Annotated in this window: 106 protein-coding genes, 2 tRNA genes and 1 riboswitch (2 of these 109 running past the window's edge); of the genes, 52 read left to right on the plus strand and 56 right to left on the minus strand. The window is 63.8% G+C overall.

Going from position 1 to position 112,785, the window contains the following annotated elements:
* From WH265_RS04925 to WH265_RS04935, 3 genes are all read right to left on the minus strand, one after another.
* Positions 1-919, minus strand: partial view of a CaiB/BaiF CoA transferase family protein gene (locus tag WH265_RS04925; protein WP_339557544.1) — the 5' portion only. 224 nt of this gene lie to the left of the window's left edge; only the first 919 of its 1,143 coding nucleotides appear in the window; it begins with the start codon at positions 917-919; the stop codon falls past the left edge of the window.
* Between the two features lie 26 nt (positions 920-945).
* Positions 946-1,950, minus strand: coding sequence for a Bug family tripartite tricarboxylate transporter substrate binding protein (locus tag WH265_RS04930; protein WP_445228487.1), 1,005 nt, complete (start codon positions 1,948-1,950; stop codon positions 946-948).
* 90 nt (positions 1,951-2,040) lie between these two features.
* Entirely contained in the window at positions 2,041-3,747 is a 1,707-nt protein-coding gene (locus WH265_RS04935; protein ID WP_339557545.1) for an acyl-CoA dehydrogenase family protein, read from the minus strand.
* A gap of 198 nt (positions 3,748-3,945) precedes the next feature.
* On the opposite strand from WH265_RS04935, the gene WH265_RS04940 reads away from it, so the two are divergent.
* Positions 3,946-4,845, plus strand: a complete 900-nt coding sequence (locus tag WH265_RS04940; RefSeq protein ID WP_339557546.1) for a LysR family transcriptional regulator — start codon at positions 3,946-3,948, stop codon at positions 4,843-4,845.
* On the opposite strand, the gene WH265_RS04945 is transcribed toward WH265_RS04940, so the two are convergent.
* The gene (locus tag WH265_RS04945; RefSeq protein ID WP_339557547.1) at positions 4,846-5,664 is read right to left on the minus strand and encodes a nucleotidyltransferase domain-containing protein; all 819 of its coding nucleotides are present in this window, start codon (positions 5,662-5,664) and stop codon (positions 4,846-4,848) included. It abuts the gene before it with no gap.
* Positions 5,665-5,873: 209 nt separating this feature from the next.
* Here WH265_RS04945 and bfr (WH265_RS04950) point away from each other — a divergent pair, with 209 nt between their 5' ends.
* Positions 5,874-6,338 (plus strand): bacterioferritin, encoded by a 465-nt coding sequence (gene bfr, locus WH265_RS04950; protein WP_339557548.1) that lies wholly within the window; start codon positions 5,874-5,876, stop codon positions 6,336-6,338.
* A gap of 99 nt (positions 6,339-6,437) precedes the next feature.
* On the opposite strand, the gene WH265_RS04955 is transcribed toward bfr (WH265_RS04950), so the two are convergent.
* A complete protein-coding gene (locus tag WH265_RS04955) occupies positions 6,438-7,115 on the minus strand; it encodes a 7-cyano-7-deazaguanine/7-aminomethyl-7-deazaguanine transporter (protein ID WP_339557550.1) in 678 nt (225 codons plus the stop codon).
* A gap of 267 nt (positions 7,116-7,382) precedes the next feature.
* Here WH265_RS04955 and WH265_RS04960 point away from each other — a divergent pair, with 267 nt between their 5' ends.
* Positions 7,383-7,676 carry a hypothetical protein gene (locus WH265_RS04960; RefSeq protein ID WP_208301112.1) on the plus strand — a complete coding sequence of 98 codons (294 nt, stop codon included), beginning with the start codon at positions 7,383-7,385 and terminating at the stop codon, positions 7,674-7,676.
* A 260-nt stretch (positions 7,677-7,936) separates the two neighbouring features.
* On the opposite strand, the gene WH265_RS04965 is transcribed toward WH265_RS04960, so the two are convergent.
* The 6 genes from WH265_RS04965 to WH265_RS04990 all read right to left on the minus strand — a co-directional run bounded on the left by WH265_RS04965 (position 7,937) and on the right by WH265_RS04990 (position 14,717).
* The gene (locus WH265_RS04965) at positions 7,937-8,386 is read right to left on the minus strand and encodes a hypothetical protein (protein WP_312990330.1); all 450 of its coding nucleotides are present in this window, start codon (positions 8,384-8,386) and stop codon (positions 7,937-7,939) included.
* A 225-nt stretch (positions 8,387-8,611) separates the two neighbouring features.
* Positions 8,612-11,197 (minus strand): bifunctional aconitate hydratase 2/2-methylisocitrate dehydratase, encoded by a 2,586-nt coding sequence (gene acnB, locus WH265_RS04970; RefSeq protein WP_021026918.1) that lies wholly within the window; start codon positions 11,195-11,197, stop codon positions 8,612-8,614.
* A gap of 70 nt (positions 11,198-11,267) precedes the next feature.
* Complete coding sequence (locus tag WH265_RS04975) at positions 11,268-11,873, minus strand: hypothetical protein (RefSeq protein WP_021026919.1); 606 nt, start codon at positions 11,871-11,873, stop codon at positions 11,268-11,270.
* Between the two features lie 53 nt (positions 11,874-11,926).
* A complete protein-coding gene (locus WH265_RS04980; RefSeq protein ID WP_339557555.1) occupies positions 11,927-12,913 on the minus strand; it encodes an HpcH/HpaI aldolase/citrate lyase family protein in 987 nt (328 codons plus the stop codon).
* A gap of 12 nt (positions 12,914-12,925) precedes the next feature.
* Positions 12,926-13,714 carry a trans-aconitate 2-methyltransferase gene (gene tam, locus WH265_RS04985; RefSeq protein WP_339557556.1) on the minus strand — a complete coding sequence of 263 codons (789 nt, stop codon included), beginning with the start codon at positions 13,712-13,714 and terminating at the stop codon, positions 12,926-12,928.
* A gap of 16 nt (positions 13,715-13,730) precedes the next feature.
* The gene (locus tag WH265_RS04990) at positions 13,731-14,717 is read right to left on the minus strand and encodes a malate dehydrogenase (protein WP_021026922.1); all 987 of its coding nucleotides are present in this window, start codon (positions 14,715-14,717) and stop codon (positions 13,731-13,733) included.
* Positions 14,718-14,994: 277 nt separating this feature from the next.
* On the opposite strand from WH265_RS04990, the gene WH265_RS04995 reads away from it, so the two are divergent.
* The 8 genes from WH265_RS04995 to WH265_RS05030 all read left to right on the plus strand — a co-directional run bounded on the left by WH265_RS04995 (position 14,995) and on the right by WH265_RS05030 (position 22,960).
* On the plus strand, positions 14,995-15,789 hold the full coding sequence (locus tag WH265_RS04995; protein WP_021026923.1) for a GntR family transcriptional regulator: 795 nt from the start codon (positions 14,995-14,997) through the stop codon (positions 15,787-15,789).
* 135 nt (positions 15,790-15,924) lie between these two features.
* Positions 15,925-16,359: a succinate dehydrogenase, cytochrome b556 subunit gene (gene sdhC, locus WH265_RS05000; RefSeq protein WP_021026924.1), complete on the plus strand. Its 435-nt coding sequence runs from the start codon at positions 15,925-15,927 to the stop codon at positions 16,357-16,359.
* 43 nt (positions 16,360-16,402) lie between these two features.
* The gene (sdhD, locus tag WH265_RS05005; protein ID WP_133858580.1) at positions 16,403-16,768 is read left to right on the plus strand and encodes a succinate dehydrogenase, hydrophobic membrane anchor protein; all 366 of its coding nucleotides are present in this window, start codon (positions 16,403-16,405) and stop codon (positions 16,766-16,768) included.
* A gap of 22 nt (positions 16,769-16,790) precedes the next feature.
* A complete protein-coding gene (gene sdhA / locus WH265_RS05010; protein ID WP_133858579.1) occupies positions 16,791-18,596 on the plus strand; it encodes a succinate dehydrogenase flavoprotein subunit in 1,806 nt (601 codons plus the stop codon).
* A gap of 31 nt (positions 18,597-18,627) precedes the next feature.
* Positions 18,628-19,332 (plus strand): succinate dehydrogenase iron-sulfur subunit, encoded by a 705-nt coding sequence (locus tag WH265_RS05015; protein WP_021026927.1) that lies wholly within the window; start codon positions 18,628-18,630, stop codon positions 19,330-19,332.
* An 18-nt stretch (positions 19,333-19,350) separates the two neighbouring features.
* Positions 19,351-19,641, plus strand: coding sequence for an FAD assembly factor SdhE (locus tag WH265_RS05020; RefSeq protein ID WP_339557557.1), 291 nt, complete (start codon positions 19,351-19,353; stop codon positions 19,639-19,641).
* Between the two features lie 20 nt (positions 19,642-19,661).
* Positions 19,662-20,972 carry a citrate synthase gene (locus WH265_RS05025; RefSeq protein ID WP_339557558.1) on the plus strand — a complete coding sequence of 437 codons (1,311 nt, stop codon included), beginning with the start codon at positions 19,662-19,664 and terminating at the stop codon, positions 20,970-20,972.
* Between the two features lie 128 nt (positions 20,973-21,100).
* Positions 21,101-22,960 carry a phosphoethanolamine transferase gene (locus tag WH265_RS05030; RefSeq protein WP_339557559.1) on the plus strand — a complete coding sequence of 620 codons (1,860 nt, stop codon included), beginning with the start codon at positions 21,101-21,103 and terminating at the stop codon, positions 22,958-22,960.
* Here WH265_RS05030 and WH265_RS05035 read toward each other — a convergent pair.
* A complete protein-coding gene (locus WH265_RS05035; RefSeq protein ID WP_445228494.1) occupies positions 22,957-24,159 on the minus strand; it encodes a PA0069 family radical SAM protein in 1,203 nt (400 codons plus the stop codon). The two genes, WH265_RS05030 and WH265_RS05035, sit on opposite strands and share 4 nt — an antisense overlap.
* Positions 24,160-24,434: 275 nt before the next feature.
* Here WH265_RS05035 and rnk point away from each other — a divergent pair, with 275 nt between their 5' ends.
* Positions 24,435-24,848, plus strand: coding sequence for a nucleoside diphosphate kinase regulator (gene rnk, locus WH265_RS05040; protein WP_021026932.1), 414 nt, complete (start codon positions 24,435-24,437; stop codon positions 24,846-24,848).
* 43 nt (positions 24,849-24,891) lie between these two features.
* On the opposite strand, the gene WH265_RS05045 is transcribed toward rnk, so the two are convergent.
* A complete protein-coding gene (locus WH265_RS05045; RefSeq protein ID WP_339557560.1) occupies positions 24,892-26,076 on the minus strand; it encodes an acyltransferase family protein in 1,185 nt (394 codons plus the stop codon).
* 210 nt (positions 26,077-26,286) lie between these two features.
* On the opposite strand from WH265_RS05045, the gene WH265_RS05050 reads away from it, so the two are divergent.
* On the plus strand, positions 26,287-26,871 hold the full coding sequence (locus tag WH265_RS05050; protein ID WP_239808945.1) for a GbsR/MarR family transcriptional regulator: 585 nt from the start codon (positions 26,287-26,289) through the stop codon (positions 26,869-26,871).
* A 1-nt stretch (position 26,872) separates the two neighbouring features.
* Positions 26,873-27,346, plus strand: a complete 474-nt coding sequence (locus WH265_RS05055) for a hypothetical protein (protein ID WP_021026934.1) — start codon at positions 26,873-26,875, stop codon at positions 27,344-27,346.
* On the opposite strand, the gene WH265_RS05060 is transcribed toward WH265_RS05055, so the two are convergent.
* The 8 genes from WH265_RS05060 to WH265_RS05095 all read right to left on the minus strand — a co-directional run bounded on the left by WH265_RS05060 (position 27,343) and on the right by WH265_RS05095 (position 36,206).
* Positions 27,343-27,987 (minus strand): hypothetical protein, encoded by a 645-nt coding sequence (locus WH265_RS05060; protein WP_339557563.1) that lies wholly within the window; start codon positions 27,985-27,987, stop codon positions 27,343-27,345. The genes WH265_RS05055 and WH265_RS05060 overlap by 4 nt on opposite strands.
* Before the next feature lie 86 nt (positions 27,988-28,073).
* Positions 28,074-29,063: an NAD(P)H-dependent flavin oxidoreductase gene (locus tag WH265_RS05065; RefSeq protein ID WP_339536288.1), complete on the minus strand. Its 990-nt coding sequence runs from the start codon at positions 29,061-29,063 to the stop codon at positions 28,074-28,076.
* 107 nt (positions 29,064-29,170) lie between these two features.
* Positions 29,171-30,964: an acyl-CoA dehydrogenase gene (locus WH265_RS05070; RefSeq protein WP_339557564.1), complete on the minus strand. Its 1,794-nt coding sequence runs from the start codon at positions 30,962-30,964 to the stop codon at positions 29,171-29,173.
* Positions 30,965-31,133: 169 nt separating this feature from the next.
* Positions 31,134-32,066, minus strand: a complete 933-nt coding sequence (locus tag WH265_RS05075) for an electron transfer flavoprotein subunit alpha/FixB family protein (protein ID WP_339557565.1) — start codon at positions 32,064-32,066, stop codon at positions 31,134-31,136.
* Between the two features lie 25 nt (positions 32,067-32,091).
* On the minus strand, positions 32,092-32,841 hold the full coding sequence (locus tag WH265_RS05080) for an electron transfer flavoprotein subunit beta/FixA family protein (protein WP_339557566.1): 750 nt from the start codon (positions 32,839-32,841) through the stop codon (positions 32,092-32,094).
* A 202-nt stretch (positions 32,842-33,043) separates the two neighbouring features.
* Positions 33,044-34,318: a mechanosensitive ion channel family protein gene (locus WH265_RS05085; protein WP_021026939.1), complete on the minus strand. Its 1,275-nt coding sequence runs from the start codon at positions 34,316-34,318 to the stop codon at positions 33,044-33,046.
* Positions 34,319-34,451: 133 nt separating this feature from the next.
* Complete coding sequence (locus WH265_RS05090) at positions 34,452-35,231, minus strand: enoyl-CoA hydratase (RefSeq protein ID WP_339557567.1); 780 nt, start codon at positions 35,229-35,231, stop codon at positions 34,452-34,454.
* A 21-nt stretch (positions 35,232-35,252) separates the two neighbouring features.
* Entirely contained in the window at positions 35,253-36,206 is a 954-nt protein-coding gene (locus WH265_RS05095; protein WP_312987274.1) for a histone deacetylase family protein, read from the minus strand.
* 43 nt (positions 36,207-36,249) lie between these two features.
* Between WH265_RS05095 and WH265_RS05100 the strand changes: the two genes are divergently transcribed.
* The 4 genes from WH265_RS05100 to mltB all read left to right on the plus strand — a co-directional run bounded on the left by WH265_RS05100 (position 36,250) and on the right by mltB (position 41,516).
* A complete protein-coding gene (locus WH265_RS05100) occupies positions 36,250-37,170 on the plus strand; it encodes an AAA family ATPase (RefSeq protein WP_339521180.1) in 921 nt (306 codons plus the stop codon).
* A gap of 67 nt (positions 37,171-37,237) precedes the next feature.
* A complete protein-coding gene (locus tag WH265_RS05105; protein WP_339557568.1) occupies positions 37,238-38,185 on the plus strand; it encodes a DUF58 domain-containing protein in 948 nt (315 codons plus the stop codon).
* A gap of 10 nt (positions 38,186-38,195) precedes the next feature.
* Positions 38,196-40,280: a transglutaminase family protein gene (locus tag WH265_RS05110; protein WP_339557569.1), complete on the plus strand. Its 2,085-nt coding sequence runs from the start codon at positions 38,196-38,198 to the stop codon at positions 40,278-40,280.
* Positions 40,281-40,286: 6 nt separating this feature from the next.
* Positions 40,287-41,516: a lytic murein transglycosylase B gene (mltB, locus tag WH265_RS05115; RefSeq protein ID WP_339557570.1), complete on the plus strand. Its 1,230-nt coding sequence runs from the start codon at positions 40,287-40,289 to the stop codon at positions 41,514-41,516.
* On the opposite strand, the gene WH265_RS05120 is transcribed toward mltB, so the two are convergent.
* Complete coding sequence (locus WH265_RS05120) at positions 41,503-41,682, minus strand: hypothetical protein (protein WP_339521184.1); 180 nt, start codon at positions 41,680-41,682, stop codon at positions 41,503-41,505. The genes mltB and WH265_RS05120 overlap by 14 nt on opposite strands.
* Between WH265_RS05120 and WH265_RS05125 the strand changes: the two genes are divergently transcribed.
* Entirely contained in the window at positions 41,675-42,046 is a 372-nt protein-coding gene (locus tag WH265_RS05125) for an Hsp20/alpha crystallin family protein (protein WP_339557571.1), read from the plus strand. The two genes, WH265_RS05120 and WH265_RS05125, sit on opposite strands and share 8 nt — an antisense overlap.
* A 78-nt stretch (positions 42,047-42,124) precedes the next feature.
* Here WH265_RS05125 and tsaD read toward each other — a convergent pair whose 3' ends face one another.
* Both tsaD and WH265_RS05135 read right to left on the minus strand, forming a co-directional pair.
* Positions 42,125-43,192 (minus strand): tRNA (adenosine(37)-N6)-threonylcarbamoyltransferase complex transferase subunit TsaD, encoded by a 1,068-nt coding sequence (gene tsaD, locus WH265_RS05130; protein ID WP_021026946.1) that lies wholly within the window; start codon positions 43,190-43,192, stop codon positions 42,125-42,127.
* A gap of 95 nt (positions 43,193-43,287) precedes the next feature.
* Positions 43,288-44,037, minus strand: coding sequence for a DUF937 domain-containing protein (locus tag WH265_RS05135; protein WP_339521187.1), 750 nt, complete (start codon positions 44,035-44,037; stop codon positions 43,288-43,290).
* Between the two features lie 215 nt (positions 44,038-44,252).
* On the opposite strand from WH265_RS05135, the gene ybiB reads away from it, so the two are divergent.
* The 3 genes from ybiB (at position 44,253) to WH265_RS05150 (ending at position 47,336) form a co-directional block, all read left to right on the plus strand.
* A complete protein-coding gene (gene ybiB, locus WH265_RS05140; protein WP_339521188.1) occupies positions 44,253-45,191 on the plus strand; it encodes a DNA-binding protein YbiB in 939 nt (312 codons plus the stop codon).
* On the plus strand, positions 45,184-46,080 hold the full coding sequence (gene cobA, locus WH265_RS05145) for a uroporphyrinogen-III C-methyltransferase (protein ID WP_339536309.1): 897 nt from the start codon (positions 45,184-45,186) through the stop codon (positions 46,078-46,080). Before ybiB ends, cobA begins: the two co-directional genes overlap by 8 nt.
* A 71-nt stretch (positions 46,081-46,151) precedes the next feature.
* A complete protein-coding gene (locus WH265_RS05150) occupies positions 46,152-47,336 on the plus strand; it encodes a glycerophosphodiester phosphodiesterase family protein (protein ID WP_339557572.1) in 1,185 nt (394 codons plus the stop codon).
* Between the two features lie 191 nt (positions 47,337-47,527).
* Here WH265_RS05150 and WH265_RS05155 read toward each other — a convergent pair whose 3' ends face one another.
* The 3 genes from WH265_RS05155 to WH265_RS05165 all read right to left on the minus strand — a co-directional run bounded on the left by WH265_RS05155 (position 47,528) and on the right by WH265_RS05165 (position 48,958).
* Positions 47,528-48,013, minus strand: coding sequence for an acyl-CoA thioesterase (locus tag WH265_RS05155; RefSeq protein WP_116927295.1), 486 nt, complete (start codon positions 48,011-48,013; stop codon positions 47,528-47,530).
* 156 nt (positions 48,014-48,169) lie between these two features.
* Positions 48,170-48,454 carry an FHA domain-containing protein gene (locus WH265_RS05160; RefSeq protein ID WP_339557574.1) on the minus strand — a complete coding sequence of 95 codons (285 nt, stop codon included), beginning with the start codon at positions 48,452-48,454 and terminating at the stop codon, positions 48,170-48,172.
* Positions 48,455-48,772: 318 nt separating this feature from the next.
* Positions 48,773-48,958 carry a hypothetical protein gene (locus WH265_RS05165; RefSeq protein WP_339557575.1) on the minus strand — a complete coding sequence of 62 codons (186 nt, stop codon included), beginning with the start codon at positions 48,956-48,958 and terminating at the stop codon, positions 48,773-48,775.
* A gap of 216 nt (positions 48,959-49,174) precedes the next feature.
* On the opposite strand from WH265_RS05165, the gene WH265_RS05170 reads away from it, so the two are divergent.
* Positions 49,175-49,687, plus strand: a complete 513-nt coding sequence (locus WH265_RS05170; protein ID WP_148293153.1) for a zinc-ribbon domain-containing protein — start codon at positions 49,175-49,177, stop codon at positions 49,685-49,687.
* Positions 49,688-50,228: 541 nt separating this feature from the next.
* On the opposite strand, the gene WH265_RS05175 is transcribed toward WH265_RS05170, so the two are convergent.
* Positions 50,229-50,304: transfer RNA gene (locus tag WH265_RS05175), tRNA-His, on the minus strand.
* 60 nt (positions 50,305-50,364) lie between these two features.
* Positions 50,365-52,278, minus strand: coding sequence for a SurA N-terminal domain-containing protein (locus WH265_RS05180; RefSeq protein WP_339557576.1), 1,914 nt, complete (start codon positions 52,276-52,278; stop codon positions 50,365-50,367).
* Between the two features lie 488 nt (positions 52,279-52,766).
* On the opposite strand from WH265_RS05180, the gene WH265_RS05185 reads away from it, so the two are divergent.
* Positions 52,767-52,988: a hypothetical protein gene (locus tag WH265_RS05185; RefSeq protein ID WP_339536313.1), complete on the plus strand. Its 222-nt coding sequence runs from the start codon at positions 52,767-52,769 to the stop codon at positions 52,986-52,988.
* A gap of 119 nt (positions 52,989-53,107) precedes the next feature.
* On the opposite strand, the gene WH265_RS05190 is transcribed toward WH265_RS05185, so the two are convergent.
* The 5 genes from WH265_RS05190 to WH265_RS05210 form a co-directional block, all read right to left on the minus strand.
* Positions 53,108-53,183: transfer RNA gene (locus WH265_RS05190), tRNA-Val, on the minus strand.
* A gap of 16 nt (positions 53,184-53,199) precedes the next feature.
* A complete protein-coding gene (locus WH265_RS05195) occupies positions 53,200-53,472 on the minus strand; it encodes an HU family DNA-binding protein (protein WP_021026954.1) in 273 nt (90 codons plus the stop codon).
* Positions 53,473-53,778: 306 nt separating this feature from the next.
* Positions 53,779-54,345, minus strand: coding sequence for a CDP-diacylglycerol--glycerol-3-phosphate 3-phosphatidyltransferase (pgsA, locus tag WH265_RS05200; protein ID WP_021026955.1), 567 nt, complete (start codon positions 54,343-54,345; stop codon positions 53,779-53,781).
* An 86-nt stretch (positions 54,346-54,431) separates the two neighbouring features.
* Positions 54,432-56,456: an excinuclease ABC subunit UvrC gene (gene uvrC / locus WH265_RS05205; protein WP_339536315.1), complete on the minus strand. Its 2,025-nt coding sequence runs from the start codon at positions 56,454-56,456 to the stop codon at positions 54,432-54,434.
* 61 nt (positions 56,457-56,517) lie between these two features.
* Positions 56,518-57,732, minus strand: coding sequence for a CaiB/BaiF CoA transferase family protein (locus tag WH265_RS05210; RefSeq protein ID WP_207788099.1), 1,215 nt, complete (start codon positions 57,730-57,732; stop codon positions 56,518-56,520).
* A 94-nt stretch (positions 57,733-57,826) separates the two neighbouring features.
* Here WH265_RS05210 and earP point away from each other — a divergent pair, with 94 nt between their 5' ends.
* The 5 genes from earP to WH265_RS05235 all read left to right on the plus strand — a co-directional run bounded on the left by earP (position 57,827) and on the right by WH265_RS05235 (position 62,943).
* Positions 57,827-58,966: an elongation factor P maturation arginine rhamnosyltransferase EarP gene (earP, locus tag WH265_RS05215; RefSeq protein WP_339557577.1), complete on the plus strand. Its 1,140-nt coding sequence runs from the start codon at positions 57,827-57,829 to the stop codon at positions 58,964-58,966.
* 166 nt (positions 58,967-59,132) lie between these two features.
* Positions 59,133-59,687 (plus strand): elongation factor P, encoded by a 555-nt coding sequence (gene efp / locus WH265_RS05220; RefSeq protein WP_021026959.1) that lies wholly within the window; start codon positions 59,133-59,135, stop codon positions 59,685-59,687.
* Between the two features lie 219 nt (positions 59,688-59,906).
* Entirely contained in the window at positions 59,907-60,548 is a 642-nt protein-coding gene (locus tag WH265_RS05225; protein ID WP_339557579.1) for a DUF2239 family protein, read from the plus strand.
* A 45-nt stretch (positions 60,549-60,593) separates the two neighbouring features.
* Positions 60,594-61,982: an MATE family efflux transporter gene (locus WH265_RS05230; RefSeq protein ID WP_339536325.1), complete on the plus strand. Its 1,389-nt coding sequence runs from the start codon at positions 60,594-60,596 to the stop codon at positions 61,980-61,982.
* Between the two features lie 148 nt (positions 61,983-62,130).
* Positions 62,131-62,943, plus strand: coding sequence for a PPK2 family polyphosphate kinase (locus WH265_RS05235; protein WP_021026962.1), 813 nt, complete (start codon positions 62,131-62,133; stop codon positions 62,941-62,943).
* Between the two features lie 84 nt (positions 62,944-63,027).
* Here WH265_RS05235 and rimO read toward each other — a convergent pair whose 3' ends face one another.
* The 5 genes from rimO to WH265_RS05260 all read right to left on the minus strand — a co-directional run bounded on the left by rimO (position 63,028) and on the right by WH265_RS05260 (position 68,772).
* The gene (gene rimO, locus WH265_RS05240) at positions 63,028-64,440 is read right to left on the minus strand and encodes a 30S ribosomal protein S12 methylthiotransferase RimO (protein WP_021026963.1); all 1,413 of its coding nucleotides are present in this window, start codon (positions 64,438-64,440) and stop codon (positions 63,028-63,030) included.
* A gap of 180 nt (positions 64,441-64,620) precedes the next feature.
* Positions 64,621-65,760, minus strand: a complete 1,140-nt coding sequence (locus WH265_RS05245) for an AAA family ATPase (RefSeq protein ID WP_339557581.1) — start codon at positions 65,758-65,760, stop codon at positions 64,621-64,623.
* On the minus strand, positions 65,757-66,707 hold the full coding sequence (locus WH265_RS05250) for an RNA ligase family protein (protein ID WP_339557875.1): 951 nt from the start codon (positions 66,705-66,707) through the stop codon (positions 65,757-65,759). Before WH265_RS05250 ends, WH265_RS05245 begins: the two co-directional genes overlap by 4 nt.
* A gap of 440 nt (positions 66,708-67,147) precedes the next feature.
* A complete protein-coding gene (gene phaR, locus WH265_RS05255; RefSeq protein WP_021026964.1) occupies positions 67,148-67,690 on the minus strand; it encodes a polyhydroxyalkanoate synthesis repressor PhaR in 543 nt (180 codons plus the stop codon).
* 149 nt (positions 67,691-67,839) lie between these two features.
* Positions 67,840-68,772, minus strand: coding sequence for a LysR substrate-binding domain-containing protein (locus WH265_RS05260; protein WP_116927284.1), 933 nt, complete (start codon positions 68,770-68,772; stop codon positions 67,840-67,842).
* Positions 68,773-68,988: 216 nt separating this feature from the next.
* Between WH265_RS05260 and WH265_RS05265 the strand changes: the two genes are divergently transcribed.
* Entirely contained in the window at positions 68,989-70,179 is a 1,191-nt protein-coding gene (locus tag WH265_RS05265) for an acyl-CoA dehydrogenase (RefSeq protein WP_339557583.1), read from the plus strand.
* 232 nt (positions 70,180-70,411) lie between these two features.
* Positions 70,412-71,650, plus strand: a complete 1,239-nt coding sequence (locus tag WH265_RS05270; protein ID WP_339557585.1) for a CaiB/BaiF CoA transferase family protein — start codon at positions 70,412-70,414, stop codon at positions 71,648-71,650.
* 194 nt (positions 71,651-71,844) lie between these two features.
* Here the strand turns inward: WH265_RS05270 and WH265_RS05275 are convergent, their stop codons facing one another.
* Complete coding sequence (locus WH265_RS05275) at positions 71,845-72,582, minus strand: methylated-DNA--[protein]-cysteine S-methyltransferase (RefSeq protein WP_339557586.1); 738 nt, start codon at positions 72,580-72,582, stop codon at positions 71,845-71,847.
* A 139-nt stretch (positions 72,583-72,721) separates the two neighbouring features.
* Between WH265_RS05275 and WH265_RS05280 the strand changes: the two genes are divergently transcribed.
* The 3 genes from WH265_RS05280 (at position 72,722) to WH265_RS05290 (ending at position 75,698) form a co-directional block, all read left to right on the plus strand.
* On the plus strand, positions 72,722-73,207 hold the full coding sequence (locus WH265_RS05280) for a nucleoside deaminase (protein ID WP_339557587.1): 486 nt from the start codon (positions 72,722-72,724) through the stop codon (positions 73,205-73,207).
* Between the two features lie 101 nt (positions 73,208-73,308).
* Complete coding sequence (locus WH265_RS05285; protein ID WP_339557588.1) at positions 73,309-74,841, plus strand: ArnT family glycosyltransferase; 1,533 nt, start codon at positions 73,309-73,311, stop codon at positions 74,839-74,841.
* A gap of 50 nt (positions 74,842-74,891) precedes the next feature.
* The gene (locus WH265_RS05290; RefSeq protein ID WP_339557589.1) at positions 74,892-75,698 is read left to right on the plus strand and encodes an alpha/beta fold hydrolase; all 807 of its coding nucleotides are present in this window, start codon (positions 74,892-74,894) and stop codon (positions 75,696-75,698) included.
* Positions 75,699-75,713: 15 nt separating this feature from the next.
* On the opposite strand, the gene WH265_RS05295 is transcribed toward WH265_RS05290, so the two are convergent.
* The gene (locus WH265_RS05295; protein WP_339557590.1) at positions 75,714-76,373 is read right to left on the minus strand and encodes an NAD(P)-dependent oxidoreductase; all 660 of its coding nucleotides are present in this window, start codon (positions 76,371-76,373) and stop codon (positions 75,714-75,716) included.
* 132 nt (positions 76,374-76,505) lie between these two features.
* Here WH265_RS05295 and WH265_RS05300 point away from each other — a divergent pair, with 132 nt between their 5' ends.
* The 5 genes from WH265_RS05300 (at position 76,506) to WH265_RS05320 (ending at position 82,413) form a co-directional block, all read left to right on the plus strand.
* The gene (locus WH265_RS05300; RefSeq protein WP_339557591.1) at positions 76,506-77,411 is read left to right on the plus strand and encodes a LysR family transcriptional regulator; all 906 of its coding nucleotides are present in this window, start codon (positions 76,506-76,508) and stop codon (positions 77,409-77,411) included.
* A 232-nt stretch (positions 77,412-77,643) separates the two neighbouring features.
* Positions 77,644-78,528, plus strand: coding sequence for a putative selenate ABC transporter substrate-binding protein (locus WH265_RS05305; RefSeq protein ID WP_339520789.1), 885 nt, complete (start codon positions 77,644-77,646; stop codon positions 78,526-78,528).
* A 70-nt stretch (positions 78,529-78,598) separates the two neighbouring features.
* Positions 78,599-79,447: a phosphonate ABC transporter ATP-binding protein gene (locus WH265_RS05310; RefSeq protein WP_339557592.1), complete on the plus strand. Its 849-nt coding sequence runs from the start codon at positions 78,599-78,601 to the stop codon at positions 79,445-79,447.
* Complete coding sequence (gene phnE / locus WH265_RS05315; RefSeq protein WP_339557593.1) at positions 79,447-81,012, plus strand: phosphonate ABC transporter, permease protein PhnE; 1,566 nt, start codon at positions 79,447-79,449, stop codon at positions 81,010-81,012. The genes WH265_RS05310 and phnE overlap by 1 nt, the downstream gene beginning before the upstream one ends.
* Positions 81,013-81,024: 12 nt before the next feature.
* Positions 81,025-82,413 carry a PepSY-associated TM helix domain-containing protein gene (locus tag WH265_RS05320; protein WP_339557594.1) on the plus strand — a complete coding sequence of 463 codons (1,389 nt, stop codon included), beginning with the start codon at positions 81,025-81,027 and terminating at the stop codon, positions 82,411-82,413.
* A gap of 73 nt (positions 82,414-82,486) precedes the next feature.
* Here WH265_RS05320 and WH265_RS05325 read toward each other — a convergent pair whose 3' ends face one another.
* Positions 82,487-83,701: a sugar transporter gene (locus WH265_RS05325; RefSeq protein ID WP_339557595.1), complete on the minus strand. Its 1,215-nt coding sequence runs from the start codon at positions 83,699-83,701 to the stop codon at positions 82,487-82,489.
* Between the two features lie 115 nt (positions 83,702-83,816).
* Entirely contained in the window at positions 83,817-84,338 is a 522-nt protein-coding gene (locus tag WH265_RS05330; protein ID WP_339557596.1) for a 6,7-dimethyl-8-ribityllumazine synthase, read from the minus strand.
* Positions 84,339-84,428: 90 nt separating this feature from the next.
* A riboswitch (FMN riboswitch) is annotated at positions 84,429-84,586 on the minus strand.
* A gap of 216 nt (positions 84,587-84,802) precedes the next feature.
* On the opposite strand from WH265_RS05330, the gene WH265_RS05335 reads away from it, so the two are divergent.
* On the plus strand, positions 84,803-85,336 hold the full coding sequence (locus tag WH265_RS05335) for a methylated-DNA--[protein]-cysteine S-methyltransferase (RefSeq protein WP_339557597.1): 534 nt from the start codon (positions 84,803-84,805) through the stop codon (positions 85,334-85,336).
* A 64-nt stretch (positions 85,337-85,400) separates the two neighbouring features.
* Here WH265_RS05335 and WH265_RS05340 read toward each other — a convergent pair whose 3' ends face one another.
* The gene (locus tag WH265_RS05340; RefSeq protein WP_339520802.1) at positions 85,401-86,531 is read right to left on the minus strand and encodes a branched-chain amino acid ABC transporter substrate-binding protein; all 1,131 of its coding nucleotides are present in this window, start codon (positions 86,529-86,531) and stop codon (positions 85,401-85,403) included.
* 542 nt (positions 86,532-87,073) lie between these two features.
* Between WH265_RS05340 and WH265_RS05345 the strand changes: the two genes are divergently transcribed.
* The 3 genes from WH265_RS05345 to WH265_RS05355 are packed head-to-tail and all read left to right on the plus strand — an operon-like array spanning position 87,074 to position 88,886.
* Positions 87,074-87,565, plus strand: coding sequence for a hypothetical protein (locus WH265_RS05345; protein ID WP_339557598.1), 492 nt, complete (start codon positions 87,074-87,076; stop codon positions 87,563-87,565).
* Positions 87,566-87,623: 58 nt separating this feature from the next.
* Complete coding sequence (locus WH265_RS05350; protein ID WP_021027774.1) at positions 87,624-88,076, plus strand: hypothetical protein; 453 nt, start codon at positions 87,624-87,626, stop codon at positions 88,074-88,076.
* A gap of 42 nt (positions 88,077-88,118) precedes the next feature.
* Positions 88,119-88,886 carry a DUF4124 domain-containing protein gene (locus WH265_RS05355; protein WP_339557599.1) on the plus strand — a complete coding sequence of 256 codons (768 nt, stop codon included), beginning with the start codon at positions 88,119-88,121 and terminating at the stop codon, positions 88,884-88,886.
* Between the two features lie 46 nt (positions 88,887-88,932).
* On the opposite strand, the gene WH265_RS05360 is transcribed toward WH265_RS05355, so the two are convergent.
* Positions 88,933-89,943: an NAD-dependent epimerase/dehydratase family protein gene (locus WH265_RS05360; RefSeq protein WP_445228495.1), complete on the minus strand. Its 1,011-nt coding sequence runs from the start codon at positions 89,941-89,943 to the stop codon at positions 88,933-88,935.
* A 195-nt stretch (positions 89,944-90,138) separates the two neighbouring features.
* Here WH265_RS05360 and WH265_RS05365 point away from each other — a divergent pair, with 195 nt between their 5' ends.
* Together WH265_RS05365 and WH265_RS05370 are read left to right on the plus strand one after the other, a co-directional pair.
* Positions 90,139-91,194, plus strand: a complete 1,056-nt coding sequence (locus tag WH265_RS05365; protein ID WP_339557601.1) for a CDP-6-deoxy-delta-3,4-glucoseen reductase — start codon at positions 90,139-90,141, stop codon at positions 91,192-91,194.
* Between the two features lie 218 nt (positions 91,195-91,412).
* Complete coding sequence (locus WH265_RS05370) at positions 91,413-92,384, plus strand: Bug family tripartite tricarboxylate transporter substrate binding protein (RefSeq protein ID WP_339557602.1); 972 nt, start codon at positions 91,413-91,415, stop codon at positions 92,382-92,384.
* Positions 92,385-92,482: 98 nt separating this feature from the next.
* Here the strand turns inward: WH265_RS05370 and folK are convergent, their stop codons facing one another.
* The 4 genes from folK to hda are packed head-to-tail and all read right to left on the minus strand — an operon-like array spanning position 92,483 to position 96,063.
* Positions 92,483-93,034, minus strand: coding sequence for a 2-amino-4-hydroxy-6-hydroxymethyldihydropteridine diphosphokinase (gene folK / locus WH265_RS05375; RefSeq protein ID WP_339520815.1), 552 nt, complete (start codon positions 93,032-93,034; stop codon positions 92,483-92,485).
* Positions 93,024-94,640 carry a polynucleotide adenylyltransferase PcnB gene (gene pcnB / locus WH265_RS05380; RefSeq protein WP_339520817.1) on the minus strand — a complete coding sequence of 539 codons (1,617 nt, stop codon included), beginning with the start codon at positions 94,638-94,640 and terminating at the stop codon, positions 93,024-93,026. The genes folK and pcnB overlap by 11 nt, the downstream gene beginning before the upstream one ends.
* Complete coding sequence (locus WH265_RS05385; protein WP_021025546.1) at positions 94,637-95,335, minus strand: HAD family hydrolase; 699 nt, start codon at positions 95,333-95,335, stop codon at positions 94,637-94,639. Before WH265_RS05385 ends, pcnB begins: the two co-directional genes overlap by 4 nt.
* A gap of 32 nt (positions 95,336-95,367) precedes the next feature.
* On the minus strand, positions 95,368-96,063 hold the full coding sequence (hda, locus tag WH265_RS05390; protein WP_021025545.1) for a DnaA regulatory inactivator Hda: 696 nt from the start codon (positions 96,061-96,063) through the stop codon (positions 95,368-95,370).
* 410 nt (positions 96,064-96,473) lie between these two features.
* Between hda and purM the strand changes: the two genes are divergently transcribed.
* Positions 96,474-97,523, plus strand: a complete 1,050-nt coding sequence (gene purM / locus WH265_RS05395; RefSeq protein WP_021025544.1) for a phosphoribosylformylglycinamidine cyclo-ligase — start codon at positions 96,474-96,476, stop codon at positions 97,521-97,523.
* 95 nt (positions 97,524-97,618) lie between these two features.
* The gene (locus WH265_RS05400) at positions 97,619-98,737 is read left to right on the plus strand and encodes an AI-2E family transporter (RefSeq protein WP_339557603.1); all 1,119 of its coding nucleotides are present in this window, start codon (positions 97,619-97,621) and stop codon (positions 98,735-98,737) included.
* Positions 98,738-99,060: 323 nt separating this feature from the next.
* Here the strand turns inward: WH265_RS05400 and ppk2 are convergent, their stop codons facing one another.
* The 3 genes from ppk2 to murJ all read right to left on the minus strand — a co-directional run bounded on the left by ppk2 (position 99,061) and on the right by murJ (position 102,625).
* Positions 99,061-99,933 carry a polyphosphate kinase 2 gene (gene ppk2, locus WH265_RS05405; protein WP_239644888.1) on the minus strand — a complete coding sequence of 291 codons (873 nt, stop codon included), beginning with the start codon at positions 99,931-99,933 and terminating at the stop codon, positions 99,061-99,063.
* A gap of 118 nt (positions 99,934-100,051) precedes the next feature.
* Entirely contained in the window at positions 100,052-100,900 is an 849-nt protein-coding gene (locus WH265_RS05410) for a SirB1 family protein (RefSeq protein WP_339557604.1), read from the minus strand.
* A gap of 159 nt (positions 100,901-101,059) precedes the next feature.
* Positions 101,060-102,625 (minus strand): murein biosynthesis integral membrane protein MurJ, encoded by a 1,566-nt coding sequence (murJ, locus tag WH265_RS05415; protein ID WP_339557605.1) that lies wholly within the window; start codon positions 102,623-102,625, stop codon positions 101,060-101,062.
* A 117-nt stretch (positions 102,626-102,742) separates the two neighbouring features.
* Between murJ and rpsT the strand changes: the two genes are divergently transcribed.
* Positions 102,743-103,039, plus strand: coding sequence for a 30S ribosomal protein S20 (rpsT, locus tag WH265_RS05420; RefSeq protein WP_021025539.1), 297 nt, complete (start codon positions 102,743-102,745; stop codon positions 103,037-103,039).
* A 273-nt stretch (positions 103,040-103,312) separates the two neighbouring features.
* On the opposite strand, the gene WH265_RS05425 is transcribed toward rpsT, so the two are convergent.
* Positions 103,313-103,684 carry a DUF3579 domain-containing protein gene (locus tag WH265_RS05425; protein ID WP_021025538.1) on the minus strand — a complete coding sequence of 124 codons (372 nt, stop codon included), beginning with the start codon at positions 103,682-103,684 and terminating at the stop codon, positions 103,313-103,315.
* Between the two features lie 350 nt (positions 103,685-104,034).
* Here WH265_RS05425 and WH265_RS05430 point away from each other — a divergent pair, with 350 nt between their 5' ends.
* Both WH265_RS05430 and argF read left to right on the plus strand, forming a co-directional pair.
* A complete protein-coding gene (locus tag WH265_RS05430) occupies positions 104,035-105,237 on the plus strand; it encodes an aspartate aminotransferase family protein (protein WP_021025537.1) in 1,203 nt (400 codons plus the stop codon).
* Between the two features lie 17 nt (positions 105,238-105,254).
* Positions 105,255-106,175 carry an ornithine carbamoyltransferase gene (gene argF / locus WH265_RS05435; RefSeq protein ID WP_339520827.1) on the plus strand — a complete coding sequence of 307 codons (921 nt, stop codon included), beginning with the start codon at positions 105,255-105,257 and terminating at the stop codon, positions 106,173-106,175.
* Between the two features lie 120 nt (positions 106,176-106,295).
* Here argF and ahpF read toward each other — a convergent pair whose 3' ends face one another.
* Together ahpF and ahpC are read right to left on the minus strand one after the other, a co-directional pair.
* Positions 106,296-107,867, minus strand: a complete 1,572-nt coding sequence (gene ahpF, locus WH265_RS05440) for an alkyl hydroperoxide reductase subunit F (RefSeq protein WP_339520829.1) — start codon at positions 107,865-107,867, stop codon at positions 106,296-106,298.
* A 129-nt stretch (positions 107,868-107,996) separates the two neighbouring features.
* Entirely contained in the window at positions 107,997-108,560 is a 564-nt protein-coding gene (gene ahpC / locus WH265_RS05445) for an alkyl hydroperoxide reductase subunit C (protein ID WP_021025534.1), read from the minus strand.
* 408 nt (positions 108,561-108,968) lie between these two features.
* On the opposite strand from ahpC, the gene bfr (WH265_RS05450) reads away from it, so the two are divergent.
* Positions 108,969-109,445: a bacterioferritin gene (gene bfr, locus WH265_RS05450; RefSeq protein ID WP_339557606.1), complete on the plus strand. Its 477-nt coding sequence runs from the start codon at positions 108,969-108,971 to the stop codon at positions 109,443-109,445.
* Positions 109,446-109,819: 374 nt separating this feature from the next.
* Positions 109,820-112,018 (plus strand): TonB-dependent siderophore receptor, encoded by a 2,199-nt coding sequence (locus WH265_RS05455; protein ID WP_339557607.1) that lies wholly within the window; start codon positions 109,820-109,822, stop codon positions 112,016-112,018.
* 106 nt (positions 112,019-112,124) lie between these two features.
* Here the strand turns inward: WH265_RS05455 and WH265_RS05460 are convergent, their stop codons facing one another.
* Positions 112,125-112,785: the 3' portion of an alpha-E domain-containing protein gene (locus WH265_RS05460; protein WP_339557608.1), read on the minus strand. The gene runs 314 nt beyond the window's last position; 661 of the gene's 975 nt are visible here — the last part of the coding sequence; the start codon falls outside the window, past its right edge — the gene reads right to left on this strand; its stop codon occupies positions 112,125-112,127.

The raw sequence follows: 112,785 nt of genomic DNA on the forward strand, positions 1-112,785 counted from the left end.
GCACGCCGTCATGCGCGGCAAAGGCTTTTTCAAGCAGCGGCTTGAGCACATCGCGGTTCACCGAGCGCTGGCCGGCCGTGGCAAAGCGCGTGTCATCGGCCAGGGCCTCCTGCCCCAGGTGCTGGCACATCAGGCGGAACTGGCGGTCATTGCCCACGGCCAGAAAGATCGGCGCCTTGCCGGTGTTCACCACATCGTAGGGGTAGATGTTGGGATGGGCATTGCCGGAGCGGCCGGGGATCTTGCCGTTCATGAACCAGTTGGCGGCATGCGGGTGCAAGAGCGAGATGCCCGCGTCGTACAGCGAGGCATCGACCAGCTGGCCCAGGCCGCTGCGGCTGCGCTCATGCAGCGCCAGCAGCACACCAATGACGGCATTGAGGCCGGTGACCATGTCGACCACCGGCAGGCCCACACGCAGCGGGTCGCGGTCGGCCTCGCCATTGATGCTCATCAGCCCGGCCATGGCCTGGATGGCCGCGTCGTAGCCCGGCAGGCTGCCCAGCGGGCCATCGGCACCAAAGCCGGTGACGCGGCACCAGACCAGGTGCGGAAACTCCTGCTGCATCTGCGCGTAGCCAATGCCCCATTTCTCCATCGTGCCGGTCTTGAAGTTCTCGACCACCACATCGGCCTGCGCCATCAAAGCGCGCACCTGGGCCTGGCCTTCAGCGCTGGCCAGGTCCATGAACTGCACGCGCTTGTTGCGGTTCAGACCCAGGTAGTACGAGGCCACGCCATCGCGGAACGGCGGGCCCCAGCTGCGCGTATCGTCACCTTGCGGCGGCTCGACCTTGAGCACATCGGCGCCATGGTCGCCCAGGATCTGGCCGCACAGCGGCCCGCCCAGAATGCGCGAGAGATCGAGCACCTTGATGCCCTGCAAAGCGCCTGCTTGGGCCGCCTGTGTTGTTGTCATGGTCCGTTTTTCCGTTTTCCGTTGGATCAGTCCAGCGTCACACCCGACTGCTGCACCACTGCCTGCCATTTGTCCACTTCGGTGCCGATAAAGCGCCCCAGGTAGGCAGGCGACCGGTCCGGTGATGCCTCCAGGCCCTGCGCGGCAAAGGCCTTTTTCACACTGTCCGAATCCAGCGCCTTGGAGAAGGCCTGGTTGAGCACCTGCACACGCTCGGGCGGCGTGCCCTTGGGGGCGACGACACCGAAGAAAACACCCACGTCATACCCGGCCATGCCCTGCTCGGCCACGGTGGGAATGTCAGGCAAGGCGCTGGAGCGGCGCGCGGTGGCCACACCCAGCGGCTTGACCTTGCCAGCCTTGATATAGGGCATGGCCGTGAGGATATCGGTAAAGCTCATGTCGACCTGTCCCGCCAGCAAATCATTGAGCGCCGGGCCCGTGCCCTTGTAGGGAATGTGCTGCAGCTTGGTGCCGGCGAGGTTGTTGAACATGACCCCAGCCAGGTGCGACGAAGCGCCATTGCCCGATGACGCGAAATTGAGCTTGCCGGGCTGGGCCTTGTCCAGCGCGATAAGGCCCTGCACGTTGTCGGCCGGCAGGCTGGCCTTCACCACCAGGATATTGGGCAGGTAGCCCACATAGATGACAGGCGCGTAGCTGGTGCGCGGGTCGTAGCTGATGGACTTGTAGAGGCTCTTGTTGATCGCCAGCGGGCCCGAGGTGCCGAACATGATGGTGTAGCCATCGGGCTTGGCACGCGCCACATACTCGGCGCCGATATTGCCGCCCGCGCCCGCGCGGTTCTCCACCACCACGCTCTGGCCCAGCTCGCGCGTCAGCTCCGTCGCCAGAATGCGGGCCATCGCATCGGTGGGGCCACCGGGTGGGAAGGGCACGGTGAACATGATCGGGCGGTCAGGGAATTTGTCAGCGGCTTGCGCCGAGGCCATACCCACGCCACCCACGCCACCCAGCCCGGCCAGGCCAGCGAGGGCGAGCGCCGCCGCGTTCAAGGAAAATTTTTGCATGTTTGTCTCCATGTATTGAGGGGTGCAGGTCTGCTGCCTGCGTGTTGATGGGGGTGTTGCTGCCGGTCTGCGGATCTGCGGATCTGCGAATCAGGCCAGCCAATCTTGCGGAATGGCGTCGCTCGCCAGCGGATCACGCGGCAGCACCCGGTGCAACAGCACCAGTTGCGACAGGCGCAGGCGCTCGGCCGAGTCGATCTGGCCGGCTTCCCAGGCCATCGCAATCGCAGTGGTGCAGTTGTACAGACCGGTGGCGGCCTGGCGGGCCAGCACCGCGCCGCCGTCTTGCGCGGCATGCTCGGCCAGCGCACTGGCTCGGGCCAATGCGGCTTCCAGCGCATCGCGGTAGCCTGCGCTGATGCGGCAGTCCGCCAGCAGGCCTTGCAGATAGGCCTGCAACACCGGCAGCGAGCCTTCGCGCTGGATGGCGCGCACGACATCGAGCGCAACGATATTGCTGGTGCCTTCCCAGATGGAGCCCAGGTGGGCATCGCGCACCAGGCGCGGGTCGGTCCATTCCTCGATATAGCCGCAGCCTCCACGCACTTCCATCGCATCACCGGTCACCTTGCGCGCATCGCGGCAGGCGCGGAACTTGATCATCGGCGTCAGGATGCGCAGCAGCGCATAGGCCTCCTTGTCGCCTGCGTCCGAGCGCATCAGGGTCTGGGCGGTCTGGAACACCATCGACCGCGCCTGCTCAGCGGGCACGCGCAGCTTGTCCAGTTGGCGCTGCATCAGCGGCATGTCCTGCAGGCGCTTGCCAAAGGCCACGCGCTCGCTGGCCACAAACTCGGCCTCAGCCACAGCGCGGCGCATCATGCCGGCCGAGCGCACGCCGTTGGACAGGCGTGAGTTGTTGACCATATCGGCCATCTGCACAAAGCCCCGGCCCTGCTCGCCAATCAGGTAGGCCGTGGCGCCGTCCATGCGGATCTCGCCGCTGGCCATCGACTTAGTGCCCAGCTTGTCCTTGAGGCGAATGATGCGGTAGTGGTTCTGGCTGCCATCATCGAGCGTGCGCGGCAGCAAAAAGAGCGAGATGCCTTTCATGCCAGCGGGCGCGCCTTCGACACGGGCCAGCACCATCGCAAACTCGGCATCGGGGTTGGAGCAGAACCACTTGTCACCCGTCACGCGCCAGCTGCCATCGGCCTGCGGCTGGGCCAGGGTCTGGGTGTTGGAGATGTCGGAGCCGGCGGCCTGCTCGGTCATGAACATGGCGCCCTGGGCCTGGCTGTCCCAGTCCAGCGACAGCAGCTGCGGCAGGTACTTGGCGACCAGTTCTGGCGCTCCGAACTTCTTCAAGGTGCGCGTGAGCGAATCGGTCATCGACAAGGGGCAGCAGAGGCCAAACTCGGACTGCACAAACAGATAGGTCAGCGCATATTTGACGATAGGCGGCATCTTGCCCTGCCAGCCCAGCATGTCGTCGCGGTGCGAGATCGCCTGCAGGCCGAACTCGCCATAGGCAATGCGTTCGAGCTCTTCATAGGCCGGGTGCTTGATGATGCGCTGGCGGTCTTCACCGGCGCGGCTGCGGTGCTCCAGGGTGGGCGGGTTCTTGTCGGCAATGCTGGCCAGCTCGTCGATGCGGCCGCCGGCCAGCTCACCCATGCGCTGCAGATAGGGCTGCAGATGGGCCAGCAGATCGGCGGGCAGGTAGAGCTGCAAGAGCTGCTGCAAAGCCGGGTCGGTGCTGTAGAAATTGCTGCCGTGGCGATCGGGCACGGGGTGGGCATGGGCTTGTGCCACCTGCGCCATGGCGCTGCGCTGGGATGGGTCCGGTGCGGACATGCGGGTCTCCTGATGGCGGGGCTGGCAGCGAGGTGCTCCGGGAGGGACTGCGCTGCCGGCCCGCGTAGTTACGCGTGTTTTGTGCGTGGGTTCGCGCTCGGGTCGCGGGGTTTTGCGCCATTTCAGCAGCCGCTGCTATTCGCGTCAAATATTATTAAAATCTTTATCGATACGTATTAAATATAGTTAGGAGTGCCCATGGAGCTGCGGCTGCTGAACTACTTTGCAACGCTGGCCGAAGAGCTGCACTTCAGCCGGGCGGCCCAGCGCCTGTCCATCTCGCAGCCGCCGCTGTCGGTCGCCATCCGCCAGCTGGAAGAAGAAATTGGCGCCGCGCTGTTTGAGCGCAGCAGCAAGGGCGTGCGGTTGACCCCTGCCGGCGCCCACCTGCTGCCGCGCGCCCGCCAGCTGCTGGCACTGGCCGGGCAGGCAGCGCAGGAGACGCGCGATGTCGGCCAGGGCGTCAGCGGTCATCTGCGCCTGGGCTTTGTCGGCTCGGCGCTGTACCGGGGCGTGCCCCAGGCGCTGGCCCATTTTCAGAACGCGCATCCGCAGGTGCGCATCGACATGCGCGAGCTCAACAGCGCCGAGCAGCTGCTGGGCCTGCAGCAGGCCGAGCTGGACATGGGCCTGGTGCATTCGGTGATGCTGCCCGAAGGCCTGCGCAGCCAGCTGCTGATGCAAGAGCCCTTTGTGGCCTGCCTGCCGCGCCAGCATGCGCTGGCGGGCCATGCCGCGATCGATCTGGCGCAGCTCAAGCATGAGCGCCTGGTGCTGTTCTCCAGCGCCGTCTCGCCGCTCTACCACCAGCGCATCTACCAGATGTGCATGGCCCATGGCTTTGCGCCCGAGGTGCGGCATGAGGTGCGGCACTGGCTGTCGGTGCTGTCGCTCGTGTCGCTGGGCCAGGGCGCGGCCATTGTGCCCGCCGCGCTGCAGCGCGTGGGCATGCCCGATGTGGTGTTCATCCCGCTCTTGGGCGAGCAGCCGCAGTCCGAGCTGCTGGCGGTCTGGCGCAGCCAGCCGGACAACCCCTTGGTGCACAAGCTGCTGCTGAGCCTGCAATCGGCTGTGCAGGCGGTGGCGCAAGGCGCTTGATCAAGCCGTGTGGCCGCTCAGCACGGTGCGCAGCAGCAAGTCATCGAGCGGCGCAAAGTCCACACTCGGTGTCTGCGGCGCGGGGGCGGCCTCCAACTGCTCCAAGGTGGTCTCGATAAAGGCATTGAGCACCGGCATCGCAGCACCATGCTCGGACTCCTTGGCCGCGCGCTTGACCACCAGCAGCGCCGCAATCGCATCAAGCACCGCCGGGTCAACGACGGTGCCATCAACCAGATCCTGAAAGCGCATTGGCGCCACGCCCCGGCCCTCGGCCAGCCACAGGCAGGCCAGCAGCGGGCGCAGCACATAGAGGTATTTCTTGAGCCGCACCGTCTCGCCCTGCAGGTACTCGCGGTAGTTTTTGCGCGCCATGTGCAGGTAGTGGTAGTGCGTGCGCTCGGGCAGGTGCACGCGCTCGATGGCGGCGCGCATGTCGGCCACAAACAGCGGATCGGCCTGGTAGACCACGGGAGAATCAAACCATTCGATCAAGGTGGCATTGCCCTTTTTGAGCAGGCCCAGCGCCTTGCGCAGCTCCCAGCCGTTGACATCGAAGACATCGGAGATAGGCAGCTCGATCACATCGCGCTGCTCGCTCACGCTCAGGTACCAGGGCAGGCGCGGTGCATAGATGAAGCGCACATCGTAGTCACTGTCGGGCGATGCAAAACCCCAGCCCCGGCTGCCGGACTCGCAGGCAAACAGAATGCGCACCTGGTGCTCGATCTCGATCTGCGCCAGCTTGGCCTCGATGTCGGCGCGCACTGCCGGGTCGATGGGGTGCACTTGCGCTTGCCAGGCTTCGGATGGGTTCATGCTCGCTCCCTTCAAAACCTCTGATCTTGCCAGAACTATCGCGGCCCATCCCCTGCCCGCCTCCGCGCTGGCGGCATAGGCAATGCGAATGCATCTGCTTACAGCCCGCATCCAGAGCGGTGCTACATGGGCATTTGGCTGCTTTCGCAACCAAGCGCACGCAGACACGCGATACTGCAGGCTTCGCAAACTCACCCGAGAACAAGAACATGCAAGGCCATCCCGACGTCGTCGACTACCTCAAGGACCTGCTGCGTGGCGAATTGGCCGCACGCGACCAGTACTTTGCCCACTCGCGCATTTACGAAGACCAGGGCTTTAGCAAGCTGTTCACCCGCCTGGACCATGAGATGCAGGAAGAGACCCAGCATGCCGACGCACTGCTGCGCCGCATCCTGATGCTGGGCGGCCGCCCCGACATGCGCCCCAAGGAATTCACGCCCGGCGCGACCGTGCCCGAGATGCTGCAAAAGGACCTGAACACCGAATACGAAGTGCGCGCCGGCCTGCGCCAGGGCATGGAACTGTGCGAGAAGCACAGCGACTATGTGAGCCGCGACATTCTGCTGGCCCAGTTGCGCGATACCGAAGAAGACCATGCCTACTGGCTGGAAAAGCAGCTCAGCCTGATCAACATGATGGGCCTGCCCAACTACCTGCAAAGCCAGACCTGAGCTACGCAAGCGCCCATGCAAAAGGCCGCCAGATTTGATTCTGGCGGCCTTTTGTTTGGCGAGCATCCCGTCAGCCCCTCGGCCCAACGGATCTGCCGGTCAGGGCGCAGCCGTCGCTGCCGTCGGCATGCGCATCGAGCGCACCAGTGCGGCCAGCACCACGCCATAGGCAGGCACAAACAGCAGCAGGCTCACGGCCAGCTTGATGACATAGTCCACCAGTGCAATCTCCACCCAGTTGGCGGCCATGAAGGGGTCGGCACTGCGCCAGAAGGCGATGGAGAAAAAAGCGGCGGTATCGAGCGCCTGGCCAAACACCGAGGCGGCAGCGGGTGCCATCCACCAGGCATGGCTCTTTTGGCGGATGCGGTCAAACACCTGGATGTCGAGCAGCTGGCCCAGCACATAGGCGGCAAAGCTGGCCAGCGCAATGCGGAAGACAAAACTGTTGAAGGTCTGCAGCGCCTCCCAGCCGTTGAAGCGCCCTTCATGGAAGATGACGCCAACGATATAGGACACCAGCAGCGCTGGCAGCATGGCCCGGGTGATGACGCGGCGCGCCTCGGCCTTGCCAATGAGACGCACGGTCAGATCGGTGGCCAGGAAGATAAAGGGAAAGCTGAAGGCCCCCCAGGTGCTGTGAAAACCCAACAGCGAGATGGGCAGCTGCACCAGGTAGTTGCTGGCAATGACGATGGCGATATGGAAGGCCACCAGCAAGGAGAGATAGAAGGGCACGCGCGAGACAGGGGTCTGCACGGCATGAGCGGAGTTCATGACATTCCTTTTTGGTCAATGGGGGCGAGGGAACCCATGGCTACGAAAAGTGGCCCAAGAACAATGCGGCGTTCCCAGGCACAAGGGGCCCGTATTGTATACGCGCTGCGCAAACCCGGGTGGCCGCTGGGCCCAAGGCCGGCCCACCCGCGTGGCCAGCGCAGCGCAGCCGATGCACACATCCAACGACTGCTGCGATAAAAAACTGTACAAATAAACAGTTAGCAGAGATACTAGACACTGTATATTTAAACAGTCATCTAATCTATGGAAGTCTCTACCCCGATCGCCATCAGCCTGCAGGATTGCCACGGCATTGATCCCGCCCTCAAGCACCGCGCAGAAGCGCGCTTTGCCAGAGAGATCGGCAAGTTTTTCCCCGATGAACAGGACATGCTGGAGGCCCTGAGCGCCTACACCGATGCCGCCGAAGGCGGTGAGATCTCTGCCCAGCAAGAGGTGCTGGCACGCGCCTGGCTCAAGGCCTTTGACAAGGCGCGGCAGGCGGGCTTTCAGGGGATTGGCGTGGAAGAGGCCTACTTCGACGTGCGCCTGGGCTAGGGACCCTCTACAAAACTCCCTGCCGTGGTCTGAACGCGGACTCGGGCGATCCGCTGTGTTGTCTTTCTTGTCAATAGCTCGCTATTGACTGCAAAAGACGCCTTGCGGCTCATCCCGATCCGCGCCCATCCCGCTTGGCGAGGGTTTTGCAGAGGATCCCCCGGCCCTGGCGGCCTGGGCAGCCTTGCATCAAAGGCTGCTCAAGGCTTCCCTACAAAGGCGGGCGTTTGGCGCTTGGGCGCCCTGCCCGCTGCGCTCTATCAGCGCGCGCAGCTCAGTGATTCGCGCCAGCTGGGCTCGCTCACCATGCGCTTTTGCGACTGCAAGGTGTCGCGGCAGAGGTTTTCCAGGGTGCCACGGTTGCCCGGGTCATTCCAGTCCCAGGGGCTGGTACCGGCAAAGGCCAGCGCCTGCTGCGCGCGCGGGCTTTGGCTGCGCACATCCTGCTCGATGCCCTGGTGCGCGGCCAGAAAATCGGCGCTACTCTGGGCAATGTCTTCCGGCAGCAAAAAGCCCGCGCTTTCGCAGCGCTGCACCTGGTACCAGTTGTCCAGCGCATACATCACCGCGCCTTCGCAAGGCGTCGCCTGCGCAGTTGTCAGCTCGGCAGAGGCTGCGCTGTCCGTGGCGCCACTCTGCACCTGCGCCAGGCTGGCACTGGCCATCACACCAGGCACCAGCAGCGCCACCACATATTTCCACATCTTCATCGGACTCATTTCTCCAGTCGGGCAGTTCAAAACTTGGGCGCGCAAACCTGGCGCAGCCAGGCGCGCGGACGCACAGGCGCCAACCTGTGGCCAGCGAACATTGTGCATACCTCCGTTTTTTCTGCACAGGGCAGCACGCATAACCTGGATACATGGCATAAAAAAACCCGCCGAAGCGGGTTGCAAGGGCAGAGGCTGCAAACCCCTGCACGCAGGCCAAAAGGCTTAGATCTTCTCGGCAACCTCGGCGTATTCCGAGATTTCGTTGAAGTTCATGTAGCGGTAGACGGAGGCCTTGTCGGCATCGATCACGCCCATTTCCTTGAGGTACTCTTCCTTGGTGGGCAGCTTGCCCAGGCGCGATGCAATCGCGGCCAGCTCGGCCGAGCCCAGGAACACATTGGTGTTCTTGCCCAGACGGTTGGGGAAGTTGCGGGTCGAGGTCGAGATGACCGTCGCGCCCTCGCGCACCTGGGCCTGGTTGCCCATGCACAGCGAGCAGCCGGGCATTTCGGTGCGGGCGCCGGCGGTACCAAAGGCGGCGTAATGGCCTTCCTTGATCAGCTCGCTCTGGTCCATCTTGGTGGGAGGTGCCACCCACAGTTTGACGGGGATGTCACGCTGGCCGCCCAGCAGCTTGGCTGCAGCGCGGAAGTGGCCGATGTTGGTCATGCACGAGCCGATGAAGGCTTCATCGATCTTGGTGCCGGCCACGTCGGACAGGAACTTGGCGTCGTCCGGGTCGTTGGGGCAGCAGACGATAGGCTCCTTGATGTCGGCCAGGTCGATCTCGATGATGTGCGCGTATTCGGCGTCCTTGTCGGCTTCGAGCAGATCGGGCTTGGCCAGCCAGGCTTCGACCTTCTCGATACGGCGCTGCAAGGTCTTGGCATCGGCATAACCGTCGGCGATCATGTTCTTCATCAGAACCACGTTCGAGGTCAGGTATTCCTTGATCGGCTCGGGGTTGAGCTTGATCGTGCAGCCAGCGGCAGAGCGCTCGGCGGACGCGTCAGACAGCTCGAACGCTTGCTCGACCTTCAGGTCTGGCAGGCCTTCGATCTCCAGGATGCGGCCGGAGAACTCGTTGATCTTGCCGGCCTTGGCGACGGTCAGCAGACCGGCCTTGATCGCGTACAGCGGAATCGCGTGCACCAGATCGCGCAGGGTCACGCCCGGCTGCATTTCGCCCTTGAAGCGCACCAGCACCGATTCAGGCATGTCCAGCGGCATCACGCCAGTGGCAGCACCGAAGGCCACCAGGCCCGAGCCTGCGGGGAAGGAAATGCCGATTGGGAAACGGGTGTGCGAGTCACCGCCGGTGCCCACGGTGTCAGGCAGCAGCAGGCGGTTGAGCCAGCTGTGGATCACGCCATCACCAGGACGCAGGGCCACGCCACCACGGTTGCTGATGAAGTTGGGCAGTTCGCGGTGGGTCTTGACGTCCACTGGCTTGGGGTAGGCGGCCGTGTGGCAGAAGGACTGCATCACCATGTCGGCGGAGAAGCCCAGGCAAGCGAGGTCCTTGAGCTCATCGCGGGTCATCGGGCCCGTGGTGTCTTGCGAGCCCACGGTGGTCATGCGCGGTTCGCAGTAGGTACCGGGGCGCACGCCCTGGCCTTCTGGCAGACCGACAGCGCGGCCAACCATCTTTTGCGCCAAGGTGAAGCCGGCCTTGGATTCGGCAGGCGCCTGGGGCAGGCGGAACACGGTCGATGCGGGCAGCCCCAGCGCTTCGCGGGCCTTGGCGGTCAGCGAGCGGCCAATGATCAGGTTGATACGGCCGCCGGCGCGCACTTCGTCAAACAGCACATCGCTCTTGAGCTGGAACTCGGCAACGGTCTCACCGTTCTTGAGGATCTTGCCGTCGTAGGGCAGCACGTCGATCACGTCGCCCATCTCCAGCTTGGAGACGTCCACTTCAATCGGCAGCGAGCCCGAGTCTTCCTGGGTGTTGAAGAAGATCGGAGCGATCTTGCCGCCCAAGGTCACACCACCAAAGCGCTTGTTGGGCACAAAGGGAATGTCCTGGCCGGTGGCCCAGACGATGGAGTTGGTTGCCGACTTGCGCGAAGAGCCGGTGCCAACCACGTCGCCGACGTAGGCCACCAGGTGGCCCTTTTTCTTCAGGTCGTCGATGAACTGCATCGGGCCGCGCTTGCCGTCTTCTTCAGGCTTGAAGGCCGCGTCAGGACGCGTGTTCTTCAGCATCGCGAGGTAGTGCAGAGGAATGTCGGGGCGGCTCCAGGCGTCTGGCGCGGGCGACAGGTCGTCGGTGTTGGTCTCGCCGGGCACCTTGAACACGGTGACGGTGATCTTCTTGTCGACTTCGGGGCGCGAAGTGAACCACTCGGCGTCGGCCCAGCTTTGCATCACTTCCTTGGCCTTGGCATTGCCGGCCTTGGCCTTGTCGGCGACGTCATTGAAGAAGTCGAACATCAACAGCGTCTTCTTGAGGGCATCGGCAGCCACGGCGGCCACTTCTGCGTCATCGAGCAGCTCAATGAGCGGATGCACGTTGTAACCACCCACCATGGTGCCCAGCAGCTCGGTGGCCTTGGCCTTGGAGATCAGCGCCACTTTCAGGTCGCCATGTGCCACGGCTGCCAGGAAGGAAGCCTTGACCTTGGCGGCATCGTCCACACCTGGCGGCACGCGGTGGGTGAGCAGATCGAGCAGAAATGCTTCTTCACCGGCAGGCGGGTTCTTGATCAGCTCGATCAAGTCAGCGACCTGCTTGGCATCCAGCGGCAGTGGGGGGATGCCCAGAGCGGCACGCTCAGTCACATGGTCGCGGTAGGCTTTCAACATACGTTCTCCGGTTCTCTATTTCAATGGTGGGGCGCTCGCAAGGCGTCGGGCAGCCGCGCCGCTGTTCTTATCAGCGGCCGTTGCCTTCAAACAGTGCGGCAGGTGGGTTTTTCTTGATGGCTTCGGCAACCTGGTTTTGCTCAGGGCTCATGCATTCGTCGGCCAGGCGCTGACCGAGCTTGCGGTTGATCAGCATCGACTTGTTGGCCACTTGCAGCCACATGGCGCCAGCGTGCTGGTCTTCCAGGCGGATGGTGCCGGTGGAGGTGGCCACCGGGGCCATGTGGTACTTGAAGCCCTTGCCTTCAACGAAGAAGTAGCCGGGGTTGACCGAATCCTTGGCGATATTGATCGAGGCACCCAGCTCGCAGCTGATGCGGCCTTGGTAGACCTGCTCGGCAATCGCCAGCTCGGCGGGGGTCAGGGTCTGCTGGGCAGGAATGGACGCGGCCGCAGCGGCTGCGCCGGCACCAGCGGCAACCGCTGCGCCCTTCTTGGCGGTGGATGCACGCTTGGCAGGGGCCTTTTTGGCCGGTGCCTTCTTGGCGGCGGTGGTTTTGGCCGCTGCGGCCTTGGCAGCAGGCTTGGCCGCCGTCTTGTCTTGCGCCTGCACACTGCCCATGGCCAGAGTCAGCGCAGGAACCAAGACCAACAAAGAAATCACGCGATTTTTCATAACAACTCCCGCGATACAACGCAAGAAACAGGAAAAGGGCTGGACCCGGATGGTTACAGCCACTCCCGCACTGTACCCGGCAACGGGCAACCCGTCTGCGCGGCACGCTCCAAAATTTGCCAAAAGTAACGATAACTTGCACGGTCATGCAAGACCCCGTCGACGCTGATCGGCGCCCATTGGGCATCAGCTGCCGCACGCACAATCCGGGCCGCCTCGTCCACCTGATCCTGCGTGGGCGCGAAGGCCTGCAGGATGGGGCGGATCTGCGCGGGGTGGATGCTCCACATGCGGGTATAGCCCAGCTCGCCATAGGCGCGGCGGGCGGCCTGCTCCATCGCATCGGGGTTCTTGAACTCGGTCACCACGCAGTGCGATGGCACTTTCCCGTAGGCATGGCAGGCAGCGGCGATCTCCAGCTTGGCGCGCAGCACCAGCGGATGTGTGAACTGGCCTTGCACGCCCATGGCGCTGGCGGGGATGGCGCCACCATGGGCAGAGACAAAATCCATCAGGCCAAAGCTGATGCTTTGCACGCGGGGGTGGGCCGCAATCTCGAAAGCGCGGTGCACGGCCTGGGGCGACTCGATCAGCGCATGCAGCGGCACCGGGGTGCTGGTGGCCGCCTGCAGCAAGCGGTCAACCTTATCGATGTCATCGACCGACTCGACCTTGGGCACCATGATGTGGCAGAGCTGCTCGCCCGCCTCGCCAGCGATGGTGGCGATGTCTTCGGCCAGCGCGGCGTGGTCGGCCGCATGCACGCGGGCAGCGACCCGGGCGCCGGGCGCGGCGTTCTTGGCGAGCGATGCGACCAGCTGGGCATGGGCCTTTTCCTGGCCGACGGCCGCGCCATCTTCGCAGTCCAGGGTCACATCGAACACGCAGCGGCCGAACTCTTGCATCATCTGTGCCTGCAAGGCCAGGCTCTTGCGCATGCGGTCCTCCACGCCACTGTAGTGGTCGCAGACCGGCAGTGCCAGGGCCCCAGACTGGGCGCCCAGCAGTACCTGTGCGGGATGGATGGCGGAGACACTCATGGCTACTAATCGTCAGATGGGGCGCTTGGCCACCAAAAACAAGCGGGGGAAGGCCAGCAGGCGCTGGCCATCGCTGCGCAGCGCGTAGGCGGCGTCGATGCGGCGGGTGTACTCGGCCACAAAGCTGGTTTGCAGCTCGGCACGCAGAGGCTGGAGAAAGGGCCTGAGACCCGTGCCACGAACCCATTGGACAATCGCCTCCGCACTGTCCATTGGGTGCTGGTACGCCGTACGCCAGGCATCCACCTGCGCATCACGGGCCAACACATCGTAGTAATCATTCAAGGCCAGCAAATCCGTGCGCAAGGCATGCGGATCGCCGATTTCTGCAGCCCAGGGCTGCAGCGCTGCCACTTCACGCATCAGGCGGTGGGTGGGCTCATCGCGGTTGTCCGGCATCTGCACGGCCAGTACACCACCGGGCGCCAACATGTCCATCAAGCGGGGCAGCAGTTGCACGTGGTCTGGCACCCATTGCAGGGCCGCATTGGCAAAAATCAGGTCGGGCAAACGCCCGTTGTGCAGTGGAGCCTGCCAGTGGGCGATGTCGCCCTGCTCAAAATGCACCTGCGCAAGACGCTGGCGCGCAGCGGCCAGCATGTCTTGCGACTGGTCGATACCCAGCACCCGTGCATGCACGAAGCGCTGGGCCAGCAGCTCGGTGGAATTGCCCGGCCCGCAACCCAGATCCACCACATAGGCGGTATCGCTGGGCAGGGCCACGCGCGCCAGCAGTTCGGCGGCCGGGCGCGTGCGCTCGTCCTCGAACCGGCTGTAGAGCTGGGCATTCCATGCAAGCATGCGGGTCGGCCTTGGATTACAGCAGGTGCTTGACGCCGTCTTGCTCGCCTTGCAGCTCAGCCAGGGTCTTGTCGATGCATTCTTGCGAGAACGCGTCGATCTCCAGACCTTCGACGATCTTGTATTCGCCGTTTTCGGTGGTCACTGGGAAGCCGAAGATGATGCCCGCTGGGATGCCGTATTCGCCGTTCGAAGGCACGCCCATGGTCACCCATTCGCCAGCCGAGCCCAGGGCCCAGTCACGCATGTGGTCGATGGCGGCGTTGGCAGCCGATGCAGCCGACGACAGGCCACGTGCAGCAATGATGGCGGCGCCACGCTTGCCCACGGTTGGCAGGAACACGTCCTTGTTCCAGGCCTGGTCGTTGATCGCGTCCTTGACCGACTTGCCGTCCACGGTGGCGAAGCGGTAGTCAGCGTACATCGTTGGCGAGTGGTTGCCCCAGACCGTCAGCTTGCGGATGTCGCCGACCTTGAAGCCAGCCTTGGCAGCCAGTTGCGAGGCAGCGCGGTTGTGGTCCAGACGCAGCATGGCGGTGAAGTTCTTCGCTGGCAGGTCGGGAGCCGACTTCATCGCGATGTAGGCATTGGTGTTGGCAGGGTTGCCGACCACCAGCACCTTGACGTTGCGCGAAGCGACAGCGTTCAGGGCCTTGCCTTGGGCGGTGAAGATCTGGGCATTGGCAGCCAGCAGGTCAGCACGTTCCATGCCTGGACCGCGAGGACGGGCACCCACGAGCAGTGCGTAGTCGGTGTCCTTGAAGGCTTGCAGCGGGTCGCTGTGGGCTTCGATACCGGCCACCAGAGGGAAAGCGCAGTCTTCCAGCTCCATGATCACGCCCTTGAGCGCGTTCTGTGCCTTCTCGTCAGGAATTTCCAGCAGTTGCAGGATGACAGGCTGGTCCTTGCCCAGCATTTCGCCCGAAGCGATGCGGAACAACAGGGCATAACCGATTTGACCAGCGGCACCGGTAACGGCGACACGTACGGGCTTCTTGCTCATGGGAAAACTCCAGAAAATAGAAATGAGGTGTCCAAGCAGGCCAGCATCGGAGAGGGTGTCAAACGACTGGAATCAGCGATCGGGATTCCCCGATGGCAGGTCTGTAAACAGCGCATAAGTGTACTCTTGAACAGATCACTCAGTCAATTTGTCTTATGTCTTATATAAGATATGATTGACCCCTGATGCGCTATACAATGCGCGCTGTAAATTTGAACCGTTGGATGTCACATCCACTGTGACACCCGAGAGATTGAATCTCTCTTAAGACAAGCGCATGACATCTTCCACCCCCAATGCAAACGACACCGGAATCACGTCCGCTGGCGACAGCGTGGGTGGTGCGACCCCGGCATTCAGCCCCCTCTACCAACAAATCAAGGGCCTGATCCTGCAAAGCCTGGAGGCTGGCGCCTGGAAACCGGGCGAGATGATCCCCAGCGAGATGGAGCTGGCCGCCCGCTACCGCGTGAGCCAGGGCACCGTGCGCAAGGCCATCGACGAGCTGGCTGCCGACAACCTGCTGCTGCGCCGCCAGGGCAAGGGCACCTTTGTCGCCACCCATGCCGAGCGCAATGTGCAGTACCGCTTCCTGCGTCTCCTTCCGGACAGCGGTGACCTCAACGAAGAAGGTCCGGCGCAGCGCAACATCATCTCCTGCCGCAGCATCAAGGGCGCCAGCGAGATCTGCAAGCTGCTGCAGGTGCCCACGGGCGAGTCGCTGATCCATGTGCGCCGCGTGCTGGTGTTTGCCGGCATTCCCACGATTGTCGAAGACATCTGGCTGCCCAGCAGCAGCTTCAAGGGCCTGACGGCCGAGCAGATGCGCGACTACCCCGGCGCCACCTACGCAATGTTCGAGGTGGAGTACGGCGTGCGCATGGTGCGCGCCCAGGAAAAACTGCGCGCCGTGCTGCCCGATGCGGCGCAGGCCCAATTGCTCGATATCGACGGCCAGACCCCCCTGCTGAGCGTCGAGCGCGTCGCTTACACCTATAACGATGTTCCCATGGAATTACGACGAGGTCTTTATCGGACGGACACCCACCATTACAGCAATACCCTGAGCTAATGCACCGGTCAAGTCTGAGTAGTCACCACGGGGTTAAAGAGAAACCCTTAGACCTGCGCGCTGCATTGCAATAAAATTTTGCAGGTTTGAGCCTAGCGATTACATAGCAGTTACATCCACGAAAGATTTCACACCATGACAGATACCACGAAGAAGCGGCCTGAGTTTCGCAATATCAACATGCTGACGGACCTGCCGGGCTACCGTTTCCCGGTGGCAGCCATCCTGTCGATCCTGCACCGCGCCAGCGGCCTGGTGATGTTCTTCCTGCTGCCCTTTGTGGTCTGGCTGCTCGACACCTCGATCTCCTCTGAATTCTCCTACGCCCGCTTCACGGCCGCCTTCAACACCGGCGCCGGCATCTTTGCGGGCTGGTTCATCAAGCTGGCCGTGCTGGCGCTCATCTGGGCCTACCTGCACCACTTCTGCGCCGGCCTGCGCCACATCTGGATGGATGTCTCGCACAAGTCGGTCAACAAGGAATTCGGCAAGAGCTCGGCCATCGTCTGCTTTGCCATCAGCCTGGCGCTGACCGCTATCCTGGGTGCCAAGCTGTTTGGCCTGTACTGATCGCCCGCGACTGCATTTACTGATAAATAAGAAAGGATTCCCCATGTCCGTCAATTACGGCTCCAAACGCGTCGTGACCGGTGCGCACTACGGTTTGCGCGACTGGCTGGCCCAGCGCATCACCGGCTTGCTGATGGCCTTGTTCACCGTGGCCCTGCTGGCCCAGGTGCTGATGATCAAGGGCCCTATCGGCTACGAGCAGTGGGCAGGCATCTTCTCCCACCAGTGGATGAAGTTCATCACCGTGGGCACCCTGGTGGCGCTGGCCTACCACGCCTGGGTGGGCATGCGTGAAATCCTCATGGACTACGTCCAGCCCGTCGGCCTGCGCCTGGTGCTGCAGATTTTTGTGCTGGTCTGGCTGGTGGGCTGCCTCGGCTGGGGCCTGCAGGTTCTGTGGCGTCTGTGATACCCGCGATTGAAAGAGAACAATGAGCTATACAAAAGAGAACATCACCAAGCGCAAGTTTGATGTCGTCATCATCGGCGCAGGCGGCTCCGGTCTGCGCGCTGCGCTGGAACTGTCCAAGGCTGGCCTGTCCGTGGCTGCCTTGTCCAAGGTTTTCCCCACCCGCTCGCACACCGTGGCAGCGCAAGGTGGCGTGTCCGCCTCGCTGGGCAACATGTCTCCCGACAACTGGGAATGGCACTTCTACGACACCATCAAGGGCTCGGACTGGCTCGGTGACCAGGATGCGATCGAGTTCATGTGCCGCGAAGCACCCAAGGTGGTGTACGAGCTGGAACACTTCGGCATGCCTTTCGACCGCAACCCCGATGGCACGATCTACCAGCGCCCCTTCGGCGGCCACACCGCCAACCATGGCGAAAAGCCCGTGCAACGCGCTTGCGCAGCCGCTGACCGTACCGGCCACGCGATGCTGCACACGCTCTACCAGCAAAACGTCAAGTCCAAGACCAACTTCTTCGTCGAGTGGATGGCGCTGGACCTGATCCGCGACGAATCCGGTGACGTGGTCGGCGTGACCGCCATCGAGCTGGAAACCGGCGACCTGTACGAGCTGCACGCCAAGGCGGTGCTGCTGGCCACTGGTGGCGCAGGCCGCATCTTCCAGGCATCGACCAATGCCTTCATCAACACCGGCGACGGCCTGGGTATGGCTGCACGTGCAGGCATTCCGCTGCAGGACATGGAGTTCTGGCAGTTCCACCCCACCGGCGTGGCCGGCGCAGGCGTGCTGCTGACCGAAGGCTGCCGCGGTGAAGGCGCTATCCTGCGCAACAGCGATGGCGAGCGTTTCATGGAGCGCTATGCGCCGACCCTGAAGGATCTGGCGCCACGCGACTTCGTCTCGCGCTCGATGGACCAGGAAATCAAGGAAGGCCGTGGCTGTGGTCCGAACAAGGACTACATCCTGCTGGACATGACCCACCTGGGTGCAGAAACCATCCGCAAGCGCCTGCCTTCGGTGGAAGAAATCGGCCACAACTTCGCCAACGTGGACATCACCAAGGAACCGATTCCTGTGGTGCCCACCATCCACTACCAGATGGGCGGCATCCCCACCAACATCAACGGCCAGGTCGTTGTCTGGGATGGTGAAGAGAACAAGGTCGTCAACGGTCTCTACGCGGTGGGCGAATGCTCCTGCGTGTCGGTGCACGGCGCCAACCGCCTGGGCACGAACTCGCTGCTGGACCTGCTGGTCTTTGGCAAGTCGGCTGGCAAGCACATCGTCAACTACGTCAACGGCTACGGCGAATTCAAGCCCATGCCCGACAACGCATCGGACTTCTCGCTGTCGCGCCTGAACAAGCTCGACGAGTCGACCAGCGGCGAGTACGCACAAGACGTGGCCAACGACATCCGCGCCTGCATGCAGCTGCACGCTGGTGTGTTCCGCACGCAAAAGAGCATGGACGAAGGCGTCCAGAAGATCGCCGACATCCGCGCCCGCGTCGGTGGTGTGACCCTGAAGGACAAGTCCAAGGTCTGGAACACTGCCCGCATGGAAGCGCTGGAAGTGGCCAACCTGATCGAAGTGGCACAGGCCACGATGGTCTCGGCCGCCGCCCGCAAGGAATGCCGTGGCGCCCACACCGTGGATGACTACGAGCACCCCGCTGACGATCCCAAGTACCCACTGGGCCGCAATGACATCGACTGGCTCAAGCACACCCTGTGGTACAGCGCTGCCAACAGCCTGGAGTACAAGCCAGTGCAACTCAAGCCGCTGACCGTGCCGTCGGTACCGCCCAAGGTCCGTACCTTCTAAATCCACGCAGCCCACGAAAGAACATCCCAAAATGAAGCGTACTTTCAAAATCTATCGCTACGATCCCGATAAAGATGCCAAGCCCTACATGCAGACGGTGGAGGTGGAGCTCGACGGTCATGAGCGCATGCTGCTGGACGCCCTGGTCAAGCTGAAGGAACTCGATCCATCGATCTCGTTCCGCCGCTCCTGCCGCGAAGGCGTGTGCGGCTCGGACGCGATGAACATCAACGGCAAGAACGGCCTGGCGTGCCTGACGAACATGAACACCCTCAAGGGTGACATCGTCCTGAAGCCCCTGCCCGGTCTGCCTGTGATCCGCGACCTGATCGTGGACATGACCCAGTTCTTCAAGCAGTACCACTCGATCAAGCCCTACCTGATGGCCGACAGCTTTGTCGCCAACGAGAAGGAGCGCCTGCAGTCCCCCGAAGAGCGCGAAGAGCTCAACGGCCTGTACGAGTGCATTCTGTGCGCCAGCTGCTCGACCAGCTGCCCCTCTTTCTGGTGGAACCCCGACAAGTTTGTGGGCCCCGCCGGTTTGCTGCAGGCCTACCGCTTCATCGCCGACAGCCGCGATGACCACACCGGTGAGCGCCTGGATAACCTGGAAGACCCCTACCGTCTGTTCCGTTGCCACACCATCATGAACTGCGTGGACGTGTGCCCCAAGCACCTCAACCCCACGAAGGCGATTGGCAAGATCAAGGAACTGATGGTTCGCCGTGCGGTGTAAGAACCAGATTGAGCAATTATGGAAAACGAACTGCTGGATGAACGTGCGCGCGATCTGCTGCGCTGGCGTAGTCGCCGAGGCCTGGTGGAGAACGACATCTTCGTCGAGCAGTTCTTCCGCACATACGGAGCAAGCCTGAATGTCCGCCAGGCGCAAGGGCTGACCACTTTGATGAACCTGTCGGACAACGACCTGCTGGACTTGATGCTCAGGCGCAAGGAACCAACAGGCGACCTCGACACGCCAGATGTTCATGAAGTGCTGGAGATGCTGCGCAGCCGAAAACCACGTGCATCTCTTGCGGACTAACTCGAGAAGGAACCAGTTTTATGAAACTAGCAGACAACAAAGCCACGCTATCGTTTAGCAACGGCGCAGCAAGCGTAGACCTTCCGGTTTACCAGGGCTCGATCGGCCCGGATGTCATCGACATCCGCAAGCTGTACGCGCAGACCGGCATGTTCACGTACGACCCCGGTTTCCTCTCGACGGCTGCCTGCCAGTCGGCCATCACCTATATCGATGGTGACAAGGGTGAGCTGCTGTACCGCGGCTACCCGATCGAGCAGCTGGCCAAGAACTGCAACTACCTCGAAACCTGCTACCTGCTGCTGTACGGCGAGCTGCCCAATGCAACGCAGAAGGCCGAGTTCGAAGACACGGTGACCAAGCACACCATGGTCAACGAGCAGATGCAGTTCTTCCTGCGTGGTTTCCGCCGCGATGCGCACCCCATGGCCGTTCTGACGGGCCTGGTGGGCGGCATGTCGGCCTTCTACCACGACAGCACCGACATCACCAACCCCGAGCACCGCAACATTGCGGCGATCCGCTTGATCGCCAAGCTGCCGACCCTGGTGGCCATGGCCTACAAGTACGGCACGGGCCAGCCTTACATGTACCCGAAGAATGACCTGTCCTACGCAGGCAACTTCCTGCGCATGATGTTCGGCAACCCTTGCGAAGAGTATGTGGTGAACCCGGTGGTGGAGCGCGCGCTCGACCGCATCTTCATCCTGCACGCAGACCACGAGCAAAACGCGTCGACCTCGACCGTGCGCCTGTGCGGCTCCTCGGGCACCAACCCGTTTGCAGCGATCTCCGCTGGTGTGGCATGCCTCTGGGGCCCTGCCCACGGCGGCGCCAACGAAGCCTGTCTGAACATGCTGGAAAACATCCAGGCCAACGGCGGCATCGCCAAGGTCGGTGAGTTCATGGAGCAGGTCAAGGACAAGTCCAGCGGCGTCAAGCTGATGGGCTTTGGCCACCGCGTCTACAAGAACTACGACCCACGCGCCAAGCTGATGCAGGAAACCTGCAACGAGATCCTGGCCGAACTGGGCCTGGAAAACGATCCGCTGTTCGCCCTGGCCAAGCAAGTCGAGAAGATCGCTCTGGAAGACGACTACTTCGTCTCGCGCAAGCTGTACCCGAACGTGGACTTCTACTCGGGCATCGTGCAACGCGCCATCGGCATCCCTGTGAAGCTGTTCACCGGCATCTTCGCACTGGCCCGCACCGTCGGCTGGATCGCCCAGCTCAACGAGCAAATGGCCGATCCCGAGTACAAGATTGGCCGTCCACGCCAGCTGTACACCGGCTCGGTGGCCCGCGACGTGCAGCCTATCGCCAAGCGCTGATAGACCAGCCCGGCAGTGCTTGCGCTGCCTGGCACTGCGCCTACTGCACAAGAACCCGCTTCGGCGGGTTTTTTTACGCCTGCTTGTGCATTAATCGATTGTTAAGCTGGCCCGCCGACGATGGCGGGATGACATTCTTTGCCCGGTTTATCACCCCCACAGGCAAGGCTGCAGACACTGCGGCATTTCCTCCCCATTCGGCCGACCTGCCTTTCAGCGCCGATCTGGCCACCAGCACCTCGCAGCAGCCCGCAAGGCCCGTGTGGCTGTGGAGCCTGGTCGTCAGCCTCTGGCTGGCCAGTGTGGGCAATCTGGCCTTGTGGAAGGCCATCTCGCAGGCAGACGGCCTGAGCAGCACGCAGCAGTGGGTCCTGGGGCTGAGCCTGGGTCTGGCCATTGCCTGCGCCTGCTGGGCGCTATTGAACCTGATCAGTTGGGGCCGCGCCGCCAAACCGGTGATGATTGCGCTGTGCTGGGTCGCCGCCTTTGCCGCCTGTTTCATGCTGAACTACGGCATCGCCATCGATGCCTCAATGCTCACCAATGTGCTGCAGACCGATGTGAAGGAAGCGGCCGACCTGCTGCACTGGAGCCTGGTGGTCACCGTGGGCGCCATCGCGATTCCCCCGACCTGGTGGATCTGGCGCCAGACCCTGGCCCAGCGCCCAGGCTGGCGCCCGGTGCTCAAGCAGCTGGGCATGGTGCTGCTGGCCGTGCTGGCCATGGTGGTTGTGGTGATGGCGGGCTTTCGTCCCATCTCGTCGGCCATGCGCAACCACACCAGCCTGCGCTACATGATGAACCCGCTGTCCACCGTCTATGCCGCTGGCAACCTGGTGGCCCAGCAAATCCAGCACCGCGACACCACGCTCTACCCGATTGGCGAAGATGCCAAGCTGGGGGCCAGCTATGCCGGCCAGACCAGCTTCCCGATCTATGCGCTGGTCGTCGGCGAGACCGGCCGCGCCGGCAATTTTGCGACCAATGGCTATGAGCGCCCCACGACGCCTTTGCTCTCGGCCCGCCAGGACCTGGCCGTCGCCACCAATGCCTGGTCCTGCGGCACCAGCACCGCCGTGTCCGTGCCCTGCATGTTCTCGCACCTGGGGCGCAGCAGCCAGAACAGCGACAAGTCCTATGAAAACCTGCTCGATGTACTGCAGCGCGCTGGCCTGGCCGTCCTCTGGGTCGAGAACCAGTCGGGCTGCAAGGGCGTCTGCGCCCGCGTGCACAACGCCAACACCGAGACCGACCTGCCCGCCGCCGCCCGCAAGGCGCTGTGCCAGGACGGCGAATGCGTGGACATGGCCTTGCTCGAAGGCCTCGATGAGCGCATCAACGCGCTGCCCGCCGAGCAGCGCACCAAAGGTGTGGTCGTCGTGCTGCACCAGATGGGCAGCCATGGCCCGGCCTATTTCAAGCGCTCGCTGGGCCAGGACAAGCGCTTCAGCCCCGAGTGCAACAACGTCAATCTGCAGGCCTGCGACCGCGCCTCGCTGATCAATGCCTATGACAACAGCGTCGTCGCCACCGACCGCATGCTCGGCGGCCTGATCGACTGGCTGGCCAGCAAGGGCCAGCGCCAGCCCACGGCCATGATGTATGTGGCCGACCATGGCGAATCGCTGGGCGAAAACAATATCTACCTGCACGGCCTGCCCTATTCCGTCGCCCCCGATGTGCAAAAGCATGTGCCCTGGATCACCTGGCTCTCGCCCGCCATGCAGCAACGCATGGGCATGAGCACCAGCTGCCTGCAGCAGGCCGTGGCCACTGCCCGCATCAGCCATGACAACCTGTTCCACTCGATGCTGGGCCTGACCGATGTGCAGACCGCACTGCACCAGGCCGATCTGGATATTTTTGCCAGCTGCAAGGGCCGCTCTGCACCAGCTGCCACTTTGGCGCAGCTGGCATCTGCCTCTGTGCCGGCAAGCGTTGCAGCGCAGCCGCCGACCACGGTCGCCGCTGCTCGCAAGCGCGGCTAAAACAGGTTTCCCTGTCCAGGGTGCGGCGCCTGCGCGGCGCCTCCCTGGCGCACGGCCTGCTGCATCTGCTGCACCTGTTGTGCGCGCCAGGCCTCAAAACCGCGCCAGTCCATCTCCTGCCGCTCGCGCCCATAGCCCAGCTGCGCGCAGGCCCGCACAAAGCGCTGGCGCACCAGGTCGGCCCACAGGCCCTGGCCCTTCATGCGGCTGAAGGACTGGCTGTCATAGCTCTTGCCGCGCAGCCGGTCGGCCTCGCTGATCTGGTGCAGGTCGCGCACCCGCTGCATCACCCGGGCAGCGCGCTGTGGGTAATGGGCCTGCAGCCACTGCTGGAACACGACATTGAGTTCCCAGGGCAGGCGCAGCACGGTGTAGAAGGCGGTGGTGGCGCCGGCCTCGCGCGCGGCTGCCAGCACCTCTTCCATGTCCTCGGTCAAAAACGGAATATGCGGCGCCACGCTCACCCCGACAGGAATGCCGGCCTCCGTCAGCTGGCGGATGGTGCGCAGCCGCCGGTGCGGCGCCGCAGCCCGGGGCTCGAGCAGGCGGGTCAGCTGTGGGTCCAGGCTGGTGATCGTGATGTAGACGGCCGCCGCGTTCTTGCGCGCCGCTGCGGCAATCAGGTCGGTATCGCGCTCCACCGCGCTGCTCTTGGTGATCAGCGAGAACGGGTGCTCGGCCTCGCTGAGCACCTCGATCAGCTGCCGCGTCAGGCCCAGCTCGCGCTCGATCGGCTGGTAGCAATCGGTGGCCGAGCCGATATTGAGCGAGGCCGGCTGGTAGCGCGGGCGGCTGATCTCGGCCTTGAGCACCTGGGCAATATTGGTCTTGGCAAACAACTGGGTTTCAAAATCCAGCCCCGGCGAGAGGTTCAGGTAGCTGTGGTAGGGCCTGGCATAGCAGTAGATGCAGCCATGCTCGCAGCCCCGGTAGGGGTTGACCGAGTGATCAAAGAAGATATCGGGTGAGTCGTTTTTCTGGATCGCGCTGCGCGCCCGCTCCTCGTGTACCTGGGTTGGCAGGCTCTCGGCGTCCTGCTGCCACCAGGCGCCTTCTTCCAGGTTCAGATCTGCATCGCCAGCCACAGGCGCCTCAGCGGCTGCAGGGGTCCAGCCATCGTCAGCCCATTCCCGCACATCGCTGGCAAAACGGTGGCGGGGTGCCCCCACCGCGCCGCGCCCCTTGCGGGCCACTGGCAGGGGCACACGCACCGGCACAGGCCCATCCAGGTCGTCCGCGCAGCGCTGCAGGGCCTGCGGGTCGTCTAGCGGGGCAGTGTCAACGGTGTGGATGGAGGGATGGCGGGCAGGCATACTAACGGATGATGACTGTTTTTATATACAGTATTTCATGCATTGTCCGCCATCCCCGCATCCTCTGCAAGCGCCGCGCACACCAGGGCTATTCGCACCGTTTTGGTGCGAAATGGGGCTTGGCCTACATTCGGGGATTACATACTCCGGAGGAAGTTTTCATGTCTCGCAAACCCCAACTCATCCTGTCATCCCTGGATGTGGACCGCCTGGAAGCGCTGCTGGAGGCGATGCCGGCCAGTGCCTTCCCCGGCAAGGCGGATCTGGAGGCCGAGATTGCCCGCGCCGATATTGTGGAGCCCAGCGATATTCCGCCGGATGTGGTGACGATGAACTCCACGGTGAACTTTGACATTGCCGAATCGGGCAAGCAGTTCCAGCTGACCCTGGTCTACCCCAAGGACCTGGACGACACCAGCAGCAAGATTTCGGTATTTGCACCCGTGGGCAGTGCGCTGCTGGGCCTGGCGATTGGCGATGAGCTGGCCTGGCCGTCCGTGGGCGGAAAGACGATGACGGTGCGTGTGACCGGCATCAGCTACCAGCCCGAGCGCGCCGGCGATCTGCACCGCTGAGCGGTCAACCGACAAGCGCCGGCAAGGGCCGGCAAGGGCCTGCCTACATCGACAAGCGCGCCCCCACCAGGGTCACCAGCAGGCCGCCCCCGACCAGGCCCAGCTCCCAGCGGGCAACAGAGCGCAGGCTGGGCGTACGCGCCTCCACCCCCAGGTAGAGCGCGCGCCCGGCCAGCAGCGACAGCGCAAAGGCCAGGCCCATGCCCAGCCAGTTGAGCCAGGGCTGGCTCGGCCAGACATGCGAGACCACCGCGTTGCACAGCACCACGATGGAAAAGTGCACCAGAAACACCGAGTAGCCCATTTGGCCCAGCGACTGCAGCCAGCGCACAGGCGCCTGGCGGCCCAGCCAGTCGACCAGGCGGCTGTCTGCCGGCAGGCGCATCAGCCACAGCAGCGCGACGGAGCCGCACAGTGCCACCGCAATGCGCAGGCGGAAATCCACTTCCAGTGACACGAGACCAAAAGCGAGCAGGCAGGCCGTCCAGGACCAGGGTTTGGCGCTTTGGCTGCCCCAGAAAGCCAGCATGCCCATGCCATAGGCACCGATAAAGTAGACAAACCACATGTCCAGCTCGCTGTGGCGGTTGAACACCAGCAGCGACAAGGCCGTGAGCGCCAGCACGACCCACTGGCCCAGTTGCAGGCCCAGCCATTGGCGGGCCCAGCGGCGGCTCCATGCAAACAGCAAGGTGACGGCGGCGAACAGCTGAAAATCGATCGCCACATACCAGACACCGGCCGACAGCGCATCTTCGCCGCTGATGTCCTGCAGCATCAGCGCATTGGCGATCAGCTGCTGCCAGGTAGGCTCGGCGGGTACGGATTCATGGGCAAACCAGGGCCGCACCAGCGCTGCGATGAACACAGCCAGCAACAGCGCGACGGAATAAGGCGCGAGCAGGCGCAGCGCGCGCTGGCCGATCTTGGCCAGCGGGCTGCCAAAGCGGGCCACACCTTGCGGGGCCAGGCTGGCCGCCGACAGAAAGCCGCCCATGACCAGGAAAATCTGCACGGCAATGCGCGCATATTCCGCCAGCCAGTCAATGATGCCGGGGGTGACTTGCGCTGCGACATCCGACATCGGGCCGTAGAAAGCCAGGTGGTGCCAGACAATGGCAGCACAGCAAGCCCCTTTGGTCATGTCCAGCCACAGATTTCGTTTGTTATGGGTTGTTGTGGTAGGCAAGATAGTCTCTGGCCAGCGGCCCCGCAATGGGCAAGCCATTGCAAAGCAGGCTGGCAATGTTCTGACAAGGGTGTGGCACCGCGCGCGCAGTGCCACTCCATATGTAACGCCGTTGTTTCTGCCTGCGTTGACGGGGCTGCCCCGGGGACCGAGCGAAATATGCCGTCTTTACAAAGCGCGGCGGGCTGCGCTCCAGGCCATCGCAGCCTGGCGTTTCAGCTTTTCCAGAAAAAACCGATAATCAGCGCCATGAAACAAGCCCCCACCCCGCTGCCCGAGCTCACCCGCCAATTCGTGTCACATTTTGGCGAGATGGGCAGCCGCTGGGGCATCAACCGCACCGTGGGCCAGATCTATGCGCTGATCTTTCTCTCGCCCCAGCCCATCAATGCCGACGAGATTGCCGAGGGCCTGTCGTTCTCGCGCTCCAATGTCAGCATGGGCTTGAAGGAGCTGCAATCCTGGCGCCTGGTGCATATGCGCCACCAGCCGGGTGACCGGCGCGAATACTTTGAAGCGCCGGCCGATGTCTGGGAGATCTTTCGCACCCTGGCCGAAGAGCGCCGCCGCCGCGAAATCGAACCCACGCAGTCGATGCTGCGCTCCGCCCTGCTGCAGGAAACCCATTCCGCCGACGAGCAGTACGCCCAGCAGCGCATGCAGGAGATGTACGACCTGATCGACAAACTGATGACCTGGTTTGACGATGTGCAGCGCCTCAACCCCGACACGGCCCTGCAGCTGATGGGCATGGGCAGCGCTGTCACCCGGGTGCTGACCATCAAGGACCGCTTGACCGGCAAATCGCCCGCCCGCAAGGAAGGCAACGACTGAGATGCTGGCCCTGCAAGCCCCGGCCGCCATTGCCGAGCGGCTCTGGCCCGGCAGCCCCTGGCCCGCCGTGGTGCCTGGCCTGATGCCCGGCCATGGCCTGCCTACGACCGAGATCGCCGGCGATTTTGTGCTGCTGGACCACCTGGCCGCTGCCCAGGAAACCTGGGGGCGCGATGCCCCGCTGGCCAAGCTGGGCCAGGACTGGTGGGTGTTTGCCTGCTCGGGCACCGGCGATGCCTGGCTGCTGAGCCGTGACCAGCAGCAGGCCGTCGCCTTTCTGGACCACAGTGCCGGGCCTGACGCCCTGCCCCAGCCACTGGGCATCGATGCCGGGCAATGGCTGCAACTGGCCGATCTGATGGCGCAGCTGGAAGCGGCGCAAGACCAGGGGCAGGATGTGGCGCCGCAAGCCTTGGCGCTGATGGAGCAACTGGCACCGGGCCTATCCGTCGACTACCCCTACACGCTGGCCTAACGCGCTGGCGCAGCAGTGGCCGTTTTGGGCGCCAGCACAATGCGCAGGCCTTGGTCCTGCACCTCCATGCGCTCGACCGTGTAGCCCAGGCCTTGCAACAGCATGCGCTGGCTGGCGGGCAGCTCATAGACCAGCAGGCCTTGCAGCACCTGCTCGGCCAGGCGGGGCGCATAGGTCTGGAACATGCCCTGGTAGGCAGCGGGCACGCCCTGCATCTGCAGCTGCTGCACGCGCACGTTGTGCAGGCGGATGCTGGCATCGGCATCCTGGAAGGCCAGACCAAAGTCCAGGGTCATCTGGCCGGGGTATTCGTTGCCCATCAGCTTCTCGGTCACCCAGATATCGAAGGCGGCACGCAGGCTGTTGCTGGCTGCCAGCAATTGCACACTGGGCTTTTGCAGCTGGATGACGACCATGCCCTGCCAGGAGCGGGCCAGCGGAAACTTGGCAGCGACCGCCTGCTGCAGCTGCGCCTGGCTGATGCGGATGCTGCGCGCGCCTGCGGGTAGCGGGGTATCGGCAGCCTGCGCCGCACTGGTCACAAGGCCAGCCCCAGCCACCAGGCCAGCGGCAGCCCATACCAGGCAGCGGCGGCGCTGCAGCGGCTGGGCGCCACCCTGGGCAAAAAACTGTTTCTCCATCGCATCACACCGTAGCCGTCAAACGTGGTTGGACAGTGCCGCTGGGCCAAAGTTCAGCCCCGGCGGCCGGTGTTGGTATCTGCGCGTTACGCTGCCTGTGCAGGGGCCGCTGCGCGGCTCGGGCTGCTGGCCAGCAGCGCATCGCGGGCCTCAAAGTACTCGCGCTTGAGCCGGGCCACCAGCTCGGCAGCGGGCACCACCTGCTTGACGGCGCCAATGCCCTGGCCACTGCCCCAGATGTCTTTCCAGGCCTTGCGGTCCTTGCCAAAGCTCATCGAGCTGGGGTCGGAGACCGGCAGGTTGTCCGGGTCCATGCCGGCCGCGCGGATCGACGGGCTCAGGTAGTTGCCATGCACGCCGGTAAAGAGGTTGCTGTAGATGATGTCGTCCGAGTTGGAGCTGACAATCATCTGCTTGTACTCTTCCACCGCACGCGCCTCATCGGTGGCGATAAAGGCCGAGCCGATATAGGCAAAGTCGGCGCCCATGGCCTGGGCGGCCAGCACGGCACGGCCATGCGCAATGCTGCCCGACAAGGCCAGCGGGCCGTCAAACCATTCGCGGATTTCCTGCACCAGCGCAAACGGGCTCTTGATGCCCGCATGGCCACCGGCACCAGCTGCCACGGCAATCAGGCCATCGGCGCCCTTGTCGATGGCCTTGTGTGCAAAGCTGTTGTTGATGATGTCGTGCATCACCACACCGCCCCAGGAATGGGCGGCCTGGAACACGTCCTCACGCGCACCCAGCGAGGTGATCAAGATGGGCACCTTGTACTTTTCGCACAGCGCCATGTCATGCTCCAGGCGCTCATTGGTCCGGTGCACGATCTGGTTGATCGCAAACGGCGCGGCGGGCTGGTCAGGGTGGGCGCGGTTGTGTGCGGCCAGGGTTTCGGTGATTTCGGCCAGCCAGTCATCGAGCTGCTCGGCCGGGCGGGCATTGAGCGCGGGCATGGAGCCGACGATGCCGGCCTTGCACTGCGCAATCAGCAACTGGGGGTTGCTGACGATGAACAGCGGTGAGCCGATGACCGGAAAAGGCACGTTCTGCAACGCGCCGGGAAGCTTGGACATACAAGGTCTCCTTCAAAGGGCAAAAGCCTTCTGCACCGCCTGGGCGGCGCAGACCCCAGGCGCCTTGGCCAAGGCGCGAGAGGGGCTTCAGATGGGGGGCATGGCGCTCAGAAACTGTCCTGCGGCAGCGCCATCACCGGGGCCGCACCGTGCAGAACTTCTTCGCGCAATGCCGAGGTTTTTACCAAAATATGCGTGGCATAGAAATGCGCGGTTGTCACCTTGGCTTCGAGAAACGCCTTGTCGCCCGCGCCTTGGCTCAGTTGCTGCTCGGCTGCCAGCAAGGCCCGGCCCATCTGCCAGCCCGCCACCAGATTGCCCGCCAGCATCAGGTACGGCACGCTGGCCGCGAACACATCGTTGGGCGCGGTCTTGCTGCCGGCCACCACGTAGTCGACCACCGCCAAAAAGTCCTGCCGCGCCTGCGCCAAGCTGCGTGCAAAGGCCTGGGCCGCGCCCGAGCTGCTGGCCTTCAAGGCCTGCTCCGTCTGTTCGATCTGACTGGCGATGCCACGCGCGGCCTGGCCGCCGTCGCGCGCGGTCTTGCGGCCCACCAGGTCATTGGCCTGGATGGCGGTGGTGCCTTCGTAGATGGTCAAAATCTTGGCGTCGCGGTAGTGCTGGGCGGCGCCCGTCTCCTCGATAAAGCCCATGCCGCCGTGCACCTGCACGCCCAGGCTGGTCACCTCATGGCTCATCTCCGTGCTGTAGCCCTTGATGAGCGGCACCATGAATTCGTAGAAGGCCTGGTTGTCCTGGCGCACCTGCTGGTCGGGATGGGCATGGGCGGCATCAAAGGCGGCAGCTGCCGTCAAGGCCATCGCGCGGCAGCCTTCGGTATAAGCGCGCATGGTCATCAGCATGCGGCGCACATCGGGGTGGTGGATGATGGTGGCGCTGCCCGCCACGCTGCCATCGACCGGGCGGCTTTGCACACGCTCCTTGGCAAAGGCGGCGGCCTGCTGGTAGGCCCGCTCGGCAATGGCCACGCCTTGCAGGCCCACCGCATAGCGGGCCGCGTTCATCATGATGAACATGTACTCCAGGCCCCGGTTTTCCTCGCCCACCAAGAAGCCGGTAGCGCCGCCCTGGTCGCCATACTGCAGCACACAGGTGGGCGATGCCTTGATGCCCAGCTTGTGCTCGATGCTCACGCAGTGCACATCGTTGCGCGCACCCAGCGTGCCATCGGCATGGACGAGGAACTTGGGCACCACAAACAGGCTGATGCCCTTGACGCCATCGGGGGCCCCCGCCACCCGGGCCAGCACCAGGTGCACGATGTTCTCGGCCATGTCGTGCTCACCGTAGGTGATGAAGATCTTGGTGCCAAACACCTGGTAGCTGCCATCGCCCTGCCGCTCGGCGCGCGTGCGCACCAGCGCCAGGTCCGAGCCGGCCTGGGGCTCGGTCAGGTTCATCGTGCCGGTCCACTGGCCGGAGACCAGCTTGTCCAGGTAGGTCGTTTTCAGCGCATCGCTGCCAGCCGTCAGCAAGGCCTCGATCGCGCCATCGGTGAGCAAGGGGCAGAGCGCAAAGCTCATGTTGGCGCTGTTGAGCATCTCCACACAGGCTGCGCCAATCGTCTTGGGCAAGCCCTGGCCGCCGGCATCCACCGGGTGCTGCAGGCCCTGCCATCCGCCTTGCACATACTGCGCAAAGGCCTCCTTGAATCCCACCGTGGTGCTGACCTGGCCATCCTTCCAGGTCGAGGGCTGCAGGTCGCCCACCACATTCAGCGGCGCCACCACCTCTTCGTTAAAGCGTGCACATTCCTCCAGCACGGCCTGTGCCGTCTCCAGCCCCGCTTCTTCAAACCCGGGGATCTGTGCCACCTGGTCGATGCGGGCCAGGTGCTCCATCGCAAACAGCATGTCCTTGACAGGTGCCTTGTAGCTCATCGTTGTCTCCTCGTCTTATCGTTGCTTGTGGTTTTGGGGGTGCGCCGCGCATACAAAAAAGGCATCCCCCAGGGGATGCCTTCAGATGCGTCTCGCGGCCACCACGTTGCCCATCACACCCAGCGTCAGCGGGATGCTGTTGCGGCGTGGGGTGGCTGCTGGCACGTTGTTACAGCTTGCTGGCCATCTCAGGCACGGCTTCAAACAGGTCAGCCACCAGACCATAGTCGGCCACGCTGAAGATCGGCGCTTCTTCGTCCTTGTTGATCGCCACGATCACCTTGGAGTCCTTCATGCCGGCCAAATGCTGGATGGCGCCCGAGATGCCCGCTGCCACATACAGCTGGGGCGCGACGATCTTGCCGGTCTGGCCCACTTGCAGGTCGTTGGGCGCGTAGCCCGCGTCCACTGCAGCGCGGCTCGCGCCAATGGCTGCGCCCAGCTTGTCGGCCAGCGGGGTCATCACTTCGTTGAACTTCTCGGCGCTGCCCAGCGCGCGGCCACCGGAGACGATGATCTTGGCGGCCGTGAGTTCTGGGCGGTCGTTCTTGGTCACTTCGCGGCCCACAAAGCTGCTCTTGCCGCTGTCAGCAACCGCTGCTGCGTTCTCGACCGCAGCCGAGCCGCCGGTGGCTGCGGCTGCATCAAAGCCGGTGCCGCGCACGGTGATGACCTTGGTCGCATCGATCGACTGCACGGTGGCAATGGCATTGCCCGCGTAGATGGGGCGCTCGAAGGTGTCGGCGCTCACGACCTTGGTGATGTCGCTGATCTGGGCGACGTCGAGCTTGGCTGCCACGCGTGGCGCCACGTTCTTGCCCGAGGCCGTCGCTGGCGCCAGGATGTGGCTGTAGTTGCCGGCAATCGCCAGCACCTGCGCGGCCAGGTTTTCAGCGAGGCCGTCTTTCAGTGCCGGGCCTTCGGCCAGGATGACTTTGGCAACGCCTGCGATCTGGGCTGCGGCCTGGGCTGCAGCAGCTGCGCCAACGCCTGCTACCAGCACATGCACATCGCCGCCGCAAGCCAGGGCTGCGGTGACGGTGTTGAGCGTGGCGGTCTTGATCGTTTGGTTGTCGTGTTCTGCAATAACGAGTGCGGTCATTTTGGTATTCCTTTGAGCGGCAGGCTTAGATTACTTTTGCTTCGTTCTTGAGCTTGTCGATCAGGGTCGCCACATCGGGCACCTTCACGCCAGCGCCGCGCTTGGCGGGTTCCTGCACCTTCAAGGTCTTCAGGCGCGGGCTCACGTCCACACCCAGGTCTTCTGGCTTCAACGTGTCGAGCTGCTTTTTCTTGGCCTTCATGATGTTGGGCAAGGTGACGTAGCGCGGCTCGTTGAGGCGCAGGTCGGTGGTGATGACGGCGGGCATGGACAGAGACAGGGTCTCCAGACCGCCGTCCACTTCGCGGGTCACGTTGACTTTGTCGCCAGCGACTTCGACCTTGGAGGCGAAGGTGGCCTGGGGCAGATCAGCGAGCGCTGCCAGCATCTGACCGGTCTGGTTGGCGTCGTCGTCAATCGCTTGCTTGCCGCAGATCACCAAACCTGGCTGCTCTTTGTCCACCAGCGCTTTCAAGAGCTTGGCGACCGCCAGCGGCTGCAGCTCTTCGCCAGTTTCGACCAGGATGGCGCGGTCCGCACCAATGGCCATCGCCGTGCGCAGGGTTTCCTGGCACTGGGTCACGCCGCAGCTCACGGCGATGATCTCGGTGACCACACCCTTTTCCTTCAAACGCACGGCCTCTTCCACCGCGATTTCATCAAAGGGGTTCATCGACATCTTCACGTTCGCAATGTCCACTCCCGAGCCATCGCTCTTGACGCGCACCTTGACGTTGTAGTCCACCACGCGTTTGACGGGTACCAGTACTTTCATAAACCTCGACTCCTGAGTTGTTCAATAGGTTTGCGCCAGTGGCGGCGCGTTGGCGCGGCCACTCAGCCATGGGCATGGATCAGGCCATCATCGCACAAAAACAGCACGGTCGTGCTTTTTTATGACCAGACGAGCCATAACGACCAATTATCGGCGCATCGCTGCGCAGCAGCCTCCATTTTCCGCACAAGTTGGCGGTTCATCAGCCCTGGCTGGCAGGTATTGCACCGCCGCTATTGTTCTGGATATGCAAAACACGTTGCGGGAACGGAATCTCGATGCTGGCAGCGCGCAAGCCCTCGAGCACAGCAATATTGACCGCCGACTTCACATTGGCCTGGCCGTTCATCGGATCGTTGATGTAAAAGCTCAGGCTGAACTCCAGCCCGTCAGGCGCGAAATTCACCAGGAATACCGAGGGCTCGGGCTTGGCCAGCACCCGGGCCTGCGCCAGTGCGGCGCTCTTCAAGACCTCGCGCACCTGCGCGACATCGCTGTCTGCGCCCACGACAATCTGGGTCGTCAGATTGAACTTCTGGTCGGCATCGGTGAGGTTTTCCACCCGCTGGGTGATCAAGGTCTCATTGGGGACAATCGACTCGCGCCCGTTGGAGGCACGGATGACGGTGTAGCGTGTGCGGATGTCGGTGATGCGTCCTTCAAAACCATCGACGCGCACGTTGTCGCCAATGCGCAAGGCCCGCTCGATCAGCACCAAAAAGCCGCTGACATAGTTGGAGGCGATCTTCTGCATGCCAAAGCCCAGGCCGACCCCGAAGGCACCACCCAGCACCGACAGTGCCGTCAGATCGACCCCCACCAGCGACAGCGCCACCAGCAGGCCGACCGTGATCAGCAACATGCGCGTGAGGTTCACGGCCATCTTGCGCATCGACAGGTCCTTGACCATGTCGTCGATCACGCGCTGCTCGAAGGTGGTCGAAATCCACAGCACCACCAGCATCACCATGCCCACCGATATCGCCCCCTGGAACAGCTCCAGCACCGATATCGACGTCTTGCCAAAGGCGAACTGCACGGCATCGAGCTGGGCCATCACCTGCGGCAGCACACCCAGGATGCCCAGCACCGCGACGCCCCAGGCCAGCCACGAGAAAATCCGCTCGATCAGGCGCACCAAGGTGGAGTTGGGAAAGGTCTTGGCCAGCACCCGGGCCACCAGGCGGATCACCGCCAGCGACAGCAGAATCTGCACCGCCAGCCGCAGCAAGAACACCGGCTGGTAGTGCTCCACCAGCATGCGGGCCGCTGCAGTGAACAGCAGCGCCAGCAGCGGGAACAGCGCCCCGCCCCAGGCCGTCTTGCCAAACCATACCGAGGGCTTGCCATCGTCGCGGTGGCGGTAAAAGCTGCGCGTCAGCAACCAGGCCAGGCCAATGCAAATCACCAGAACGGCCAGTTCCTGCCAGGTGCTGGCCTGCTCAAAGTCCTGTAGTAAACGATCAAAGATATCCATGCGCCGGTCTCATAGGGTCCAAAAAAAGCATACGCGCAAGCATATGCTGGTTCCGTACCGTATCACCGATAGGGCGCTGCCGTTTGTAGGAGCGGCAGAGTTCCTGGGAGGCGCGGCTGAGCGCAGCCTGGGGCTAAGACCAGACCGGCTTGCGCTTTTGCGCAAAGGCCTGCGCGCCTTCCTGCGCATTGCTGTCCATCATGTTGGTGGCCATGCACTGGCTGGCCATCTGGTAGGCCGCTTCGATGCCCAGCTCCCGCTGCTGGTAGACGAGGGCTTTGCCCATGCGCACGGCAGCGGCGGGTTTGCTGACGATGGCTGCGACCAGCTTTTCCAGCTCGGCATCGAGCTGCTCGGGCGCGGCCACCCGGTTGACCAGGCCCTGGGCCAGGGCCTGCTCGGCGCTGATGAATTCGCCCGTCAGCAGCATCTCCATCGCCTGCTTGATGGGCATGTTGCGCACCAGGGGCACACTGGGCGTGGCGCAGAACAGGCCGTACTGGATGCCGCTGGTGGCAAAGCTGGCCTCGCTGCTGGCAACGGCCAGGTCACACTGCGCCACCAGCTGGCAGCCGGCAGCGGTCGCCATGCCCTGCACCCGCGCGATCACGGGCACCGGCAGCTTCTGGATCGCCATCATCACCTGGCTGCAGCGGTTGAACAGGTCCTGGTACCAGGCGCGGTCAGGATGGGCCGCCATGTCCTTGAGGTTGTGGCCCGCGCAAAAGGCCCGGCCCTGCGCGGCCAGCACCACCACGCGCACCGATGGATCCTGCGCAATGGCGGCCAGCGCGGCGCGCAAGGCAGCGAGCATCTCATCGCCCAGCGCATTGAAGCGCGCCGCATCATTCATGCACAAGGTCACCACACCGCGCGCATCGCGGGTCTGCACCAGCAGCTTGCTGTCCGTCATGGCCAGGTCCTCAAAAGGTGTTTACAGATCGGCGAGCACGCGGATATGGGCTTCCACGCTGGCCGCCAGCGGCGTCATCACATAGCCGCCTTCCAAACAGGAGACGATGCGGCCCTTGCTGAAGCGCCGCGCAATGTCCTTGATGCGGTGGGTGATCCAGGCGTAGTCGGCCTCGACCATGCCCAGCTGGCCCATGTCGTCTTCGCGGTGGGCATCAAAGCCCGCGCTGATGAAGACCATCTCGGGCTTGAATTCCTCGAGGCGCGGGATCCAGTAGGTCTCGACGATCTCGCGGATGTCCATGCCCTTGGTGTAGGCTGGCACCGGCACATTGAGCATATTGGCCGCCGGGTCCTTGTCGCCCGAATGCGGGTAGAAGGGGTGCTGGAATATGCCCACCATCAGAATGTGCGGGTCGCCGGCGCAGATGTCCTCGGTGCCATTGCCGTGGTGCACATCAAAATCGACAATCGCTACGCGCTTGAGCTGGTGGCGCATCAGCGCATACTTGGCGGCAACGGCGACATTGTTGAAAAAACAAAAGCCCATGGCCTGCTTGCGCGTTGCATGGTGGCCCGGCGGGCGCACGGCGCAAAAGGCGTTTTCCATCTCGCCGCTGATCACCGCATCGGTGGCAGCCAGCGCTGCGCCGCAGGCGCGCAGCGCGGCATTCCAGGTGGCACCGTTGACGGCGGTGTCGGTGTCCAGCATCAGCGTTTGCGGGCCGCCGATGGCCTGGTTGTCGGCCGCCATTTCGGACAGGCCACGGATCGACGCAATGTGCAGGCGCTCATGGCCCAGTTCCAGATCGGACATGCTGGCCTTGGGGGCGTCGCGCCGCTCCAACGCGTCCCCCACCCCGGTGATCAGCAAGCGGTCTTCAATCGCATCCAGGCGAGCAGCGCATTCCGGGTGGGCAGGCCCCATGTCGTGCAGCCAGCAATCACGATGGCTGAAATAACCTGTCTTGGACACAGTTTTCGTCTCCTTAACTGCCTTTGTCGTTTATTGTGCTGGTATGCAGACACAGCACACCATACAAAAATTATTGACTCAGCTTAACACGGTGATTGTGGGGAAACCGGCGCAGGTTCAGGATTGTCTGACTTGTTTGCTGGCGGGAGGACATCTGCTGATTGAAGACGTACCGGGCGTGGGCAAGACCACGCTGTCGCATGCGCTGGCCCGCACCTTGGGGCTGCAGTTTGCGCGGGTGCAATTCACTGCAGACCTGATGCCCAGCGACTTGACCGGCGTGTCGGTCTATGAGCGCGAGCAGCAGGCCTTTGTGTTCCATCCCGGCCCCGTATTCACCCAGGTTTTGCTGGCCGATGAGATCAACCGCGCCAGCCCCAAGACGCAAAGCGCGCTCCTGGAGGCCATGGAAGAAAAACAGGTGACGGTCGAGGGTGCCACGCGCCCACTGCCCCAGCCTTTCTTTGTCATCGCCACGCAGAACCCGCTCGACCAGCTGGGCACCTATGCGCTGCCCGAGAGCCAGCTCGACCGCTTCCTGATGCGCATCTCCTTGGGCTACCCCGACCAGGCCGCCGAGTTCCAGCTGCTGGCCGGCCAAGGCCACCGCGACATCGCCAACCAGTTGCCGGCACTCACTTCGGCCGTCGAGCTGAAGTTCCTGCAGCAGGAAGTCTCCAGCGTGCGCGCCAGCGATGCACTGATCCACTATGTGCAGGCGCTGATCGCGGCTACCCGCTCGGGCCAGTGGTTTGTGCAGGGCCTGTCCCCGCGCGCAGGCATTGGCCTCATCCGGGCCGCCAAGGCGCAGGCCTTGATCCAGGGCCGCGACTATGTCGCGCCCGATGATGTGCAGGCCATCCTGCCGCAGACCACCGCGCACCGGCTCGTGCCGGTCAGCACCTCGGGGCGCAGCGCGGTTGAGCAGGTGCGCGCGATGATGGACAGCGTGGCGCTGCAGTAGCGTGAGTGCGCCCCCAGCGGCTTCAGGGCAGCCCCGCAACCGCCCTGTCCAGCGGCTTCGCCAGCGCATGCGCCAGTGGTGGCTGGCCCATTTGCCCAGCGCCAGCCGCCATGCCGTCAGCCGCCGCAACCTCTACCTGCTGCCCACGCGTGCGGGCTGGATGCTAGCGCTCACCTTGCTGGTACTGCTGGTGACCAGCATCAACTTTCAGCTCAACCTGGGCTTTTTGCTGACCTTCATGCTCACCGGCGCGGCGCTGGTGTCGGTGGGTATCGGCTACCGCAATCTGCTGGGTCTCCAGCTGGAGCTGCATGCCCCCGAAGCCCAGTTTGCCGGCCAGCCGCTGCGCCTGGATCTGCGCCTGGACAACCCCAGCCGGCGCAGCCGCTATGCACTGGGCATACGCCACTACCAAGGCCATGAACTCAGCCAGGTGGACGCCCCCGCGCAAGCCAGCACCCCCATGCAACTGAGCACGCCCGCCGAGCGGCGCGGCTACCAAAACCTGCCTGCGGTGCTGGTCGAGACGCGCTTTCCACTCGGCGTTTTTCGCATGTGGACCGTCTTTAGAACCACCGAAAAGGCTCTGGTCTATCCCTGCCCAGAAACCAACCCACCGCCGCTGCCGCTGGGCCTGGCCGATGCCGGCACCGGCAGCAGCGCCAGCCTGCGGGCCAGCAGTGGGGAGTTTGATGGCGTGCGCAGCTACCGGCGCGGAGACCCGCTCAAGCTGGTGGTCTGGAAGAAAGCGGCGACCTCGCTGGCCACAGGCAGCGGCCATTTTGTCGTGCGCGACAACCAGCACCAGGCGCAGCAGGACCTGTGGCTCGATGCCAGCCAATGCGGCCTGGCAGAACGTGAAGCCCAGCTCTCGCGCCTGGCCGCCTGGGTGGTGATGGCCGACCAGCAAGGCCTGCGCTACGGACTGCGTTTGGGAGCGGCCAACGCCGAGCAAGCCGCCGACAGCGGGCCCGCACACCGCCAGGCCTGTCTGCGCGCACTGGCGCTGGCCTAGGAGCACCACAATGCCCTCTGTTTTCAACCCTGCCCACACCGCAGGCACCAGCCGCTGGTCCAGCCTGCCACGCGAGGCGCGCGATACCCTCTTTTTGCTCGCCGTCGTTGGCTGGATACTGCTGCCGCTCACGGCCACCTTGCCGCTGTGGGCCTCGGCACTCGCCTATGCCTTGCTTGCCTGGCGCGGCCGCATTGCGCTTTTGCAAAAGCCCCTGCCCGGCCGCTGGCAGCTGCTGGCCCTGCTGGTGCTGGTCGTCGGGCTGACCTTGTTCAGCTACCGCACCATCCTGGGCGCCGATGCCGGCGTCACGCTGGTCAGCATGCTGCTGACGCTCAAGACCATGGAGCTGCGTGCCAAGCGCGATGCGATGGTCATTTTCTTCCTCGGCTTTTTTGCGCTGATTGCCAACTTTTTGCATTCGCAGTCGCTGCTGACGGCCTTGGCCATTGCCATCGGCCTGGTGGGCTTGCTCACTGCGCTGGTCCATGCGCATATGCCGGTGGGCCAGCCTTCGCTCAAGTTTGCGGCAGGCCTGTCGCTGAAGATGGTGGCCATTGGCGCGCCACTCACGCTGGCGCTGTTTGTCTTTTTTCCGCGCATGGCGCCGCTCTGGGGCGTGCCCCAGAACCCGACGGCCAAGACCGGCCTGTCCGAGGAGATGACCGTGGGCTCGGTCGCATCGCTGGCCCAGGACGAGGGCATTGCGTTTCGCGTCAAGTTCGACACACCGCAAAACCGGCCGCCCCCCGCCAACCAGCTGTACTGGCGCGGGCCGGTGCTGTCCGATTTCGATGGCACGACCTGGCGCGCGACGCCCAGCTTTCGCAATCCCGATGACCGGATGTTTGCCGACATCCGCACCGAAGGCGAGGCACTGCGCTACGAGCTGACCCTGGAGCCGCACCAAAAGCCCTGGCTGCTGACCTTGGACCTGACCCGAGAGGCGCCCGTGCTGCCACGCGGCCGCGCCTACAGCACCGGCGATCTGCAGTGGCTCAGCAACCGGCCCATCACCGAGGTGACCCGCATCGCGGTGGAGAGCCACACGCGCTACCAGTTTGGCATGCAGGCGGGCAAGCGCGAGCTGGCCTTTAACCGCCGGCTGCCGGCGAGCAGCAACCCGCGCACCCAGGCCTGGGTGGCGCAGCTGAGCGCCGAGGTGGGCGAGCGCCCCGACCGCAGCGCCCAACTGGTGCAGCGCCTGCTGGGGCAGCTGCGCAGCGGCGGCTACACCTATACGCTGGACCCGGGCGTCTACACCGGCCAGGCGGCCGACCAGTTCTGGTTCGACCGCAAGGAAGGCTTTTGCGAGCATATCTCGGCCGCCTTTGTGATTGCACTGCGCAGCGCCGGCGTGCCCGCACGCATTGTGACCGGCTACCAAGGGGGCGAAGCCAACAGCGTCGACGGCTACTGGACCGTGCGCCAGGCCGATGCCCATGCCTGGGCCGAAGTGTGGCTGGGCGAAGAACAAGGCTGGGTGCGGTTTGATCCGACAGGCGCAGTGAGCCCCGGCCGTGTCGGCGCTGCACAGCGCCTCAACACCCCCAACTTCATGGGCTTCAGCGTCAGCAATGCCGCCACCATCAACGGGCTGCAGCGCATGCGCGCGGTCTGGGAAGCGGTCAACAACAGCTGGAACCAGTGGGTGCTGAACTACACCCAGCGCGAGCAAATGGACATGCTCAGCAAGCTGGGCCTGTCCAGCCCCAACTGGATGGATCTGGTGCGCATTCTGGGTGGCCTGGTGCTGGCAGCAGCCATCATCGTGGTGCTGGCCCTGCAGTACCAGCGCAGGCGCACAGACCCCTGGCTGGCCCTGCTGGGCCAGGCACGCAAACGCCTGCGCCAGGCGGGCTTGCCCGAGGCCGCCCAGGGCCATGCGGCCACGCCGCGCGCGCTGGCCCGCATGCTGCACGCCCAGGCACCCGAGGTGGCGCCCGCCTTTGGCCAATGGCTCAAGGCGATGGAGCGCCAGCGCTACGCGCATGCCACCGGCGAGGCAGCGCCCAAGGCCGAGCTGGCAGCGCTTCGCAAACAATTACGACTTCTGCCCTGGTCCCGCCTGCGGGCCCTGGCAAACAAGGTATAAAACCCCATGCACCGAATTCTTCAGACCACTGTGGCCCTCCTTTGCGCCGGCCTGTGCGCAACGGGCGCCTACGCACAAAAGAGCACGACCAACAAGTCCCGCAGCGTTGATTCCGCCCCCACCGCATCCAGCTATGCCAACCGGCCCGAGGCCGAAGCCTTTGTCCGCGAAGTCGCCGAGCGCCGCCATATCGATGAGGCCTGGCTGCGCGCCAGCATCAAGCAAGCCCGCTTCAATGCCACCGTGCAGCGCCTGATGACGCCGCGCACGGGGCCCGCTGGTGTCAAAAACTGGCGCGGCTACCGCAGCCGCTTTGTCGAGCCGATCCGCATCCGCGCCGGCCTGCGCTTCTGGAACGAGAACGCCGCCACGCTCGCGCGTGCCGAGCAGACCTATGGGGTGCCGGCCGAGTACATCGTCGGCATCATCGGGGTCGAGACCATCTACGGCCAGCAGATGGGCAACTTCACGGTGGTTGATGCGCTCGCCACCCTGGCCTTTGACTATCCCGCCAGCCACCCGCGCGCGGCCGACCGGGCCAAGTACTTCCGGGGCGAGCTCGAGCAGTTCCTGGCCACGGCCTACCTCACCGACAGCAACCCCTTCGACACGGTGGGCAGCTATGCCGGCGCCATGGGCATGCCCCAGTTCATGCCGACCAGCTGGTCCAACTACGCGGTCGATTTTGATGGCGACGGCAAGATCAACCTGTTTGGCAGCACGGCCGATGCGATCGGCTCGGTGGCCAACTACTTTGTCGCCCATGGCTGGCAGCGCGGCATGCCGGCCTACTACGATGTGCAGGTGAACAGCACGGCCGCACAGCTGGAGACCTTGCTGGCCCCCGATATCAAGCCGAGCTTCAGCGCCGCCGAGATGGCCGCACTGGGCCTGCGCATCCAGGCACCAGGCGACCAGCACAATGGCCCGCTGGCACTGATCGAGCTGCCCAACGCGAGCGCTGCAACCCATTACGTCGTGGGCACGCCCAACTTCTACACCATCACGCGCTACAACCTCTCGAGCTTTTACGCGATGTCGGTGGTCGAGCTGGGCCAGGCCATTGCACGTGCACGCAGCGGTGCGCCCGCAGCAGCGGACAGCGAGCCCAGCACGCCCGAGCCGAGCAGCGAGACCAGCAACTCTCCGACTGCCGAAGCGGCCGCGAAGGCCTATCTGCGCAGCAAGGCGCGCCAGCAGCGCACGCCCGATCCGGCCAATTTCAGCGCACCTTGATCGCTGGCCGGGCGACACATATGGACGTGATCCGCAGGCTTTCAAGGCCTGCACTGCAAAAATAAAAGCCAGCAATTTTCTCTTGAAATTGCGGCTTCTTCATCCAACTATCAGTCATCGAGCAGCAAACCCGCTGCCCTGTTTCACAAGGATTGAAGATGATCATGACCCCTCTGATGCACCGCTCGGCCTACGCTGTCTCCCCATCCGCGATGGATGCCGCCCTGCAGCGCTTCCTGCAAGCCACCACGACGGGCACCACGAGCCAGGACACCGTGCAGCAAGACGGCTCCGTGTTCAGCATCGGCATCGATGTGCCCGGCCTCTCGCGCGAACAGCTGCGCATCGAGCTGCAGGACAAGACCGTGCGCCTGACCAGCATTGAAGGCGCACCACGCAGCATCCAGCGCGCCTGGAAGCTGCCTGCCAGCATCGACGCCGCAGCGTCCAAGGCCAGCCTGGCAAACGGCGTGCTGACGCTGGTGCTGAGCACCACCCAGCCCAGCACCCAGACCCTGGCGATTGCATAAGCGCAGCCACCACAAAGCACAAGGGGCCTGGAGGCCCCTTTTGCATGCTGTGCTGGCGCATCACCAGCGTATCAACGTCTATGTCTCTTGCGCAGCGGTCGGCTGCTGCACGATCGCATCGAGCGGCCAGCGCGGCTTGACGTCAAAGGCATAGACCTTCTCGGCCTGCTGCTGCCCCGCTTCGATGCGCATGGCAGCCGCCATCGCAATCATCGCGCCATTGTCGGTGCACAGGTGCAGCTCGGGGTAGTGCACGCGGATGCCGCGCTTGCGGCAGGCCTCGTTGAGCTGCTCGCGCAGCAGCCGGTTGGCACCCACGCCGCCGGCGACCACCACGCGCTGCATGCCGGTCTCCTTCAAGGCATTCAAGGTCTTTTTCACCAGCACATCCACAATGGCCGCCTGGGTCGATGCGGCAAGATCCGCCTTGCGCGCCTCCAGGCCATCGCCCAGCTTTTTCGCCTGGGTCAGCACCGCTGTCTTCAGGCCTGCAAAGGAGAAATCGAGATCGCCGCTGTGCAGCAACGGGCGTGGAAGCTTGAAGGCCTCCGGGTCGCCGCCCTGCGCCAAGCGGGACAGCTCGGGCCCACCGGGGTAGGGCAGGCCCAGCAGCTTGGCCGATTTGTCAAAGGCCTCGCCCGCCGCGTCGTCGATGGTCTCGCCCAGAATCTGGTAGCGGCCCACGCCGTCCACGCGCATCAGCTGCGTGTGGCCGCCGGAGACCAGCAACGCCACAAAGGGGAACTCGGGCGGGTCTTCGCTCAAAAACGGCGAGAGCAAATGGCCTTCGAGGTGGTGCACGCCGAGCACCGGCTTGTCCAGCGCAGCCGCCATCGCGCAGGCCACGCCTGAGCCCACGAGCAACGCGCCCGCAAGCCCCGGGCCACGGGTAAAGGCAATCGCATCGATCTGCGCGAGCGTGCAGCCCGCGTCATCCAGCACTTTTTGTGTCAGCGGCAGCACGCGGCGGATATGGTCGCGGCTGGCCAGCTCCGGCACCACACCGCCGTAGGCGCGGTGCATCTCGATCTGGCTGTAGAGCGCATGGCTCAGCAGCTCGGGCACCGTGCCTGGGCCACGGGTGCGCACCAGGGCCACGCCGGTTTCATCACAAGAGGATTCGATCCCCAATATCAGCTCAGTCATGGGCCCAAAGTGTAGGCGCTCTGGGCCGCTTTTGCGCCCGGAGACGGGGCTACCCTGGCGGGCCGCCAGGGTTTGCCAGCCCCGCCACAGCACCTTTAGCGCTTGCCGCCCAGCAGCGAGCCGCCAATTTTCATCAGGTCGCCGACATCGAGTTTGCCGTCGCCATTCTGGTCCAGCAGCGAGCCCAGCAAGCCGCCGCCCAGGCCGCCTTGCTGCTGCACCTGGGCTTTTTCCTGGCCCAGCGCATTGCCCAGCTGCGAGGAGTTGAGGCCACCCGACATGACACGCTGCGCGAGGAACGACATCACCAGCGGTGCCAGCATCTTGAGCAGGTTGCCGGCATTGGCGCCCAGGCCTGTGGCCTGGCCCAGATTGGCCGAGGCCTGGTCTTGCTGGCCGCCAAAGATATGGCCCAGAATGCTGGCGCCATCCAGGGCCGCAGGCGATGCGGAGCCGGCACCCGAGCCTGCCGCAGCGCCGCCGCCCAAAGCGCCACCGAGCACACTGCCCAGCATGCCACCCAGACCGCCCAGGCCACCCAAGCCGCCGGCTTGCGCACCACCACCGCCACCACCCAACAGCGAGCCCAGCAGCCCGCCCAGGTCTGGGCCTGCGCCAGCACCGCCTGCCGCGCCATGGTCGCGTTGCAACGCCTCGAACAAGGCACTGGCGCCACCCGCGCTTTGCGCGTTATTGCCCAGCGCGCCCAACATCATTGGCACAGCCGCCTGCACGGCCTGCTCGGTCTGGGCCTCGCTCTGGCCCAGGCTCTGGGCCATCTGCTGGATCGGAGCGCCCTGCAGTTGCGCGAGGAGCTCGTCGACCATAGAGGGAGATGCGGACATGTTCTTTCCTTTCAAAAGCCCAAAGGGCGTGGCACAGAATGCAGATAGTAGACGTTCAGCATGGCAGTGCAATACAGAGGGGCGCAAATCTTCGTTAACCGGCGCTATCGGCAGGCAGTGCCCTGGCATACCCGAGATGCCGGATGGGCTGATTTTTCTTATTACTTCCGTATATATAAAACCTAAAATAATGGGTGAACGCATTTTTTACTGCCATGGCCATACAGCACTACATCAAGGAAATCGGGCGCGGCGCACGCGGCGCCAAGGCCCTCAGCCGCATCGAGGCCAGCGATGTGATGGCGCAGATACTCGATGGCCGGGTCAGCGACTATGAAATCGGCGCCTTTTGCATTGCCATGCGCATCAAAGGGGAAACGGCCGAAGAGATGTGCGGCCTCTGGGATGCCGTCCATGCGCGCATCGCCCGCTTTCACAGCAGCGCCGCCTTGCCCACCGTGGTCCTGCCCAGCTACAACGGCGCGCGCCGCCTGCCCACCTTGACCCCGCTGCTGGCCTTGCTGCTGGCACGCGAAGGCCTGCCGGTGCTGGTGCATGGCATGCAGACCGAAGCGAGCCGCGTCTCGGCCTTTGCCGTGTTTGAGCGCCTGGGTTCAGTGCCCCGCGCGCAGACTGGCACCATTGCCGCATCGGAAGTGGCCTTGGTGCACACCGCCACCTTGCTGCCCGCACTGGCCAAGCTGCTGGCCGTGCGCCAGCTCATCGGCCTGCGCAACCCGGGCCACAGCATTGCCAAGCTGCTGCAGCCGGTGCAAGGCCCGGCCGTCTTGCTGGGCAGCTACACGCACCCGGAATACCTGCCGATGCTCCAGGCCACCTTGGCCGAGCTGCAGACCAACGCGCTGCTCTCGCGCGGGCTGGAGGGCGAGGTCTGCGCCGACCCGCGCCGAAGCCCGCAATACGACGGCTTTGTCGCGGGCCAGCACCAGCTGCTGCAGGCACGCAGCAGTGGCACCGACAGCCAGGTGCCCGGCCTGCCCAGCGAGCGCGATGCGGACACCACCGCGCGCTACACCGAGGCCGTGCTGGCCGGCCAGTTGCCGGTGCCCCCTGCCTTGGCCCAGCAAGTGGAACATGTGCTGGCCATCGCCCAACAAATACAACCCGCTCCCCAAGCCTCCCACCATGACTGACAGCAGCCTGCCCTCTCTTACCGCGCACCCGCCAGCCGATGCGCCTTCACCAGGCCAGGGCCAGTGCACCCTGGTCGGTGCCGGCCCGGGCGACCCGGACTTGCTCACCATCGCTGCTGCCAAGGCCTTGCAGCGCGCCACCGTGCTCTTGGTGGACGACCTGGTCAATGACGCCGTGCTGCAGTGGGCGCCCGCCAGTGCCCGCATCGTCCATGTGGGCAAGCGCGGCGGCTGCCAGAGCACGCCCCAGGCCTTTATCCAGCGCCTGATGCTGCAGGAAGTGCAAGCCGGTGAGAACGTGGTGCGGCTCAAAGGCGGCGACCCCTTTATCTTTGGCCGGGGCGGTGAAGAGGTGGAGTTTTTGCGCGCCCACGGCATCGAGCCGCGCATCATCAATGGCGTGACCGCCGGGCTCGCCGCGCTGACCAGCCTGGGCGCCCCCTTGACCCACCGCGACCATGCCCAGGGCGTGGTGTTCATCACCGGCCATGCCAAGCCAGGCGGTCAAGGCCCCGATTGGGCGCAACTGGCGCGCACGGCGCACGATGCACGCCTGACCCTGGTGATCTACATGGGTGTGGCCAGTGCCGAGGCCATCAGCCAGGGACTGGGCAGCGGCTTGCCTGGCGATACCCCGGTGGCCATCGTGCAGCATGCCAGCCTGCCCCAGCAGCGCCATGCGATCACCGACCTGGCGCATTTGCCCGCCACGATGGCCCGCGAAAAACTGGCCAGTCCCAGCATCATCGTCGTCGGCGATGTGGTGCAGTGCGTGGCACTGGCCGCCCAGGCAAGCCGTACCATCGATCCAACAAGCCACCGAGATTTCTCCGAGATTTGCGGATACGATAGCCATTCGAGCGTGGAAAGCAGGACATCCATAGCGTAAAGTAATTAATCTTTACATATGCACAGATTGTTTCTCCACGTCCCAACCATAAGACGAGGAGCACCCAGCATATGCAAAGACAACGTACCTGGCGCCTGTGCGCCGCGGCCCTGGCGATCACCGCACTGACCGCCTGCAAGACCGAATTGGGCCCGGGCAATGGTGGCGGCACCAACCCCAATCCCAAGCCCTATCCCACGCTCGACGGCAACGCACCACAAAGCTTTTCCCTCAGCAGTATCGACGGCAAGGCCGCCAATACGACCGAGAGCTTTGATGCCGCCGTCGCCCAGGATGCCAACTTCATCGCTGTCGACCTGGTGATGAGCAAGGACGGCGAGCTGGTCGCCCTGGCCTCACCCAACATCACTGAGATCACCGACGTCTCCAGCCGCAGCGTCTATGCCAACCGCAGGACCTTGCGCCTGATCGATGGGCAGTCGCACCAGGGCTGGTTTGCCTCTGACTTCACCCTGGTGGAGCTGCAAAGCCTGCGCGCCAAACTGCCTGCATCCGCTACGCCACCGGTCGGCGCCAACACTGGCCGCATCCTGTCACTCAACGATGTGATCGCCTACGCCAAGCGCCAGCGCAAGACCGTCGGCCTCTATCTGCAGACCTTGAACCCCACCTACCACAGCCAGCTGGGCCTGGCGATGGAAGACAAGCTGCTGGCAGCCTTCACCGCCGCAGGCTACACCCAGGAAACGGCACCGGTGATCGTGCGCTCGTTGGAAGTCGCCCACCTCAAGACCTTGCGCGCCAAAACCCAGGTTCGGCTGGTGCAGATGATCAATGGCAATCCGGAGCTTGCAGCTGACGGCAGCATCCTTCTGTCGGCACCCAATGCACAGCCCTATGACTTCACGGTGGCCGGCGTCTCGACCACCTATGCCCAGATGGTGACTGCCGACGGCCTGGCCCAGATCAAGACCTATGCCAACGGCATCTCGCCGTGGAAGCCCTACGTCATCTCCGCCCGCTACCTGGACAAGAATGGCGATGGCCAGCCCGATGACCTGAATAACGACGGAAAGTGGGACTACCGCGACCGCGAAATGATGCCGCCCACCAACCTGGTCACGCTGGCGCACGCGGCCAAGCTCTTTGTCCACCCCTGGGCCTACCGCAACGACGCCACCCTGCTGGCCAGCGACTTCAAGGGCAAGGTGGCGGCAGAGTACAAGCTGTTCTATGAAGTGGGTGTGGATGGCGTGTTCAGCGACAGCCCCAGCGACGCCAACAAGGCACGGTAAACGCCGTCGGTGCGGATCAAGACCTGACATGGCCTGATCCAGCCGCTGCAGGCAGTCACTCTGTGGCGCTGCCCACCAAGAAAGAGAAAAAGGCAAGGTTCAACCCTTGCCTTTTTCCATGGAACCGTACCGTATCGCCCGGCAAAACCGGGCGCAGCGCCTCGCAGCGATACTGGCCGAGGGGCCAGGCGTCAGCCGGTCTGGCGCGTTGTCTGCGCAAAACGGCGTGCCAGCTCCTTGCGCAGTTCCTTGCGCGTCAGCGCTGCGTCCCAGCGGCGTTTTTCATCGTCGGTCTCCGGCTGCAACGGCGGCACGGGTACCGGCTTGCGCTGGTCGTCCACCGCCACCATCGTGAAAAAGCAGCTGTTGACATGGCGCACACTGCGCTCACGGATGTTCTCGGCCACCACCTTGATGCCGATCTCCATCGATGACGTCCCCGTGTAATTGACGCTGGCGTAGAACGACACCAGCTCGCCCACATGGATGGGCTCCAGAAACATCACCTGGTCCACGCTCAAGGTCACCACATAGCGTCCCGCATAGCGACTTGCGCAGGAGTAGGCCACGTTGTCGAGCTCGCGCAAAATGGCGCCGCCGTGCACATTGCCAGAGAAATTTGCCATGTCCGGAGACATCAGCACCGTCATCGTGAGTTGGTGGTGAGGTAAACGCATGGGGCCGATTGTAGGCAGCGCCGCTGACAGCGGAATGCAGCGCTGGCAAACCCCTGAGCGCACTCGGGAAAGGCGGCACACCCCTCTGGCAGCGCGACGCAAGCTGCGGCCTCGGCGGGACTTCGCGCATGCCAATGCCAGCCCAGCGCGCAGCACTCATCCGGCATAGGCATTGCGCGGTTGCTCCGAGCCATGCTTGACAAAGACCTTGTAGCAGCCAATGAGAACGTAATCGCCGGAGTAAAGCACCTTGCGGCGCATGCGCATGCCATTGACGAAGATGCCGTTCATGCTGTGGTGGTCCTCTACCGACAGCACGCCCGCGCGGTAGTAGAAGGCGCCGTGGTCGCGGCTGACCGCAGGGTTGTCCAGGCAGATGGCATTGCCAGCGCCTCGGCCAAAGGTCGTGTAACCGCTTTTCAGAATCAGCGAATGAAGCACCACCCTGTGCGTGATGAAAATAAGGACTTCCGGCAGCATATTCCACCTCCTTCGTCCGACCGGATCACCGGTCTGCACCGCAATCCCAGCATGCAGCTGGAACAAATTATCAATCGACTTATAAGAATAGATTGATAATAAATTACAACCCAGATGAATAGCACAAGGCGCTAGGGAATATCCGGGGTTATCAATTTTCTCTATCGCTTGGCAAGACGTGCTTTTTGTAGCCGGGCAGGCATGGCACGAGCAGCCAGCACGACACACCCGCTGACATAAAACGCGCCTTGATGGCTGGGATACAGCCGCTGTGACTGGCTAGGTGGCGGCAGCACTCAGGCGTGAGCCTCCAGAACCGGAAGCGACGAAGATGAGGCGATGCTGCGCATGCTTGGCGCCGCGATGCCATTTGTCGATGGCAGCTTTGGCAAGCGCACCGGGCGCTGAACATCGAACCCCCACAGCAAAATGCGCCAGGGAATAGACACCACTGCGTTTATCCATTTGGAGAGCGCTGTCCATCCCAGGGAGGTCCGCATGCCCCTAACTCGACCGCTGATGACGCATATGCCTGCTGGTCGCCCTTCACCTCAGGCCGTTTTTCCTTTTTGATAGGTCGAACACGCAGTGGAATGTCACCCCGCCACCGTAAAATCTTCAGGTTAAACGCGGCGCATCTCGTGGCGATCACAACCCATTCAAAAAAAGAGGCAGGATGACATGGCATTGATTAACTGTAACGAATGCGGCAAGCAGATTAGCGACCAGGCGTCTAGCTGTCCTCATTGTGGAGCGCCCGTGGCGGGCAATCCAGCAGCGCCATCAGTAGCAGCACCATCAGTAGCGGCCACATCTCTGGCTGCAGAGACGGTCAAAAATCCGTCAACGTTCAAGTACATCCTCTACGGAACATTCGTTGTCGTTGTCGCAATCAGTTGCATGAGCGGGGGCAAAACGAGCAATACCCCGCGTGAGTTCAACGCAAACGAAGCCATATTCTTGTGCCAACACGCGATAAAGCAGGTGTCCAGGGATCCAGAGAAAGCCGAAGTTCCATTGGTGTCCAACGTTGGCTCTGGTGATGAATATGTGTTTGTGTGGGGGCCGCAAACAAAGCTCACACGCCTACGCAATGGACTTGGGCTTGAGGTTGGCGTGCCAGCCGTATGCAAGGTCAGCCACACCAAAAAGAATATGACCTCCCTCTCAGTCGATGGCAAAACGATCTTCTGACCTGCAAATCTCCAAGGGAACCGCCTCCGGGCGGTTTTTTGTTGGTCGGAACATCTTTGATCACTACCCGCGCAGTTCAGCTGGCGCTCCATGTCCACCGGTTGAGGTGCTTGTGGCTGGTCGAGAACCCCTGCCCCAGCCCGCTATTGGTGCTGCGCATGGCGCCTATCCTGCAGGCCTTTTAGCCCGCGCGCCGCCATAGCAGCAACCAGTCCAAGGGCTGCAGCCCTTGCAGCCTCGCCTAGCCTCTGGCCTTCCAAACCTTCCTGAGCGTCAGGGAAGATCCTTTTGTCCTGAACTACCCCGGCAGAGATACCCTACTGAGCAGCTCGCGGCCGGCATCTGGCCGAACGCGGCAGACAGATGGGGGGCATTCCGTGGAGGTATTTCTATCGTCCTATTCCAAGTGAGCACGGGAGCCTGGAACAGGCCAAACTCGAGCGCTTTATGGCCCAAAACTGCAACTGTCCAGCAGCAGAAGCAAGGCGCGAGCAGAAATTGAAAAACCCTTGCAGGCTATTCACTTGCAAGGGTTTCAATTTGGGGTGGCTGATGGGGCTCGAACCCACGACAACAGGAATCACAATCCTGGACTCTACCAACTGAGCTACAGCCACCGTGTTGGGGAAGACATGATTATAGCCAGAAATTTGGCCCCTCTCATGAAATCTCCGTTTTTATGAAATTTTTGTTTCCGCGGGGCGTGGCACCTTGATCTGTACCTTGAAACGCTCCTTGAGCATTTCGTAGTAAGCCAGGGTCTCGGCATTGGCCTGGTAACGCTCGAACTCCTGCTTTTGGCGCAGACGCAGCTCCGCAGAGTCTTCGCCACGCGGCACCACCTTGTTCACGCGCACAACGGTGTAGCCATCGTTGCCCAGGTCCACACCGACCCAGGATGCGGCATCGCCGATCTTGGCATGCATGGCGGCATTGAGGACAGCAGGCACCTGGCCCTTGGCATCCTGGCGCGACACGACGATGGGGGCTGCCAGCTTGGCGCCCGCGGCGTCAGCCTTCCAGGCTTCCAGCTTTGCTTGGGCATCCTGGCGCGCGAGCTCGGCAGACTTCTGAGCCACGTACAGGTCATGGGCCTTGGCCTTGACTTCTTCAAACGGCAGAATGCGTGCGTCGAAGTGCTCCACCACACGACCGGAGGCCAAGGTGCTGGGCGCCACTTCAATGGCTTCGGTGTTGCGCTTGTTCTGCAGTGCATCGCTGGAGAACAGTGCTTCCAGGAAGGTCGGGTTGGCCAGGGCACCGGTGGCGCCAGGCGCAGCCGTGCGGGTGACATGTTCGGCCTTCTGGATCTTCAGGCCCAGCTTTTCAGCCACTGGCTGCAGGCTGTCGGACTGCTCGAACACCATGTTGGAGAAGGTCTCGGCCACTTCGGCGTATTTGCGCTGCACCTGCTGGGCCAGCACTTCGGTCTCGATCTTGGCGCGCAGCTCTTCAAAGCTTGGCGTGCGGGGCGTCTTCACCTCGCCCATCTTGATGATGTGGAAGCCATACTCGGTGCTCACCAGATCGCTGATATCACCAGACTTCATCGCAAAGGCGGCGTCTTCAAACGGCTTGACCATATCGCCAGGCTTGACCCAGCCCAGATCGCCGCCGCTGTCACGCGAGCCGGTGTCTTGCGAGTTCTTCTTGGCCAGGTCGGCAAACTGTGCGGGGTTGGCCTTGGCCTGGGCCAGCAGCTCCTCGGCGCGTTGCTTGGCCTTTTCACGGTCTGCGGCCGACATCGAAGCGGGCGCATCAATCAGGATGTGGCTGATGCGGCGCTGCTCCTTGTCCATGAAGCGGCTCAGATTTTCCTTGTAGTAGGTGCGCAGGTCGTCTTCGCTGGGCTTGATCATGTCCTTGACGGCTTCAGCATTCAGCACCACGTACTCGATCGTGGACTGCTCCTTCTGGCGGAACAGCTCCTGGTTGCTCTTGTAGAAAGCTTCCACATCGGCATCGGTGGTCTTGACCTGGGACGCATAGTCCTTGGCAGCAAACTGGGCCAGCTGGATCTCACGCTGCTGGTAGAGTGCATCAACCGCCAGCTTGGTCTGCTCGTCGGTCGCAAAGGCCGTGTTGGACACACCGCCCAGCACCTGGCGCGCAGCGATATCGCGGCGCATGCCCGCTTCAAAGCCCTCGGGCGTCATGCCCTGTGCACCCACCAGCGCGCGGTAGGCATCCACATCGAGCGAACCATCGGGCTTTTTCAGCGCGGCGATCTGCGGGATCTCCTGCAGCGCACGGACCAGCGAGGCATTGTCCACCGTCAGATGCATTTTTTGCACGGCGGCATCGATCACCTGGTCACGCACCATGCGCTCCAAAGTCAGATAGCGGGCCTCAGGGCCATCCATCCACTTGGCGTCCATGTTGGGGTCTTGCTGGCGCATGCGGTCCGAGGCAACGCGGTGCGCATTGTCCCAGTCCATCTGCGTAATGTCTTTGCCATTGACTTTGGCGACCACCGGGCTCTTTTCGGTGAAGTAGTTCTGGTTCACTCCCACCAAAACAAAAGACAGAATGATCAGCAAGAACAGCGGATACATCAGCACCTTGGAGTACTTGCGGATGGTTTCAAACATCGTCTAACTTTCCTGAGGACAAAAAAAAAGGCGAACCCTCATTCGCCTTTATTCGGTTTTCACTAGGTGGCGCGGGCTTGCTGCCAGGTCCGAAGCGCCTACCCATGGCTTGCAATAAATGATTTCTCATTGCAAATCAATCAGATACAGCCCCAACCAACGGAGACAACCCACCCCCTGTCAAATAGGGCGTGCAACATGCGTCTTGGCAACGCACGAACGTCGAAACAGCAAGTGTACAGCGAAAGAGTTTTTGATCCCTATGAGGGCCAGGGGCGCGTTAGGGAATACGGGATTTTTGACGCTTCAGAGGGCCCAAATGCGGCACCGATGCGGCCGCCCCCCACCCACTGCCCGTTGCCACCCAACCGCCTGGCGCTGGACGGCCAACCCACCTCTCTACCGAAAAGCGAAGCTACGCAACGCTGGAAGTGGGGTGGCAACACCGGCAGCGCACACGAGCCGTATGGCTGGACTTGTTCTCCATCATGAACTCCAAAACCTGCAAACTTTCGCGCGGTTCTGGGAAATCTGGAGAGATGGCGCCACTGCACCCGCTTTGGTCGAATGATGCCAGCGGCATTATCGCCAGCAAGGCAACCATTCCCTGGTGGACATGGGCAGGCTTATTCCATCGCCACTTTAACGCAAGCCTTGCCAAGCCTTATCAGAGCCATGCATGCGGACCTGTGCCGCTTCAAGGAAACTAACAGGTGGCAAATGGCGTTTCTGGGTGGCCAGAGGCGCCCATTGCGTCCATTTCAATGGGCAAATGGGCAAAGAAAAAACCCCTTAGATCACTCTAAGGGGTTTATTTTCTTGGTTAATGTGGTGGGTGCTGACGGGGTCGAACCGCCGACCTACGCCTTGTAAGGGCGCCGCTCTACCAACTGAGCTAAGCACCCCACCTGATAACCGAAATTAGTTCAGCGCATCTTTCAATGCCTTGCCTGGACGGAACTTAGGCACCTTGGCTGCCTTGATCTTGATCGCAGCGCCGGTACGTGGGTTACGGCCGGTACGAGCAGCGCGCTTACCAACGGCAAAGGTACCAAAACCTACCAGAGAGACTGTACCACCTTTTTTCAAGGTCTTCTTCACTGCGTCAATGGTGGACTCCAGCGCACGAGCGGCAGCAGCCTTGGAGATATCAGCATTGTTAGCAATGTGCTCAATGAGTTCAGTTTTATTCACAAGCAGCCTCTATTAATCAAGAGAGTTAAGGAAGTGTATGTTTCATCCCATTATGAGCAGTTTGTACACCGTACAACTGTCACAGATTCAAAAACAACACCACTGGCACGAAATTTTCACCTCGACCCCAGTGCCTCTGGAATGAGATGAATTCTAGACGGAATTTCTGGGTGCGCAGGCAAAAAATCACTTTTTTTCGCTGACCAGCAACCAGTTTGCCTTGCAAAAGCCAAGCATCACGGGCGCTGTAGCCTGAATTCCTTGTACAGGCGAGATGCAGTCTACGCCCAAACCTGTGGCACTTGACTAAGAATCAACCCTAGCCCGGATCTCGGGCAAGGCCTTTTGCAGGTAGTACACCATGGACCAGACCGTGAGCACGGCCGCACCCCAGATCAGCCAGGTGCCCCAGACGCCGGTGTCGATCCCGGCCACCTTGCCGTCGTAGAGCAAAAAGGGAATGGCCACCATCTGCACGGTGGTCTTGAGCTTGCCCACCATGTGCACAGCCACGCTCTTGCTCGCGCCAATGCGGGCCATCCATTCGCGCAGCGCCGAGATGGCGATCTCGCGGCCGATGATGATCAGCGCGACAAAGACATCGGCGCGCTGCAGGTAGACCAGGATCAGCAGCGAGGCGCAGACCAGGAACTTGTCGGCGACCGGGTCCAGGAAGGCGCCAAAGGAGGAGGTCTGGTTGAGCTTGCGCGCCAGAAAGCCATCGAGCCAATCGGTGAAGGCGAACACCACGAACATGACGGTGGCCCACAGGTTTTTGGTGGCCATATCAAGAGGCGAGTAGTACACGCCGATGATGAGCGGGATCGCGACGATGCGCGTCCAGGTCATGATGGTGGGGATCGTAAAGAACATGCGGCTATTGTGGCACGCAACGGTGCAAATTCAGTGAACCGCAGTATTGCCTGCGCGACCGTTGCTGCGCGGCCCGCGCACCCCCTTCAATGCAAGGCCTTGTAGATGTCCTCTGCCAAGGCCGCAGAGATGCCATCGACCGTCATCAGGTCATCAACACCCGCCTCCTCCACCCCGCGCACCCCGCCAAAGCGCTGCAGCAGGCGCGCCCGCTTCTTGGGGCCCACGCCAGGGATGTCTTCGAGCCGGCTGCCGCCCACCCGCACCTTGGCGCGCGCGGCGCGCATGCCGGTGATGGCAAAGCGGTGCGCCTCGTCGCGGATCTGCGCCACCAGCATCAGCGCGGCCGAGTCACGGCCCAGGTAGACCTTGTCGCGCCCGTCGCAGAACACCAGCTCTTCCAGCCCGACCTTGCGGCCCTCGCCTTTTTCGACACCGACGATGCGCGACAGGTCCAGCCCCAGCTCGGTGAAGACCTCGCGTGCCACACCGACCTGGCCCTTGCCGCCATCGATCAGCACGATGTCGGGCAAGCGGGCAGCGCCCTTGCCCAGCTCAGCGCCACCGGCATCGCGCTGGGCCTCGGCCACCTTGCTGTAGCGGCGCGTCAGCACCTGGCGCATGGCGGCATAGTCGTCGCCGCCGGTGATGCCCTCGATTTTGTAGCGCCGGTATTCGCTGCTTTGCATCTTGTGGTGGTGGAACACCACGCAAGAGGCCTGGGTGTTCTCGCCCGAGGTGTGCGAGATGTCAAAACACTCGATGGTCAGCTGGTCGATATCGTCCTGGGGCAAATCCAGCGCTTCGACCAGGGCGCGCGTACGCGCCTGCTGCGATCCCTCTTCGGCCAGCAGCCGGGCTAGCTGCAGCTGGGCATTCTTTTGCGCCATCTCCAGCCAGACGCGGCGCTCCTCACGCGGCTGCGACACTGCGGCAATGCGCGTGCCGGTCTGCTGCGACAAGGCCTCCAGCAGCGCGGGCTCCAGCGCTACGCTGACCACCAGCACCGGGGGCGGTGCCACCTGCAGATAGTGCTGGGCCACAAAGGCCTCCAGCACGCGTTGCTCCACCGTTTTGGCGGGCCGCACGATGCCGGGCTGGGCCCCGCCGGGCTGGGCCTCATCAGGCTGGCCGCCCGCCTGGTCTGCAGCCTCTTCGGCTTCTTCCGCCTCTTCCATGCTGGCGATGGCGGCGCTGTCTTCCACATGCACGGGGAAATACGCGCGGTCGCCCAGATGCCGACCACCGCGCACCATCGCCAGGTTGACGCAGGCCTTGCCGCCCTGCACCTGCACGGCGAGCATGTCCACATCGCGGTCGTCGATGGTCTCGATGCTCTGCTGGTGCAGCATGCTGGCCAGCGCCTTGATCTGGTTGCGGATATCGGCCGCCTGCTCAAACTCCAGCTTGTCCGAGTGCGCCATCATGCGCGCCTCCAGCGTCTTGAGCAGCGTGTCGGTCTCGCCGCGCAGCATGGCTTCGGCATGGGCCACATCGGCGGCGTAGTCCTCGGGGCTGATGTGGTCCACGCAGGGGGCGCTGCAGCGCTTGATTTGGTAGAGCAGGCAAGGCCGGGTGCGGTTGCTGAAGATGCTGTCCTCGCAGGTACGCAGCCGGAACACCTTTTGCAGCAGCAGGATGGTTTCCTTGACCGCCCAGGCATTGGGGTAAGGGCCGAAATAGCGCTGGCGCTTGTCGGTCGCGCCCCGGTAATAGGCCACGCGCGGGTAGCACTGGCTGGGGGGCGTGCGCATGTCGCCATCGTGGATGGCCATGCCGGTGATCTTCAGGTACGGATAGCTCTTGTCATCCCGAAAAAGAATGTTGTATTTCGGGTGCTGGGTCTTGATGAGGTTGTTTTCCAGCAGCAGCGCCTCGGCTTCGGAGCGCACCACCGTGGTCTCCATGCGCACGATCTTGCCCACCATGTGGCCGATGCGGGTGCCGCCATGGTCCTTCTGGAAATAGCTCGAGACCCGGCGCTTGAGGTTGATGGCCTTGCCCACATACAGCAGCGCATCGCTGGCATCGAAATAGCGGTAGACGCCAGGCATGGCTGGCAAACCAGCGACCTGGGCAAGAAGTTCGGGAGAGTGCACGTGGGTGGGCATGGCGCTATTGTCTTATGCGTTCGCCCCGCCCGCAGCGAAGCGGCCCATCACCCGTGCGCGCTCACTGCACAATGCCGCGCTCACGCAGCGCCGCAATCTGCGCGCCGCTCAGGCCCAGGCCCTGCAGCACCGCATCGGTGTCATCACCCAGATGGGGCGCGCTGCTGCGGATCGTGCCCGGCGTGGCGGACAGCTTGGGCACGATGCCCGGCACCTCCAGCGTATGGCCATCGCGCGTGGTTTGCGGCAGGATCATCTGGCGCGCGCGGTAGTGCGGGTCTTCGCTGATGTCCTTGGCGGTATAGACCTTGCCGGCCGGCACCCGTGCAGCGGCCAAGGCATCCATCACCTGCGCGATGGCGCGCGGCTGCGTCCAGGCGCTGATGGCGGCATCAATCTCTTCAATACGAGCCACCCGGCCCGCATTGCTGGCCAGGTCCGGCGCCTGGCCCAGGTCCGGCCGGCCAATGGTGTCCATCAGCCGCTTGAAGATGCTGTCCCCATTGCCGGCCACCAGCACCCAGCCATCCTGGCAGGCATAGGCGTTCGATGGCGCAATGCCCGGCAAGGCGCTGCCCGCTGCCTCGCGCACCGTGCCAAAGGCGCTGTATTCCGGGATCAGGCTTTCCATCACATTGAAGACTGCCTCGTGCAAGGCCACATCGATCACCTGGCCGCTGCCGCCATTTACCTTGCGGTGGTAGAGCGCCATCATCACACCGATCACGCCATGCAGCGCCGCCAAGGTGTCGCCGATCGACACCCCCACGCGCACCGGCACCCGCCCGGGCTCGGCCGTCAGGTGGCGCAGGCCGCCCATGGCCTCGCCAATCACACCAAAGCCCGGCAGATCGCGGTAGGGACCGGTCTGACCGTAGCCGGAGATGCGCAGCATCACCAGGCCCGGGTTGATCGCATGCAGCTCCTCGGGTGACATACCCCAGCCCTCCAGCGTGCCGGGGCGAAAGTTCTCCACCAGCACATCGGCCTCGGCAATCAGCTGGCGCGCAATGTCCTGCGCTTCCTTCTGGCGCAAATCCAAAGCCAGCGACTGCTTGTTGCGCGACTGCACCTGCCACCAGACCGACGTGCCATCCTGCAGCAGGCGCCAGTTGCGCAGCGGGTCACCCGCGCCGGTGGCCTCGATCTTCACCACCTCGGCGCCAAACTCGCCCAAGGTCTTGCCGCAGAACGGCCCGGCAATCAGCTGGCCCATCTCGACCACCTTGACGCCTTGCAAAGCCATCGGCCCGGGGGTTGCAGTGTGTGGGTTCATGTCTGTCTCCATGCTTGATCAACTGAAGGCTATTGTGGCCCAGGAGGCCATGCCAGTCAGTGACGCCCGGGACTGCACTATCATCGCGCGGGTGATGACTCCCTCCCCTGCTCCCCCCCCCACCGCCACATCCTCCACCGCATCCCCTGGCTCCGCGCAGCGCAGCCCAGCGCCGCTGTGGGATATCTTTTGCCAGGTGATCGACAACTTTGGCGATATCGGCGTGTGCTGGCGCCTGGCTGCAGACCTGGCCCAGCGCGGCTGCCAGGTGCGCCTGTGGGTGGACGATGGCAGCGCTCTGGCCTGGATGGCGCCGCAGGGCGCGCCTGGCGTGACGGTGCACCGCTGGCCCGATGCAGCGCCGGCCAGTGGCGTTGCCGAGGTGGTGGTAGAGGCCTTTGGCTGCGAGATTCCGGCCGCCTTTCAGCAGGCCCTGGCCGCGCGTGCGCAGTCCCCAACGCAGAAAGCCAGCGTCTGGATCAACCTGGAATACCTGTCTGCCGAAGACTATGTCGAGCGCTGCCACCGCCTGCCCTCACGCCTGATGAGCGGGCCCGCCGCAGGCCTTACGCGCTGGTTCTTCTACCCCGGCTTCAGCACCGGCACCGGTGGCCTGCTGCGCGAGGCCGATCTACCGCAGCGCCAGGCAGATTTTGACCGCAGCGCCTGGCGCGCCCGGCATGGCCTGCAAGATGGCGACCTGGTGTTTTCGCTGTTCTGCTATGAGCCGCCCGCTTTTTTGCAGGCTTTTGCCAGCGCTGGCTCGGCCACGCAATGGCTGGTCACCCCGGGCCGCGCGGCGGCGCTGGTGCAGCAGCTATTGCCCCAGCCTCTGCCGGGCCAGGTGCGGCTGCTGCCGCCCTGCAGCCAGCCGGAATTTGACGAAATGCTCTGGTCCTGCGACCTGAACTTTGTGCGTGGCGAAGACTCGCTGGTACGGGCGCTGTGGGCCGGCCTGCCCTTTGTCTGGCAGATCTACCCGCAGGATGACCACGCCCACCATGCCAAGCTGGAGGCTTTTCTGGACTGGCTGGACGCGCCGGACAGCCTGCGCCAAGCCCATGCGGCCTGGAATGGCATCCCAGACGCCAATGGCAGCGCGCCAGCATGGCCCACCATCACGCCCGCGCTGCTGGCGCAATGGGCGCAGTGCGTGCAGGCCGCGCGCAACACTCTGCAGAGCCAGCCCAGCCTTGCCGAGCAGCTGATGGCATTTGCGGGCGAAAAATGTTAGAATTGCAGTCTTTGCGCTTATCCGCGCACCCAGCGCCTGCAGGCGGCTGGGTTTGATGGATGCGCACAACGCCGCGGAACATGCTACGGCGCAGCACAGCCCGTCCAACGACACTTGCGCGCCGCCCGTAGTAGTTTGAGCGGCCCCAACACAGGCACCTATTGCTATGAAAATCGCTCAAGAAATCCGCGCTGGTAACGTGATCATGTTCGGTAAGGACCCGATGATCGTTCTGAAGACCGAATACGCACGTGGCGGCCGTGGCGCTGCAACCGTGCGCATGAAGCTCAAGAGCCTGATCGGCAACTTCGGCACGGAAAACGTGTTCAAGGCCGACGACAAGATCGACAACGTGATCCTGGAAAAGAAGGACTGCACGTACTCCTACTTCGCCGACCCCATGTACGTCTGGATGGACCCTGAGTTCAACCAGTACGAAGTGGAAGCCGAAAACATGGCTGACGCGCTGAACTACCTGGAAGACGGCATGACCGCTGAAGTGGTGTTCTATGACGGCAAGGCCATCTCGGTCGAGCTGCCCACCACCATCGTGCGCGAAATCACCTGGACCGAGCCTGCTGTCAAGGGCGACACCTCCGGCAAGGTGCTCAAGCCCGCCAAGATCGCTACCGGTTTCGAAATCGCTGTGCCGCTGTTCGTGAGCCAGGAAGACAAGATCGAAATCGACACCCGCACTGCTGAATACCGCAAGCGCGTGTAATGCCTGGGCCACAAGGTCCCCAGCCAGAACAACCTCCATGCCCCGCGCTGGAGGTTTTTTTTGGCCTCAGCACTGCCACCCCTCCAGCCCGGTAGCGGCTGCCAACGGCCATCTGCCCCGGTGCGCAGCCAGATACATATTTTTACCCATTAAAAATAGCCAAATATTTTTGCCCCGGTAAAATGACCCACTTATTGAGAAAACAACGAACAAGTGGCCATGACTACCGAGACATTGACCAGCCGGCTGACCATTTTCCAGGGTCACCAGCGCCTGCTGCAAGCCGACCGCCTCACCGTGCTGCGCTATCTGCAAAACCATGACGAACTCCACCCCGGCGGCAGCCTCACCCCCTTGTGGGTGTTTGATGACCTCTCCGGCCTGCGCCTGGATCTGAACTGGCGCTCGGAGCTGGCACCAGCCGCACAGCCTGCAGACTTGCTGGACGACGCAGTTCCTGCGCCCGCCGCCGCCGCGGCAGCACCTGTGGAGGCAGCAGCCCACAGCCGCACGGCACGCGCCGTTGGCCGCCCCAAGCTGGGTGTGGTCTCGCGCGAGGTGACCTTGCTGCCCCGCCATTGGGACTGGCTCAACCGCCAGCCCGGCGGCGCCTCAGCGGCCTTGCGCCGCCTGATCGATGACGCCCGCAATGCCCATGCCCAGCAGGATTCGCAGCGCGCAGCCACGGAGGCCACCTACCAGTTCATGCAGGCCATGGCCGGCGACCTGCCCGGCTTTGACGAAGCCTGCCGCGCGCTGTTTGCCCACAAGCAACCGGCATTCTTGCTGCAGACCCAGGCCTGGCCCGATGATGTGCAAGCCTATCTGCACCAGCTCAGCCGCCCCATCTGGCCGGTCTAAGCCCCAACACGCATGCCATCCGCAGCACCCCCCTCCCCACCGCCCATGTCCACATCCATCTCCGCACCGCAGGCTGCGCCGCCCGCCCCGCCTGTTCGCCCCCTGTGGCAAGTTTTCATGGTGTTTCTGGGCCCCATGCTGCTGTCCAACATCCTGCAGTCCCTCTCGGGCACGCTCAACAGCATGTTCCTGGGCCAGATGATGGGGGTCAAGGCCCTCGCGGCCGTCGCGGCATTCTTTCCGGTGATGTTTGTCTTTATCGCCTTTGTCATTGGCCTGGGGGCTGGCGCCTCGGTGCTGATCGGCCAGGCCTGGGGCGCGGGCCAACCCGACAAGGTGCGCGCCATTGCCGGCACCACCTTGCTGACCGGTCTGGCCATGGGCGCGGCCGTGGCGCTGTTTGGCGGCCTGTTTACCCAGCCCATCATGCGCATGCTGGGCACGCCGGCCGACATTCTGGAGCAGGCCACCATCTACTCGCGCATCGTGCTGCTGGGCATGCCCGGGCTGTTTATCTTCCTGCTGTTCACCTCGCTGCTGCGCGGCGTGGGCGACACGCTCACACCGATGTGGTCGCTGATCGTGTCCACCGGCATCGGCCTGGTCAGCACCCCGGCGCTGATCGCCGGCTGGGGCGGCCTGCCACGCCTGGGCGTAGCCAGTGCCGGGGTGTCGATGATCCTGGGCTTCAGCATCGCTCTGGTCTGGCTGACGGTGCAGCTGCGCCGCAAGCGCAGCGTGCTGGCACCCAATAGGGCCCTGTTGCGCGCCATGCGCCCGGATTGGGGCTTGCTGCGCGGCGTACTGCGCGTGGGCATCCCCACCGGTGTGCTGATGATCGCCACCTCGCTGGCCGGCCTCGTCGTGCTGTCGCTGATCAACGGTTTTGGCTCCAACGCCACCGCTGCCTACGGCGCCGTCAACCAGATCAATGCCTTTGCCCAGTTTCCGCTGATCTCGGTCGCCATCACCGCCTCCATCCTGGCGGCCCAATCGATTGGCGCGGGCCGCAGCGAGCGCCTGCCCGCCATTGCCCGCACCGCCATGCAGATCAACATGGCCATCGGTGGCGCCACGGCCTTGCTGGGCAGCATTTTTGCGCGGCCCTTGCTGTCCATCTTCATCACCGATCAAGAGGTGCTGCATGTGGCCGTGGAGCTGCTGCGCATTGTGCTGTGGAGCGGCCTGCTGTTTGGTGCTTTTGCCTCGCTGGCCGCGCTGATGCGCGCCAGCGGTGATGTACTGATCCCCACTGTCATCACCATTGGCGTGATCGCCACCCTGGAGCTGCCGCTGGCCTGGCTGTTCAGCCGCCACTTTGGCCTGGTGGGCATCTGGATGGCCTTCCCCGTCTCCTACGGCATCACCTTGGCGCTGCAGACCTGGTACTACCAGGCGATCTGGAAAAAGCGCCCCATCCGCAAGATGGTCTGAGCGCCTGTGCCAAGCCCGGCGGGCAAGACCGCTGGGCCATGAATACCCTTGCTGGCGGGGCGCCCCAGGTGACAAGCCCGCCAAAAGCTGAAATCATGGCCTGTTGCAGCCCGTTTGCCAGTTTGCCCGTTTCACCCTTTAGCCTGATATGCCCAATCCGCAGAACTACCGCGTGCCCATCAAGGGCGCTATCCATCTGGCCGACTACGACCCGGCCGCCACACCGTTTGCGCATGGCACGGTCAAGGCCCAGGAAAAGGACCTGAAGATGCTCAACAAGCAGCTGGCCCAGTTGATGCGGCCGCTGCAGGGCGAGAACAAGCGCTCGGTGCTGCTGGTGCTGCAAGGCATGGATACCAGCGGCAAGGACGGCACCGTGCGCGGCGTCTTCAAGACCACGGGGCCGCAGGGCCTGCGCATGGCCACCTTCAAAAGCCCGAGCAAGGAAGAGCTCTCGCACGACTACCTCTGGCGCTGCCATGCCGTGGCCCCAGCCAAAGGCGAGATCGGCATCTGGAACCGCAGCCACTACGAAGATGTGCTGGTGCCGCTGGTCAACGGCTGGATCACGCGCCAGGTCGCCAAGCAGCGCTATGCGCAGATCAACGACTTTGAGCGCCTGCTGGCCGAGAACGGCACCACCGTCCTCAAGTGCATGCTGCACATCAGCAAGGACGAGCAGCGCACGCGGCTGCAAGAGCGCATCGATGTGCCGGAAAAGCGCTGGAAGTTCAGCCTCGACGACCTGACGGTGCGCAAGCAGTGGGACGCCTACCAGCAAGCCTATGAGGACCTGCTGGAAGCCACCTCCACCGCCCATGCGCCCTGGTATGTGGTGCCAGCCGACAACAAGCTGCACCGCAACCTGATGGTCAACACCTTGCTCAACCACTGCCTGCTCGACATGCAGCCACAGTACCCGGTCGATTTCCCCGAGCTGGTCGGCCTGCAGGTCGAATAAGCGCGTACCGCAAAAGCGCACCGTCCACAGAAAAGGGGCCTGCTGATCCAGCAAGGCCCCTTTGTTTTAGATAAGGTTGAGCGCTTAAACCGGCACACCCACCAGGTCATGGCCCTGGCTGCGCACAATGCGTACCTTGATCAGCTCGCCGACCTTGTAGGTCTTGCTGAGCTTCTCGGGCGGCAGCAGGTGCACGACACCGTCGATCTCGGGCGCATCGGCATAGGTGCGGGCAATGCCGCCCTTCTTGCCCAGGCCGATGGCCTTGTCCACCAGCACCTGCATGGTCTGGCCCACACGGCGCTCCAGGCGCTTGGCAGAGACCTCTTCGGCCACTTCCATGAAGCGGGCGCGGCGCGCCTCGCGCACCTCAGCGGGCAGCATGCCGGGCAGCTCATTGGCAGTCGCGCCCTCCACGGGGCTATAGGCAAAGCAGCCTGCACGGTCAATCTCGGCCTCGCGGATAAAGTCCAGCAGGTGCTCGAACTCCTCCTCGGTCTCACCAGGGAAGCCGGCAATAAAGGTCGAGCGGATCACCAGCTCAGGGCAGATCGCGCGCCATTCGCGGATGCGCTCGAGATTGCGCTCGCCGCTGGCCGGGCGCTTCATGCGCTTGAGCACATCGGGGTGGCTGTGCTGCAGCGGCACATCCAGATAAGGCAGCACCAGGCCCTGGGCCATCAGCGGCAAAATCGCGTCCACCGTCGGGTAGGGGTACACATAGTGCAGGCGCACCCAGGCGCCGTGCGGCTTGGCCAGCTCGCCCAGTGCTTCGACCAGCTCCAGCATGCGGGTCTTCACCGGCTTGCCATCCCAGAAACCGGTGCGGTATTTCACATCCACGCCATAGGCGGAGGTGTCCTGGCTGATCACCAGCAGCTCCTTGACGCCACCGGCAAACAGCGCCTTGGCTTCCTTGAGCACATCGCCAATCGGGCGGCTGACCAGGTCACCGCGCATCGATGGGATGATGCAGAAGGTGCAGCGGTGGTTGCAGCCTTCGGAGATCTTCAGGTAGGCATAGTGCTTGGGCGTGAGCTTGATACCCGCCTCGCCAAAGCTGCCGGGCACCAGGTCGATGAAGGGGTCATGCGGCTTGGGCAGGTTGGTGTGGACCGCGTCCATCACCTCTTGCGTCGCGTGGGGCCCCGTCACCGCCAGCACGCTGGGGTGCATCTGCTTGACCAGGTTGCCGCCGCCATCGCCCATCTTGGCGCCCAGGCAACCGGTGACGATCACCTTGCCGTTCTCGGCCAGCGCCTCACCAATCGTGTCCAGGCTCTCGCGCACGGCATCGTCAATAAAGCCGCAGGTGTTGACGATCACCAAATCGGCACCTTCAAAGGTCTTGGAGGTCTGGTAGCCCTCGGCGCTCAACTGCGTCAGGATCAGCTCGCTGTCGGTCAAGGCTTTGGGGCAGCCCAAACTGACGAACCCCACCTTGGGGGTTCGGTTGGCGTCGAGCGTCGCAGTGGCAGCGTGGGTATCGGTATTCATTTTTCTGGCAGGGGAACCTGGCAACTAGTCAGGCCGGTATTTTAAAGCAGGCGCCCACAAAGGCCTCGCCCCTGGGGTATAGACCCGCTGGCAACTGCCAGCTCAGGAAACCAAGGACCTGGCCACAGCAGGCCAGGTTTTGTGGCGGACGCTGCGAGGCCGGCGAGGCTCTCCTCCCCTTCAAGCGCGTTCCATGCGCAAAGCGTGGGCTTCCGTCTCGGTGGGCAACTCCCAGCGGTTCAGCAGCGACTGCAGCGCCTTGTTGGACAGGGTCGAGTCCCGGCGGCTGTTACGGCGCAGCAGCTCGGCACGGGGTTGCTCCAGGTACACCAACTCCACTTCGGCGCCGTAGGCAAACAGCAGATCAAGTGTGCGCGTTCGCATCTGCAGGCTCAGATGCGTGGCGCTCCAGACAAAAGGCGCCTTCTTGCGCAGCAGTTCCCGGGCCTTGTCGTGGGCAAAGTGCGCAGCAGCACCCTCGTTCTCGCCATGCTTCAGGTCCAGCGCTTCTCTTGCATCGTCAAAAGACACCACCGGCAAGCCGCGCCGGTGCTGCGCCAGCCAGCTGTCCTTTCCCGACGCGGGCAGGCCACACATCACGGTCACGCGCGATCCAGGTTCCTGAAAAAGCGCATAGTCCGGGTGGACGTCCGCGCCCCGGAAGTAGCTCAGCCTGGTGTGGGCATCCGCAAAGTGCCGAGGTGTGCCGTAGCAGCCCTCTTCCCGCGCCAGTTCCCGAAAGAGTTCGATGTTGTCCAGCACCGCCTGCTGGTCCACACAGACACGCCCGCGCATATCGGCTTCGGCCAGAGCGGCCAAGTGGATGAGATTCACCTGCCAGGACCCCTCTCGCACAATGCGCTCGGGCGTCTTGCCCGAACGAGAGCCGGCCAACGCGAAAAATGGCACTTGGTGGACTGCAATCAGGCGGCAGACCGCTTCCCGCAGGTCCAGTGGCGCACCCGCGTCCCAGAGCAGCACACGGGCCTCTACAGCACCCTTGCGGGAATGGCCAGGCTGGCCGATGGCCCCGGTCTGTGGGTCGATGACCGTGGTCCGGTATTTGGTCACATCGTGCAGCAGGGCCGCCAGGAACAAGACCGTGCGGTCATGCGGGCTCGCCTGCAGGTAGTCCGGCAGCGCCAGCAGCTCCTGCACCACCATTTGGGTGTGCGTCCAGACATCCCCCTCGGCGTGAAATCGGGGGTCCTGCACCGTCGTTTTGGCCCGCTCCAGCACGGGGAAGACCGCAAGACAGGCCTCAAAATCCGGGGCTGCGCCCGGCGTGGGCACCAGGCCCGCAATCGTTGACCAGTTCATACACATTCCTTTCCGGGAAGGCTTCTTCCCGATGGTCGGCCAGCACCATCCGGCCTGGCGGCCCGCTTGTCTCTTGCCAAAGCTTTCAATGCATCCAGCGAGCGAATGGTGCGCAGTGACAGGTCTTCCCAGCGCACCGAAGGCTGCGGCGCATAGAGGTCCACTCCTGGTGCCAGGCCATTGGCAATCATCGGCCGCTGGCTGTGGTGTGAGCCACTGTCCAAAATTGTCTGGAGAAAGTCTTGCCGGACCAGCTTGTAGCGCGCCACCACCTGGCCGTCCGCTTCCACCTTCAGGTACAGGCCTTCTGCCAGGTCCGAGTTATTCGTCTGTTGCCAGCACAGCGGGGGCGGTAACCCCTCTCGTTGGACGGCAAGGTCAAACGACTGGCGCCAGGCGCGGCTCTTGGCCAGGGAGGGCTGCACCAGCGCCCACAGCAAGGCGGGGTCTGTCGGCATCAGCCCCTCATACAGAACCGGCACGGACAGCAGCGGTGAGCCCTGCAGCAAGGCATGGCGGCGCGGGGTCGATAAAAACTGCCCCGTCTCCCGGTCCAACATATCGAACTCATGGAAGTGGTGCGGCAACTGGTCGTAGAAAACCGAGTGCTTGGCATAGGTCCACTCGCCATAGACGACAAAGCGGTCCTCCAAGCGTTCGAGCAAGGCCGCTTCGTGGGCAGCGGCCCAGACTTTGAATAGATTGAACTGGCGCTCACTGCCGCCGCCCACCAGGTAGTGGCCTCGGGATTGCAGCAGCTGGTCGCCGGCGCCGTTAAAGGAAATGCCGGCGTTGGCGCCGTCGAGTTTTTCCTCGATGACGACGTGTTGGCCAGCCAGGGCTTTCAAGGGCACCTGGTCACTGGCATCATCGCCCGCTTGCAAGCGCGATCCTTCCAGGTGAGGCGTGCGCGGGTATTTGAATATCGAAAGAGTGTGGGGATTCATGTTCGTTGCAGCGAGAAGCGTCTCGCTGTCCGGCAGGACAGGGAAAGCCAACGAACGTGAGGCGCAGGTCGACCGCTCTTGCCCAAAAAAGGAAAGAGGTCGTCGCGCAGGGGAAGCGGGGGATTCAGCGCTCCCGCCGCCTCATGGCAAGCGTAGGGAGCTCGGAGCCAGTACCGCAGCCAGCTGTGGCGCAGACTTGCGCCGCACGAGGCTGCAAATGCAGTCGTCGGCGATTAGCGGGTGACGAACAGGCGGGACATGAAAGGCTCCGAAAAGACAAAAATTGAAGGATTGGAAGTTATAGCATGTGCAGTCGCTGCGTTCAAGAACGCAGCATCAAAGTCGCCCGTTTGCTCAAGCTGCACGTGGCATGCACGCGTCAGACAGCGGGCGCGCAACATGGCCTGGCCCCTGCAGCGGGCACCAAGCCATTCCCAGCATCAAGGCCGCTTGATGCCAAAAGCCGTCAGCATCTGCTCGGTCTGCTTTTGCATCTGTTCCTGCATCTGCTGGAAGAACTGCTGCGACTGCGCCTGGTAGTTGCTCGCATCGGGCATGCCTGGCACGCCGGGCATCGGCATACCCAGAAAATTGCGCCACATCTCGGGCGTGGCGCCCTTCATCTGGTCGGCAAAGCGGCCTTGCATCTCCGTGAACAGCTGCACATTTCGCTCCAGGTAGGAGCCCATAAAGCCCTGCATCGCATGGCCGTAGAAGCGGATGATGTTGACCAGCATGGCCTCGGTGAACATCGGCGCGCCGCCGGCTTCCTCATCCAGAATGATCTGCAGCAGGATGCTGCGCGTCAGGTCCTCGCCGGTCTTGGCATCCTTGACGACGATGGGCTCGTTTTGCATGACCAGGGCCTTGACCTCAGCCAGGGTGATGTAGGCAGAAGTCTGGGTGTCGTACAGACGGCGGTTGGGGTATTTCTTGACGACGCGCTCGGAAGCGGTGGCTGTTCCTGGGGTGTTTTCCGGCACGCGGATCTCCTGTGTCTCTCGCCAACGGCTGGCGTTATGGGAATACCGTCCATCCTAGTCTCTGGGACGGCGGTTTTTACCTCTAAGGCAATTTTTAGATTGTAGTGATGCCGGGGGCCTGTTGCGCTGCAGCACTTACCCTTAGGCCGCTAGGCGGCCCGGCCTTTGAGCCAACTGGCAAAGGCCTGCAGCGCGGGCTGGGCAGGCAGGGGCTCGGTCGCCAGCGGGGTCATCCAGTAATAGGCGCGGCTACCGGTCAAAGGCTGCTCACAGGCGACCACCAGCTCGCCCCGGGCGAGCTCATCCTCGATCAGCATCGGCGGGATCAGCGCCACGCCCATACCGGCCGCAGCAGCCACGGCCAGCATCGAGAACAGCTCATAGCGCGGGCCATCGAGCGCATGGGGCGCCTGCACGCCAGCGGCATCAAACCATTTGCGCCAGCCGTCCGGCCGGGTGCTTTGCTGCAGCAGCGGCAGCTGGGCCAGCACCTGGGGCGATACCGTCAGGTAGGCACGGCCGCGCCCGCGCTGGGTGGCGCCCTCGAGCAGGCGCGGGCTGCAGACCGGCACGATCAGCTCGTCCATCAGCCAAGCGGCCTGCGTGCCCGGCCACTGGCGCGCCTGCTCGGCCGTGCCGGCATAGATGGCGGCATCGACCTGGCGCTCGGCAAAGGCAAAGGGCCGGGTCTGCACATCGATATGCACCACCACCCCCGGATGCTGCTGCAGGAACTGCGGCAGGCGCGGCAGCAGCCAGCGGGTGGCAAAGGTGGGCACGGCCGCAATGCTGATCGCGCCGCCCGCGCCCTGGTGGGCCATGATGTCCAGGGTGCCGCGCTCGATGCCCTGCAGCCACTGCGCCACCTGCTGGCTGTACTGGTGGCCTGCGGCCGTCAGCACCATGCCATGGCGCGAGCGCTTGAACAACTGCACGCCCAGCTGCTCTTCGAGCGCAATGATCTGGCGCGAGACGGCGCTTTGCGTCAGCGCCAGCTCCTGGGCGGCGCGGGTATAGCTTTCGTGGCGGGCAGCGGCCTCAAAACAGGCCAGCGCCTGGGTCGAAGGAATCATTCGGCGCATATCTTGTCTCCTGTGTGACGCATGTAATCACCCATTTTTTCTCTGTGACTGCACTGCGACGGCATGCGTATAAATGCTTAATACGCATATCTGGATGATAAACAATCGTTTGCCCCTGCGCTGCGGCAGGCCTACCATGGCGGCTGTTTTGGCAGGCCCGCGCTTCTGCGCCCGGCCTGCCTTCCGATCAGCGAATACAGATCCAAGGAGCAAGACATGGCGCAATTCACCTGGGAAGACCCCTTCCACCTCGACGAACAACTGACCGAAGACGAGCGCATGATCCGCGACGCGGCCCGCGCCTACTGCCGCGACAAGCTCGCACCGCGCGTGCAGGAAATGTTCCGCAAGGAATCGGTGGACACCAGCATCTTCCGTGAGATGGGCGAGCTGGGCCTGCTGGGCCCGACGATCCCCACCGAATACGGCGGCGCCGGCCTCAACTATGTGAGCTACGGCCTGGTGGCACGCGAGATCGAGTACATCGACTCGGGCTACCGCTCGATGGCCTCGGTGCAGTCCTCGCTGGTGATGGTGCCGATCAACGAGTTCGGCACCGAAGCACAAAAGCAAAAGTACCTGCCCAAGCTGGCCTCGGGCGAGTTCATCGGCTGCTTTGGCCTGACCGAGCCTGACCATGGCTCCGACCCAGGCAGCATGGCCACCCGTGCCTACAAGGTCGATGGCGGCTACAAGCTCAAGGGCAGCAAGATGTGGATCACCAACAGCCCCATCGCCGATGTGTTCGTGGTCTGGGCCAAGGAAGTCTCCGAAGGCGGCGCGGTCGGTCAGATCCGCGGCTTTGTGCTGGAAAAGGGCATGAAGGGCCTGTCGGCGCCTGCGATCCACGGCAAGGTGGGCCTGCGCGTCTCGATCACCGGCGAGATCGTCATGGACGACGTGTTTGTGCCCGAAGAAAACGCCTTCCCCGAAGTACGCGGCCTGAAGGGCCCCTTCACCTGCCTGAACAGCGCCCGCTTTGGCATTGCCTGGGGCGCAATGGGTGCAGCCGAGTTCTGCTGGCACACCGCCCGCCAGTACACGATGGACCGCAAGCAGTTTGGCCGCCCCTTGGCCGCGAACCAGCTGATCCAGAAAAAGCTGGCCGACATGCAGACCGAAATCACGCTGGGCCTGCAAGCGGCACTGCGCGTGGGTCGCATGAAGGACGAGCACCAGAACGTGATCGAGATCACCTCGCTGATCAAGCGCAACAACTGCGGCAAGTCGCTGGACATTGCCCGCCTGGCACGCGACATGATGGGCGGCAACGGCATCAGCGACGAGTTCGGTGTGGCGCGCCACCTGGTCAACCTGGAAGTGGTCAACACCTACGAAGGCACGCACGATGTGCATGCGCTGATCCTGGGTCGGGCCCAGACCGGCATCGCCGCGTTCGCCAACTAAGAACGGCCCGAGCCCCATCGCATGCAGCGCCCGCTGCATGCCTGCCCACAACCCACTTCACTGCAGGCGCTGCGTGGGTGGGTTGTGGTGTTTTGTGATCGCTTAACCACCCCCTTGCCGGATGCGAATGGCGCCGCCCTGAGGCCGCACGTACCATCGGCGAGTTTTGCAGAAATTTCTTGCTGCAGCGCCTGTTGCACATGCATGGGCAGCTATCAAATTTGGAGACACCATGACCGCAAGCATCGCGCCGCTGGACGGCATCAAAGTTCTGGATCTGTCGCGGGTGCTGGCCGGCCCCTGGTGCGCGCAGATGCTCGGTGACCTGGGCGCCGAGGTGATCAAGGTCGAGCGCCCCGAGGCTGGCGACGACACCCGCCACTGGGGCCCTCCCTACCTGCACACCGATGACGGCGCCAAGACCGAGCAGGCCAGCTACTACACCTGCTGCAACCGCAACAAGCGCAGCATCACCATCGACATGGCCTCGCCCCAGGGCCAGGCGCTGATCATCGAACTGGCCAAGGATGCCGACATCCTGGTCGAGAACTTCAAGGTGGGCGGCCTCAAGGGCTATGGCCTGGACTATGAAAGCCTGCGCAAGATCAACCCGCGCCTGATCTACTGCTCGGTCACCGGCTTTGGCCAGACCGGCCCCTACGCCCCCCGCGCCGGCTACGACCTGATGGTGCAGGCAATGAGCGGCATGATGAGCATCACCGGCCACCCCGATGGCGAGCCCGGTGGCGGCCCGCTCAAGGTCGGCGTCGCGGTCACTGATGTGTTCACCGGCATCTATTCCTGCTGCTCCATCCTGGCCGCGCTGCAGGCGCGCCACCAGACCGGCGAAGGCCAGCACATCGACATGGCGCTGCTGGATGTGGGCATGGCCGTGCTGGCCAACCAGGCCGTGGGCTACCTGAATGCGGACGATATTCCGCAGCGCGCAGGCAATATCCACCCCAGCGTGGGTCCCTACCAGGACTTCCCCAGCAAGGACGGCAATGTGCTGCTGGCCATTGGCAACGACGGCCAGTTCGCCCGCTTTTGCGCCGCCACCGGCAACGAGGCCTGGGCACAGGACCCGCGCTTTACCCGCAACTCGGGCCGCATTATCCACCGCAAGGATTTGCAGGAACTGATGTACCCGCTGATGAAGACCCGCACCACCGCCGAATGGATTGCGCTGCTCGAAGACAAGGCCGTCCCCTGCGGCCCCATCAACAACATCGCCCAGGCCTTTGAGGACGAGCAGGTGATTGCTCGCGGCCTGCATGTGCAGATCCCGCGCGACGCTGGCGACCAGATCGGTACCATCAGCACCGTCGCCAGCCCCATGCGGCTGACGGCTACGCCGCCTGTGGTGCGCCGCCCACCGCCCGCGATGGGCCAGCACACCGACGAGATCCTGGCCGAGCTGGGCCGCTCGCCCACGCAGATTGCGCAGCTGCACAGCGAAGGCGTGGTCTAAGGGTTGACGTTATTGCCTTGATGCACCAAGGGCCGCTGTTGCGGCCCTTTTGTTTCATTTCATTAGAGTCTTAGAGTCGCTAACACGGCCCAGCAAACCGAAGGTTTGCGGTTGAGACTAGGCGTCAAGCCGCAGGCAGTACTGTAGTACGACAAGGCTTGGCAACGACGTATCAAGGGGTGTGTTAGCGGCTCTCAGTCAAACAGACCCAGGCTGACGCCATCGCCCAGCGCTGCGCCCTCCCACTCCAGCAGCTGCAGCTTGGTGCGCGTGCCGCCATTGGCCGAGAAGCCGCCGCGCGCGCCATGCGCCGCCAAGATGCGGTGGCAGGGCACCACGGGTGCAAAGGGGTTGGCCCCCAGCGCCTGGCCTACTGCACGGGCCATCCCCTTGCCACCCAAGTCGTCGGCCAGCTCACCATAGCTGCGCGTCTGCCCCGGCTCAATGGCCAATGCCAGCTGGTAGACCGCCCGCGAAAAATCCGGCACGCCATGCCAGTCCAGCACCACATCATCGAGCAGCGGTAAACCGCTGTGCGCAGACCAGCGGTTCAAGGTCAGCAGGCTGCGCAAATCACCCAGCACAGGGGCGGGCGCATCGGGCCAGGGCGCGCCCTGATCCAGGTCGGCACCACCCTGGCGCCCGGCCAAGAGCCATTGCACGCCGGCCACCGCCTGCAGGGCCTGCGCACTCAAATCTCCTGGCACCTGGGCCTGCGGCCACAGGCCCTCGCGGCGCTGGCGTGCGTGCTCCAGCAGGCGCATCTGTGTGCCCTCCAGGCTGGGCTCGGGCAGCCGCAGCGCCACCACGGCCTGCGCACCCCAGGCAATGCCGCAAACACCCAGCCGGGTGCGGAACAAGGCATGGCCGGTTTGTGCAGGGTTCCAGCCATCGCTGGGCACGGTAGGGGTGGATAAGGGGGCGGTATGCATGCCTGCATCTTGCCCCAGTTCGCGCATCCCCCACCAGGCCCAGTGCCGCAGTGCCACTGTCAGCCTTTGCCAGCCAGGCGGCACCGGCCCACAGGCTGACAGCACAATCGGCCAGGTGTTCCCCGATAAGAAGCGCCCCATGACCAACACCCTGCAAGCCCAGCACACCGCCATCCTGCGCGAGGTGCTAGCCAGCGCCCACCGCAACCGCCATCTGCACAAAGGCCGCCCCTTTGCCGCAGCGATTGCCGATGATGCGGGCCATATTCTGGGCCGGGGCGTCAACACCATCAGCCAGACCCAGGACATGACGGGCCACGCCGAGATGGAAGCCATCCGCGACTGCTGCCACCAGCGCCAGCTGCCGCACCTGCAGGGGCTGACGGTCTATGCCTCCGGCCACCCCTGCCCCATGTGCCTGGCCGCAATCGTGGCGGGCCAGGCCAAACAGGTGTTCTTTGCGTTTGACAATGCCGATGCGGCGCCTTACGGGCTGTCGAGCGAAGGCGTCTACCAGCGCCTGGGCTTGCAGCTGCAACCGCCGCCGCTGCCCATCCAGCGGCTGGATCTGGGCATCAGCGCAGCGCAGCTCTATGGCGATGCGCCCTGGCCCAGCGCAGGCTAAAAATCACACCCAACCGCCCTCGCGCTTTGCGTTGGCTTTACGTCTGCCCTTTATGATCGGGCAGTTTTTTTGGCGGCCATGCCGCCCTTCTTGCCGCTTGCATGACCCCGCTCCCTACCCAGCCCCCTGCCGTTGACCGCCAAGCCCTGCGCTGGATTGCAGCGCTGTTTGTGCTGGTCATGGCCAGCCGCCTGCTGGCCTCGCACGGGGTGTCCTGGGACCAGAACGAGCAGCTGGTCTGGTCGCAGCAGCTGGCACTGGGCTACGGGCCCCAGCCGCCGCTCTACACCTGGCTGCAATGGGCCCTGGTGTGGGTGCTGGGCCCCAGCACCTTGGCCGTGGTGCTGCTCAAAAACAGCCTGATTGCGCTGAGCTTTGTCTTTATGCTGCTGGCCGCGCGTGAGGTGCTGCCCGCGCGCCAGGCCTGGCTGGCGGCCGCCGGCATGGCCTGGCTGCCCGGCATTGCCTGGCAGCTGCTGCGCGACCAGACCCACACGGTGATGCTGACCTGCGCGATCTGCGCGACCTGGTGGTTGCTGCTGCGCCAGCTGCGCCAGCCGCGCCCGCTGGGTTTTGTCTACCTGGGCCTGGCCGTGGCCTGGGGCATGCTCTCCAAATACAGCTACCTGCTGGTGGCCGTGACCTTGCTGCTGGCCTGCCTGAGCTTGGGCAGCACGCGCCGTGCGCTGCTCTCGCGCGGCTGGTGGCTGACGCCACTGATCAGCATCGCGCTGGTGGCCCCGCATGCCTGGTGGGTGCTGGAGCACTGGCAAGCGGCCAGCGGCGCCACGCTGGACAAGCTGCACCCGGCAGAAACCAGCTCCTACCTCAGCGGCCTGGCCCAGGGCCTGCGCGATCTGCTGGCCTTTTTGCTGCTGGCCGTGCTGCCCTGGCTGCTGATGGCGCGCTGGACCAGTGGGCGCTTTTGGCAACAGCCCGCTGCAGCCAGCGGCGCTGAAAACAGCAGTCCCACGCCTGACTGGCTGGTGCCGCTGCTGGGCCGCTATATGACGCTGGTGGCGGGCTCGCTGGCGCTGATGGCGCTGGCCGGTGCGGCCAAGTTCGATGGCCGCTGGATCCAGCCGCTGCTGCTGGTTTTTCCGCTCTATATGCTGGCCCGCTGGCCGGCGCTTGCCGCATCGGACAAAAGCCGCCAGCGCTACCTGCTGGCCTGCCTGGGCATGCTGGTGTTGGTGTGGTCGCTGGCCTTGCTGGCGCCGCTGCGCGATGCCAAGCGCGGCAAGGGTGACCGCCTCAACTGGCAGCTGGACCTGATCGCCAGCACTTTGCGCCAGGCCGGCTACCAAGGCCAGGGCATGGTGCTGGCCGAGCACCACACCACCGGCGGCGTGATGCGCATTCTCTTCCCCCAGGCCCAGATTGTGGTCTGCGATGCGGACGAGCCGGGCTTTCATAGGGACTGCGCATGGCAGGCCGCCGAAAGCGCGCGCCGCCAGCAGCTGCCCTGGCTGCAAATCTCCACCGAGGACCCGGCCCCCGACGCCTGGTGGTGGGCCGCCTGGCCGGTGGATGCGATGCTGCAGGTGCAAGAGGCCGAGCTGCCCTACCGCTGGACCGACCCGGCACGTGCACAGATGCAGATGAACTTTGTGGTGTCTCCGGCGGGCAGATAAACACCGGCCGGCGCCACTAAGATGCGGTCATCTCCCTCGCCGCCGAGACCATGACTGCCATCTCCGACACCGCCGCCATCGCCCAAGAACACTGGATCGGCCTGCCCCAGCAGGGCCGGCTGTATGCCAAAACCTGGACCCCGCGCACCGCACACAGAGCACCGCTGGTGCTGCTGCATGACTCGCTGGGGTCGGTCGCGCTATGGCGCGATTTTCCGGCGCAACTGGCCCAGGCCACTGGCCGGCAGGTGATCGCCTATGACCGCCTGGGCTTTGGCCAGTCCGATGCGCGCACAGGCACGCTGTCACCGCAGTTTGTCGGCGAAGAGGCGGAGATCTATTTTCCGGTAGTACGCGAACATCTGGGCCTGGACCGCTTTGCCTTGCTGGGCCATAGCGTGGGCGGCGGCATGGGCATCGCCATTGCGGCTCGCGCGGGCCAGGAATGCATGGCGCTGGTCACCATCGCCGCCCAGGCCTTTGTCGAAGACCGCACGCGGGCGGGCATTGTCGAGGCCCGTGCGCTGTTCCAGGACGCTGCGCAACTGGAGCGCCTGGCCAAGTACCACGGCAGCAAGGCGCGCTGGGTGGTGGATGCCTGGACAGAGACCTGGCTCAGCCCCGCGTTTAGCGATTGGAGCGTAGACGCCTGGCTGCCCGGCCTGCAATGCCCCCTGCTCGCCATCCATGGTGAGCTCGATGAATATGGCAGCACCGCGCACCCTGAACGCATTGCCCGCCAGGCGGGGGCTGGTGGCCAGACCGCCATCATCGCCGGCGCCCACCATGTGCCGCATCGCGAAATGGCTGAGCAGGTGCTCGGCCGGGTGCGTGCTTTTCTGGCGCAGGCCGACTAAGTCTGCGTCTCGTTTTTAATAAGCGACCGTGAAACGGGCCTTGCTGTGCAGATGCTGCTCCAGCGCGTCGACCAGGGCCACCGCCAAATCCGCTGCCGAGATATCGCCAGGGCTGCCATCGGCCTGCCACAGCGGCTCATCCTTGCCGGTGCGGTATTGGCCCGTGCGCCCCTGGCTTTGCCCAGCCGATCCGCCATGGAAACCCACGGGTGGGCTCAGCAGGGTCCAGTCCAGGGCTGTCTCTTTTTGCAGCGCGGTATACATGTCGCGGGCCGCGCTGGCGCCAGGCTTGATCGCAGCGGGGAACTCGGGCGAATCCACCAGCTGCTGGCCGTTCACATACAGGCTGCCCGCACCGCCCACCACCAGGTAGCGGGCCACACCGGCTGCGCGGGTGCCGGCCTCGATAGTGCGCGAGCCCTTGAGGAAGTCCTCGTAAATATTCGGGTTGGTCCAGCCCGCGTTGTAGGCCGACAGCACCGCGTCGCTGCCCGTCGCGGCCTTTTGCACCACGGCCGCATCCATCACATCGCCCTGCAGCACCTGCAGGTGCGGGCGGGGCGCCAGCTTGGCGGGGTCGCGCACCAGGGCCACCACGTCGTGGCCGCGTTGCAGCAATTCATCGAGCAATGCGGCGCCTACAAAACCGGTCGATCCAATCAGGGTGACTTTCATCGTATTTCCTTTGCATGAACATCGGCGGGCCGCCTTTGCGCCACGCCATGACCCTACTGTAGGGCTGGGGAGCTGATTTGATAATCCCTCTATTTGAAGCAATTCTTTGAAGCTGTGCTTCATAATCTGCGGATGGATGACCTCAAGCGCATGGCTATTTTTGCCACCGTGGTCGAGCAAGGCTCGATGACGGCTGCTGCACGCCTTTTGGGCATGAGTGCTTCGGCCATCAGCCAGCAGGTGCGGCAGCTGGAAGCCCAGGCGGGCCTGCCGCTGATGCACCGCACGACGCGCAGGCTCAGCCTGTCGGATGCCGGGCAGCGCTTTTATGCGCAGTGCGCAGTGATGCTGCAGGCCGCGCGCCAGGCCCGCGCCGAGCTCGATGCCGAGCGCGACGAACCCGTGGGCGAGCTGCGCATTGCCGCCGTTCTGGGCCTGGCCGCACCGCTGGGCCGGGCGCTGGCTCCGTTGCTGCATGCCCATCCGCAGCTGCGCCTGCAGCTGCTGCTCGACGATTCGCACAGCGACCTGGTCGCAGAGCGGGTGGATATCGCCATTCGCCTGGGCGAGCTGCCCGACTCCCACTGGGTTGCGCGCACGCTGGGCACCCTGCCCTGGTGGATATGCGCCGCCCCTGCGCTGGCGCAAGGCAGGCCTTGGCCGAGCAACCCGCAGGCGCTGCAAGCCTGGCCCTGGATGGCGCGCAATATCGGCACCAACAACAACAGCGCCAGCATGCAGCTGCAGCACCGCCACAGCGGCGAGCGGGTGCTGCTGCACACCACGCCACGCATCATCAGCAACCAGCAGTACGCGCTGCAGCAGCTGTGCAGCGAGGGGCTGGGTCTCGCCCGGCTGTTTTCGCTGGAAGTGGCCGACCAGGTGCGCAGCGGCCAGCTGCTGCGCCTGCTGCCCGACTGGGATTGCGGCAGCCTGCGCATCTCTGCGCTGACCCCTGAGCGCCAGGCGCTGCCCGCACGGGTGCGGCTGGCACTGGCCGCGCTGCAGGCCCACTTTGCGCCGCTGGCGCTGTCCTGACCCCAAGCGCTGCACCAGCGCAGCTTTGGCTGGCGATGGCTGGCACCAGGGAGGGCTTGCATGCCGCTGTGGCCAAAAAAGAACGTGAGGAGCAGCGGTGGTTTTGCCAAATAAGCAAGAATCCGCTTTGGTGGTCGGTGTACTGCCTTGGTCCTTATCGCTGCGTGCAACCCGCGCGGCCTATTAAACCGCCGTGTATCCGGACGGCGGTGGCTTAACGAACGGAAGCTCTATGACCCACTCTACCGCTCGCCGCTCGGCGCTGCGTGGCCTGTCGCTGGCCGCGCTGACCCTCTCCAGCCTGGCAAGTTTCAGCGCCCATGCAGACACCCCTGCGGTGCTGCGCGTATCGGCCATCCCCGACGAGGCGCCGACAGAGCTGCAGCGCAAGTTCAAGCCGCTGGGCGAGTACCTGTCGCAGGCCACGGGCATGCAGGTGGTGTTCACGCCGGTGTCAGACTATGCGGCCGTGGTCGAATCCCTGGCCACCAAGAAGCTGGACCTGGCCTGGCTGGGCGGCTTTACCTATGTGCAGGCAAAGATCCGCACCAACGGTACGGCCATCCCGATCGTGCAGCGCGCCGAAGACGCGGTGTTCACCAGCAAGTTCATCACCGCCGACCCCAGCATCCAGACGCTGGCTGACTTGAAGGGCAAGACCTTTGCGTTTGGCGCGCCCTCGTCCACCTCGGGCAGCCTGATGCCGCGCTACTTTCTGCTGCAAGACGGCCTGAACCCGGAAAAGGATTTCAAGACCGTGGCCTACTCGGGCGCGCATGATGCCACCGTGGCCTTTGTGGCGGCAGGCAAGGCAGAGGCCGGTGTGCTCAACACATCGGTCTGGGACAAGCTGGTCGAGACCAAGAAGGTCGACACCAGCAAGGTGCGCGTGTTTGCTACCACTCCCACCTACTTTGACTACAACTGGACCGTGCGCGGCGACCTGGACCCGGCCATTACCAAGAAGCTGACCGATGCCTTCCTGGCGCTGGACCCGGCCAAGCCCGAGCACAAGGCGATCATGGATTTGCAGCGCGCCTCCAAGTTCATCCCGACCAAGCCCGAGAACTATGCAGGCACCGAGGCGGCCGCCAAGTCCGCCGGTCTGCTCAAGTAAGTGACCGCCTGGCATGGGCGCTGGTGCAGTGCCCATGCCGCCTCTGCGGTGTTTTTCCAGCATTTGATCCATGAGCTTTGTGCTTGACGATGTGGGCCTGACCCACACCAACGGTTTTGTCGCGCTCTCGGGCATCGGCCTGTCTGCCGCGCAGGGCGAGAGCATTGCGCTGATCGGCCCTTCCGGCGCGGGCAAGACCTCGCTCTTGACGGTGATCGGCACGGCCCACCTGCCCAGCAGCGGCCGCATGCAGGTGCTGGGCCAGGCCTTGCCCAGCGCGCCTGCCAGCCCCACGGCGCGCCAGCTCAAGGCGCTGCGCAGCCTCATCGGCACCGTGCACCAGAGCGCACCGATTGCGCTGCGCCAGCGCGTGGTCACCGCCGTGCTCGCTGGCCGCCTGGGCAAGTGGCCACTGTGGAAGGCGCTGGCATCGCTGGCTTACCCGCAAGACATTAACGGCGCCCGCGAGGCGCTGGCCCGTGTGCAGCTGGAGGACAAGCTCTTTGCGCGCTGCGACCAGCTCTCGGGCGGCCAGCTCCAGCGCGTGGGCATTGCCCGGGTGCTCTACCAGCAGGCCCGGCTGATTCTGGCCGATGAGCCGGTCTCGGCGCTCGACCCCGCGCTGTCGCTGGCCACCGTGCAGCTGCTGGTGCAAGAAGCCGCTGCGCGCCAGGCCACCTTGGTGGCCAGCCTGCATGCGGTGGACCTGGCGCTGGGCTGCTTTGCACGCATTGTTGGCATCCGCGATGGCCGGATTGCCTTTGACCTGCCGGCCGCGCAGGTGAGCCAGGCGCAGCTCCAGGCTTTGTACGCCCATGCCGATGGCAGTGCCGCCGCACTGCCGACCTTGGGCAGCATGGCCGGCGCCGCGCCGCAGGTGCTGGCCAGCCCGGCGGCGGACTTGATCACATGCCGCTGATGCCAGCTGCTGCCCCCCACACGCACCGCCGCGATCCAGCAGCGCGTGGGCGCTTTATCGCGCTGCTGCTGGCGTTGCTGGTGCTGTGGCCGATGTTGCAGACCTCGGGCTTCTCGTTGGCGCCGTTTTTTGACAGCAACAACCTCAAAGTGGTCGGTGGTTTTCTGGCCCAGTTTCTGCCGCCCGAGAGCAGTCCGGAGTTTCTGGCCTACCTGGGCCAGGCCAGCCTGGAGACCTTGGCGATTGCCACCGCCGGCATGGCGCTGGCGCTGGTTTTGGCGCTGCCGCTGTCGTACCTGGCGAGCGGCGCTGCAAGAGAGAAAGTCAGCCTCAACCCCATCACCCGGGGTGTGCTGACCATTTTGCGCGGCGTGCCCGAGCTGGTCTGGGCGCTGGTGTTTGTGCGGGTGTTTGGCCTGGGCCCCGCCGCTGGCGTGCTGGCGCTGGGCCTGACCTATGGCGGCATGCTGGCCAAGGTCTATGCCGAGATTCTGGAATCCACCGACCCGGCGCCAGCCCGCGCGCTGCGCGCGAGCGGTGCAGGCCGCTTGCAGGCGCTGCTTTATGGCGCGCTGCCGCAAGCGGCGCGCGAGCTCACCTCGTACACCGTCTACCGCTGGGAATGCGCAATCCGCGCCTCGGTGGTGATGGGCTTTGTCGGCGCAGGCGGCCTGGGCCAGCTGATGGACCAGGCGATGAAGATGCTCAACGGCGGCGAAGTCGCCAGCATCTTGCTGGCCTTTATGCTGCTGGTGGCGCTGGCCGATCTGCTGTCCTGGTGGCTGCGCCGCGCGCTCGATACGCCGCCAGCAGCCCGCGCGCTGCCCTTTGGCTGGCGCAGTGCGGCGCTGCTGCTGCTCGGCGCCGCTGGTCTGTGGGCGAGCTTCGGCTTGCTTAACATCGACTGGTCCGCGCTCTTCAGCCGCGATGCTGTGCAGTCGATGGGCAGCTTTGTGGCCGGCTTTTTCTCGCCCGACCTGAGCGCCGCCTGGCTGCGCAAGGTGGCCCAGGGCGTGTGGGAGACCTTGGCGATCTCCGTCATCGGCAGCCTGCTGGCGGCAATGGCTGGGCTGCTGCTGGCCTTGCCGCGCTGGCGCGCGCCCTGGAACGCGCTGCTCAACCTGCTGCGCTCGGTGCCCGAGCTGGTCTGGGCGACGATTACCGTGCTGGCCGTGGGCCTGGGCCCGTTTGCTGGCGCCTTGGCGCTGGCCTTGCACACGGCCGGTGTGCTGGGCCGGCTCTATGCCGAGGCCTTGCAGAACACACCTGCAGCCCCCGCCCGGGCGCTGCGCCTGGCCGGCAGCAGCCGCCTGCTGGCCTTTTGCTATGGCACGCTGCCAGCGGCTGCGCCGCAGCTGCTGGCCTATACCCTGTACCGCTGGGAGATGAACATCCGCATGGCGGCCATCCTTGGCTTTGTCGGCGCTGGCGGCCTGGGCCAGCTGCTGTATTTTGAACTCTCGCTGTTCCACTACGCGCAGGCCAGCACCGTCATCATCGCCATGCTGCTTTTGAGCATGGCGGTGGACTGGAGCAGTGCTGCGCTGCGCCGCGCAATGCGCTAACCACGATCCTGGATGTCTCCCTCCTCCCGCAAAACCTGGCAGCTGCTGATCCGCAGACTGCATCTGTATATCGGCCTGCTGGTCGCGCCCTTCATCGTGGTCGCTGCTGCCACCGGCCTGCTGTATGCGCTGACGCCCCAGCTGGAAAACCAGCTCTACCGCAGCGCACTGCAGGCCGCGCCGGCACCTGGCGCCCAGGCGCAGCCGCTGTCCGCCCAGGTGCAAGCCGCCTTACAGTCCTTGCCCGCACCCGCTGCCGTGGTCGCTGTGCGGCCAGCGCCCGATGCGCGTAGCAGCACCCGCGTGATGGTGGCCGATGCGGCGCTGGGCCCCTCCGAGTACCGCAGCCTCTTTGTCAATCCCTATACCCTGGCGCTGCAGGGCGACCTGACGGTCTATGGCACCAGCGGCGTGCTGCCGCTGCGCAAGCAGCTCGATCTGCTGCACCGCCAGTTGCTGATGGGCGAATGGGGCCGCACCTACAGCGAGTTGGCGGCATCCTGGCTGTGGGTGGCTGCGCTGGGCGGTGTAGCACTGTGGTGGCTGTCGCGCCCGCAGCGGGCCGGCGCCCAGGTGGCGCATCCTCGCCTCCGCCGCTGGCACCATGGCTTGGGCCTGTGGCTGCTGGTGGGCCTGCTGTTTCTGTCGGCCACGGGCCTGACCTGGTCGCGCTGGGCCGGTGGCCATTTTGGCCAGGCGCTGCAGCAGATGGGCTGGCAAACGCCGCGTTTGAACACCAGCCTTGGGGCAGACAGCAGCAACGCGCATGCCCACCACCACCCAGCCGACCCGCATGCGGACCATGCCGAGCACCAGGCCGCCCCGATGGCTATGGCGGATATGGCGCCCATGCCCCAGGACTTTGACACCGCCCTGGCACTGGCCCGCCAGCACGGCCTGGCATCAGCCAAGCTGGAGATCCGGCCGCCGGCAGCCGCCGGCAAAGCCTGGACGGTGACCGAGATCAACCGCTCCTGGCCGACCGAGGTGGATGCGCTGGCGATTGACCTGGCGCAGGGCCGGGTGCTGGACCACAAGCGCTTTAGCGACTACCCGCTGGCCGCCAAGCTGACGCGCTGGGGCATTGACCTGCACATGGGCAGCTGGGGTGTGCTGAACCAGGCGGTGCTGGTGCTGCTGGGCGCCGGCATTGTCGCAATGGCGGTGACCGGCTGGCTGCAATGGCGCAAGCGCCCGGGCCGCAGCCGCGAGTGGCTGCATGGCCAGCTGACCTTGGTCCACCAATGGCGCCAATTGCCGCGTACGGCAGCGCTGGCCTTGTTGCTGGCTGCCGCGGCCTTGGGCTGGCTGCTGCCGGTGCTGGGCTGCAGCCTGTTGCTGCTGCTGGTGCTCGATGCCTGGATCTACCTGCGCCGACCACCCCAAGCCGCGCAACGCTAGGCCAAAAAAATGCCCGGCACAGAGGCGGTGCCGGGCAGGTGAATGCGCCGACTTGCTGGCGCTGGCTTGCCAGTCAGTGCGGCACAATGCGCGCCTCGGCCCCTGCGGGGGCAAAGCTGCTGCGCCACTTCCAGCCGGCATAGGCACACCACAGCACCCCCAGCACGGCAATACTGCCGCCCACGGGGCCCAGGTAGTGCAGGCCGGCATGCATGCCCACCTGGCTGCCCAGCAAGGCGCCGGCGCCAATGCCGATATTGAAGATGCCCGAGAACAGCGACATGCCGACATCGGTGGCATCCGAGGCCAGGCGCAGCACCTTGGCCTGCAGCGGTAGCACCATGCACAGCATGACGACACCCCACACGGCGCAGACCAGGTAGAGCGCAGGCGGCCAGCGCGTGCTGGGCAGCAAGAGCCACAGGCAGGCCGTCAGCACCGCCATCGCAGAGAGCAAAAAGCCGCGCGGCCAGCGCATGCCAAAGCTGCTGAACAAGATGCTGCCGACAATGCCCATGCCGCCGTACAGTAGCAGCACCCAGGTGGTGACCTGGTTGTTGAGTCCCGCCTCGCGTTGGATCAGTGGCTCGATATAGCTGTAGACGGTGAACTGGGCCGTCACCATCAGGATCAGCAAGGCATAGGTGGCCGACAGCGCCGGGCGCTTGAACAGCACCGGAATGCTGCGCAGCGAACCGGCATTCTCGCTGGGCAGCAGGGGCAGCATGCGCCACAGCACCAGCATGACGGCCAGCGCCAGCACGCCGATGATGCCAAAGGTCGTGCGCCAGCCCAGCGCCTCGCCCACCATGCGGCCCAAAGGCACGCCCAGCACCATCGCCAAGGTGGTGCCGGTGGCCAGCAGGCCCAGTGCCTGCGGGCGCTTGTCCTGCGGCGCAATGCGCACCGCCAAGGATGCGGTGATCGACCAGAACACCGCATGCGCCAGCGCAATGCCCATGCGGCTGATCAGCAAGGTGGCGTAGTTCCAGGCGATGGCCGACAGGCCATGGCTCAGGATGAAGAGCGCAAACACCCCCATCAGCAGCTTGCGCCGCTCGATGTTCTTGGTCATCAGCATGCAGGGCAGCGAGGTGAGCGCAACGATCCAGGCATAGATGGTCAGCATCAGGCCCACCTGCTCGGTGCCCATGCCAAAGCTGCCACCAATGTCGCTGAGCAGGCCCACCGGCACAAACTCGGTGGTGTTGAAAACAAAGGCGCCCATGGCCAGGGCGATCACGCCGAGCCAGGCCTGGCGGCGGGTCAAAGGTGCGGAATCGGTCATTGCAATAAAAAAAGCCGCAACTCCAAAACGGAGAGCGGCTCGCCAGTGTGCCAAAAAACAGTTAGCTGCCCATGATGGCCAGGGAAAACCCTTTAGTTCACGCTGTTGGAGGCGGTCAGGCCGCCAAGGTTTGCGGTTGCAGCTGCTGCAATTGCTGCTCTTCGAGCTTGCGGTGCAGCTGCACGGTGGTGGCGCAGGCGCGGGCCAGCTCGGCGCCCTTCTTCACAAAATGCTGGTAGAAGAACTCATGGTGCTCTTGCGAGTCATGGAAGTCGCGCGGCGTCAGCACGGCTGAGAACACCGGCACGCCGGTGTCCAGCTGCACCCGCATCAGGCCATCGATCACGGCGGTGGTCACAAACTCGTGGCGGTAGATGCCGCCGTTGACCACCAGACCGCAGGCCATCAGACCAGCGTACTGGCCGCTTTGGGCCAGGCGCTTGAGCAGCAGCGGGATCTCGAAGGCGCCGGGCACATCGTAGAGGTCGATCTGGTCGGCGGGCCAGCCTTGCTGGGCCAGCTCGGCAAGCGCGGCATCGCGCGCCTGGTGCACGATGTCCGAATGCCATTGCGCGCTGACAATCGCCAGGCGTGCGGCCTTGATGATGGAGTGGGAAATGCTGGAATGCTGATTCATGGTTTTGCTGTCCTTCAATGACCTGAATCAGGGCGCGCGCAAGCCCATGGCAGCACTGCGCGCACCGGCGCAGGGCAGCTATAAGCTTTGCGCGATTCTCTTTCATCCGGACTGTGACCGTCGGCTCTGGCATCGCACCAGATCTGCTGACCTTGCGCGGCCGTAGGCCTTGCAAGCGCTCGCGGGCTCCTGGCTCCTCAAAGCCAGATACCGCCGGTGGGGAATTGCACCCCGCCCTGAGAATAACGCTGAGCCGCTGCCAGCAAGGCCCTGAAGGGACCCAGCCTGCTGCAGCTCGCCGGCCGATTGTAGAGGGGCGGCGATACAAACACCGTCACCCAGGTTTTTGATGCGCAGGAAACTTGTTATGCGTCTAGTTTTACCGCTTTAGCCTGCCCGCCTGCACCACGGCGCCAGCGCTCTACACTGCGGTACTTACGCGCCCCTCATCCCCCAGCCCCACCATGGCCCCGCTGAACTTCCTGCTCTCCCACATCCCCAGCCCGCAAGGCCCCATCTTGCTGCTCTGCGACGAGCAGCAGCGCCTGCGGGCGCTTGACTGGCAGGGCTATGAGGCGCGCATGGCCCTGCTGATGCGCCGCCAGTACCCGCGCAACGATGTGCAGATGCATAGCAGCGCGGACCGGCCAGCGCCGGTGGCCAATGCCCTGGCCGCGTATTTTGAGGGCGAGCTGCAGGCGCCAGATAGCCTGGAACTGGCGCTGGGCGGCACCGATTTTCAGCGCCAGGTCTGGACGGCCTTGCGCGCCATCCCCGCGGGCAGCACGCGCAGCTATGCCAGCCTGGCCGCGCAGATCGGGCGGCCGGCCGCAGTGCGGGCGCTGGGCATGGCCAATGGCGCCAATCCCATCAGCATCGTGCTGCCCTGCCACCGGGTCATCGGCAGCGATGCCTCGCTCACCGGCTACGCAGGCGGCCTGGCGCGCAAGCAGTGGCTGCTGGCGCATGAAGCGAGGCACAGCAAAAAGCCCGCCTAGGCGGGCTTGGGGGCTTGGGGGCTAGGGATTGGCACCCTTGCAGGTGCCCAGCACCAGCGGCAGCTTACTCGCCGATAGGCGTCTTCTTGCCGTCGATGTAGTGGCTCAGCGTGTACAGAGGCACCTTCAGCTCGCCGTTTTCCTGGAAGGCAATCTTCGCGGTCACGCCGCTGTACTCGGACTTGCGCAGCTCAGGCAGGTACTTCTTGGGATCGGTGGAATCGGCACGCTTCATCGCGTCGACGATCAGCATGGTCGCGTCATAGAAGTAAGGGCTGTAGACCTGGAACACGCCAGGGTTCTTGGCGTCGTAGCGCTTCTTCCATTCGGTGCCGCCAGGCATCTTGGCCAGCGATGCACCGCCGTCGGCGCAGACCACATTGCCCAAGGTCTTGGTGCCGGTGGCCAGCTTGGCCAGCTCGGCCGTGCAGATGCCATCGCCGCCGAAGAACTTCACATTGGTCATGCCCAGCTGCACCATCTGGCGCAGCATGGGGCCGGCTTGCGCATCCATGCCGCCGTAGAAGATCGCATCGGGCTTCTTGGCCTTGATGGAGGTCAGGATGGCCATGAAGTCGGTGGCCTTGTCGTTGGTGAACTCGGAGGCCACGATGTTCACGCCCTTGGCGCCCGCGTCCTTCTTGAACACATTGGCCAGACCTTGGCCGTAGGCGGTGCGGTCGTCGATCACGGCCACGTTCTTGAGCTTCAGCGTATCGGCCGCATAGCCCGCCAGCGCAGCGCCCAGCGCGTTGTCGTTGGCGATGATGCGGAAGACGCCGGGGTAGCCAGGGCGAGTCAGCTCAGGGTTGGTGGCCGCACCGGTGATGAAGGGCACACCGCAGTCGTTGAAGATCTTGGACGAGGGAATGGCCACGCCCGAGTTCAGGATACCGGCGACCGCAGCCACCTTGTCATCGCAGAGCTTTTGCGCAGCGGCCGTGCCTTGCTTGGGGTCCGCCGCATCGTCTTCGGCCACCACTTCGAACTTGATCTTCTTGCCACCGATGGTCACACCCTGGGTGTTGAGGTCTTCCACCGCAAAGCGCACGCCCGTGACGTTGTCCTTGCCATAGTGCGCCTGAGGACCGGACAGCGGGCTCATCGTACCGATCTTCACCACCTCTTGCGCGCTTGCAGCCACGGCCATACCGGCCACCACCATGGCCACTGCAGCCTTGATACTTTTATCCATTGCGTCGTACTCCATCAAAAGCGTCTGTTAAGCGCCACCGGTACCGGCATGTGCCGCCCCGCCCACTTGTAATGGGGGAAGCACATCCGGTACATCATCGAACTCGATAGCGTGAGTGAGATTTTTTATCTAGCTCGGCCTACGACGGTATTAGGACAAGTCCTGTAAAAATAGCGACACAGTGGGTTTGAAATCGCATATAAGCGCCAGCATGCAACGCATTCCTGCAATTGCTGCATTGCATCAAATGAAGCGCCGATAACTGCCATGGACCGAATTTTTCGGTACCGAAACCGATAAAGAGGGGCTGGGTATCCCAAGGACTGTCTTTTGCATGCCACGCCACCGGCTCTGTAAAGATTGGAAAAACAAAGCATGACTGTGATGTCGCCGTCAACCCCCAAGGCCGCAAAAACGTCTTTACATACATGGGCCCATGTCTGCGGTTTTGAGGGTGTAACGGTTAGCATTGGGAATCGCGATTGCTGGACCTGTGGCGCCAAAGCCCGTCCAAGCCACCACACAACCAGAAAGGCTCGAATATGAACCATCGTCACTTGCTCAGCATTGCTGCCATCGCGCTCGGCGCGCTGGCCACCACGGGCTGCGTTGCCACCGGCAGCGACGGCTACTACAGCGATGCAGGCTTTGGCAGTTATGGCGGCGGTTATGGCTATGGTTACCAGCAGCCCTCGCAAACCATTTATGTGCAGGACCGCTACAACGACGACCGCTACTACCGCGACCGTGAACGTGACCGCGACCGTGCGGCCCGCGAACGTGAAGCGCGTGAACGCGAGCGCGACCGGGACCGTGACCGCCAGGCCCGTGAGCGCGACCGCGACCAGCGGGCCCGTGACGAAGACCGCCGCCGCGCGCTGGAGCGCCAGGCACAAGACCGTGAACGCCAAAACCGCGAGCGAGACCGCAACCGCTTTGGCGAGAGCCGCCACCAGCAGGAATGCGCTGCGGCGGCACGCCAGAATGCAGCGGGCAGCGACAATGTGCTGACCCCCAGCCGCCCCTGCCGCTGATACCGCTGACCGGCCCGTGTGCTGAGCGCAGGGGCCCATCCAACAAGGAGTTTTCACCATGCGTACCATTCGTCTCGGCACGATGGCCATCGCCGCGGCCAGCGCCCTGCTCTTGGGCGGCTGCGTGGTCGCACCCGCAGACGGCGTGTACTACGGCGATGCCTATTCGACCTATTCCACCCCCACCTACGGCTATGGGGGTTACGGCTATGGCTACAACAGCTATCCCTACTACGGCAGCAGCTCTTTGGTGATCCAGAGCTCGCCAACCTATGTGTATGGCGGTGGCCGGCCTTATTACCGCCCGGGTGGCGGCTACTACCGCCCCGGCGGTGGCTATGACCGCCCAGGTCACGGCGGCAGCAGCCGCCCACCACCATCGCGCCCGCAGCAGCTCGCACCCGGCACCGGCTCGAACTTTGGCCGGCCCTACAACTCGGGCCCCCGCCCAGCGGCCCCTGCCTCGCGCCCCAATGGCGGCCGCTTTGGCGGACAGTTCCAGCAGCGCTAAAGCCTAGATCACGCCACCCCAGCAGTCCCAACCATGCGCGCCATGCCACGCTCCCAACGGCCCAGCCTTCGCTATGCTGCGTGGCTGGCTTTGTGCTGCGCTTGCGCCCTGTCGGCGCCCATGGCGCAGGCCCAGGTCACCCGCTGCGTGGACCCGGGCAGCGGCAAGGTGACCTATACCGATGGCGCCTGCGCCAACGGCGCGCGTGCGACCGAGATCGAGCGGCGCAAAACCGACGAGGAACTGGCCCAGGACCGCGCCCGCGAGCAGGAGGCGCTGCAGGCCAAGGCCGAGCGGCGCGAGCAGGAGCTGGCCCAGCGCAGGCTGCAGGCCGATGAACGTGCCGAGGATTTGGCGCAACGGGCTGCCAACCGCCCCTCGCGCAGCAACCCCGCCCAGTCCGCCGCCTGCCAGCAATCGCGGGAGCGCTACAGCGCTGCCTCCGACGCAGCAGCTGACAAGGCCATGGGCAGCAGTGCGCAGCTTGATGCGGCCAAGCGCCAGATGGAGCTTGACTGCCTGGGCCCCGAGGCCTACAGCCGGCTTGAAGCGAGCCGCCCCGCGCCCAGCGCCGTGCTGCCCGCCGATCCCTACTGGGACCGCTACCCCTATGGCCGCCCGCCGCCCCGCCCTCCGGTGGTGACGCCTCCAGCCCCGGCACCCAGCATCACCCGCTGCGATGTGTTCAAGTGCGTGGATGCCCAGGGCTACTCACACCCCCGGGGCCAGATTGGCGAGACCGTGCGGCCACCCAGTCCCGGCGCCAACCCGCGCAGCTGCCGCAGCCAAGGCGGCACGGCGCCCTGCTAGCTGCCCTCTGGGAGCGGCTGCAAAAGCGCCCGCATTCTGCCTGTGTTCAGGCGTCTGGGCCTTGAGCTGCGCCAGGCCCCACCAGATACACCGCCGCCTGCAGGCCGTGGTGCACGGTCTGGTAGCGCAGCACCACACCCAACTCATGCCGCATGCGGCTATTGCTCAGGCGCCGCGACTCGCGCATAAAGCTCAACAAGGTGGGGCTCAGCTGCTGCTCGGCCTCGGCCAGGCTGATGCGCGCGGGATGCGGCAGGCGCCACAGATCAGCAGCCAGGTCAAAATAATCGCCCATCGGCATCGCTGAGTCATCGGCCACATTGGTGATGCGCTGGGGCCGGCCCCGCCACAGCGCCCGCTCCACGGCACGCGCCAGGTCATCGGCGTGGATATGGCTGGTGTAGACATCGTCCTCGCGGCGCAGCAGCGGCGTGCCGCGCCGCAGCCGCCCCAGCGGGGTGCCGCCCTCGCGGTCGCCGGCATAGATGCCGGGAATGCGCAGCACATGCACCGCAGCGCCACTGGCCCCAAAGCGCAACGCCCATGCACGCAGCTGGCGCTCGGCATCGACCCGGCGCAGCGCCCGGGCGGTGCTGGCGCGCAGCGGATGGGTCTCTGTCACCCAGGCCCCGTCCCAGTTGCCATAGACACCACTGGTGGAGCCGTAGACCAGCTGCGGCACCAAGCCCGCGCGGCCCACCAGCGCTTGCAGCAGGTGGCGTGTGCGCAGATCGCGCGAAGCTAACGCGGGTGGCGTTCCCGCAGCGGGCTGCGCAGGTGGTGCCAGGTGCACCACGCGCTGGGCCAGGCCCGCCAGCCGGCGCAGGCTGCGCGGGTCATCGAGGTTGCCCAGCAAAGGGGTTGCACCCAGGGCGCGAAGACTCTCAAAGCGCTGCGGCGATGAGCTGAGCGCCCGCACCAGCGGGCCGCGCGCCGCCCGTGCATCCTGGCCCGGGCGCTGCCACAGCCGCAGCAGCCGCTGGCCGACATCGCCACAACCCACGATCAACACCCGCTGGCGCCGAAAACGCGCCGGCAAGGCCTGGCCTGCTGCGATGGCGCAGCGCTGTCGGGGCCCGCTTCGCGGGCTTTGGTTTAAAGGCACAATAAGCTTTCGTGGTTCAAATGGGCGGGGGCGCACACTGCAGTCTAGCGTCTCAAGCAGCTTGCAAACGGCTGCCCACCCCCCACTTATGCAAGCCCAGGCGCCGATGAGCGCCATTGTTTTGTGTCGATAAGGAATTTTGGTGCAATGAGTTCTTCGTCCAGCGCGTTTCACATCTCGGTCCTGCCCAGCGGACGCGCCTTTGCCACCCAGGCCTCGGAGGCCATCCTCACGGCTGCGATCCGCAGCGGCGTGGGCCTGCCCTATGGCTGCAAGGATGGCGCCTGCAGCTCCTGCAAATGCAAGAAGCTCAGTGGCACGGTCGTGCATGGTCCGCACAGCGAACGCGCGCTGAGCCCCCAGGAAGAGGCCGACGGCATGATCCTGCCCTGCTGCGCCGTGCCCACCAGTGATGTGGTGATCGAGTCGCGCCATGTCACCGATGAAAGCGCCTTTCCGATCAAGAAAATGCCGGTGCGCGTGCAGACCATCGAGCGCCTCTCGCCCGATGTGGTCAAGCTGCGCCTGCAGCTGCCGGCCGCGGACAGCTTTCGCTACCACGCGGGCCAGTACATCGAGTTTTTGCTCGCAGGCGGCGCGCGCCGCGCCTATTCGATGGCCGTCGCGCCGCACCACCAGGAGACCGCACCCGGCTTGGAGTTGCATATCCGCCACACGCCAGGCGGTCTTTTTACCGACCACGTGTTTGGCGCGATGAAGGAGCGCGAGATCCTGCGCATCGAAGGCCCGTTTGGCAGCTTCTACCTGCACGAGGGCGACAAGCCCATGGTCTTTCTGGCCTCGGGCACCGGCTTTGCGCCGATCAAGGCCCTTGTCGAACATCTGCAACACCACGATATTCAGCGCCCGGTGGTGGTGTACTGGGGCGGCCGGCGCCCGCAAGACCTGTACATGCACGACTGGATGCTCGCGCGCAGCGCCGAGATGCCCCAGCTGCGCTATGTGCCGGTGGTCTCCAACGCCCTGGCTGAAGACGGCTGGCAAGGCCGCAGCGGCTTTGTGCACCAGGCGGTGCTCGATGATTTTGCCGATCTGTCGGGCCACGAGGTCTATGCCTGCGGTGCGCCGATTGTGGTCGATTCGGCCCGTGCCAGCTTTACCAGCCAGCGCGGTCTGCCCGAAGACGCTTTCTTTGCCGATGCCTTTGTGACCGAAGCGGACAAGCACAACCAGATCGTCTGAACGGCTTGCGCCCCCCCTGCCCCTGCGTCACAGCAACTACACGGCGCAGCCGCTACACTAGAAAGTTTAGAGCCGCTCACACCGCCTTGGTGCCTGAAGGCCCAGCCTCCAACGCAAACCTTCGGTTGGCGGGGGCGTGTTGGCAGCTCTCAGGGGGTAGTACCTGCACACCGCAGGCGCTGCGTCGTTATTCACTCTCCTCAAGAAGACACACAAGCATGCAACGCAGAAATATCCTGTTATCCACCGTTCTGGCCGTCTCCGCCTTCGCAGCACCGGCCGCATTTGCCGCCGATCCGGTGATCCGCCTGGTGGTGCCCTATGCACCCGGTGGCCCACTGGATGTCACCTCGCGCATTCTGGCCGAACGTGTCCGCGACCAGCTGGGCACCGTGGTGATCGACAACAAGGCAGGCGCTGGCGGCAACATCGGTGCCGACATCGTGGCCAAGGCAGCGCCAGACGGCCTGACCATCGGCCTGTCGGCCACGGCCACGCACGCGGTCAATCCCTGGCTCTACACCAAGATGCCTTTCAACGCCGCGACGGACTTCAGCGCCATCACCCAGATGGTGCGTGTGCCCAACGTGCTGGTGATGAACACCGAGCGCGCCAAGTCGCTGCACATCAGCAATGTGCAGGACCTGATCGCCTACGCCAAGAAGAACCCGGGCAAGCTCAATTTCGGCAGCGGCGGCAATGGCAGCTCCGGCCACCTGGCCGGCGAGATGATGAAGCGCCAGGCCGGCATTTTTGCCGTGCACGTGCCCTACCGCGGTGCCAACCCGGCCCAGCTCGCGCTGCTGTCGGGCGAGGTGGATTTCAACATCGACAACCTGGCAGCCGCCTCGGCCAACATCCACAGCGGCAAGCTCACGGCGCTGGCCGTGACCAGCCTGCACGCCAGCCCCATGCTGCCTGGCGTGCCCCCGCTGGCCGACACGCTCAAGGGTTTCGAGATCGACACCTGGTGGGGCCTGGTGGCACCGGCCAACACACCGCCTGATGTGATCAACCGCCTCAACAAGGCCTTCACCGATGCGCTGAAGGACCCCAGCACCAAGACCCGCTTTGCCAGCCTGATGGCCGAGCCCGTGCCGACCACGCCGGCCGAGTTTGACAAGTTCATGGCCTCCGAGCGCAACAAGTACGAATCGGTGGTCAAGCTCTCTGGCGCCAAGGTTGACTAAGCGCCGCGCGGCGCATCCCTAGCGCCCAGCAAAAAGCCCCGCCAGCGAAGCTGCTGCGGGGCTTTGTTCTTGTGGGGTGGACTCTCTTTCCCGCTCGCTCAGCGCCACCATTCCGGCCCCTGGCTGCGCTGCACGCCCTGCGCCAAAAGCGGCTGCAGCTGCGCATCGCTGACCCAGGCTGGCTGCAGCTCTTGCAGCGGCGCCAGCACAAAGGCCCGTTGCCACATGCGCGGATGGGGCAGCTGCAGATCGGGCATCGCGATCAAGGTGTCCATATCCGCATACAGCAGCACATCCAGGTCCAGGGTACGCGGGGCATTGCGGTAGGGGCGCTCGCGGCCAGCGGCCAGCTCCAGCTGCTGGAGCAGCAGCAAAAGCTGGTGCGCTGAAAGCGCTGTGCGCAGCTCTGCGACCGCGTTCAGGTAATCAGGCCCGCTGGAATCCACCGGCCGGCTGGCATAGAGCGATGAGACCGCCTGCACCGCCACGCCCGCGCTGCGGGCCAACTGCTGCAAGGCCTGCGCCATCGCAGCACCCCGGTCGCCCAGGTTCGCGCCCAGGCCGATCCAGGCGCCGAGCGCCTGCCCGGCAGGTGGCGCGGCATCACCGCTCGCCAGGCGCTCGGCCTGGCCCGGCATGTCAGTCACCATGGCCGGCGGCATCGGCGCCGCTACCGCCAGCTGCAGCAGCGCCGGCATCCGCGCCACCGGGTTTGCGGCGGCGGCGGCGGCGCTTCTTGGCTGGCGCATCTGCATGGGCTTCGCTGTCGCCGTCCATGGCCTGCTGGGCCACCTGGTCCAGGCTGGAGTCCTCTTGCGCCTCATGGGCCGCAGCGGGCTTTCGCGGTGCACGCTTGGGCTTGGGCGCGCCAGCCTTGGGCTTGGCGCGCTGCTCTTCGCGCACCTGGGCGATCAGGTCTTCGCGGCGGGCCTCATCGGCCTGCTGGAACTCCTGCCACCAGTTGGCCAGCGCTTCGTCCACCTCGCCCACATCGGCGCGCAAACGCAGAAAGTCAAAACCGGCACGGAAGCGCGCCTGCGCGATCATGCCAAACGGCGTGCTGCCGGTGCGCTTTTCAAAGCGCGGTTGCATCACCCAGATCTCGCGCATGTCAGCGGCGAGCTTGCCCCGGCCGGAGACATCGCCAATGCGGTGGTTGAAGACATCGTCGATCGCATCCTGCAGCGCCGGGTGCGGGTGCTCACCCTTGAGCATGCGCTTGTCCCAGCCGGCCTTGACGTCCTGCCACAGCACGCAGGCGAGCAAGAAGCTCGGCGCCACGCTCTTGCCTTCGGCCACGCGGCGGTCGGTGTCCATCAGCGCGGCCTGCACAAAAGGCAGGTCGGCACGGTCCACCACCACATCCAGCAGCGGGTAAATGCCCTTGGCCAGGCCCAGCAGGCGCAGCTGCTCGATCGAGGCCAGCGAATGGCCTGTCTGCAAGAGCTTGAGCATCTCGTCAAACATGCGGCTTTGCGGCACTTCCTGCAGCAGCTGGGCACATTCGACGAGCGGCTTGGCGGTCTTGGGGTCGAGCGTGAAGCCCTTCTTGCTGAGCTTGGCGGCAAAGCGCACCGCACGGATGATGCGCACCGGGTCTTCGCGGTAGCGCGTGGCCGGGTCGCCAATCATCCGCAGCACATGCTTTTGCGAGTCGCGGATGCCCTTGTGGTAGTCCACCACGATCTGCGTCTGCGGGTCGTAGTACATCGCGTTGACGGTGAAGTCGCGGCGCGCTGCATCCTCGTTCTGGGGGCCCCAGACGTTGTCGCGCAGCACGCGGCCGCTTTCGTCAACGGCCAGCTTCATGCCGGCCAGCGCCGCCTTGCTGGTTTTCTCATTGCCCTGCACCTGCTCGGCCTTGGAGCTGTCCAAAAAGGCGCGAAAGGTGGTCACTTCGATGACCTCGTTCTCGCGGCCACGGCCATAGACCACGTGCACGATGCGAAAACGCCGGCCGATGATGAAGGCGCGGCGGAACAGGCTCTTGACCTGCTCGGGCGTGGCATTGGTGGCCACGTCAAAATCCTTGGGGCGCAGGCCCAGCAGCAGGTCGCGCACCGCGCCGCCGACGATATAGGCCTCGAAGCCCGCTTCCTTCAAGGTGCTGCAGACATCCAGCGCCCGGCGGTCCACCAGCTTGGGGTCGATGTTGTGCACATCAACGCCCACTTCCTCGCGCTTGCCAAAGGGGTTCTTGGTCTTGCTGGCGGCCGTCGCCTTGCCCAGCAATTTATCGATGATGGTCTTGATCATGCGTGTGGCTCCAGCAGGTCCAGGATGCGCCAGCCGCGTTCGGTGGCGAGTTGGCGCAGGCGCGCGTCGGGGTTGGTGGCCACGGCAGTATCCACCTTTTCCAATAGCGGCACGTCGTTCATCGAGTCGCTGTAGAAGATGCTGTCCACGCTGTCCCAGCTCAGGCCGCGCTCGGCCATCCAGGCTTCCATGCGGGTGACCTTGCCGGCGCGCATTGTCGGCACACCGTCGATCTCGCCGGTGATCCAGCCAGAAGCGTCGCGCGCCAGGTTGACGGCCAGCAGGTGATCCACACCCAAGGCCTTGGCAATCGGGCGGGTCACGAATTCATTGGTGGCGGTGACGATCACGATGGTGTCACCCGCATTGCGGTGCTGCTGCAGCAGCGCCCGCGCCGCCGGCTGGATATGCGGCGTGATCACTTCCTGCATGAAGGCGCGGTGCGCCTCATCGGCGGCCTCGGGGCCGAGCTTGCGAATGGCCTCGGTGGCAAAACGCACATAGGCATGGATATCGAGCGTGCCTTTTTGGTAATCGGCAAAAAAGGCCGCATTGCGGCTGCCAAACTCCTGCTTGTCGCACCAGCCCTTGCGCAAGGTGAACTCCCCCCATTCGTAATCCGAATCGAGCGGCAGCAAAGTGTGGTCCAGGTCAAAAAGCGCAAGCCTTGTGCTTGTGCCAGCAGAGTTATTCATTCAAAAAATCTCGGTTGTAGCTGCAAGACCATTTACTCCGTCTCCAGCATGTCCTTGAGCAAGGGGATCGTCAGGCCCCGTTTGTTGCGCAAGGCAAAATTGTCCAGGTGGTCCAACAGTTGCATCAGGCTGCCCAAATCGCGTGAGAAGCGTTTGAGCATGTAATCCATCACATCGTCGGTCAATACCAGGCCACGTCGTTTGGCTTCATCCTTGAGCACATCCCTGCGCTGCGCTTCACTGAGCAGGTGCAGCTGGTAGATCTCGCCCCAGCCCAGCCGGGTGCGCAAGTCGTCACGCAGTTTCAGGTCGGACGGCGGCACATCGCCAGCGGCCAGCACCCAACGCCGCGCACCGGTGGCCGGGCTGGTGGCGTTGACGAACCAGTTGAAGGCCGCTGCCTGCTGCACCGGGTTGTAGAACTGCACCTCGTCGAGAATCACGGCCGACCAGCGCTCGTTGAAGGCGCTGGGAAAGCGGGTGCTCGCATCGAGCCAGCCTACCGGCGCGCCCTGCTCACGCAAGGCTTCGGCCACTGCACGCAACACATAGGTCTTGCCGCAGCCCATCTCGCCCCAAAGGTAAGTGGGCACGGTCGAGCGCGGCGCGTCCCAGGCTTCATTGACCTGGGCATGCAGATGCGCAAGCGCTGCCTGGTTGGAGCCCGCAAAAAACCGGTTCAGGCTTGGCGCTGGCGCCAAGCCCAGATCCAAAGCCATTTGCTTCATGCGCCAACTCCTATCCGCGCCCGAGCCCGCCGTGCAATACGCACTGCGTTGTGGGTCATCAGATAAAAGGAAATCTCACGCATGGCTGCGTTCAATACAAGAAAGCGTTCAGTCTGGTTGGCGCGATGCGCGCCAACTTGGGGCGCCCCTGCTCGGTCATGCAGTGGCCAGGGCCCTGCATGCAAACCCATTGATTTTAGTCGGTAGTCACGCTGGTGTGACACAAAAGGCCCCTCTGCCCCATTTATGCATGAAATCGGCCACAAAGCAGGCGGCCGATGCACGCTCGGGCGGTAACAGTGCACACCGGACGGGCATTCTGCCCCCTCGGGTATGGCTTGCGGCATAAAATCGGCGTTTCTGGCCCCCGTTGGGTCAGCTTGTCAGCTTTATTGCCTTTGTAGTCCCTCATGAGCTCTTCCAATTCCTCCACCCCCCTTTCGTACAAAGACGCTGGCGTTGATATTGACGCAGGCGACGCGCTGGTCGAGCGCATCAAGCCCCTGGCCAAGAAAACCATGCGCGAAGGCGTGATGGCGGGTATCGGTGGTTTTGGCGCGCTGTTTGAAGTGCCCAAGCGCTACAAGGAGCCGGTGCTGGTTTCGGGCACCGACGGCGTGGGCACCAAGCTGCGCCTGGCTTTTGAGTGGAATATGCATGACACCGTGGGCATCGACCTGGTGGCCATGAGCGTCAACGACGTGCTGGTGCAAGGCGCCGAGCCCCTGTTCTTCCTCGACTACTTTGCCTGCGGCAAGCTCGATGTGGACACGGCAGCGGCCGTGGTCGGCGGTATCGCCAAGGGCTGCGAGCTGTCTGGCTGCGCACTGATCGGTGGTGAAACCGCCGAGATGCCCGGCATGTACCCGGACGGCGAATACGACCTAGCCGGTTTTGCCGTCGGCGCGGTCGAGAAAAGCAAGATCCTGACCGGCCAGAATGTGCAAGCCGGCGACGTGGTGCTGGGCCTGGCCTCGCACGGCGTGCATTCCAACGGCTTCTCGCTGGTGCGCAAGTGCATCGAGCGTGCACAAAGCCAAGGCGGCCTGCCCGAGACGCTGGACGGCAAGCCCTTCAAGAACGCCATCATGGAGCCCACGCGCCTCTACGTGCTCAACGTGCTCAAGGTGCTGGCCTCGCAGCCCATCAAGGCGCTGGCCCACATCACCGGCGGCGGCCTGCTGGAGAACATTCCCCGCGTGCTGCCCGAAGGCCTGGGCGCGCAACTGGTCAAGGGCAGCTGGCCCCAGACCGAGCTGTTTGCCTGGCTGCAAAAGACCGCCGGCATCGATGACATCGAGATGAACCGCACCTTCAACAATGGCATCGGCATGGTGGTGGTGGTTCCTGCAGAGAGCGAACAGGCCGTCAAGGACGCCTTCTCCGCCCTTGGTGAACAAGTGTGGACGATTGGCAGCATCGGCCCCCGTGGCGCAGAGGCTGCGGTCACGGTGCGCTAAGCTTCCCCGGCAGGGCAGGCGCACCAAGCCGTCTGCCCTGCGCGCAGCAAGGGCCAGATCCTGGCCTTCCGACTCGCTCAGATGGATGGCCAACCATGCAACCGGATTCCGCAAAGCCCCCGTCCAACAGCCCCGCACCCGGCCAGCCGGCCAGCGGCGCTGGGGACCAGCCGCATGTTTGGCGGCCGCCTCCTGCGCATTGGGGTGTCAGGGTGGCCTCCTATGTGCTGATGGCTGCGGCCTTGCTGCTGATCATGCTCAATGGCCTGCTGGTGGGCCTCTTGGCCGCCTGTGCCGGCTACACCTTCACCTTGTTTCTGGTACACAAGATCCGTGAGCTCAGCCGCCTGCCCACCTCGCTGAACACGCCCCCACCGCTGTGGATGGAATACCTGTCCGTCACCATCGTGCTGGTGGTGCCGGTGGTGCTGGTCACGCTGGGACTGATCCATTCCCAGGGCTATCTGCTCAACGCGCCGCAGCAGTACCGCGAGATGCTGGTCTCGATGGCCAAGACCTTGCTGGACCTGCGCAGCAAGCTGCCGCCCGAGCTGGCCAATGTGCTGCCCGATGGCGCGCAAGACCTGCAGCAGCGGGCCGCCGAATACCTGGGCACCAAGGCGGGTGCCATTGCCAATATGGGCCGGCTCTGGCTCACCGGCCTGCTCTATGTGTTTGTCGGCCTGTTGATTGGCGCGCTGGCCGCCGTGCGCCACAGCCGCCATTCGCACGCCCCCCTGGCCTACCAGCTGCAGCTGCGTGTGCAGCGCTTTGGCGATGCCTTCCGCCAGATTGTCGCAGCCCAGTTCTGGATCGCTCTGTTCAACACGGTGCTGACCGCCATCTTCCTGCTGGGCATTCTGCCGCTGATCAATATGCGCCTGCCCTATAGCGGCGCGCTCATCATGCTGACCTTTTTTGGTGGCCTGATCCCCATTGTCGGCAACCTCGTCTGCAATGCCGTCATCACCACCGTGGGCCTGTCGGTCTCGCCGCTGACCGCCGTCGCCTGTCTGGCCTTTCTGGTGCTGATCCACAAGGCCGAGTACCTGATCAATGCCAAGGTCGTCGGCGCCAAGACGCATATGGGCGTCTGGGAGTTACTGTCGGTGATGTTTGTGGCGGAAGCTATTTTTGGCCCCGCAGGGCTGGTGGCGGCGCCGCTCTTTTACGCCTATCTGAAAAAAGAGCTGTTTGCGGCGCGGCTGATCTAACACCCGCCTCTTTGGCGCTGCACCTTGAGGCGGGGTGCAGATGCGCATCACGCCCGCTCTCTTCGCCACAAGCACCGCGCTCAGCACCTTCAAGCCCCCCCATGCGCAAGAGATGCCGCTGGACGACGGCATCTCCTCAACACGGCTTCGCCGTCTGCAGGCGCCCTCCCGCCCCAGGTGATCAGCACCCGGATCGGCCGGCTTTCCCACGGCCACGCCGTCGATGACCGATGGGCGCTCTGCCAGCATCGGCACAACACAGGCGTAAAAAAACCTCGGTGATAAAACCGAGGCTCTTTGTATTGAATGATCCGAAATCTTAATTAATAGACTTCCGGAACATACATGGAAGCGGGCACAGGCAGGCGGCTGTAGTCCGGATGGCGGATCCGGTCGGGCAGCACGACATTCTCATGGTCCACATCGGTGTAGGGCACCTGGGCCAGAAAGTGTGCAATGCAGTTGAGGCGTGCCTTTTTCTTGTCATCGGCATGCACCAGCCACCAGGGCGCCTCAGGAATGTGGGTGCGCTCCAGCATCACTTCCTTGGCCTTGGTGTATTCCTCCCAGCGGACGCGGCTTTGCAGGTCCATCGGCGAGAGCTTCCACTGCTTGAGGGGATCATGGATACGGCCCAGGAAGCGCAGGTGCTGCTCTTCATCACTGATCGAGAACCAGTACTTGACCAGCAAGATTCCCGAGCGCACGAGCATCTTCTCAAACTCCGGCACGGTGCGGAAGAACTCTTCGTACTGGTCATTGGTGCAAAAGCCCATGACCTTTTCGACGCCCGCGCGGTTGTACCAGCTGCGGTCAAACAGCACGATCTCGCCAGCGGCGGGCAGGTGTGCCACATAGCGCTGGAAGTACCACTGCGTGCGCTCGCGGTCGTTGGGGGCCGGCAAGGCGGCCACGCGTACCACGCGGGGGTTGAGGCGCTGGGTGATGCGCTTGATCACACCGCCCTTGCCTGCGGCATCGCGCCCCTCGAACAGCACCACCACCTTCTGGCCGGTGTGCTGCACCCAGTCCTGCAGCTTGACCAGTTCACCCTGCAGCCTCAAGAGCTCGCGGAAGTACTGGTAGTCGTGCTCCGTCATCCCTGCGGCGAACGGCGCGCCCAGCATGCCGTCCTCCATCTCGAGCTCCAGAGACTCGTCATAGTCATCCATCACATCACGCGCAATCTTGTGCATGACGTCTTCTGGTGAAATTCCTAATCGATCTTTCATAGTGGCGCATCCCTAGTGCCGCTATCTTGCCGAAGTTGTGTGACGACAGAATGACAAGAAAATGTCAAAACAACGTCAAACGTTACATTCGTTGCAAATCTAACAAAGCCGCACGAATAGTGGCCGCATCCTCTGGATTGCCGGTCTGGTTGAGGTAGGTTTGTAGATCTTCCCGGGCCCGGTCATGCACGCCCAGCTCTGCATAAGCCAGGCCCCGGTCACGCAGCTCCGTCCATTCGCTGGGCAGCAGCACCAGCAGCCGGTTTTGCACCTCAATGAGCTTGCCCCAGTTCTTGTCGCTGCGGTAGACCTCCTTGAGGTTGGAGAGCATGCGCGCAATGATGTCGCGTGGCGTCGCGGCCTGCAGGTACAGGCCCAGCGGCACATCGTCTTCATCGACGCGGTGAAACGCCTTTTGCATGGGCTCGAGCATCTCGGCGAGCATATTGCTGGAAAACGACTGGCCCGACAGCGGATCGAGCACGATCTGCCCTTCTGCCACGCTCACCTTGAGCAGAAAATGGCCGGGAAAGCAGATGCCATGCGCGGGCAGCTGCAAAGCCATGGCCAGCTCCAGCCAGATGACCGCCAGCGACACGGGAATGCCGCGCCGGCGGTGCAGCACGGCATTGAGGCAGCTGTTGTCGAGCGCATAGAAGTCATTGGGGTTGCCCTGGAAACCCCACTCGGCATAAAAACGGTGGTTGAGCGCCTTGAGCCGTGTCAGCGCACTGCGGCTGCTGGCATCGCGGCTCTCCATCAGCTGGCCCAGCAGCTGGTCGACCTCGTTCAGGACCTGCTGGGTGTCCAGCTGCGGGTACTCGATGCAGGCCACAGCAGCAGCGGCTTCGAGCAGCGGAAAACCATCGTCACTGCTGACCAGCGATTCAAAATGCTCCAACGGTGTGGGGATAGAAAAGCGGAAGTCCATACACATCCCAACTGCAGCGCCTTCGCATACATCGCTGGCACCTTGGGGCGCTGCCAGTGCCATGACGCCATGTATACCACCAGATGGGCTGGCCTGCAGGGTCTGCGCGATGGAAATCACGCAAAAACCGCATATTCCCTAATAGAGGGAACTATTCTGTCAGCGGCGCAACATTGCGCGCAGCTTCATGCCGGACAAGGCCAGCACACCAAAATACAGCAGCGCCGCCCCCGCCATCCACAGCGCCAGCAGACCCACGCGCTCCAGGCGGTGCGCGCCCAGCGCGACCCAATCGGTCATCTGCGCGCCCCAGGCCAGAAAGATGCCCAGCAGCGCAACGGCCAGCGATACCCGGGCCAGAAAGATCCACCAGCCCGGCTTGGGCTTGAAGCTGCCGCGCCGGATCAAGCCCACCAGCAGCCACAGCGCATTGATGACCGCACCCAGGCCGATCGACAAGGCCAGCCCGGTATGGGCCATCGTGGGCACCAGCACCAGGTTCAACAGCTGCGTCAGCACCAGCACACAGATGGCAATCTTCACCGGCGTGCGGATGTCCTGGCTGGCATAGAAGCCGGGCGCCAGCACCTTGATGGCCACCATGGCCAGCAGGCCCACGCCATAGCCTTGCAGCGCCAGCGCAATCTGGCCCACGTCCGAGCCCTTGAGCGCGCCATAGTGGAACAGCACGGCCACCAAGGGCTTGGCAAACAGCAGCAGGCCCGCCGCACAAGGGGCGGCCAGCAACACCACAATGCGCAGGCCCCAGTCGAGCATGGCGCCATAGCGCTCATCATCACCGGCCGCCTTGGCCGATGACAGCTGCGGCGTCAGCACCACGCCCAGCGCCACGCCCAGCAAGGCGGTGGGGAACTCCATCAGACGGTCGGCATAGAACAGCCAGGTCACGCTGCCCGGTGCCAGGTAGGAGGCAATCTGGGTATTGATCATCAGCGAGATCTGGGCCACGCCCACGCCCAGCAGGGCGGGCGCCATCAGCGACAGGATGCGGCGCACGCCGGCATCGGCCCAGGCCTGCCTGATGACCGAGGGCCGGCACGAAATACGCGGCAGCATGCCGATGCGGCGCAGCGCCGGAAACTGCACCACCAGCTGCAGCACGCCGCCGGCCATCACGCCAACGGCCATGCCATAGATGGGCTCCAGATCATGGCTGCGCATCCAGGGCGTCAGCGCCAGGGCCGCCACAATCATGCTGACATTGAGCAGCACCGGCGTGAAGGCCGGCACGATAAAGCGCTTCCAGGTATTGAGCACGCCCGCAGCCAGCGCCACCAGCGACATGAAGCCGATATAGGGAAACATCCAGCGCGTCATCAGCACCGCTGCGTCATAGCTGTGCGGGTTCTGGCGCAGGCCGCTGGCCAGCAGCCAGACCAGCGCGGGCGCCGCGACCACACCCAGCACGCAGGTCAGCGCCAGAATCCAGAACAGCACCGTGGCCACGCTGTGCACCAAGTCACGTGTGCGCTCCTCGCCTTCCTTGGTCAAGGTGGTGGCCAGCACCGGCACAAAGGCCTGGCTGAAGGCCCCTTCTGCAAACAGGCGCCTGAACAGGTTGGGAATGCGAAAGGCAACGTTGAACGCGTCGGTCAGTGCGCTGGCACCAAACATGGTGGCCATCAGCAGATCGCGGGCAAGCCCTGTGATACGCGAGAGCAGCGTAAACAGGGAGACGGTGGAGGCAGCTTTGAACAGTGACACCCGGGCAGTGTAGCCGCGCCGCTGGCGGGAAATTGCGGGTTATCTGGATTTCTGAGTAAACAGCGGCTATAATGCCCGATTCACTGAAAACATCCGCAGACTCAAAGGACACTCATCATGGCATCTAAGCCAGTCAAAAAGAACCCCCGTTTGGCATCCGGCCGTAAGCGCGCCCGCCAAACCATCAAGCTGAACGCCGCCAACACCTCGCTGCGTTCCAAGTACCGTACCGCTATCAAGAACGTGGAAAAGGCTGTTGCCGCTGGCGACAAGACCAAGGCCACCGAACTGTTTGCCAAGGCGCAATCCGTGCTGGACACGATTGCCGACAAGGGCATCTTCCACAAGAACAAGGCTGCTCGCGATAAGAGCCGCATTGCTGCCAAGGTCAAGGCCCTGGCACTGGCCGCCTAAGCCCATTAGGCAATCGCACGGGCAGGATCCCCTGCCCGCCGTTTGTAACGGGTGCGCTCTCAGTGAACTAAAAAGCCGTCGCAAGACGGCTTTTTTCGTTGTGTGGGCCGTTTCTTTGCAGTGCCGGGTGAGATAGGCCAACCTGCACCCAGCCCAGCCCAGCAGGCTAGGCGCCCATGCATCGCGGCCATGGGGCAACCGATGCACCGCCGGCACCCGCGCCGCACAAACCAAGCCATGCCAAATACCGGCTCGCAAAAAAGGCCTGAAAACTCAGGCCTTGGTGGTGGTGTTGCCGGTGCTGCCAGCCGGACTGGCGGGGCCGCCAGGGTTGCCTGGCGCCTCCGGAATCAGGCAGGCGTCGGTGGTCTGCAGGCCATTGTCGCGCGCAAAGTTCATCACAAAGTCCCAAGCCATCGGCTCGTGCACCTGCAACTCCCGCTTGACGATCACGCATTTGGCGCCATTCATCGTCGTGGGAACGCACCAGGGCGAATAGCCCAGATGGCCACCACGGCGCATACCGCCGGGACGAAACTGGCTCATCACCCCCGCCAGACGCTCCGCCCAGTCACTGGGGCGAAAGGTCTTGCCATTCTGGGTCAGGCCCAGAATGAAAACTTCTTGAGATGTGGGAGAAACCATGGGATGGAAGCCTCTGATAGACGCCTGAGCACAGGATCACTGCCTCAGGCCAAACCCGTATTTTAACTCTTATATAAGAGATACGCACGCGCAAGGCATAAGTTCAAAACATCATCAAATGCAAGAAGTGCATAACTTTGCGCAGCAGGCCAGTGCCTTGGCGCTGCGTAGTCTAGCTTGCGAGGATTGGGCCTCGCCAGCACTCTGGCTCCACTGCGATTCTGTGATGCGCATTCTTCACTAGTCTGTCGCTACGCAGCCCCTAGAATGGGACTTCCGCTGGTGCCATGCCATAGGGGCCTGGGCCATGGCGGATTTTTTGATTCTGTTTCTTTTTTCCGGAGATTTCCATGCAAGACACCGTCAAGCCTTCTGAGCCCCATGTGATGACTACCTATGGCCGCGTGCCGGTCGCACTGGAGCGAGGCCAGGGCGTGCGTGTGTGGGATGTCAACGGCAAGGAGTACCTCGATGCGCTGGGCGGTATCGCCGTCAACACGCTGGGCCACAACCACGCCAAGCTGGTCGCTGCGCTGCACGACCAGATGACCAAGCTGATCCACACCAGCAACTACTACTATGTGCCCGGCCAGGAAAAGCTGGCGGCCCTGCTCGTCGAGCGCTCGAAGATGACCAATGTCTTCTTCTGCTCCACCGGCCTGGAAGCGAACGAGGCATCGATCAAGATCGCCCGCAAGTACGGCGTGGACAAGGGCATCGAAAAGCCGGTAATCGTCGTGTTCGACCATGCCTTCCATGGCCGCTCGATCGCCACGATGAGCGCCACCGCCAACCCCAAGGTGCGCAATGGCTTTGGCCCGCTGCTCGACGGCTTTCTGCGCGTGCCGGCCAATGACTTCGTCGCGCTGCAGGAAGCGACCGAAGGCAACCCCAATATCGTTGGCGTGATGATGGAGCCCATCCAGGGCGAAGGCGGCCTGCACCCGATGCGCGCCGACTTCATGAAGCAGGTGCGTGAGCTCTGCGACGCCAAGGACTGGCTGTTCATCGTCGACGAAATCCAGGCTGGCATGGGCCGCACCGGCAAGTGGTTTGCCCACCAGTGGGCCGGCATCGTGCCCGATGTGATGTCGCTGGCCAAGGGCCTGGGCTCGGGCGTACCGGTGGGTGCGGTCGTCGCCGGCCCCAAGGCTGCCAAGGTGCTGCAACCGGGCAACCATGGCACCACCTTTGGCGGCAACCCGCTGGCCATGCGCGCCGGTGTGGAAACCATTGCCATCATGGAAGAAGAAGGCCTGCTGGCCAATGCCACCAAGGTGGGTGACTACCTGCAGGCGGCGCTGAACCAGGCGCTGGCGGGCACGCCCGGCTTTGTCGAAGTGCGCGGCCAGGGCCTGATGATCGGCGTGGAGCTGAACAAGCCTTGCGGCGAGCTGATCACACGCGGCGTGCAAGAAGCCGGCCTGCTGTTCAGCGTGACGGCCGACACCGTGATCCGCATCGTGCCACCGCTGATCCTGACCGAAGCCGAGGCCGATGAGATCGTCGCCAAGCTCGTGCCGCTGGTCAAATCCTTCCTGGCGGGCCAATAAGGCCAGAAAAGAACGCAATGAAACACTATCTGCAATTCCAGGACTTCACGGCCGACGAATACGAATACCTGCTCAAGCGCGCGGCGCTGATCAAGCAGAAGTTCAAGGGCTATGTGACCCACCACACCCTGGCTGACCGCACCTTGGCGATGATCTTCGAGAAGGCCAGCACCCGCACCCGCGTGAGCTTTGAAGCCGGCATGTACCAGCTGGGCGGCTCGGTGGTCCACCTGACCACCGGCGACAGCCAGCTGGGCCGCGCCGAGCCCATCGAGGACAGCGCGCGCGTGATCAGCCGCATGACCGATCTGGTGATGATCCGCACCTTCGGCCAGGACAAGATCGAGCGCTTTGCGTCGCACTCGCGCGTGCCGGTCATCAATGGCCTGACCAACGAGTTCCACCCCTGCCAGATCCTGGCTGACATCTTCACCTTCATCGAGCACCGCGGCTCGATCCAGGGCAAGACGGTCGCCTGGGTGGGTGATGGCAACAACATGGCCAACACCTGGCTGCAGGCGGCCAACCTGCTGGGCTTCAAGGTCCATGTCAGCACGCCCAGCGGCTACGGCATCGACGAGCAACTGGCCTTCAGCGGCCGCGCCTACGACAAGGGCTGCTACCAGCTGTTCAGCGATCCGCACGAGGCCTGCAAGGGCGCGGATCTGGTCACCACCGATGTCTGGACCAGCATGGGCTATGAAGAGGAAAACGAAAAGCGCAAGAAGGCCTTTGCCGACTGGTGCGTGGACCTCGACATGATGGCCGTGGCCAAGAAGGACGCCCTCTTCATGCACTGCCTGCCCGCCCACCGCGGCGAAGAGGTGCAGGCCGAGGTCATCGACGGCCCACAGTCCGTCGTCTGGGACGAGGCCGAGAACCGCATGCATGTGCAAAAGGCCTTGATGGAGTACCTGCTGATCGGCAAACAGGGGTAAGTTGCCGCCAGCCAGCTAACCGTCGTTCAGCTGGCTCAGCTACCCAAGTCGGTCCAGATGTAGCAATGCCCCGAACCTTGCGGTTTCGGGGCATTGTTATTTCAGCGCTGATCCGGCAGATCAGGCAGCCGGAGCCGTGGTGCGGATCAAGTGGTCAAACGCGCTCAGCGCAGCGGTCGCACCGGCACCTGCGGCGATGACGATCTGCTTGTAGGGCACATTGGTGCAGTCACCGGCAGCAAACACGCCGGGCAGGTTGGTGTGGCCCTTGGCGTCGATCTCGATCTCGCCAAACGGGGTCAGCTGCACGGTGCCCTTGAGCCAGCCGGTGTTGGGCAGCAAGCCGATCTGCACAAAGATGCCTTCGAGCGCCACGGTCTTGGTCTCGTCGTTCGTGCGGTCCTTGTAGGTCAGGCCCGTCACCTTCTTGCCGTCACCGTTCACTTCGGTGGTCTGCGCATTCAGGATGACCGTCACATTGGGCAGGCTGCGCAGCTTGCGCTGCAGCACGGCATCGGCCTTCAGCTCGGCGGCAAACTCCAGCAAGGTCACATGCTTGACCACGCCAGCCAGGTCAATGGCCGCCTCGACACCCGAGTTGCCACCACCGATCACCGCGACGGGCTTGCCCTTGAAGAGCGGGCCGTCGCAGTGCGGGCAGTAGGTCACGCCCTTGGTGCGGTAGGTATCCTCACCGGGCACATTCATGTTGCGCCAGCGCGCGCCGGTCGACAGGATCACCGTGCGGGCCTTGAGCTTGGCACCCGATTCGGTCTCGATCTCGATCAGGCCACCCTCCTGCGCTGCGGGCGTCAGGGCCTTGGCGGTCTGCAGGTTCATGATGTCGACCTCGTAGTCGCGGATATGGCTCTCCATCGCGGCCGCAAACTTGGGGCCATCGGTCTTGCTCACGGAGATGAAGTTCTCGATATCCACGGTGTCGAGCACCTGGCCACCCAGGCGTTCGGCCGCAATGCCGGTGCGGATGCCCTTGCGTGCCGCATAGATTGCTGCGGCCGCGCCTGCGGGGCCACCGCCGACGATCAGCACATCAAAGGCGTCCTTGCCCGAAATCTTTTGCGCTTCGCGCGCTGCAGCGCCGGTATCGACCTTGGCAACGATCTCGGCGAGCTCCATGCGGCCCTGGCCAAAACGCTGGCCGTTGACGAACACGGTGGGCACACCCATGATTTCGCGCTCTTGCACTTCCTTCTGGAACAGGCCTCCATCGATCGCGGTGTGCGTGATCTTGGGGTTGAGCACGGACATCAGGTTCAGCGCCTGCACGACGTCCGGGCAGTTGTGGCAGGACAGCGAGTAGAAGGTCTCGAAGTGCAGCGGCGTGTCGATGTTCTTGACCTGCTCGAGCAGCTCGGCGGACTCCTTGGAGGGGTGGCCGCCCACTTGCAGCAGCGCCAGCACCAGCGAGGTGAATTCATGGCCCAGCGGCACACCGGCGAAACGCACGCCGACATCGGTGCCCGGGTTGGTGATCAGGAAAGACGGCTTGCGCACATCGGCCGCATTGTCTTCGACCACCGTGATCTTGTCGTTCAGTTCTTTGATATCGGCCAGCAGCTGGCGCACTTCCTTCGACTTGTCACCGTCATCCAGGGTCGCCACCAGCTCGACGGGCTTGGTCAAGCGCTCCAGGTAGGCTTTCAGTTGGGCTTTCATGGTGTTGTCGAGCATGGGACTTCCTTCAAACTTCTCGTGCCCCGCCAGGGGGCGATGCAGCACTTTTCAAAAAAACAAAGCCCGGGCGCCAGGCACCCGGGCGTCTACTACGTTGGAATTGCAGCAGTAAGTAAAGGCTTAGGCTTAGATCTTGCCGACCAGGTCCAGCGAAGGAGCCAGGGTCTTTTCGCCTTCTTGCCACTTGGCTGGGCAGACTTCACCGGGGTGCGAAGCCACGTACTGGGCCGCCTTGATCTTGCGCAGCAGGTCTTCTGCATTGCGGCCGATGCCTTCAGCGGTGATTTCCATGGCCTGAATCACGCCTTCTGGATCGACGATGAAGGTGGCACGGTCTGCCAGGCCTTGGCCTTCGCGCAGGCAGTCAAAGTTCTGGCTGATTTGCCAGGTTGGGTCACCCAGCATCGTGTACTTGATCTTGGCGATGGTGTCCGAGGTGTCGTGCCATGCCTTGTGCACGAAATGGGTGTCGGTCGAGACGGAATAGACTTCCACGCCCAGCTTTTGCAGTTCAGCGTAGTGGTCAGCCACGTCGCCCAGTTCGGTGGGGCACACGAAGGTGAAGTCCGCAGGGTAGAAGAAGAACACAGCCCACTTGCCCAGGACGTCTTTTTCGGTCACTTCGATGAACTTGCCATCCTTGAATGCTTGCGTCGCGAAAGGCTTGATCTTGCTGTTGAGTACGGACATGGTGGTTTCCTTCTGTTGAGTAAAAACGATTGACAGGAGTCAGTATAAAAAGATCTTACTAATTGATCAATTCAATTAATATAATCATTTCAATTTAAACAAACTATTATTTAAATCCTGACCCAAGGCAGATGGCTATATGCGGGCAGCGGCCTGTTTTGCAAGCCTGCACCGCTTAGCGCGCCTTGCTCACTGCAACTTAGCACAGCGCCATTACAGCGCAGTTGCGCTGCAGCAAGCCGCATCATGCAAGCAAGCTGCGGGCTGCGTCAAATGAGAACACGACTCAGCCTTACACGCAGCCAGAGCAAAAGCACGGGGGATAAGCGCTGCCCGGTTTGGTTGCTTGACCTTTCGCAAGGACAATAGCCCCAATACCCGTCATTCACACAAGAGAAGGAGCCCACCATGAAAGGCGATCCCAAGGCCATCGGTTTTCTGCAAGCGCAGCTGAAAAACGAACTCACCGCCATCAACCAGTACTTTCTGCATTACCGCATGTACAAGCACTGGGGTCTGGACAAGCTGGCCAAGAAGGAATATGAGGAATCCATTGGCGAGATGAAGCATGCCGACTGGCTGATGGACCGCATCTTCATGCTGGACGGCCTGCCCAACCTGCAGGACCTTGGCAAGCTGCAGATCGGTGAAGACGTGCCAGAAGCGCTGGCCTGTGACCTGCGCCTGGAGCAAGCCGCGCAAGTCACCATCAAGGACGGCATTGCCCACTGCGAGACCGTGCGTGACTATGTCTCGCGCGACTTGCTGCAAAAGATTCTGGATGACACCGAAGAGCACATCGATTTTCTGGAAACCCAGCTGGACCTGATCGACAAGGTCGGCATCCAGAACTACCTGCAGTCCATCATGGGCGAGGTCGAATAAGGCGCCCGCGCTGCAACACACAACAAAAAGGACCTTCGGGTCCTTTTTTGTTGTATCTGTCGCACAAACCTGCTTGCATTGATGGTTAAACAATAATCATTCGCGACTTCTATTACACTGCGCCTTCATCTTTCTTCGCACGCCAGCATCGTTTGTTTACCGATGCCAGCCAGCGCACCAGGTCCGCCCTCACTGCCATGCTGCGTGCACGACTATCCCTTCGCCTCGCGGTCCACAGGCCGCAGTTGGGCGCCTTGGATGCCAGCACCTGCATCCACAGCGCAGCCTCCCTGCATGGCAGTGGTCAGGCCCGGTAATGCTCAAGCGCTGCCCCTTGGAGCGCGCCGTTTTTCCGCGTTCAACACCCGACCACCATGTCTGACACCCTGATCCCCGCAGCCGCGCCGCGTGCGCTGCACTCCGCTTTGCACACGGCCTTGTGGGCTGCCCTGGCCTGCTGGGGTGGCAACGCATTGGCACAAAGCACGCAATCGGTAACTGTTGCGCCGGCAGAAACCACGCTCGCCCCCATCACCGTGCAGGGCGAGAGCCAAGCCGAGACGGCCACCGGCCCGGTCAAAGGTTTTGTCGCCAAACGCGCCATCTCGGCCACCAAGACCGACACGCCGCTGATCGAGACGCCACAAGCGATCAGCGTGGTGACGCGCGACCAGTTTGAAGCCCAGGGCGTGACGACCCTGCGCGAGACCACACGCTATGCAGCGGGCATCAACTCCAGCTATTTCGACAACCGGGTCGACAGCTTCAAGGCGCGCGGCGGCGATGTCAGCCAGTACCAGGATGGCCTGCTGCGCACCTATGGCACCTACAACAACATCAAGGTCGAGCCCTATACCTTGGAGCGGGTCGAGTTTCTGCGCGGCCCCTCGTCGGTGCTCTACGGCCAGGGCAGTGTGGGCGGCGTGCTCAACCTGACCAGCAAACGCCCGCTGGACCAGCCCCAGCGCGAGCTGCAGGTTCAGCTGGGCAGCCACAGCCGCAAGCAGATTGCCAGCGACATCACCGGCCCCATCGACGAAGACGGCCGCTGGCTCTACCGCCTGGTGGCAGTGGGCCGTGACAGCAACACCCAGGTCGACCATGTCAAGGACGACCGCCTGGTCATTGCGCCCTCGCTCACCTTCAAGCCCTTTGCCGGCACCTCGCTGACCTTGCAGGCCATGTACCACAAGGACAAGAGCGGCTCGATCACCCAGTTCTTCCCCTGGCAGGGCACGCGCCTACCCAGCCCCTATGGCCAGATTCCGACCAACACCTTCATCAGCGAGCCGAACTTTGACAAGTACGACTCCGAGAACAAGTCCTTTGGCTACCTGTTCAGCCACCAGCTGAACGACAGCTGGACCCTGCGCCAGAACCTGCGCCGCACCACCAGCGAGGTGGACTACCGCACGCTCTACACCAGCTTTGCCGCCAACGCAGCTGCTGGCCGCCCTGCCCGGCCGGTGTTCGATGCCGATGGCCGCACCGTGCAGCGCGATGCTGTCTGGCAGGTCAATGGCGGCCGCATGCTGCTGGTCGATACCCAGCTCGAAGGCAAGCTGCAGACCGGCGAAGTGCAGCACACGGTGCTCGCTGGCATGGACTGGCAGCGCAACACCACCAGCCAGGCGAGCTGGCGCGCGCTGGGCACGCCGCTCGATGTCTACAACCCCGTCTATGGCTCGTTCACGCCGCCCACGGCCTCGCAATTGGTGCAGGCGCCCAACGTGTCGCAGCGCCAGCTGGGCTTTTACCTGCAGGACCAGCTGCGCTGGGGCGACTGGAGCGCCACGGCCGGCCTGCGCCGCGACCATGCCAAGACCGAGACCGAAGGGCGGCCCGCAGCCGCTGCCGACGATTCGGCCTGGACCAAGCGCGTCGGTCTGACCTACCAGGCCGGCGGCGGCTGGGCGCCTTACATCAGCTACACCGAGTCCTTCCAGCCGCTGGGCGGCGTGGACTTTTACGGCACGCCCTACAAGCCCCAGCGCGGCAAGCAGGTCGAAGCCGGTGTGAAGTGGATTCCCGAGGGCCGGGGCATCTCCGGCTATGCCGCCGTCTACAGCCTGCGCGAGCAAAACCGCAAGACCAATGACCCGGCCAACCCGCTCAACAGCCTGCAGCTGGGCGAGGTCAAGACCCAGGGCTTTGAAGCCGAGATGACCGCCAGCCTGGCCAAGCGCTGGGACTGGACGCTCGCCTATGCCTATACCGATGCCAAGATCAGCCGCAGCAATGCCGGCGACCAGGGCCAGCGCGTGGCCGCCGTCTCGCGCCACATGGCATCGAGCTGGCTGACACACCGCTTTGCCAGCCAGGGGCGCGGCGGCTGGAGCGTGGGTGCGGGCATGCGCTACACCGGCTCGCAGTGGTCGGGCACCAGCGCCATCGACACGCCCTCCTCGCTGCTGACCGATGCGATGGTGGCCTATGACAGCGGCGACTGGCGCCTGGCCTTCCATGCCAACAACCTGACCGACAAGGTCGTGATCACGCAGTGCCTCTCACGCGGCGACTGCTTCTACGGCGAGCGCCGCAACTTTCTGCTGACCGCGACCTACCGCTACTGATCGCCAGGAGTCAGCTCTGGTCGCGGGCAGCTGAATGCCCGCGACATGGACAAAAAAAAGGCTGCGATAAACACCGCAGCCTTTTGCCTTTCTGGCTGGTCGCGAATCAGGCAACCACCGGCTCCGTGGTGGCCAGAAAATCCTGGCCAATGCGGCCGCCCAGCGCATGCACGCGCTCCAAAAAGCGCACCAAAAAGGCATGCAGGCCGGTGGCCAGCAGCTCATCGATGCGCCCGTACTGCAGCTCGGCCAAGAGCAGGCCGGCCTGGCGCTGGGTCTCGGCCGAGTGGTCATTGGCAACGGCCTGCAGGATCTGCACCACCTCGTACATGCTGGCATGCAGGGAGCGCGGCATGTCGCGCCGCAGGATCAGCATCTCGGCCACGCGCTCGGGCGTGATCACATTGCGGTAGACCTTGCGGTAGACCTCGAAGGCCGAGACGCTGCGCAAGATCGCGCTCCAGTGGTAGAAGTCCGAGGGCTGGCTGCCCTTGCCCGGCTGGTAGGAGCCGTGGTAGTCGTTCTTGACAGCATGGAAGCGCACATCCAGGAGGCGGGCCGTGTTGTCGGCCCGCTCGATGAAGGTGCCCAGGCGCAAGAACAAAAAGGCATCGTCTTGCAGCATCGTGCCCGAGACCACACCGCGCGAGAGGTGCGAGCGGTGCTTGACCCACTCGAAGAACTTGGCCGGGTCGGTCTCGAACTTCTTGGCCTTGAACAGCCGGTTCATATCGAGCCAGGTCAGGTTCTGCGTCTCCCAGGCCTCG

The organism is Comamonas sp. MYb396 (genome assembly GCF_037479555.1).
Classification (GTDB): Bacteria; Pseudomonadota; Gammaproteobacteria; order Burkholderiales; family Burkholderiaceae_C; genus Comamonas.

Coding starts and splice junctions, on each gene's coding strand:
- WH265_RS04930 (WP_445228487.1), bottom strand. CDS start 1,950: ATGCAAAAATTTTCCTTGAACGCGGCGGCGCTCGCCCTCGCTGGCCTG.
- WH265_RS04935 (WP_339557545.1), bottom strand. CDS start 3,747: ATGTCCGCACCGGACCCATCCCAGCGCAGCGCCATGGCGCAGGTGGCA.
- WH265_RS04940 (WP_339557546.1), top strand. CDS start 3,946: ATGGAGCTGCGGCTGCTGAACTACTTTGCAACGCTGGCCGAAGAGCTG.
- WH265_RS04945 (WP_339557547.1), bottom strand. CDS start 5,664: ATGAACCCATCCGAAGCCTGGCAAGCGCAAGTGCACCCCATCGACCCG.
- bfr (WP_339557548.1), top strand. CDS start 5,874: ATGCAAGGCCATCCCGACGTCGTCGACTACCTCAAGGACCTGCTGCGT.
- WH265_RS04955 (WP_339557550.1), bottom strand. CDS start 7,115: ATGAACTCCGCTCATGCCGTGCAGACCCCTGTCTCGCGCGTGCCCTTC.
- WH265_RS04960 (WP_208301112.1), top strand. CDS start 7,383: ATGGAAGTCTCTACCCCGATCGCCATCAGCCTGCAGGATTGCCACGGC.
- WH265_RS04965 (WP_312990330.1), bottom strand. CDS start 8,386: ATGAAGATGTGGAAATATGTGGTGGCGCTGCTGGTGCCTGGTGTGATG.
- acnB (WP_021026918.1), bottom strand. CDS start 11,197: ATGTTGAAAGCCTACCGCGACCATGTGACTGAGCGTGCCGCTCTGGGC.
- WH265_RS04975 (WP_021026919.1), bottom strand. CDS start 11,873: ATGAAAAATCGCGTGATTTCTTTGTTGGTCTTGGTTCCTGCGCTGACT.
- WH265_RS04980 (WP_339557555.1), bottom strand. CDS start 12,913: ATGAGTGTCTCCGCCATCCATCCCGCACAGGTACTGCTGGGCGCCCAG.
- tam (WP_339557556.1), bottom strand. CDS start 13,714: ATGCTTGCATGGAATGCCCAGCTCTACAGCCGGTTCGAGGACGAGCGC.
- WH265_RS04990 (WP_021026922.1), bottom strand. CDS start 14,717: ATGAGCAAGAAGCCCGTACGTGTCGCCGTTACCGGTGCCGCTGGTCAA.
- WH265_RS04995 (WP_021026923.1), top strand. CDS start 14,995: ATGACATCTTCCACCCCCAATGCAAACGACACCGGAATCACGTCCGCT.
- sdhC (WP_021026924.1), top strand. CDS start 15,925: ATGACAGATACCACGAAGAAGCGGCCTGAGTTTCGCAATATCAACATG.
- sdhD (WP_133858580.1), top strand. CDS start 16,403: ATGTCCGTCAATTACGGCTCCAAACGCGTCGTGACCGGTGCGCACTAC.
- sdhA (WP_133858579.1), top strand. CDS start 16,791: ATGAGCTATACAAAAGAGAACATCACCAAGCGCAAGTTTGATGTCGTC.
- WH265_RS05015 (WP_021026927.1), top strand. CDS start 18,628: ATGAAGCGTACTTTCAAAATCTATCGCTACGATCCCGATAAAGATGCC.
- WH265_RS05020 (WP_339557557.1), top strand. CDS start 19,351: ATGGAAAACGAACTGCTGGATGAACGTGCGCGCGATCTGCTGCGCTGG.
- WH265_RS05025 (WP_339557558.1), top strand. CDS start 19,662: ATGAAACTAGCAGACAACAAAGCCACGCTATCGTTTAGCAACGGCGCA.
- WH265_RS05030 (WP_339557559.1), top strand. CDS start 21,101: ATGACATTCTTTGCCCGGTTTATCACCCCCACAGGCAAGGCTGCAGAC.
- rnk (WP_021026932.1), top strand. CDS start 24,435: ATGTCTCGCAAACCCCAACTCATCCTGTCATCCCTGGATGTGGACCGC.
- WH265_RS05045 (WP_339557560.1), bottom strand. CDS start 26,076: ATGGCTTGCCCATTGCGGGGCCGCTGGCCAGAGACTATCTTGCCTACC.
- WH265_RS05050 (WP_239808945.1), top strand. CDS start 26,287: ATGAAACAAGCCCCCACCCCGCTGCCCGAGCTCACCCGCCAATTCGTG.
- WH265_RS05055 (WP_021026934.1), top strand. CDS start 26,873: ATGCTGGCCCTGCAAGCCCCGGCCGCCATTGCCGAGCGGCTCTGGCCC.
- WH265_RS05060 (WP_339557563.1), bottom strand. CDS start 27,987: ATGGAGAAACAGTTTTTTGCCCAGGGTGGCGCCCAGCCGCTGCAGCGC.
- WH265_RS05065 (WP_339536288.1), bottom strand. CDS start 29,063: ATGTCCAAGCTTCCCGGCGCGTTGCAGAACGTGCCTTTTCCGGTCATC.
- WH265_RS05070 (WP_339557564.1), bottom strand. CDS start 30,964: ATGAGCTACAAGGCACCTGTCAAGGACATGCTGTTTGCGATGGAGCAC.
- WH265_RS05075 (WP_339557565.1), bottom strand. CDS start 32,066: ATGACCGCACTCGTTATTGCAGAACACGACAACCAAACGATCAAGACC.
- WH265_RS05080 (WP_339557566.1), bottom strand. CDS start 32,841: ATGAAAGTACTGGTACCCGTCAAACGCGTGGTGGACTACAACGTCAAG.
- WH265_RS05085 (WP_021026939.1), bottom strand. CDS start 34,318: ATGGATATCTTTGATCGTTTACTACAGGACTTTGAGCAGGCCAGCACC.
- WH265_RS05090 (WP_339557567.1), bottom strand. CDS start 35,231: ATGACGGACAGCAAGCTGCTGGTGCAGACCCGCGATGCGCGCGGTGTG.
- WH265_RS05100 (WP_339521180.1), top strand. CDS start 36,250: ATGCAGACACAGCACACCATACAAAAATTATTGACTCAGCTTAACACG.
- WH265_RS05105 (WP_339557568.1), top strand. CDS start 37,238: ATGCGCCAGTGGTGGCTGGCCCATTTGCCCAGCGCCAGCCGCCATGCC.
- WH265_RS05110 (WP_339557569.1), top strand. CDS start 38,196: ATGCCCTCTGTTTTCAACCCTGCCCACACCGCAGGCACCAGCCGCTGG.
- mltB (WP_339557570.1), top strand. CDS start 40,287: ATGCACCGAATTCTTCAGACCACTGTGGCCCTCCTTTGCGCCGGCCTG.
- WH265_RS05125 (WP_339557571.1), top strand. CDS start 41,675: ATGATCATGACCCCTCTGATGCACCGCTCGGCCTACGCTGTCTCCCCA.
- WH265_RS05120 (WP_339521184.1), bottom strand. CDS start 41,682: ATGATCATCTTCAATCCTTGTGAAACAGGGCAGCGGGTTTGCTGCTCG.
- tsaD (WP_021026946.1), bottom strand. CDS start 43,192: ATGACTGAGCTGATATTGGGGATCGAATCCTCTTGTGATGAAACCGGC.
- WH265_RS05135 (WP_339521187.1), bottom strand. CDS start 44,037: ATGTCCGCATCTCCCTCTATGGTCGACGAGCTCCTCGCGCAACTGCAG.
- ybiB (WP_339521188.1), top strand. CDS start 44,253: ATGGCCATACAGCACTACATCAAGGAAATCGGGCGCGGCGCACGCGGC.
- cobA (WP_339536309.1), top strand. CDS start 45,184: ATGACTGACAGCAGCCTGCCCTCTCTTACCGCGCACCCGCCAGCCGAT.
- WH265_RS05150 (WP_339557572.1), top strand. CDS start 46,152: ATGCAAAGACAACGTACCTGGCGCCTGTGCGCCGCGGCCCTGGCGATC.
- WH265_RS05155 (WP_116927295.1), bottom strand. CDS start 48,013: ATGCGTTTACCTCACCACCAACTCACGATGACGGTGCTGATGTCTCCG.
- WH265_RS05165 (WP_339557575.1), bottom strand. CDS start 48,958: ATGGATAAACGCAGTGGTGTCTATTCCCTGGCGCATTTTGCTGTGGGG.
- WH265_RS05170 (WP_148293153.1), top strand. CDS start 49,175: ATGGCATTGATTAACTGTAACGAATGCGGCAAGCAGATTAGCGACCAG.
- WH265_RS05180 (WP_339557576.1), bottom strand. CDS start 52,278: ATGTTTGAAACCATCCGCAAGTACTCCAAGGTGCTGATGTATCCGCTG.
- WH265_RS05185 (WP_339536313.1), top strand. CDS start 52,767: ATGAACTCCAAAACCTGCAAACTTTCGCGCGGTTCTGGGAAATCTGGA.
- pgsA (WP_021026955.1), bottom strand. CDS start 54,345: ATGTTCTTTACGATCCCCACCATCATGACCTGGACGCGCATCGTCGCG.
- uvrC (WP_339536315.1), bottom strand. CDS start 56,456: ATGCCCACCCACGTGCACTCTCCCGAACTTCTTGCCCAGGTCGCTGGT.
- WH265_RS05210 (WP_207788099.1), bottom strand. CDS start 57,732: ATGAACCCACACACTGCAACCCCCGGGCCGATGGCTTTGCAAGGCGTC.
- earP (WP_339557577.1), top strand. CDS start 57,827: ATGACTCCCTCCCCTGCTCCCCCCCCCACCGCCACATCCTCCACCGCA.
- efp (WP_021026959.1), top strand. CDS start 59,133: ATGAAAATCGCTCAAGAAATCCGCGCTGGTAACGTGATCATGTTCGGT.
- WH265_RS05225 (WP_339557579.1), top strand. CDS start 59,907: ATGACTACCGAGACATTGACCAGCCGGCTGACCATTTTCCAGGGTCAC.
- WH265_RS05230 (WP_339536325.1), top strand. CDS start 60,594: ATGTCCACATCCATCTCCGCACCGCAGGCTGCGCCGCCCGCCCCGCCT.
- WH265_RS05235 (WP_021026962.1), top strand. CDS start 62,131: ATGCCCAATCCGCAGAACTACCGCGTGCCCATCAAGGGCGCTATCCAT.
- rimO (WP_021026963.1), bottom strand. CDS start 64,440: ATGAATACCGATACCCACGCTGCCACTGCGACGCTCGACGCCAACCGA.
- WH265_RS05245 (WP_339557581.1), bottom strand. CDS start 65,760: ATGAACTGGTCAACGATTGCGGGCCTGGTGCCCACGCCGGGCGCAGCC.
- WH265_RS05250 (WP_339557875.1), bottom strand. CDS start 66,707: ATGAATCCCCACACTCTTTCGATATTCAAATACCCGCGCACGCCTCAC.
- WH265_RS05260 (WP_116927284.1), bottom strand. CDS start 68,772: ATGCGCCGAATGATTCCTTCGACCCAGGCGCTGGCCTGTTTTGAGGCC.
- WH265_RS05265 (WP_339557583.1), top strand. CDS start 68,989: ATGGCGCAATTCACCTGGGAAGACCCCTTCCACCTCGACGAACAACTG.
- WH265_RS05270 (WP_339557585.1), top strand. CDS start 70,412: ATGACCGCAAGCATCGCGCCGCTGGACGGCATCAAAGTTCTGGATCTG.
- WH265_RS05275 (WP_339557586.1), bottom strand. CDS start 72,582: ATGCATACCGCCCCCTTATCCACCCCTACCGTGCCCAGCGATGGCTGG.
- WH265_RS05280 (WP_339557587.1), top strand. CDS start 72,722: ATGACCAACACCCTGCAAGCCCAGCACACCGCCATCCTGCGCGAGGTG.
- WH265_RS05285 (WP_339557588.1), top strand. CDS start 73,309: ATGACCCCGCTCCCTACCCAGCCCCCTGCCGTTGACCGCCAAGCCCTG.
- WH265_RS05290 (WP_339557589.1), top strand. CDS start 74,892: ATGACTGCCATCTCCGACACCGCCGCCATCGCCCAAGAACACTGGATC.
- WH265_RS05295 (WP_339557590.1), bottom strand. CDS start 76,373: ATGAAAGTCACCCTGATTGGATCGACCGGTTTTGTAGGCGCCGCATTG.
- WH265_RS05300 (WP_339557591.1), top strand. CDS start 76,506: ATGGATGACCTCAAGCGCATGGCTATTTTTGCCACCGTGGTCGAGCAA.
- WH265_RS05305 (WP_339520789.1), top strand. CDS start 77,644: ATGACCCACTCTACCGCTCGCCGCTCGGCGCTGCGTGGCCTGTCGCTG.
- WH265_RS05310 (WP_339557592.1), top strand. CDS start 78,599: ATGAGCTTTGTGCTTGACGATGTGGGCCTGACCCACACCAACGGTTTT.
- phnE (WP_339557593.1), top strand. CDS start 79,447: ATGCCAGCTGCTGCCCCCCACACGCACCGCCGCGATCCAGCAGCGCGT.
- WH265_RS05320 (WP_339557594.1), top strand. CDS start 81,025: ATGTCTCCCTCCTCCCGCAAAACCTGGCAGCTGCTGATCCGCAGACTG.
- WH265_RS05325 (WP_339557595.1), bottom strand. CDS start 83,701: ATGACCGATTCCGCACCTTTGACCCGCCGCCAGGCCTGGCTCGGCGTG.
- WH265_RS05330 (WP_339557596.1), bottom strand. CDS start 84,338: ATGAATCAGCATTCCAGCATTTCCCACTCCATCATCAAGGCCGCACGC.
- WH265_RS05335 (WP_339557597.1), top strand. CDS start 84,803: ATGGCCCCGCTGAACTTCCTGCTCTCCCACATCCCCAGCCCGCAAGGC.
- WH265_RS05340 (WP_339520802.1), bottom strand. CDS start 86,531: ATGGATAAAAGTATCAAGGCTGCAGTGGCCATGGTGGTGGCCGGTATG.
- WH265_RS05345 (WP_339557598.1), top strand. CDS start 87,074: ATGAACCATCGTCACTTGCTCAGCATTGCTGCCATCGCGCTCGGCGCG.
- WH265_RS05350 (WP_021027774.1), top strand. CDS start 87,624: ATGCGTACCATTCGTCTCGGCACGATGGCCATCGCCGCGGCCAGCGCC.
- WH265_RS05355 (WP_339557599.1), top strand. CDS start 88,119: ATGCCACGCTCCCAACGGCCCAGCCTTCGCTATGCTGCGTGGCTGGCT.
- WH265_RS05365 (WP_339557601.1), top strand. CDS start 90,139: ATGAGTTCTTCGTCCAGCGCGTTTCACATCTCGGTCCTGCCCAGCGGA.
- WH265_RS05370 (WP_339557602.1), top strand. CDS start 91,413: ATGCAACGCAGAAATATCCTGTTATCCACCGTTCTGGCCGTCTCCGCC.
- folK (WP_339520815.1), bottom strand. CDS start 93,034: ATGGTGACTGACATGCCGGGCCAGGCCGAGCGCCTGGCGAGCGGTGAT.
- pcnB (WP_339520817.1), bottom strand. CDS start 94,640: ATGATCAAGACCATCATCGATAAATTGCTGGGCAAGGCGACGGCCGCC.
- WH265_RS05385 (WP_021025546.1), bottom strand. CDS start 95,335: ATGAATAACTCTGCTGGCACAAGCACAAGGCTTGCGCTTTTTGACCTG.
- hda (WP_021025545.1), bottom strand. CDS start 96,063: ATGAAGCAAATGGCTTTGGATCTGGGCTTGGCGCCAGCGCCAAGCCTG.
- purM (WP_021025544.1), top strand. CDS start 96,474: ATGAGCTCTTCCAATTCCTCCACCCCCCTTTCGTACAAAGACGCTGGC.
- WH265_RS05400 (WP_339557603.1), top strand. CDS start 97,619: ATGCAACCGGATTCCGCAAAGCCCCCGTCCAACAGCCCCGCACCCGGC.
- ppk2 (WP_239644888.1), bottom strand. CDS start 99,933: ATGCACAAGATTGCGCGTGATGTGATGGATGACTATGACGAGTCTCTG.
- WH265_RS05410 (WP_339557604.1), bottom strand. CDS start 100,900: ATGGACTTCCGCTTTTCTATCCCCACACCGTTGGAGCATTTTGAATCG.
- rpsT (WP_021025539.1), top strand. CDS start 102,743: ATGGCATCTAAGCCAGTCAAAAAGAACCCCCGTTTGGCATCCGGCCGT.
- WH265_RS05425 (WP_021025538.1), bottom strand. CDS start 103,684: ATGGTTTCTCCCACATCTCAAGAAGTTTTCATTCTGGGCCTGACCCAG.
- WH265_RS05430 (WP_021025537.1), top strand. CDS start 104,035: ATGCAAGACACCGTCAAGCCTTCTGAGCCCCATGTGATGACTACCTAT.
- argF (WP_339520827.1), top strand. CDS start 105,255: ATGAAACACTATCTGCAATTCCAGGACTTCACGGCCGACGAATACGAA.
- ahpF (WP_339520829.1), bottom strand. CDS start 107,867: ATGCTCGACAACACCATGAAAGCCCAACTGAAAGCCTACCTGGAGCGC.
- ahpC (WP_021025534.1), bottom strand. CDS start 108,560: ATGTCCGTACTCAACAGCAAGATCAAGCCTTTCGCGACGCAAGCATTC.
- bfr (WP_339557606.1), top strand. CDS start 108,969: ATGAAAGGCGATCCCAAGGCCATCGGTTTTCTGCAAGCGCAGCTGAAA.
- WH265_RS05455 (WP_339557607.1), top strand. CDS start 109,820: ATGTCTGACACCCTGATCCCCGCAGCCGCGCCGCGTGCGCTGCACTCC.